Annotated in this window: 87 protein-coding genes and 2 pseudogenes (1 of these 89 running past the window's edge); 58 read left to right on the forward strand and 31 right to left on the reverse strand. The window is 69.1% G+C overall.

Features of this window, described 5'->3' with window-relative positions; all coding sequences use genetic code 11:
- The 5 genes and pseudogenes from ACFU5V_RS20605 to ACFU5V_RS20625 all read right to left on the reverse strand — a co-directional run.
- Nucleotides 1-194: pseudogene (locus tag ACFU5V_RS20605) on the reverse strand (hypothetical protein); the annotation flags it as partial.
- Between the two features lie 251 nt (nt 195-445).
- A complete protein-coding gene (locus ACFU5V_RS20610) occupies nt 446-4,222 on the reverse strand; it encodes a multifunctional oxoglutarate decarboxylase/oxoglutarate dehydrogenase thiamine pyrophosphate-binding subunit/dihydrolipoyllysine-residue succinyltransferase subunit (RefSeq protein ID WP_378432422.1) in 3,777 nt (1,258 codons plus the stop codon).
- A 111-nt stretch (nt 4,223-4,333) separates the two neighbouring features.
- On the reverse strand, nt 4,334-8,209 hold the full coding sequence (locus ACFU5V_RS20615; protein ID WP_378701533.1) for an ABC transporter ATP-binding protein: 3,876 nt from the start codon (nt 8,207-8,209) through the stop codon (nt 4,334-4,336).
- A 50-nt stretch (nt 8,210-8,259) separates the two neighbouring features.
- Nucleotides 8,260-9,039, reverse strand: coding sequence for an ABC transporter permease (locus ACFU5V_RS20620; RefSeq protein ID WP_378432420.1), 780 nt, complete (start codon nt 9,037-9,039; stop codon nt 8,260-8,262).
- Entirely contained in the window at nt 9,036-10,172 is a 1,137-nt protein-coding gene (locus ACFU5V_RS20625) for an ABC transporter ATP-binding protein (RefSeq protein WP_378701535.1), read from the reverse strand. Before ACFU5V_RS20625 ends, ACFU5V_RS20620 begins: the two co-directional genes overlap by 4 nt.
- A gap of 127 nt (nt 10,173-10,299) precedes the next feature.
- On the opposite strand from ACFU5V_RS20625, the gene ACFU5V_RS20630 reads away from it, so the two are divergent.
- Nucleotides 10,300-11,685 carry a glutamate decarboxylase gene (locus tag ACFU5V_RS20630; protein ID WP_378701537.1) on the forward strand — a complete coding sequence of 462 codons (1,386 nt, stop codon included), beginning with the start codon at nt 10,300-10,302 and terminating at the stop codon, nt 11,683-11,685.
- A gap of 1 nt (nt 11,686) precedes the next feature.
- Here ACFU5V_RS20630 and ACFU5V_RS20635 read toward each other — a convergent pair whose 3' ends face one another.
- Complete coding sequence (locus ACFU5V_RS20635; protein ID WP_276135916.1) at nt 11,687-12,373, reverse strand: hypothetical protein; 687 nt, start codon at nt 12,371-12,373, stop codon at nt 11,687-11,689.
- A gap of 99 nt (nt 12,374-12,472) precedes the next feature.
- Here ACFU5V_RS20635 and ACFU5V_RS20640 point away from each other — a divergent pair, with 99 nt between their 5' ends.
- The gene (locus ACFU5V_RS20640; protein WP_378701539.1) at nt 12,473-13,327 is read left to right on the forward strand and encodes a helix-turn-helix domain-containing protein; all 855 of its coding nucleotides are present in this window, start codon (nt 12,473-12,475) and stop codon (nt 13,325-13,327) included.
- Nucleotides 13,328-13,331: 4 nt separating this feature from the next.
- The gene (locus ACFU5V_RS20645; protein ID WP_378432415.1) at nt 13,332-13,727 is read left to right on the forward strand and encodes a VOC family protein; all 396 of its coding nucleotides are present in this window, start codon (nt 13,332-13,334) and stop codon (nt 13,725-13,727) included.
- Between the two features lie 10 nt (nt 13,728-13,737).
- Here ACFU5V_RS20645 and ACFU5V_RS20650 read toward each other — a convergent pair whose 3' ends face one another.
- Complete coding sequence (locus ACFU5V_RS20650; protein WP_378432414.1) at nt 13,738-14,775, reverse strand: glutathione S-transferase family protein; 1,038 nt, start codon at nt 14,773-14,775, stop codon at nt 13,738-13,740.
- Nucleotides 14,776-14,806: 31 nt separating this feature from the next.
- Nucleotides 14,807-15,529, reverse strand: a complete 723-nt coding sequence (locus ACFU5V_RS20655) for a GNAT family N-acetyltransferase (protein ID WP_378701541.1) — start codon at nt 15,527-15,529, stop codon at nt 14,807-14,809.
- A 42-nt stretch (nt 15,530-15,571) separates the two neighbouring features.
- On the opposite strand from ACFU5V_RS20655, the gene ACFU5V_RS20660 reads away from it, so the two are divergent.
- Nucleotides 15,572-16,225, forward strand: coding sequence for a PadR family transcriptional regulator (locus ACFU5V_RS20660; protein ID WP_378432412.1), 654 nt, complete (start codon nt 15,572-15,574; stop codon nt 16,223-16,225).
- A gap of 2 nt (nt 16,226-16,227) precedes the next feature.
- Nucleotides 16,228-17,727, forward strand: a complete 1,500-nt coding sequence (locus ACFU5V_RS20665; protein WP_378701543.1) for an MFS transporter — start codon at nt 16,228-16,230, stop codon at nt 17,725-17,727.
- On the opposite strand, the gene ACFU5V_RS20670 is transcribed toward ACFU5V_RS20665, so the two are convergent.
- Nucleotides 17,681-19,045 carry an FAD-binding oxidoreductase gene (locus ACFU5V_RS20670; protein WP_378701545.1) on the reverse strand — a complete coding sequence of 455 codons (1,365 nt, stop codon included), beginning with the start codon at nt 19,043-19,045 and terminating at the stop codon, nt 17,681-17,683. The two genes, ACFU5V_RS20665 and ACFU5V_RS20670, sit on opposite strands and share 47 nt — an antisense overlap.
- Nucleotides 19,046-19,085: 40 nt before the next feature.
- Here ACFU5V_RS20670 and ACFU5V_RS20675 point away from each other — a divergent pair, with 40 nt between their 5' ends.
- From ACFU5V_RS20675 to ACFU5V_RS20685, 3 genes are all read left to right on the forward strand, one after another.
- Complete coding sequence (locus ACFU5V_RS20675) at nt 19,086-19,889, forward strand: enoyl-CoA hydratase/isomerase family protein (RefSeq protein ID WP_378701547.1); 804 nt, start codon at nt 19,086-19,088, stop codon at nt 19,887-19,889.
- Nucleotides 19,890-19,970: 81 nt separating this feature from the next.
- Complete coding sequence (locus ACFU5V_RS20680; protein WP_378701550.1) at nt 19,971-21,167, forward strand: class I adenylate-forming enzyme family protein; 1,197 nt, start codon at nt 19,971-19,973, stop codon at nt 21,165-21,167.
- Between the two features lie 26 nt (nt 21,168-21,193).
- Nucleotides 21,194-22,159 (forward strand): adenosine deaminase, encoded by a 966-nt coding sequence (locus ACFU5V_RS20685; protein WP_378701552.1) that lies wholly within the window; start codon nt 21,194-21,196, stop codon nt 22,157-22,159.
- An 11-nt stretch (nt 22,160-22,170) separates the two neighbouring features.
- Here the strand turns inward: ACFU5V_RS20685 and ACFU5V_RS20690 are convergent, their stop codons facing one another.
- Nucleotides 22,171-23,535, reverse strand: coding sequence for an amidase family protein (locus tag ACFU5V_RS20690; RefSeq protein WP_378701554.1), 1,365 nt, complete (start codon nt 23,533-23,535; stop codon nt 22,171-22,173).
- 10 nt (nt 23,536-23,545) lie between these two features.
- Nucleotides 23,546-24,862 (reverse strand): D-arabinono-1,4-lactone oxidase, encoded by a 1,317-nt coding sequence (locus tag ACFU5V_RS20695; RefSeq protein ID WP_378701557.1) that lies wholly within the window; start codon nt 24,860-24,862, stop codon nt 23,546-23,548.
- Between the two features lie 101 nt (nt 24,863-24,963).
- Between ACFU5V_RS20695 and ACFU5V_RS20700 the strand changes: the two genes are divergently transcribed.
- Complete coding sequence (locus ACFU5V_RS20700; RefSeq protein ID WP_087558952.1) at nt 24,964-25,608, forward strand: TetR/AcrR family transcriptional regulator; 645 nt, start codon at nt 24,964-24,966, stop codon at nt 25,606-25,608.
- Between the two features lie 80 nt (nt 25,609-25,688).
- Complete coding sequence (locus tag ACFU5V_RS20705) at nt 25,689-26,867, forward strand: amino acid deaminase/aldolase (protein WP_378701559.1); 1,179 nt, start codon at nt 25,689-25,691, stop codon at nt 26,865-26,867.
- Here ACFU5V_RS20705 and ACFU5V_RS20710 read toward each other — a convergent pair.
- Complete coding sequence (locus tag ACFU5V_RS20710; RefSeq protein ID WP_378701561.1) at nt 26,852-30,319, reverse strand: TM0106 family RecB-like putative nuclease; 3,468 nt, start codon at nt 30,317-30,319, stop codon at nt 26,852-26,854. The genes ACFU5V_RS20705 and ACFU5V_RS20710 overlap by 16 nt on opposite strands.
- A 78-nt stretch (nt 30,320-30,397) precedes the next feature.
- Here ACFU5V_RS20710 and ACFU5V_RS20715 point away from each other — a divergent pair, with 78 nt between their 5' ends.
- Nucleotides 30,398-31,018, forward strand: a complete 621-nt coding sequence (locus tag ACFU5V_RS20715; RefSeq protein ID WP_378701847.1) for an alpha/beta hydrolase — start codon at nt 30,398-30,400, stop codon at nt 31,016-31,018.
- 51 nt (nt 31,019-31,069) lie between these two features.
- Here the strand turns inward: ACFU5V_RS20715 and ACFU5V_RS20720 are convergent, their stop codons facing one another.
- The 4 genes from ACFU5V_RS20720 to ACFU5V_RS20735 all read right to left on the reverse strand — a co-directional run bounded on the left by ACFU5V_RS20720 (nt 31,070) and on the right by ACFU5V_RS20735 (nt 35,290).
- Nucleotides 31,070-32,860 carry an AMP-dependent synthetase/ligase gene (locus ACFU5V_RS20720; RefSeq protein ID WP_378701563.1) on the reverse strand — a complete coding sequence of 597 codons (1,791 nt, stop codon included), beginning with the start codon at nt 32,858-32,860 and terminating at the stop codon, nt 31,070-31,072.
- Between the two features lie 139 nt (nt 32,861-32,999).
- Nucleotides 33,000-33,704: a heme peroxidase gene (locus ACFU5V_RS20725; RefSeq protein ID WP_378432400.1), complete on the reverse strand. Its 705-nt coding sequence runs from the start codon at nt 33,702-33,704 to the stop codon at nt 33,000-33,002.
- A gap of 99 nt (nt 33,705-33,803) precedes the next feature.
- Complete coding sequence (locus tag ACFU5V_RS20730) at nt 33,804-34,433, reverse strand: phosphoribosyltransferase (RefSeq protein WP_378701566.1); 630 nt, start codon at nt 34,431-34,433, stop codon at nt 33,804-33,806.
- A gap of 59 nt (nt 34,434-34,492) precedes the next feature.
- Nucleotides 34,493-35,290, reverse strand: a complete 798-nt coding sequence (locus ACFU5V_RS20735) for a carbon-nitrogen hydrolase family protein (RefSeq protein WP_378701568.1) — start codon at nt 35,288-35,290, stop codon at nt 34,493-34,495.
- A gap of 108 nt (nt 35,291-35,398) precedes the next feature.
- Between ACFU5V_RS20735 and ACFU5V_RS20740 the strand changes: the two genes are divergently transcribed.
- Entirely contained in the window at nt 35,399-37,162 is a 1,764-nt protein-coding gene (locus ACFU5V_RS20740) for a DEAD/DEAH box helicase (protein ID WP_378432397.1), read from the forward strand.
- Between the two features lie 33 nt (nt 37,163-37,195).
- Here the strand turns inward: ACFU5V_RS20740 and ACFU5V_RS20745 are convergent, their stop codons facing one another.
- Together ACFU5V_RS20745 and ACFU5V_RS20750 are read right to left on the reverse strand one after the other, a co-directional pair.
- Nucleotides 37,196-37,825: a hypothetical protein gene (locus ACFU5V_RS20745; protein WP_124392265.1), complete on the reverse strand. Its 630-nt coding sequence runs from the start codon at nt 37,823-37,825 to the stop codon at nt 37,196-37,198.
- A gap of 87 nt (nt 37,826-37,912) precedes the next feature.
- Entirely contained in the window at nt 37,913-38,464 is a 552-nt protein-coding gene (locus tag ACFU5V_RS20750) for a DinB family protein (protein ID WP_378701570.1), read from the reverse strand.
- A gap of 184 nt (nt 38,465-38,648) precedes the next feature.
- On the opposite strand from ACFU5V_RS20750, the gene treS reads away from it, so the two are divergent.
- Both treS and ACFU5V_RS20760 read left to right on the forward strand, forming a co-directional pair.
- On the forward strand, nt 38,649-40,505 hold the full coding sequence (gene treS / locus ACFU5V_RS20755) for a maltose alpha-D-glucosyltransferase (protein WP_378429519.1): 1,857 nt from the start codon (nt 38,649-38,651) through the stop codon (nt 40,503-40,505).
- On the forward strand, nt 40,502-41,905 hold the full coding sequence (locus ACFU5V_RS20760) for a hypothetical protein (RefSeq protein WP_378701573.1): 1,404 nt from the start codon (nt 40,502-40,504) through the stop codon (nt 41,903-41,905). The genes treS and ACFU5V_RS20760 overlap by 4 nt, the downstream gene beginning before the upstream one ends.
- On the opposite strand, the gene ACFU5V_RS20765 is transcribed toward ACFU5V_RS20760, so the two are convergent.
- From ACFU5V_RS20765 to ACFU5V_RS20785, 5 genes and pseudogenes are all read right to left on the reverse strand, one after another.
- The gene (locus tag ACFU5V_RS20765; RefSeq protein WP_378701575.1) at nt 41,886-43,784 is read right to left on the reverse strand and encodes an ABC transporter ATP-binding protein; all 1,899 of its coding nucleotides are present in this window, start codon (nt 43,782-43,784) and stop codon (nt 41,886-41,888) included. The genes ACFU5V_RS20760 and ACFU5V_RS20765 overlap by 20 nt on opposite strands.
- A gap of 102 nt (nt 43,785-43,886) precedes the next feature.
- Nucleotides 43,887-44,489 carry a hypothetical protein gene (locus ACFU5V_RS20770; protein WP_378429522.1) on the reverse strand — a complete coding sequence of 201 codons (603 nt, stop codon included), beginning with the start codon at nt 44,487-44,489 and terminating at the stop codon, nt 43,887-43,889.
- Between the two features lie 24 nt (nt 44,490-44,513).
- The gene (locus ACFU5V_RS20775) at nt 44,514-44,942 is read right to left on the reverse strand and encodes a YchJ family protein (RefSeq protein ID WP_378429523.1); all 429 of its coding nucleotides are present in this window, start codon (nt 44,940-44,942) and stop codon (nt 44,514-44,516) included.
- Nucleotides 44,939-46,501, reverse strand: coding sequence for a long-chain-fatty-acid--CoA ligase (locus tag ACFU5V_RS20780; RefSeq protein WP_378701577.1), 1,563 nt, complete (start codon nt 46,499-46,501; stop codon nt 44,939-44,941). Before ACFU5V_RS20780 ends, ACFU5V_RS20775 begins: the two co-directional genes overlap by 4 nt.
- 72 nt (nt 46,502-46,573) lie before the next feature.
- A pseudogene (locus tag ACFU5V_RS20785) lies at nt 46,574-47,510 on the reverse strand (hypothetical protein).
- 124 nt (nt 47,511-47,634) lie between these two features.
- Here ACFU5V_RS20785 and ACFU5V_RS20790 point away from each other — a divergent pair.
- The 4 genes from ACFU5V_RS20790 (at nt 47,635) to ACFU5V_RS20805 (ending at nt 53,003) form a co-directional block, all read left to right on the forward strand.
- Nucleotides 47,635-48,408: an ABC transporter ATP-binding protein gene (locus ACFU5V_RS20790; RefSeq protein ID WP_378429525.1), complete on the forward strand. Its 774-nt coding sequence runs from the start codon at nt 47,635-47,637 to the stop codon at nt 48,406-48,408.
- A gap of 4 nt (nt 48,409-48,412) precedes the next feature.
- Nucleotides 48,413-50,944: an ABC transporter permease gene (locus tag ACFU5V_RS20795; protein ID WP_378701579.1), complete on the forward strand. Its 2,532-nt coding sequence runs from the start codon at nt 48,413-48,415 to the stop codon at nt 50,942-50,944.
- A gap of 71 nt (nt 50,945-51,015) precedes the next feature.
- A complete protein-coding gene (locus ACFU5V_RS20800) occupies nt 51,016-52,197 on the forward strand; it encodes an NAD(P)/FAD-dependent oxidoreductase (protein ID WP_378701581.1) in 1,182 nt (393 codons plus the stop codon).
- Nucleotides 52,198-52,229: 32 nt separating this feature from the next.
- A complete protein-coding gene (locus ACFU5V_RS20805) occupies nt 52,230-53,003 on the forward strand; it encodes a glutamate racemase (RefSeq protein ID WP_378429528.1) in 774 nt (257 codons plus the stop codon).
- Here ACFU5V_RS20805 and ACFU5V_RS20810 read toward each other — a convergent pair.
- Nucleotides 52,991-53,644 (reverse strand): TetR/AcrR family transcriptional regulator, encoded by a 654-nt coding sequence (locus ACFU5V_RS20810; RefSeq protein WP_378429529.1) that lies wholly within the window; start codon nt 53,642-53,644, stop codon nt 52,991-52,993. The two genes, ACFU5V_RS20805 and ACFU5V_RS20810, sit on opposite strands and share 13 nt — an antisense overlap.
- A gap of 86 nt (nt 53,645-53,730) precedes the next feature.
- Nucleotides 53,731-54,096, reverse strand: a complete 366-nt coding sequence (locus tag ACFU5V_RS20815) for an SPW repeat protein (RefSeq protein ID WP_378429530.1) — start codon at nt 54,094-54,096, stop codon at nt 53,731-53,733.
- 161 nt (nt 54,097-54,257) lie between these two features.
- Here ACFU5V_RS20815 and ACFU5V_RS20820 point away from each other — a divergent pair, with 161 nt between their 5' ends.
- Together ACFU5V_RS20820 and ACFU5V_RS20825 are read left to right on the forward strand one after the other, a co-directional pair.
- Nucleotides 54,258-54,986, forward strand: coding sequence for a DNA alkylation repair protein (locus ACFU5V_RS20820; protein ID WP_378701583.1), 729 nt, complete (start codon nt 54,258-54,260; stop codon nt 54,984-54,986).
- A gap of 25 nt (nt 54,987-55,011) precedes the next feature.
- The gene (locus tag ACFU5V_RS20825) at nt 55,012-55,605 is read left to right on the forward strand and encodes a CHAP domain-containing protein (protein WP_378701586.1); all 594 of its coding nucleotides are present in this window, start codon (nt 55,012-55,014) and stop codon (nt 55,603-55,605) included.
- A gap of 8 nt (nt 55,606-55,613) precedes the next feature.
- Here ACFU5V_RS20825 and ACFU5V_RS20830 read toward each other — a convergent pair whose 3' ends face one another.
- Nucleotides 55,614-56,669, reverse strand: coding sequence for a 2Fe-2S iron-sulfur cluster-binding protein (locus ACFU5V_RS20830; protein ID WP_378701588.1), 1,056 nt, complete (start codon nt 56,667-56,669; stop codon nt 55,614-55,616).
- Between the two features lie 321 nt (nt 56,670-56,990).
- On the opposite strand from ACFU5V_RS20830, the gene mdo reads away from it, so the two are divergent.
- The 9 genes from mdo to ACFU5V_RS20875 all read left to right on the forward strand — a co-directional run bounded on the left by mdo (nt 56,991) and on the right by ACFU5V_RS20875 (nt 68,594).
- Entirely contained in the window at nt 56,991-58,262 is a 1,272-nt protein-coding gene (mdo, locus tag ACFU5V_RS20835) for an NDMA-dependent methanol dehydrogenase (RefSeq protein ID WP_072948386.1), read from the forward strand.
- Nucleotides 58,263-58,365: 103 nt separating this feature from the next.
- Nucleotides 58,366-59,472, forward strand: coding sequence for an AAA family ATPase (locus ACFU5V_RS20840; RefSeq protein WP_378701592.1), 1,107 nt, complete (start codon nt 58,366-58,368; stop codon nt 59,470-59,472).
- A 2-nt stretch (nt 59,473-59,474) separates the two neighbouring features.
- Nucleotides 59,475-61,010: a VWA domain-containing protein gene (locus ACFU5V_RS20845; protein WP_378701594.1), complete on the forward strand. Its 1,536-nt coding sequence runs from the start codon at nt 59,475-59,477 to the stop codon at nt 61,008-61,010.
- 131 nt (nt 61,011-61,141) lie between these two features.
- On the forward strand, nt 61,142-62,329 hold the full coding sequence (locus tag ACFU5V_RS20850; protein WP_378429536.1) for an iron-containing alcohol dehydrogenase: 1,188 nt from the start codon (nt 61,142-61,144) through the stop codon (nt 62,327-62,329).
- 4 nt (nt 62,330-62,333) lie between these two features.
- Nucleotides 62,334-63,674 carry a histidine kinase gene (locus ACFU5V_RS20855; RefSeq protein WP_378701596.1) on the forward strand — a complete coding sequence of 447 codons (1,341 nt, stop codon included), beginning with the start codon at nt 62,334-62,336 and terminating at the stop codon, nt 63,672-63,674.
- Nucleotides 63,671-64,357, forward strand: coding sequence for a response regulator transcription factor (locus ACFU5V_RS20860; protein WP_276135876.1), 687 nt, complete (start codon nt 63,671-63,673; stop codon nt 64,355-64,357). The genes ACFU5V_RS20855 and ACFU5V_RS20860 overlap by 4 nt, the downstream gene beginning before the upstream one ends.
- A 71-nt stretch (nt 64,358-64,428) precedes the next feature.
- Nucleotides 64,429-65,364 (forward strand): ATP-binding cassette domain-containing protein, encoded by a 936-nt coding sequence (locus ACFU5V_RS20865; protein WP_378701598.1) that lies wholly within the window; start codon nt 64,429-64,431, stop codon nt 65,362-65,364.
- Entirely contained in the window at nt 65,361-67,025 is a 1,665-nt protein-coding gene (locus ACFU5V_RS20870) for an ABC transporter permease (RefSeq protein WP_378701601.1), read from the forward strand. The genes ACFU5V_RS20865 and ACFU5V_RS20870 overlap by 4 nt, the downstream gene beginning before the upstream one ends.
- A gap of 246 nt (nt 67,026-67,271) precedes the next feature.
- On the forward strand, nt 67,272-68,594 hold the full coding sequence (locus tag ACFU5V_RS20875; RefSeq protein ID WP_378701603.1) for an HNH endonuclease: 1,323 nt from the start codon (nt 67,272-67,274) through the stop codon (nt 68,592-68,594).
- A gap of 5 nt (nt 68,595-68,599) precedes the next feature.
- On the opposite strand, the gene mftM is transcribed toward ACFU5V_RS20875, so the two are convergent.
- Entirely contained in the window at nt 68,600-69,424 is an 825-nt protein-coding gene (mftM, locus tag ACFU5V_RS20880; RefSeq protein WP_378701606.1) for a mycofactocin oligosaccharide methyltransferase MftM, read from the reverse strand.
- Nucleotides 69,425-69,462: 38 nt separating this feature from the next.
- Complete coding sequence (gene mftR, locus ACFU5V_RS20885; protein WP_378429542.1) at nt 69,463-70,086, reverse strand: mycofactocin system transcriptional regulator; 624 nt, start codon at nt 70,084-70,086, stop codon at nt 69,463-69,465.
- 133 nt (nt 70,087-70,219) lie between these two features.
- Here mftR and mftA point away from each other — a divergent pair, with 133 nt between their 5' ends.
- The 19 genes from mftA to ACFU5V_RS20980 all read left to right on the forward strand — a co-directional run bounded on the left by mftA (nt 70,220) and on the right by ACFU5V_RS20980 (nt 92,783).
- Complete coding sequence (mftA, locus tag ACFU5V_RS20890) at nt 70,220-70,315, forward strand: mycofactocin precursor MftA (protein WP_005573048.1); 96 nt, start codon at nt 70,220-70,222, stop codon at nt 70,313-70,315.
- 2 nt (nt 70,316-70,317) lie between these two features.
- Complete coding sequence (gene mftB, locus ACFU5V_RS20895) at nt 70,318-70,620, forward strand: mycofactocin biosynthesis chaperone MftB (protein ID WP_167372162.1); 303 nt, start codon at nt 70,318-70,320, stop codon at nt 70,618-70,620.
- A 35-nt stretch (nt 70,621-70,655) separates the two neighbouring features.
- Nucleotides 70,656-71,873, forward strand: a complete 1,218-nt coding sequence (mftC, locus tag ACFU5V_RS20900) for a mycofactocin radical SAM maturase (protein WP_087558512.1) — start codon at nt 70,656-70,658, stop codon at nt 71,871-71,873.
- Nucleotides 71,874-71,903: 30 nt separating this feature from the next.
- Nucleotides 71,904-73,085: a pre-mycofactocin synthase MftD gene (gene mftD, locus ACFU5V_RS20905; RefSeq protein ID WP_378429543.1), complete on the forward strand. Its 1,182-nt coding sequence runs from the start codon at nt 71,904-71,906 to the stop codon at nt 73,083-73,085.
- A gap of 16 nt (nt 73,086-73,101) precedes the next feature.
- Nucleotides 73,102-75,063 carry a mycofactocin system FadH/OYE family oxidoreductase 1 gene (locus ACFU5V_RS20910; RefSeq protein ID WP_378701612.1) on the forward strand — a complete coding sequence of 654 codons (1,962 nt, stop codon included), beginning with the start codon at nt 73,102-73,104 and terminating at the stop codon, nt 75,061-75,063.
- A gap of 8 nt (nt 75,064-75,071) precedes the next feature.
- A complete protein-coding gene (locus ACFU5V_RS20915) occupies nt 75,072-75,884 on the forward strand; it encodes a mycofactocin-coupled SDR family oxidoreductase (RefSeq protein ID WP_378701613.1) in 813 nt (270 codons plus the stop codon).
- Nucleotides 75,881-77,842, forward strand: coding sequence for a mycofactocin system FadH/OYE family oxidoreductase 2 (locus tag ACFU5V_RS20920; RefSeq protein ID WP_378429546.1), 1,962 nt, complete (start codon nt 75,881-75,883; stop codon nt 77,840-77,842). The genes ACFU5V_RS20915 and ACFU5V_RS20920 overlap by 4 nt, the downstream gene beginning before the upstream one ends.
- A gap of 50 nt (nt 77,843-77,892) precedes the next feature.
- On the forward strand, nt 77,893-78,615 hold the full coding sequence (gene mftE / locus ACFU5V_RS20925; protein WP_378701615.1) for a mycofactocin biosynthesis peptidyl-dipeptidase MftE: 723 nt from the start codon (nt 77,893-77,895) through the stop codon (nt 78,613-78,615).
- A gap of 106 nt (nt 78,616-78,721) precedes the next feature.
- Nucleotides 78,722-80,122 (forward strand): mycofactocin biosynthesis glycosyltransferase MftF, encoded by a 1,401-nt coding sequence (gene mftF / locus ACFU5V_RS20930; RefSeq protein ID WP_378429548.1) that lies wholly within the window; start codon nt 78,722-78,724, stop codon nt 80,120-80,122.
- Complete coding sequence (mftG, locus tag ACFU5V_RS20935; RefSeq protein WP_378701617.1) at nt 80,122-81,594, forward strand: mycofactocin system GMC family oxidoreductase MftG; 1,473 nt, start codon at nt 80,122-80,124, stop codon at nt 81,592-81,594. Before mftF ends, mftG begins: the two co-directional genes overlap by 1 nt.
- Before the next feature lie 65 nt (nt 81,595-81,659).
- Nucleotides 81,660-82,976 carry a transcriptional regulator gene (locus tag ACFU5V_RS20940; protein ID WP_378429550.1) on the forward strand — a complete coding sequence of 439 codons (1,317 nt, stop codon included), beginning with the start codon at nt 81,660-81,662 and terminating at the stop codon, nt 82,974-82,976.
- 78 nt (nt 82,977-83,054) lie between these two features.
- Entirely contained in the window at nt 83,055-84,578 is a 1,524-nt protein-coding gene (adh, locus tag ACFU5V_RS20945) for an aldehyde dehydrogenase (protein WP_015889872.1), read from the forward strand.
- Nucleotides 84,578-85,120: a DUF779 domain-containing protein gene (locus ACFU5V_RS20950; protein ID WP_015889873.1), complete on the forward strand. Its 543-nt coding sequence runs from the start codon at nt 84,578-84,580 to the stop codon at nt 85,118-85,120. Before adh ends, ACFU5V_RS20950 begins: the two co-directional genes overlap by 1 nt.
- Nucleotides 85,121-85,273: 153 nt before the next feature.
- Nucleotides 85,274-86,728 (forward strand): ethanolamine permease, encoded by a 1,455-nt coding sequence (eat, locus tag ACFU5V_RS20955; RefSeq protein WP_378429551.1) that lies wholly within the window; start codon nt 85,274-85,276, stop codon nt 86,726-86,728.
- On the forward strand, nt 86,725-88,137 hold the full coding sequence (locus tag ACFU5V_RS20960) for an ethanolamine ammonia-lyase subunit EutB (RefSeq protein ID WP_378429552.1): 1,413 nt from the start codon (nt 86,725-86,727) through the stop codon (nt 88,135-88,137). The genes eat and ACFU5V_RS20960 overlap by 4 nt, the downstream gene beginning before the upstream one ends.
- Nucleotides 88,134-88,901 carry an ethanolamine ammonia-lyase subunit EutC gene (eutC, locus tag ACFU5V_RS20965; RefSeq protein ID WP_378429553.1) on the forward strand — a complete coding sequence of 256 codons (768 nt, stop codon included), beginning with the start codon at nt 88,134-88,136 and terminating at the stop codon, nt 88,899-88,901. The genes ACFU5V_RS20960 and eutC overlap by 4 nt, the downstream gene beginning before the upstream one ends.
- 78 nt (nt 88,902-88,979) lie before the next feature.
- The gene (locus ACFU5V_RS20970) at nt 88,980-89,525 is read left to right on the forward strand and encodes a hypothetical protein (RefSeq protein WP_378429554.1); all 546 of its coding nucleotides are present in this window, start codon (nt 88,980-88,982) and stop codon (nt 89,523-89,525) included.
- A 119-nt stretch (nt 89,526-89,644) separates the two neighbouring features.
- Nucleotides 89,645-90,985, forward strand: a complete 1,341-nt coding sequence (locus ACFU5V_RS20975; RefSeq protein WP_378701619.1) for an MFS transporter — start codon at nt 89,645-89,647, stop codon at nt 90,983-90,985.
- A 160-nt stretch (nt 90,986-91,145) separates the two neighbouring features.
- Nucleotides 91,146-92,783, forward strand: coding sequence for an AMP-binding protein (locus ACFU5V_RS20980; protein ID WP_378701621.1), 1,638 nt, complete (start codon nt 91,146-91,148; stop codon nt 92,781-92,783).
- A 23-nt stretch (nt 92,784-92,806) separates the two neighbouring features.
- Here the strand turns inward: ACFU5V_RS20980 and ACFU5V_RS20985 are convergent, their stop codons facing one another.
- Both ACFU5V_RS20985 and ACFU5V_RS20990 read right to left on the reverse strand, forming a co-directional pair.
- A complete protein-coding gene (locus tag ACFU5V_RS20985; RefSeq protein WP_378701623.1) occupies nt 92,807-93,304 on the reverse strand; it encodes an ankyrin repeat domain-containing protein in 498 nt (165 codons plus the stop codon).
- A gap of 12 nt (nt 93,305-93,316) precedes the next feature.
- Entirely contained in the window at nt 93,317-93,901 is a 585-nt protein-coding gene (locus tag ACFU5V_RS20990) for a heme-binding protein (RefSeq protein WP_378701625.1), read from the reverse strand.
- Between the two features lie 164 nt (nt 93,902-94,065).
- Here ACFU5V_RS20990 and ACFU5V_RS20995 point away from each other — a divergent pair, with 164 nt between their 5' ends.
- The 3 genes from ACFU5V_RS20995 (at nt 94,066) to ACFU5V_RS21005 (ending at nt 96,307) form a co-directional block, all read left to right on the forward strand.
- Complete coding sequence (locus tag ACFU5V_RS20995) at nt 94,066-95,268, forward strand: sensor histidine kinase (RefSeq protein ID WP_378701627.1); 1,203 nt, start codon at nt 94,066-94,068, stop codon at nt 95,266-95,268.
- A complete protein-coding gene (locus ACFU5V_RS21000) occupies nt 95,265-95,891 on the forward strand; it encodes a response regulator (RefSeq protein ID WP_378701629.1) in 627 nt (208 codons plus the stop codon). The genes ACFU5V_RS20995 and ACFU5V_RS21000 overlap by 4 nt, the downstream gene beginning before the upstream one ends.
- 146 nt (nt 95,892-96,037) lie before the next feature.
- Nucleotides 96,038-96,307, forward strand: coding sequence for a GlsB/YeaQ/YmgE family stress response membrane protein (locus tag ACFU5V_RS21005; RefSeq protein WP_378429561.1), 270 nt, complete (start codon nt 96,038-96,040; stop codon nt 96,305-96,307).
- A 50-nt stretch (nt 96,308-96,357) separates the two neighbouring features.
- On the opposite strand, the gene ACFU5V_RS21010 is transcribed toward ACFU5V_RS21005, so the two are convergent.
- A complete protein-coding gene (locus ACFU5V_RS21010; protein WP_378701631.1) occupies nt 96,358-96,975 on the reverse strand; it encodes a TetR/AcrR family transcriptional regulator in 618 nt (205 codons plus the stop codon).
- A 116-nt stretch (nt 96,976-97,091) separates the two neighbouring features.
- On the opposite strand from ACFU5V_RS21010, the gene ACFU5V_RS21015 reads away from it, so the two are divergent.
- From ACFU5V_RS21015 to ACFU5V_RS21045, 7 genes are all read left to right on the forward strand, one after another.
- Entirely contained in the window at nt 97,092-98,681 is a 1,590-nt protein-coding gene (locus ACFU5V_RS21015; RefSeq protein WP_378701633.1) for a carboxyl transferase domain-containing protein, read from the forward strand.
- A gap of 14 nt (nt 98,682-98,695) precedes the next feature.
- Nucleotides 98,696-100,696, forward strand: coding sequence for a biotin carboxylase N-terminal domain-containing protein (locus ACFU5V_RS21020; RefSeq protein WP_378701849.1), 2,001 nt, complete (start codon nt 98,696-98,698; stop codon nt 100,694-100,696).
- On the forward strand, nt 100,693-101,853 hold the full coding sequence (locus ACFU5V_RS21025) for an acyl-CoA dehydrogenase family protein (protein WP_378701636.1): 1,161 nt from the start codon (nt 100,693-100,695) through the stop codon (nt 101,851-101,853). The genes ACFU5V_RS21020 and ACFU5V_RS21025 overlap by 4 nt, the downstream gene beginning before the upstream one ends.
- The gene (locus ACFU5V_RS21030) at nt 101,850-102,335 is read left to right on the forward strand and encodes a MaoC family dehydratase (protein WP_378701639.1); all 486 of its coding nucleotides are present in this window, start codon (nt 101,850-101,852) and stop codon (nt 102,333-102,335) included. Before ACFU5V_RS21025 ends, ACFU5V_RS21030 begins: the two co-directional genes overlap by 4 nt.
- Nucleotides 102,332-103,165 carry an HpcH/HpaI aldolase/citrate lyase family protein gene (locus ACFU5V_RS21035; RefSeq protein ID WP_378429566.1) on the forward strand — a complete coding sequence of 278 codons (834 nt, stop codon included), beginning with the start codon at nt 102,332-102,334 and terminating at the stop codon, nt 103,163-103,165. The genes ACFU5V_RS21030 and ACFU5V_RS21035 overlap by 4 nt, the downstream gene beginning before the upstream one ends.
- A gap of 60 nt (nt 103,166-103,225) precedes the next feature.
- A complete protein-coding gene (locus tag ACFU5V_RS21040; RefSeq protein ID WP_378701642.1) occupies nt 103,226-105,166 on the forward strand; it encodes an acetoacetate--CoA ligase in 1,941 nt (646 codons plus the stop codon).
- A 1,336-nt stretch (nt 105,167-106,502) separates the two neighbouring features.
- Nucleotides 106,503-115,343, forward strand: partial view of a non-ribosomal peptide synthase/polyketide synthase gene (locus ACFU5V_RS21045; RefSeq protein ID WP_378701645.1) — the 5' portion only. The gene runs 24,885 nt beyond the window's last position; 8,841 of the gene's 33,726 nt are visible here — the first part of the coding sequence; its start codon is at nt 106,503-106,505; the stop codon falls past the right edge of the window.

The following is a 115,343-nucleotide window of genomic DNA, read 5'->3' on the forward strand; positions in this document are numbered from 1 at the left end:
CCCGTGAATTCTCCCTCGTCACGGCTGCGCAGCCAACGCCGCACGGTGGCCCGGGTGAGGTTGTGCTCGCGCAGCAACCTGGTCCTGGCGCCCCGAGCGGTCGCAGCATCCCATTGGTGGATGAACTCGAGCCGAAAGGCAATCGGGAATTGCCTCCCGCCGGTCGGGGTGCGTCCGATCTCGATGTCGATCATGCATCACTCGCTTCCCCGCGCCCCTGCCACGATGTGTCTCACGACCACCCTGGCAACAAACGTTTCGGGCGCGACAAGGGGTGCGTGCGCAGAGAAGGGGTGCGTCTGGCCGGGGGACACGCGGGAGCGGGCTACCGGTCCGGAAACCACGAAGCCGGGCCGAGTTCACTCCGTGGAGTGAACTCGACCCGGCTCAGTGGCAGATCAGTCAATCAGCTATTCAGCCGAAGGCTTCAGCCGTTTCACGCTCGTCAGCCGAAGGCTTCATCGATGATCTCTTGCTGTTCCACAGCGTGCACCTTGCTCGAACCCGAGGACGGTGCCGACATCGAACGACGCGAGATGCGCTTGATTCCGGACAGCTTGTCGGGCAGCAACTCGGGCAGAGCGAGACCGAAGAACGGCCACGCACCCTGGTTCGCCGGCTCCTCCTGAACCCACCGGAACTCGGTGGCGTTCGGGTAGCGGTCCAGCGTCTCACGGAGACGACGGCTCGGAACCGGGTACAGCTGCTCGATGCGGACGATCGCGATGTCCTCGCGGTTGTCCTTCTGCTTCTTCGCCAGCAGCTCCCAGTACAGCTTGCCGCTGACGAGGAGGACACGACGAACCTTGTCGCGTTCGCCGTCGCCCGTCTCGTACGTCGGCTCCTCGAACACCGAGCGGAACTTCCCGGTGGTGAAGTCTTCGACGTCGGAGACGGCAGCCTTGTTGCGCAGCATCGACTTGGGCGTGAAGACGACCAGCGGGCGGCGGATTCCGTCGAGCGAGTGGCGACGCAGCAGGTGGAAGTAGCTGGCCGGCGTGGACGGCACGGCCACGGTCATCGAACCCTCGGCGCACAACTGCAGGAAGCGCTCGATGCGACCGGACGTGTGGTCGGGACCCTGACCCTCGTGACCGTGCGGCAGCAGCAGCACGACGTCGGACAGCTGGCCCCACTTGGCCTCACCGGACGAGATGAACTCGTCGATGATCGACTGCGCACCGTTGACGAAGTCACCGAACTGCGCCTCCCACAGCACGAGCGCGTCCGGGTTGCCCACGGAGTAGCCGTACTCGAAGCCGACGGCGGCGAACTCGCTGAGCGCGGAGTCGTAGACCAGGAACTTGCCGGGGTTCTCGCTGCCGAGGTTCTGCAGCGGGGTGTACTCGGCACCCGTTTTGCGGTCGATGAGGACGGAGTGACGCTGCGTGAACGTGCCGCGCTTCGAATCCTGGCCGGACAGGCGAACCATCTTGCCCTGGTCGACCAGCGAACCGAACGCGAGCAGCTCGGCGAAGGCCCAGTCGATCTTGCCCTCGCGCGACATCTCGCGGCGCTTCTCGATGACCGGCTTGACACGCGGGTGCACGGTGAAGCCCTCGGGTAGGTTGACGAATGCGTCGCCGATCCGCTCGAGCACCGACTCGTCGACCGACGTCTTCAGCTTCGTGGGCAGCACCTGGTCGAGCTCGACCGACTCGCTGGGCTCCGGCGTGTACTTCTCGAGTTCGCGAACCTCGTTGAACACCCGCTCCAGCTGACCCTGGTAGTCGCGCAGGGCGTCTTCGGCTTCCTTCAGCGAGATGTCGCCACGGCCGATCAGAGATTCGGTGTAGCTCTTACGGACGCTGCGCTTGGTGTCGATCACGTCGTACATCGCCGGCTGCGTCATCGACGGGTCGTCGCCCTCGTTGTGACCGCGACGGCGGTAGCAGATCATGTCGATGACGACGTCCTTCTGGAACTTCTCCCGGAAGTCGACAGCCAACTGGGCGACCCAGACACAGGCCTCGGGGTCGTCGCCGTTCACGTGGAAGATCGGCGCGCCGATCATCTTCGCGACGTCGGTGCAGTACTCCGACGAACGCGAGTGCTCCGGGGCCGTGGTGAACCCGACCTGGTTGTTGACCACGATGTGCACGGTGCCGCCGGTGCGGTAGCCGCGTAGCAGCGCCAGGTTCAGCGTCTCGGCCACCACACCCTGCCCTGCGAACGCGGCGTCGCCGTGCAGCATCAGCGGCAGGACGGTGAAGCCGTCCTCACCCTTGTCGAGGATGTCCTGCTTCGCGCGGACCAGGCCCTCGAGGACCGGGTCGACCGCCTCGAGGTGCGACGGGTTGGCCGTCAGCGACACTGTGATGTCGTTGTCGCCGAACATCTGGATGTACGTGCCCTCGGCACCGAGGTGGTACTTCACGTCGCCGGAGCCGTGAGCGGCCGCCGGGTTCATGTTGCCCTCGAACTCCGTGAAGATCTTCGAGTACGGCTTGCCGACGATGTTCGCGAGAACGTTGAGGCGGCCGCGGTGCGGCATGCCGATGACGACCTCGTCGAGCTGGTGCTCGGCGGCCTGGTCGATGACGGCGTCCATCATCGGGATGACGGATTCGGCGCCCTCGAGCGAGAAGCGCTTCTGGCCGACGTACTTGGTCTGCAGGAACGTCTCGAACGCCTCGGCGGCGTTGAGCTTGCTCAGGATGTACTTCTGCTGAGCGACCGTGGGCTTGACGTGGTGCGCCTCGACCCGGTCCTGCAGCCACTGCTGCTGCTCCGGCTCCAGGATGTGCGTGTACTCGACACCGACGTGGCGGCAGTACGCGTCGCGCAGCACGCTGAGCACGTCGCGCAGCTTCATCTTCTCCTGGGCGTGGAATCCGCCGACCTTGAATTCGCGGTCGAGGTCCCACAGCGTCAGGTCGTGCGTCGTGACGTCCAGGTCGGGGTGGCTCTTGAACTTGTCCTTGACGAACTGCAAAGGGTCCGTGTCGGCCATCAGGTGGCCGCGGTTGCGGTACGCCGCGATCAGTTCGAGGACGCGGGTGTTCTTGTCGACCGCGCCTTCGGAGACGTCCTGGCGCCAGCGGACCGGCTCGTACGGAATGTGCAGCGAGTGGAAGATCTCGTCGTAGAACTCGTCGCTGATCAGCAGCTTGTGGATGGTCCGAAGGAAGTCGCCGGACTCCGCACCCTGGATGATGCGGTGGTCGTACGTCGAGGTCAGCGTCATGAGCTTGCCGACGCCCATCTCGGCGATCTTCTCGTCGCTCGAGCCCTGGAACTCCGCCGGGTACTCCATGGCGCCGGCACCGATGATGGCGCCCTGGCCGTTCATCAGGCGCGGCACGGAGTGCACGGTGCCGATGCCGCCGGGGTTGGTGAGCGAGATCGTGACACCCGAGAAGTCCTCGGCGGTGAGCTTGCCGTCACGCGCGCGCCGGACGATGTCCTCGTAGGCGCTGTAGAACTGCGTGAAGTTGTGGGTGTCGGTGTTCTTGATCGCGGCGACGACGAGGGATCGGTTGCCGTCCTTGCCCGGCAGGTCGATGGCCAGGCCGAGGTTGGTGTGTGCGGGGGTGACCGCGTTGGGTTTGCCGTCGATCTCGGCGAAGTGCCGGTTCATGTTCGGGAACGCCTTGACCGCCTGCACGATCGCGTAACCCAGCAGGTGCGTGAACGAGATCTTGCCGCCGCGGGTACGGGCGAGGTGGTTGTTGATGACGATCCGGTTGTCGAACATCAGCTTCGCAGGGATGGCGCGAACACTGGTGGCGGTCGGAATGGCCAGCGAGGCCGACATGTTCTTCGCGACGGCAGCAGCTGCACCGCGGAGAACCTTCGACTCGTCGGCGGCAGGCGCGGGGGCGGACGCCTTCGCGTCCTTCGCCGGGGCGGCCTTCGCGGGTGCGGCCTTCGCGGGGGCCTCGGTCTTCGGGGCGGCGGCCTTCGGGGCTGCACCGTTGGGTGCAGTCTTGGCTGCGGCGCCGTTGGCCGGCTTGGTCTGAGGCTGGGGTGCGGTCGCGGACTCGGAAACCGGGGGAGTCGAAGCCGTGGCGGGAGCGGCAGCCGGTGCGGCGGTGGTGGTGCCGTTCGTGCCGTGTCCGTTGGCTGCGCCTGCCTTGGCGGCGGCTGCGTCGGGAGAATAATCCGTCAGGAATTCGTGCCAACTCGCGTCCACGGACGACGGATCGTCCTGGAAGCGCTGGTACATTTCGTCAACCAGCCACTGGTTCTGTCCGAACTGGGATGTAGAGCTGCTGCTCACGGCAGGTGTTCGCCTCGTTTCTATTTCGGTACCCGATCAGAGCGCCTATATACATGAGACTAGCCCTCGCGTGTGACGTGTAGATCGCCAGGCCTGCACGTGTGAGCTGTCTCACGGCCAACCGATGGGGTCACCATCGATGACGGTTCTCGCCCCGCGATTATTCCCCGCCCCGGTCTCCGCCGCATCCCACAGTCCCGAATAGTGGCCACCGGCATAGCGCAGAGTGGCGTGCGATCCCGTTTCCACCACCCGCCCCTTGTCGATGACGAGAATCACATCCGCCCGGGCCGCGGTGGCCAGCCGGTGGGCCACCACCACCGACGTCCGGGTGCGTGTCACACGGCTGCTCGCCTCGAGAACTACCTGCTCCGTGGCCGGATCGAGGGTCGCGGTCGCTTCGTCGAGCAGCAGCAGATCGGGGTCGACCAGCTCGGCGCGAGCGAGCGCGATCAGCTGGCGCTGGCCCGCCGACAGGCCCTGCCCGCGCTCGCCGATGGGGTGATGCATCCCACCCCGCAATTCGGCGATCGTGCCCAATGCTCCGACCGCCCGGGCCGCGTCCTCGATCTCGTCCCGGCTCGCATCGGGGCGTCCGTAGGCGATGTTGGTGGCGACGGTGCCGGTGAACAGGTGGGCTTCCTGGGGGACGACGCCGAGCCGTCCGCGGTACTCGCCGAGCGGGTACCGGCGGAGGTCCACGTCGTCGACGAGCACCGCCCCCGACGTCGGGTCGTAGAAGCGGGCGAGCAGCTTCACGATGGTCGACTTGCCCGCGCCGGTCCGGCCGACGAGCGCGACGGTGGTGCCGGCGGGGATGTGCAGGTCGATGTCGGTGAGGGCGTCGCTGTCCGCGCCCTGGTAGCGGAACCCGACGTCGCGCAGGCACAGCTCGCCGCGCAGATGCCCGGCGATCGGCTGGAGATCGTCACGGGAGGTCGCCCGCTCGATGGAACTGGGTGTGCGGAGCAGGTCCCCGATACGGAGCAGGCCCACACTGGCCTGCTGATAACCGTCGAACACCTGCGACAGCTGCTGGATGGGCCCGAACAGCAGCCCGAGGTACAGCACGAAGGCCACGAGCGTCCCGGTGGTGGTGTGGCCGCCCGCGACCTGGTGCGCACCGACGAACACCACGGCGGCGAGGGCGAGGTCCGAGAGGAACGCGATGAACGGGAAGTACAGCGAGATCGCGCGCTGCGACCGCATGCGGCTGCGCCGGTAGCTGTCGGCCCGCTCCGCGAACCGGCGGGCGGCGAACTCTTCGCGGCGGTAGGCCTGGGCGGCGCGGAGCCCTGCGACGTTCTCCTGGAAGTCGGCGTTGACGAGGGAGATCCGCTCCCGCGAGACGGTGTAGGCCACCGAGGAGATCCGGCGGAAGATCAGCGTCGCGACGAGCAGCGGCGGGATGACGGCGAGCGCCACCAGCGCGAGCGTGACGTCGGTGGCGACGAGGGCGACGGAGATGCCGAGGACGGTCAGCACGCTCACGACGGCGGTGGACATCCCCGTCTGGATGAACGAGGACAACGCGTCGACGTCCGTGGTCATCCGCGTCATGATGCGGCCGGACAGTTCACGCTCGTAGTAGTCGAGCCCGAGTCGTTGCAGGTGGGCGTAGCTGCGCACCCGCAACCCGAACAGCACCCGTTCACCCGCCCGCGCCGTGAGCACGGTCATCAGGGCGACGACGAGCCAGCCTGCGACGACTAGTGCGACGCCCACCCCCGCGGCGGTCCAGAGCGTCGCGGCGTCCTGCGGGACGACTCCGTGGTCGATCGCGTACCGGACGATGGACGGGAACGCGATCCCCGCCAGCGCGTCGAGCGCGAGGCAGACGACGACGGCCACGAGCAGGCCGCGGACCGGCCGCAGGATCCGCGACAGCCGGAAGTCGGGTTCGGGGAGGCGCAGGTTCCGCGTCTCGATGCCCGGGCTCTCGACCGCGGGCGGGAGTGCACTCACGGCGTCCCGGAGCTCGGGGGTGGCGGCCACGCTGCCGAGCGCGCCCGCCATCGGTCCGCCGCCGGAACGGCCGCCGGGACCCGCGCCGAGGGCCGGGGTGCGGCCGGACGAGGCGGCCGCGACGGGGCCGTCCCATTCCTCGGCGTCCTCCGGCCACAACTCGGACTCGGACGGCACGCGCCGATACGGCACGGCCTCGCTCGGAGCGGGGACGCTGACGTCGATGGGGCCCGCGCCGTCGGGGGAGGCGAACAGTGCGCGGAAGAGCGGACATCGTTCGTCGAGTTCGGAGACGGTGCCGGAATCGACGATCCGTCCGTCGTCGAGCACGGCGACGCGGTCCGCGAGCGACAGCGTGGAGCGGCGATGCGCCAGGATCAGCGCCGTCCGGCCGCGGTTGGCGCGCAGTGCCTCGAAGATCGACGCCTCGGTGGTGGCGTCGACGGCGGACGTGGCGTCGTCGAGGATCAGCACTCGCGGGTCGGTGAGGAGTGCGCGTGCCAGCGCGATCCGCTGCCGCTGGCCGCCAGACAGGGTGAGACCGCGTTCGCCGACCACGGTGTCGTAGCCCTCCGGCAGCGCGGAGACGAATTCGTCGGCGGCGGCCATGGTGGCGGCGGCGCTGATCTCCTCGGCGGTGGCGTCGGGCCTGCCGAGTGCGATGTTGGCCGCGATGGTGTCGGAGAAGAGGAACGGTTCGTCGAACACGAGGCCGACCGCTTCGCGCAACTGCTCGGCGCTCAGGGTGGACACGTCGAACGATTCGCCGTCGGAGGTGAGGGACACCGACCCCGAGGACGGCGCGTAGAAGCGGGGGAGCAGCAGCGACAGCGCGGTCTTGCCGGAACCGGCCGTGCCGACCACCGCGACCGTCTCGCCGGGTGCGATACGCAGGTCGAGCCCGCGGTGGACGTGGCGCTCCGAGTCGAACCCGAACGTCACCGAACGCAGGTCCACACCCAGCGGTCCGCCGGGCAGCGCGGTGGGATGCGGTGGGTCCGCGACCTCCGGTTCGGCGTCGATCACCTCGTACACGCGCTCGACGGCGGCCCTGGACAGCTGGGCCATGATCACGACCGACGACAGGGTGCGGGTGACGCCGGTCATCGTGGCGACGTAGGTGGCGAAGGCGAGGAACGTGCCGATCGTGATGGTCCCGTGCAGGGCGAGGTAGCCGCCGATCGCGATGACGCCGACGAGGCCGAGTTGGGGCAGCGCCGCCATGGTCGGGGCGAAGCGCGCGTTGATCCGGGCGGCGCGCAGGCGTTCCGCGTACAGCGCCCGGCTGTGGTCCTCGAGTTGGTCGACGGCCCGGCGTTCCTGGCCGAAGCCCTTGACCACGCGGACACCGGTGACGGTTTCCTCGACGTGCTGCGCGAGGTCGGCCGCTCGTTGCTGCGCCGACCAGGTGGCCGCGAACAGCTTCGGTCGCATCGTGTACACGACGAGGCAGACCGCGGGAACGATCACCAGCGCGACGACGGTCAGCAGCGGCGAGAGCCACGCCATGATCGCGAGTGCGAGGACGAATTGGAGCAGCGCGCCCGCCGACAGCGGGACCATCGCGAGCAGTCCCTGCACCAGTTGGAGGTCGGTGATGGACCGGGACACCACCTGGCCGGTGCGGATCTGATCCTGCCCCCGCCCGTCGAGCCGTTGCAGCGCGCCGAGCAGCCCCAGCCGCAGGTCGTGCTGGACGTCCAGGGACAGCTTGCCCGCGAGCATCCGGCGGCCGTACTGGCAGCCGAACCGCACGCACGCGAGCAGCGCGATGAGCAGCGCGGCGGTGCCGATCACCCGGGTGGCGCTACCGGAGCCCGCGGCGTCGACCGCGTACTTGGTGAGAAGGGGGAACGAGATGTCGATGCCCGCGGCGATCACCGTCACGGTGAGGGCGCCGAGTGCGACGCGGCGGTGCGCCCAGCACTCACCGCTCAGCCGTCGAATCCAGCCCGGCCGTGCCTGATCCCGCTCCAGCGTCTGTTCCCGTTCGATCACCGACGACGCACTCTCACCTACCACTGGGTCCACGTTAGCGCCGGGTACCGACAGGGCCGGTATCCGGCGCGGTGTCAGGTGATGTCGCGCTGCCGGGTGAGCACCCAGCCACCCGCGACGAGGACCGCCGTCCACCCGAGCAGGGCGAGGGGTGCGGCAGGCCAGAGCGTCAGCCAGTCGATCTCGTTGCCTGCGGCAGCGTTGGCGACCGTCCCGAGGGTGGCGGACACGGGGAGGATGCTGCCGACGGCGCCGATGCCGATTCCGCTGAGGATCGAGCGGAGGATCATCTCGCCGAGGGTGTACCAGACGACGAGGGCGATGCAGCTTCCCACGGACGAGCCGGTGAGCATCGACACGCCGCCGCCGACGAGCGCCCAGAGCGTGGCGCAGATCAGGGCGGCGCCGAGCATGGCGAACAGGGATCCGCGCAGTTCGAACGTGTCACCTCCGAACGTCAGCAGCAGGGCGACGCTGACCACCTCGACCACGAGGCAGTAGAAGAAGCCGAACGCCGCGGTGACGGCGAGCTTGGCGCCGATCACCCCGTCCCGGCCGCGGGCGGTGAGGAACGTGGTGGTGAGCGTCTTGTACCGGAATTCGGTGCCCACGTTGACCGCCCCGAAGAGTGCGGCGAACAGGACGACGAGGGCGACGGCGACGGCGAGTCCGAACAGGGTGGCGGCGAGGTTGGCCTCGTTCGGATCGGCCTCGAACGCGTCGGTGAACGCGCGCATCACCGGAAGGGTGATCGCGCTCGAGAACATTCCGACGATCAGCGGTGCCAGACCGAGCATCCACCAGAAGCGCAATGTGGTGACCTTGCGGAATTCCGCGGTGAGCAGCGTTGTCATCGCGGACCTCCGGACATCGGTCCGTGCTGGGGGTGTGCGGGTGGTGGCGGGCCGTAGCCCGGTTGCGGGGAGTAGCCGGGCGGTGGACCGTAGCCCGGTGGTGGACCGTAGCCCGGTTGGGGGGCGTAACCCGGTTGTGCGGTGTATCCGGGCTGGGGAGCGTACACCGGCGGTGTGCCGTACCCCGCGGGTGCGGCAGGGCTCGCGCCGGCCACGTACTGTCCTGCGGTCATCGACAGGAAGAGCTGCTCGAGATCGATGTGATCGCCGACCGCCCCGAAGATCGTCACCCCGGCGCCCGCTGCGACGGACTCGACGAGTTCGAGGGACGCACCCACCACGGCGAGGCGCCCGTCGGCCAGCGACCGGGCGTCGACGATTCCCCTCGCGGCCAGGGCGGTCGCCAGCGCGGCCGGGCTCGACGACGCGACCAGCAGCCGGCTCTGCTGCGACTTGCGCAACTCCTCCATGCGCCCCTGATAGACGAGGGAGCCGCGGCTGACGATCACCAGATTGTCGACGGTCTGCTCCACCTCGCGGAGGATGTGGCTCGAGATCAGCACCGTGCGACCGGACGCGGCGAAGCCCTTCAGGAACTCGCGCAGCCAGGCGATGCCCTCGGGGTCGAGTCCGTTGGCCGGTTCGTCGAGGATCAGGATCCGCGGATCACCGAGCAGCGCCGTCGCCAGCGACAGCCGCTGACGCATGCCGAGGGAGAAACCGCCCGCCTTGCGGCCGGCGACGTCCTCGAGCCCGACGAGTGCGAGCACCTGCCGTGCGCGGGCGTCCGGAACTCGGATCGCGGAGGCGTACACCTGCAGGTGGTCGAGTGCCGTCCGGTTGGGGTGCAGGCTCTGCGAGTCGAGGACGGCGCCGACCGTGCGCGCGGGATCGGTGAGCGACCGGATCGGGACCCCGGCGACCGTGGACGTCCCGGACGTCGGCTTCACGAGACCGAGGATCATCCGCAGTGTCGTGGTCTTGCCCGACCCGTTGGGCCCGAGGAACCCGGTGATCGATCCCTGCGGCACGGTGAAGCCGAGGTCCGTGACCGCGTCGACGTTCTTGAAGCGCTTCGACAGCCCCCGCACCTCGATCGGCGCCGCGACACTTCCCGGGATTGCTGTGGTCAACCCGTCCTCCCCTGCCACAATCGAATGGAACTGTTCCGACCCTACTGGGCTGCCGTGCCGAGATTCACCAACTGACGTACAGGCGTCGCGACGGGCGCTTGCCGACACCAATCGATTGGGAACGCACATGAGCAAGCACCATCATCATCACCAGCGCGACGTCATCTCTCCCGCGTACACCGGGCGCCTGTCGATCGACCCGTTTCCGGCGTTGCGGTTGCCGGACGACGAGACCGATCCGGAAGCCGCGTACCGGTTCATCCACGACGAGTTGATGCTCGACGGCAGTTCCCGGTTGAACCTGGCCACGTTCGTCACCACGTGGATGGATCCCGAGGCCGACAAATTGATGGCCGAGACGTTCGACAAGAACATGATCGACAAGGACGAGTACCCCGCGACGGCGGCGATCGAGGCCCGCTGCGTGTCGATGGTGGCCGACCTGTTCCACGCCCCCGACCTGTCGACCACCGACCCGGCCAGCGCCACCGGCGTCTCGACGATCGGTTCGAGCGAGGCGGTGATGCTCGGTGGTCTCGCGCTCAAGTGGCGGTGGCGGGCGAAGCGGGAGGCGGCGGGGAAGGACACGGCCCGGCCGAATCTGGTGCTCGGCAGCAACGTGCAGGTGGTGTGGGAGAAGTTCTGCCGGTACTTCGATGTCGAGCCCAAGTATCTGCCAATGGAGAAGGGCCGCTACGTCATCACTCCGGAGCAGGTGCGGGACGCGGTCGACGAGAACACCATCGGTGCGATCGTGATCGTGGGCACCACCTACACGGGCGAGCTCGAGCCGGTGGCCGAGATCGCGGCAGCTCTCGACGCGCTCGCCGCGTCCGGCGGCCCGGACGTCCCGATCCACGTGGACGCGGCGAGCGGTGGCTTCGTCGTCCCCTTCCTGCAACCGGAGTTGTTGTGGGACTTCCGGGTTCCGCGCGTCGCCTCGATCAACGTGAGTGGTCACAAGTACGGGTTGACGTATCCGGGTATCGGGTTCGTGGTGTGGCGTGAGCGTGAGTACCTTCCCGAGGGGCTGGTGTTCCGGGTCAACTACCTGGGCGGCGACATGCCCACGTTCACTCTCAACTTCTCGCGGCCCGGCAATCAGGTGGTGGGGCAGTACTACAACTTCCTGCGACTCGGCCGGGCCGGCTACCGGTCGATCATGGAGACGCTGCGCGACACCGCGGTCCGCGTCGGCAAACGCATCGCCGAGCTCGACTATTTCACCCTGATCACGGACGGGACCGACATACCGGTGCTGGCGTTCGAACTGGTCGGCGATCCCGGGTTCACGGTCTTCGACGTGTCACACGAGATGCGGGCGCGGGGGTGGCAGGTGCCGGCGTACACGATGCCCGCCGACGCGGAGGACGTGGCGGTTCTGCGCATCGTCGTGCGCGAGGGCTTCAGCGCCGACCTGGGTACCCTCGTCGCGGAGGCGATCGAGGAAGTGTGTGCCGAACTCAGCGAAAAGGGCGGCGGGCGTTCGACGGAACAGCACTTCGCCCACTAGGTTACGCTTCGATCGCGCGGAGCTCGTCCGGCCAGCGGGCCGGGGCGGGACCGAACGCCTCCCGCGAGTTCTTGATGACGCCCTTGCCGATCGCCCGGTTGCCGGCGCCGCCGATCGCGGCGCCGATGCCGGCGGGCACCAGTTTGCCGAGGACCAGCGCGCTGCGGCGGGCGGCGTACTTGGTGATGAACTTGCGCACCAGGGTGCTGTTCATGCCCTTCATCGTGGGGCCGGGGATGCGGCTGGTGATGGCGCTCGCCCAGTTCTTCGCTGTCACGCCCGTCGCCTTCTGGACGATTTCCATGCCCGATTCGCCGAGGGCCACCGACAGGACCAGCGCGCGCCGCTGCTGGTGGTCGGCGGCGGAGATGCCGTGCACCGACGCGACAGCGAGCGTGAGCAGCGCCGCCGCTTCCAGGAAGAACGCCGATTCGGCGCCGACCGCCGCGATGGACGCGACGGTGCCGACGCCGGGAATGGCGGCGGTGGCGCCGACCGCGCTGCCGCTGCCCGTCACGGCGAGCAGGAACATCTTCTCCATGCGTTCGACGATCTGCGCGGGCGACTCACCGGGGTGCGAACGCCGGACCCATTCGACGTACTTGGCCACCGCGGGCGCCTGGAGTCGGCTTCCGTTGTCGAGGACCGAGACCAGTACCTTCTCCACCGGTCCACCATTGCCAGCCATCGGGGCTCCCGTCTCGCCTAGTGCTTCGTGTGTGCTGGCACCGACTGTAGGTGAGCGAACGCCGTGGCCGGTGTCGGCACCGTTGCCTAGGCTGGTGTCGTGAGCGTCGCCGGCAGCGATACCGCAGTCTCGTCCGGGGCCTTCCGGCGCCCGGCGGCGCCGTTGCGTGAGCTGGTCTCGGGGTACGACGGTTACCGGCTGGCCGGGTTCGAGCCCGGCATCCATCTCGGTCTGCCCTCGCCCTGCCTGACGGTGATCGTGACGATCGACGGGCCCCTCGACATCGCCGCCCAGGCAGCGCCCGGGCAGGCGCCCGGGCGGTACGACACTCTGGCCAGCGGCATCGCGACGTCGCCGGTCACGATCCGGCACGACGGCAACCAGCACGGCGTCCAGCTGGCGCTCAGTCCGCTCGGCGCCCGGGCGCTGCTCGGCGTGCCCACCGCCGCCCTCGGCGCGTGGGTCGTCGGCCTCGAGGAGTTGCTCGGGTCCGATGCGGGGGAGCTGACGGAGCGGCTGTCGCTCGAACCCTGCTGGGACGGGCGGTTCGCGATCCTCGACGAGATCCTCACGCGCCGCGCCCAGCCGGCGGAGATCGACCCGCATCTCGTCCGCGCCTGGCACCTGCTCGTCGCCGGCGGCCGCGTCCGGGTCGCCGACGTCGCGCACGAGGTCGGCTGGAGCAGAAGGCATCTGATGAACCGGTTCGTGGCGGAGTACGGCGTGACACCCAAGGACGTGGTGCGGTTGTCCCGCTTCGATCGTTCGCACCGCATGCTCAAGGGTGCCCACGGGGCGACCCTCGCCGACGTGGCCGCGGTGTGCGGGTACTACGACCAGGCCCACATGGCGCGGGACTGGCGCGACCTTGCGGGGGTCGCCCCGTCGCGGTGGCGGGAGATCGACCCGTTCTCATTCGTCCAAGACCCGGAGCACGACGACGGAGCACTGTGATGACATGACAACTTCGACACGAACCACGTATGTGTGGCCCACCCTCGTCTACCGCGACGCCCGGGCCGCGATCCGTTTCCTCGTCGACGCGTTCGGATTCGACGAGAAGGCGGTGTACGGCGAGGGCGACCGGGTCGACCACGCCGAACTCGCCTGGCCGAAGGGCGGCGGCATCATGCTCGGCTCGCCCAGCGAGGACTCGGTGATCAGCGACCTCCCGCCGGGGACGGGGTCGGTGTACCTCGTCGTCGACGACCCCGACGCCCTCCACGAACGCGCGGTGGCCGCCGGTGCCACGATCGTCCGTGGCCTGCGGGACGAGGATTACGGCTCGCGCGGATTCACCTGCCGCGACCCCGAGGGTGTGTTCTGGAGTTTCGGCACCTACGCCGGCGCCTAGACCCGCCCGATCACGCGCCGTGCCCGGCCGGGACCTCCTCGCCGGGCTTCGGCGGAGGCGGCGGCGTGCCGTCCCCGAACGGCCTGCCGCCCAGCCCTTCACGGCCGTGCGGCGTGAGCCAGCCGGACAGGTCGGGGCCCTTCGGCACGATCTGCGTGGGATTGATGTCGGTGTGCACGATGTAGTAGTGCTGCTTGATCTGGGTGAAGTCGATGGTGTCGCCGAACCCCGGCGTCTGGAAGAGGTCGCGCGCGTAACTCCACAGGGCGGGCATCTCGTCGAGTGTGTTCCGGTTGCACTTGAAGTGCCCGTGATACACCGCGTCGAACCGTGCCAGGGTGGTGAACAGCCGCACGTCGGCCTCGGTGATCGTGTCCCCGACGAGGTACCTGCGGTCGGTCAGCCGCTCCTCGAGCCAGTCGAGGCGGGCGAACAGGCGGTCGTAGGCGGATTCGTACGCCTCCTGGGATCCGGCGAAACCGCACCGGTACACACCGTTGTTCACGTCGCGGAACACGAGATCGGCGACCTCGTCAATCTCGTCGCGCAGCGGTTCGGGATAGAGGTCCGGGGCGCCCTCGCGGTGGTACCGCGTCCATTCCGACGACAGGTCCAGGGTGATCCGGGGGTAGTCGTTGGTGACCACCTGCCCGGTGGGGACGTCGACGATGGCAGGCACGGTGATGCCCCGCGAGTAGTCGGGGAAGCGCGCGAAGTACGCGTCCTGCAGGCGCGGAATCTTCAGCACCGGGTCGAGCCCGCCCGGGTCGAGATCGAAGGTCCAACTGCGCTCGTCGTGGGTGGGGCCGCACAGCCCCATCGACACCACGTCCTCGAGTCCGAGCAGTCGCCGGACGATGACCGCGCGATTGGCCCACGGGCAGGCGCGGGCGGCCACGAGGCGGTAGCGGCCGGGCTCGACGGGATAGCCGTCGCGACCGTCGGCCGTGATGCGGGTGGCGATGTAGTGGGTGTCGCGCGTGAACTCGGCGCCGGGTTCGACGTAGGCGCCTGCCGTGCCGTGCGGTTCTGCCGTTCGGTCTGTCATGGTCGACTCGTTCCCGTCCTTCGATGTCGTCTCAGAGCGTACTTCGCGAGATCGTGACCTCGGCGTACGTTCCCAGTTCCCGGTACCCGACGCGGGCTGCGAGCGCGCGCGTGGCCGGATTGCCGCGGGGTGAACGGCATTGGGCGATCAGGCCGGAGTCGAGTGCGTCGTCGGTGGCGATCCCGGCGACCGTGGCGCCCAGTCCCCGGCGCCGGAACTCCGGTGCCGTGAGCACGCCGACATCGGCGAGGAAGCCCTGGAATTCGGTGTACCCGGCGCACCCGACCGGCTGCTGCGCGTCGTCGAGAATCGTGAACCACCGCTCGCGGTCCGCCACCCGGGCCTCGGCGACGTCATCCGGGGGACATGCCGCCTCGACCTGCCGGACGTGGTCGCGTTCGTGGGAGACGAGGGGTGGCCGGCCGGTCACCGGATCCTGGTAGTCGGTGCCGTACGCGAGCACGACCGGGCCGGCGCACCGTCCGGACCGGTCCTGGGTGAGGGCGAGCAGCGTCGCGGATTCCGTCAGTTCCTCCGCCGTGTGCCCGTCGGCGCGCTCGATCGCCCACCGCGGTCCGACGAGCGCGGACGTCTCGCCCAGGCGCAGGAATCGGATCGTGTCGGTGTCGTCGGCCACCCGGACCGCGCGGTCGTCGGCATCCGGCCGGGCGGTCAGCGCGTCGTCGGGCAATCCCAGTTCGCGTGACCAGGCGAGCCGAATGATGTCGAGGTGATGGGAGTCCACGGGGCCCACGGTAGCCGCTTGTTCGCGCCCGCCCCGGACGGTATATTCCACATGGAGTATTCGGTTCGGAGTAGTGGAAAGGTGGTGACCGTGGCACTCACGCCGCTCGGCGTCACCATCCTCGGCCTGCTGTGTGAGCGCACGATGCACCCGTACGAGATGTATCAACTCGCCGCCGCCCGCCGCGGACGCGTGGTGAAGATCCGGCCGGGGTCGCTGTACCACACCGTGAGCAGGCTCGAAGGTGAAGGACTGGTGCGCACCACCGGCACCGACCGGGCGGGAAACCGGCCCGAACGCACCATGTACGAGGTCACCGACGCAGGCAGGGAAGCGCTCGTCCACCGGGTGAGCGACATGCTCGCCACCCCGGTGCCCGAGTACCCGCAGTTCCCGCTCGCACTCGCGGAGGCGCACAACGTCGACGCGCACACCGTGGTGGACTTGCTCCGGGAACGGCTCGATCACCTCACCCGCGAGATCGACGAACTCGACGCCGCCGCCGCGCTCGCCTGCTCCACCGAGATCCCCAGGATCTTCCTCCTCGGCAACGAATTCCTCGTCACCGTCGCCCGCGCGGAGCACGAATGGCTCAGCGCCCTGGTGACCGACATCGACTCCGGCGCCCTGCCGTGGCTCTCCCCGGAACTCGTCGAACGACTGACACACTCACGCCGGATCCCGTCCGGTTCAGCAAAGGATTGATGATGGACACCGAGCGCACCGCACCACCCGAGCACCGAAATCCCTGGCCCGCGCTGTGGGCCCTCGTCATCGGCTTCTTCATGATCCTCGTCGACAGCACCATCGTGGCGGTGGCGAACCCGGCGATCATGAACGACCTGCACACCGACATCAACAAGGTCGTCTGGGTCACCAGCGCCTACCTGCTGGCGTACGCGGTGCCGCTGCTGGTCACCGGCCGCCTCGGTGACCGCTTCGGCCCCAAGAACATCTACCTGATCGGGCTCGTCCTGTTCACCGGGGCGTCGCTGTGGTGCGGCCTCTCCGGCACCATCACCATGCTCATCGTCGCGCGCGTGTTCCAGGGACTCGGCGCCGCACTGATGACGCCGCAGACGATGGCCGTCATCACCCGGACGTTCCCGCCGGACCGCCGCGGCACCGCGATGGGTCTGTGGGGTGCCGTCGCGGGTGTCGCCACCCTCGTCGGACCACTCGCCGGCGGCGTGCTCGTCGACAACCTCGGCTGGGAATGGATCTTCATCGTCAACGTCCCCGTCGGCGTGATCGCGTTCGTGCTGGCCTGGCGGCTCGTGCCCGCGCTGGAGACCCACGAGCACAAGTTCGACATCCCCGGCGTCGTGCTCAGCGCGCTCGGCATGTTCTTCCTCGTGTTCGGCATCCAGGAGGGCAGTTCCTACGACTGGTCGGCGACCGTGCTCGCGTCGATCGCCGCAGGCCTCGTCCTGCTCGGCGTCTTCGTCTGGTACCAGTCCTGGAACAAGAACGAGCCGCTGCTGCCGCTGGGACTGTTCAAGGACCGCAACTTCTCCCTCGCCAACGTGGCGATCACCGCCATGGGATTCGCGATCACCGCGATGGTGCTGCCCTTGATGTTCTACACGCAGGCGGTCCGGGGTCTGTCGCCCACGCGGTCGGCTCTGCTGCTCGTGCCCATGGCTGTCCTCACCGGTGTGTTCGCCCCGTTCATCGGCAAACTCGTGGACCGCACCCACCCGAGGTACATCGCGGGCGCCGGGTTCCTGCTGTTCTCCATCGCGCTCGGCTGGCTGTCCATGGTGATGTCGCCGGACGTGGCGATCTGGGAACTGCTGCTGCCGATCGGGCTGATCGGCCTGGCCAACGCGTGTATCTGGTCGCCGCTCGCGGCCACGGCCACCCACAACCTTCCGCCCCATCAGGCGGGCGCCGGGGCCGGCGTCTACAACACGACCCGCCAGGTCGGCGCGGTCCTCGGCAGCGCCGCGATCGGCGCGCTCATCACGGCCCGCCTGTCCGCGCAGGGGTTGAACGCCGACAGCCAGGAGGCCGGAGTCGGGGAGATGCCCGAGTTCGTGAAGGAACCGTTCGCCACGGCGATGTCGCAGTCGATCTGGCTGCCCGCCGCCGTTCTGCTGATCGGTTTCCTCGCCTCGGTGTGTTTCGCGCGACCGTTGCGGGAGAAGAAACCCGGCGTCAGTGCGGACGACGCAGCCAGTCGGGAAACATCACTGCGGGGTTGAGGTAGTCATCGGGGTCGAATGCCCGCTTGATCGTCCACATCGCGCCGATGTCCTCGCCGCTGAGCGCGAGGTCCAGGTAGTTGCGTTTGTGCGCGCCGACACCGTGCTCGGAGGCGATGGTGCCGCCGTGATCGCGGATCAGTTCCGTCACCGGCCGGTACAGCACCGACTCGTCGGGGCAGTTCAGCACGTTGAGGTGGACGTTGCCGTCGGCGACGTGCCCGAACAGCACCGGGATCGTGTCGGGTGCCCGGCTCGTCACCAGCGCGACGGCGTCGGCGACGAACGCGGCGAGGGTGTCCAGCGGGAGCGCGGCGTCGAACTTCAGCGGCGGGCCGAACAATCCGACCACGTCCGCGAACGCATCCCGCGCCGCCCACACCCGGGCGCGGCCTGCGGGATCGATCCCGACGGCGGATTCGTCGGCGGGAGCGCACCGCTCCAGCGCGTCGGCGAGTTCGCCGGTGAGGTCGCGGTCGCCGGCCAGTTCCACCAGCAGATACCACGGCAGACCCGTGGGAACCGCGAAACCGAGCCGCGCCGAGGCCAATTCGAGCCCGCGGCCGTCGAGCATCTCCACGGCATCCACCCCGTCGAGCCGCCGGACGACGTGCACCGCGTCGATCAACCCGGACAGGTGCGCGAAGCCGGCGAGGGCGGTCACCCGGAACTCCGGAACCGGGTGCAGCGCCAGATCGACGGCCGTGACCACACCGAGGGTGCCCTCGCTGCCGACCCACAGCGCGGGCAGGTCGTATCCGCAGTTCTCGGCGCCCACCCGCATGCTGCGCCGCACGATCGCCCCGTCGGGGAGCACGACTTCCAGGCCCAGCACCTGCGCGGACATGTGGCCGTACCGCACGGTGTGCAGCCCACCGGCGTTGGTCGACGCCATGCCGCCGATTGTCGCGGAATCGCGGGAGGCGAGGTCGACGCCGAACAGCAGTCCGGCGTCGGACGCGGCGCGGCGTACCGCCGCGAGGGTGACCCCGGCGCCGACGGTGACGCGCAGATTCTCGCGGTCGACGGCGCCCACCGCGGTCAGCCGTTCCGTCGACAGCAGCACGTCGTCGTGTTCGGGAACCGTGCCCGCCTCGAGTCCGGTGCGGCCGCCCTGCACCGTGACCTTCATCCCGGCCCGGCGGCAGATGCCCAGTACGGCCGAGACTTCCGCGGCATCGGCCGGCCGGACCAGTGCGCTCGCCCGCCCGCTGTAGCGTCCGGTGTGGTCGGTGGCGCGGGCGGCGAGCACGTCCGCGTCCACGGTCACGAACCGTTCCCCGACGACCTCGGCCAGCGCCGCACGCAGCGAGTCCACACCCCGATCGTAGGCGGAACGGGTGTGGCAGTCTGGCCGCATGACTGAGCCTGCCGCCGCGCATCCCACCCGACTCGAGCGTGTCCGCACCGACGCCGGCGCCGAGATCGCGATCCTGACGTTCGCCCACGGCCCACTGAACCTCTTCGATCAGGCGATGTTCGACGCCGTGCAGGCCGACGTCGCGGCGCTCGCCGAGGACCCGCCGCGCGCGGTGCTGCTGCGCGCCGAGGGCAAGGTGGTTTCCGCGGGGGTGGACGTCCACGTGTTCGACGGGCTCACCGCGGAGCAGGGCGCGGACCTGTGGCAGGAATTGTTCGCCGAGATCTGCCATCCGCTGGAGGCGTTGCCGTGCCCGGTCGTGTACGCGGCGCACGGACTGACGCTGACCGCCGCCTTCGAGATCGCCCTCGCCTGCGACATCATCCTCGCCGCGCCGAAGGCGAAGTTCGGACTCGTCGAGACGGTGGTGGGGCTGACCCCGTCGATGGGCGGTCCGCAGCGGCTGGCCGAGCGGGCGGGATCCGGCCGCGCCCGGGAACTGGTGATGACCGGCGACCTGTACGACGCGACGACGCTGCACGCCTGGGGTGTGGTCAACGCCGTCCACGAGGACGTCGACGCGCAGGCCCGCGCGCTCGCCGCACGCCTGGCGGACGGGCCGACGCGCGCACACGACGCCACGAAGCAGATCATCTCCGCGTGGCGGTCGGGTGGAGTCGCGCACGCCGACTCGATCACCCCCGACGTGTCGGGGGCGCTGTTCGAGACGGAGGACCTCCGGGGTGCGGTACGCAGCTTCCTCGACGTGGGACCGGGCAAGGCGACGTACCGCGGCAGGTAGGCGTCGGCGATCCGCTCCCCGCAACTGTGACGGGCGTCATATAGTCGTGGCAAACGTCCCGGTCGCGCAGCGGAGGTGCAGATGTCGTCGTCCCTCGTCGAGTACCCGAGTAGTGGTCCGTTCTTCCACGACGATCGCGTGGTCCGCGGTCGTGACGGCCTGCTCCGGTACGGCGGCCTCAACCCGTCGCTCACCGAACTGCTCGACATTTCCGTGCACCGTTACGCGGGCCGGGTCGCCGTCGAGGAGGACGGTGGCCGGTCGCTCACGTTCTCGCAACTGTGGACGTCCGCGGCCCGGGTGGCGGGCGGGCTGAAGTCGAAGGGCGTCGAGATCGGCGACCGGGTCGCGGTCCGGCAGCCCATGGGGGTCCGCTGGGTGGAGGCGTTCCTCGGGGTGCTGCTCGCCGGTGGCGTGCCGGTCGGGGTGAGCCCGGCGCTCGACGACGCGCGGACCGGTCAGGTGCTCGCCGACAGCCAGTCGGTGCTGACCCTCGACGGCGAACTGCCGGAAGGCATCTCGTTCATCGACGACGGGGCGAGCCCGGACGAGCTGGTGCTGCTGTCGTACACGCCGGGCCCGTCGGAGTCTCCGAAGGGTGTGGAGCTGAGCAACGAGAACGTGCTCTCGACCATCGAATCCGTGCTCCATGCACGCGGGTTCAGCTCCGAGGGACTGCGGAATCTCCTCGTCGAACCCGAACTGCACACCGTGGGATCGCTCGTCGAACTGCTCTCGACGCTGGTCGTGGGCGGGACGGTGCTGCTGACGGGGAGTACCGACGCGGCGTCGTGGCGCGGCACCGGAGCCGACGTGCTCACCGCGGCGCCCGCCGTGCTCCTGCGCGCCGTGGAGAGTTCACGGGTGACGAGTTTCGGCCGGCGCGCGGTGCGCTGGATCGACTACACCGGCTCGGGCCTGTCCCTCGACCAGTCGCAACTCCTCCGGCGGACGTTCCCCGAGGCCCGGCATTTCCTCGGGTGGGGCATGACCGAGACGTGCGGCGCCGGGCTGGCGTTGCCCGACGAGTGCGCTCTGACACACGCGGGCAGTGTCGGCGTCGCGTTCGGAGGGATGGAGGTGGCGCTCCTCGGGCCCGACGCCGGCCGCGGGGTCGGCGAATTGCTGTGTCGCGGTCCGGGAGTCAGCCGCGGCTACTGGAACCGCCCCGAGGTCACCGCGAAGACGTTCACCGGTGGCTGGTTTCACACCGGCGACACCGCGAATATCGACGGCGACGGCTTCGTCCGTATCGTCGACCGCGACACCGCTGCCTAGGTGGTGCGAAAGGCAGGTATCCACCCGTGAGCTCTCCCGTCGCCGAGCTGCACATGCACATCGAGGGTTCCCTCGAGCCCGAGCTGATCTTCGCGCTGGCCGAACGGAATTCCGTGCCGCTGCCGTACGCGGACCTCGACGATCTCCGCTCGCGGTACCAGTTCACCGATCTGCAGTCGTTCCTCGACCTGTACTTCGCCAACATGCAGGTGCTGCGGACGGCCCAGGACTTCGCGGACCTCACCCGCGCCTACTTCGCGCGGGCGTCCGCGGGCGGCGTCGCGCACGTGGAGTTCTTCTTCAACCCGCAGGCCCACGTCAATCGTGGTGTCCCGCTGCACGACGTGCTCGACGGGATCATGGACGCGGTGAACACCAGCGAGCGGGAGTTCGGTCTCAGCAGTGCCGCCATCGCCGCGATCCTGCGCGACCGTCCCGTGCACGAGGCGGAGGAAGTGTTCTCCGAGATCATCCGGTTGCAGACACCGATCGTCGGGCTCGGACTGGACTCGGCCGAGGTGGGCAACCCGCCGTCGCTGTTCGAGGACGTGTTCGCCCGCGCCCGGTCGGAGGGGCTGCACGTGGTCGCCCACGCGGGCGAGGAGGGGCCGCCGGAGTACATCTGGCAGGCGCTCGATCTGCTCGGCGCCGAGCGCATCGACCACGGGGTACGGGCGCTGGAGGACCCGGCTCTGGTGGCGCGCCTGGTGGACGAGGAAGTGCCGCTGACCGTGTGCCCGCTGTCGAACGTGCGGCTGTGCGTCGTCGACTCGCTGTCCGAGCACCCCCTGCGGGCCATGCTCGAGGCCGGTCTGCTCGTCACCGTCAACTCCGACGACCCCGCGTATTTCGGCGGGTACGTCGACGACAACTTCGCGCAACTTCGGGACCAGCTCGGTCTCACCGACGCCGAGCGGGACACCCTGGCCCGCAACTCGATCACGGCGTCGTTCGCGAGCGACGCGCGCAAGGCGCAACTGCTCCGCGGCTGACGGCCCGGTCGTCAGTCCGTCAGCCCCGTGTCGCCGAGACTCGCGACGACGGCCAGGACGTCGCGGTCGCGGCCGTACGGCCCGACCAGGCACAGGCCCACGGGAACCCCGTCGTCGGTGCGCAACGGCACGGTCGCGTTGGGCAGTCCCGAAATGGACGCCAGGCACGTGAGCATGCCGGTGGCGCGCATCGTGTTCCGGAACCGTCCGCCGCCGGGGTCGCTCGCACGCTCGGGGGCGACGGACGACGTCGCGGGCAGCAGGAGCAGGCGGTCACCCACATACGCGGTGATCGTCTGCGACGCCTCGGCGAGCATGGTCAGCTTCCGCCCGTACGTCGTCTCCCAGATGCGGCTGGCGTCGGCGAAATTGCGGCCGGATTCGTCGCCGAGCGACGACATCGCCTGGCTCACCCACTCGCCGTGCAGCCGCCACGCCTCGTAGCCCTGTACATCGACGACGGCGTCGTACCAGTCGGGCAGCCGCCCGATGTCCGTGTCGGTCCACGTCAGCCGCGGAAGGGAACTCTTCTCCCATGCGGTGAGGGCGCGCCGCACCGCGCCGAGCGCCGCCGCCTCGGCGACGGCGTTGATGCCGTCCGAGGTGAGCGCGCCGCGGAACGGGGTCTCCGCGGTGAGGGGGAGGACGGCGCCGGACACCGCGACGAGCGTGTCGAGGTCGCTGCACACCCATGCCGGGGTGTCGAACGTGGGGGACAGCGGGAACAGTCCGTCGGTGGAGACGGCGCCCCGGGACGGCGCGAAGCCGTACAGGCCCTGATACGACGCCGGGATGCGGACGGAACCGGTGGTGTCGACGCCCAATCCGATGTCGGCGGCACCCTGCGCGACCGCACTCGCGGCGCCCGACGTCGCGCCGCCGGGGAGGTGGTCCTCGGCGCGGGGGTTGGGCGGCGTCCCGAACTGCCGGTTGACGCCGGAATGTCCGTAACCGAGGTCGTCGGTCTGCGCGAGACCGACGACGCGGGCGCCCTGCCCGAGGAGGCGCGCCACCACCGCGGCGGTACCGGTTTCGACGGGCGCCTCGGCGAGTCTTCGCCCGCTGCCCGCGCCGATCTGCTGTCCCGCAACGGCATACAGGTCCGTCACGGCCAGTCGCATGCCTGCGAGGGGGCCGTCGCCGGTCGGGGCGACCAGCGGATCCCCCTGCACACGCCACGTCGCCTTGTCGACGGGCGCGAACTCGGACACCGCCCCGCCGCTCGGAACGGACAGGCCGTCGGGCAGCGGCGGAACCTCCGGATCGTGCAGGCGTTCCCCGCAGGCGCCGAGCATCGCGGCACCGAACGCCGCGGCCCCGGAGGCACCTGCGACGCGAAGGAAGTTGCGACGGTCGAAAGATCGACTGGGGGCCACCTATCCCACGTTAGCGACCGAGGACGGTCCGGAGGTACGCGTTGTCGAACATTCGCCCGGGATCGTACTTGTCGCGCACGGCGAGGAACTCGTCGAAGTTCGGGTATGCGGGCCGCAGGTCCTCGGCGGTGCGGCCGTGCATCTTGCCCCAGTGCGGTCGCCCGTCCGCCTCCCGGGCGATGGCCTCGACGGCGGAGAAGTACCGTTCGTGGTCGCGGCGGTGGTACTGGTGCACCGCGATGTACGCCGTGTCCCGCCCGTTCGCCGTCGACAGCCACACGTCGTCGCCCGCGGCGAAGCGGACCTCGACGGGGAACGCGACCGTGAAGGCGGACTTCTCCACCCATGCGTCGATCGCCGCGAGAGTGTCGGGCAGTGCCTCGGTGGGTACCGCGTACTCCATCTCGCGGAACTTCACCCGGCGCTCCGACGCGAAGACGCGGTAGCTGCGGTCCGTGAATTCGCGCGGGCTCAGCATGCGGGAGGAGAGCCGGTTGATCTTCGGAATCGTCGACGGCGCAAGGCTCGCCACCCTGTTGATGCCCTCGAACAGGATGTTGGAGAGCAGTTCGTCGTCGACGTAGGCGCGGACCGGGTGCAGCGGGGACGTCGGGGTGTCGCCGGGCAACCGGGTGTTGCGCTTCGTCAGGACGCGGCGCGTGTGCGGGAACCAGTAGAACTCGAAGTGGTCGACCGTGGCGCGGTCGTGGTCGAGGCGGTCGAGGGTGGCATCGAGCGACTCCGGTTTCTCGACGGCGTGCATCACGTAGTTCGGCACGCACTGGAGCGTGACCTTCGCGATGATGCCGACCGCGCCGAGACCCAGGCGTGCGGCCTCGAACAGTTCGGGATTCTCGGTGGGGGAGCAGTCGGCCACCGAGCCGTCCGCCAGCACCACCTGCAGGGCGCGGACCTGGGTTGCGAGACCTCCGAAACGCGCTCCGGTGCCGTGTGTTCCGGTGGACAGCGCACCCGCGACGGACTGCACGTCGATGTCGCCCAGGTTGATCATGGCCAGGCCGCGGTGCCAGAGTTGCTCGCTCAGATCGTGCAGTCGCGTGCCGGCGAGGACGGTGACAAGGGCGCCCGCCGGTTCGTCGAGGGTGACGGATTCGATGCCGGTGAGGGCGTCGAGGCTGACCAGGATGCCGTCGGTGACGGCGACCCCGGTGAAGGAGTGGCCCGACCCCACGGCCTTGACCCGCTGTCCCTGCCGCGCGGCACCGCCGACGAGTGCGCAGAGGTCCGCCACCGAGCGTGGGGTCGCGAAGCGCAGCGGGTTCGCCGTCTCGGTGCCCGCCCAGTTGCGCCATGTGTCCTGTGCCATTCGCCCATCATGAACCTGGACGATCGTCCAGGCAAATGCCGGGTTGGTCGGGCGTCCGTGTTGGTCGCGGGGGATCCCCCCTCAGGTTCTACGATCAGAGGATGCTGAACAGGCTTCCTGCGGATGAACGTCGTGCCCAACTCGTCGAGTCGGCGCTGGCCATCGCGGAGCAGCGCGGCGTCGCATCGGTCACGGTGCGCGCCGTGGCGGAGGAGGCGGGTGTCTCTCTCGGTGTGGTGCACTACTGCTTCGAGAGCAAGGAAGAGCTCCTCGCCGCGATGGGCGAGAGCCTGGTCCTGCAGCTCAGCGCGTCGATGCGGCTGGCGTTCGGTCAGGTGCGGCACGCGCCGGACCTGCGCGGGATCGACGGTCTGCGAGAACTGCTCCACATCGGGATCAGCGGGATGTGGCCGATCATCGAGGCCACCCCGGACCGTCAGTTGCTGACGTACGAGATCACCGCGCAGGCGTTGCGGCACCGGGCGTCCGGGAGCGAGCGGGCAGGCGACATCGCCGGTCAGCAGTACCGGACGATGGACGAGGAGGCGATCGAGTTCCTCGCCGAGTGCGCCCGGATCGCCGGCGTCGGGTGGGGCACTCCGGTCGAGGCGATCGCGCGGTTCGGGCTGGCCATGCTCGACGGGCTCGTGCTGCGGTGGCTCGTCGACCGGGACAGCGAGGCGATGATTGCGGCGCTGGACGAGATGGTGCAGGTGATCACGGCGAAGGCGGTCGAGCAGGCCTGACCCGGCGCCCTTGATCTGGACAATCGTCCAACTCGATGGTTGACTGGCTCGCAGATCGATGCCCGACGATTGGACGAACTGTGACGCCCACGCTCGACCGTCTCATCGCCTCGACCACCGAGATCGACCCGCCGCTGGCCGCGCTCGACCTGCCGACGCTGCGCGCCAACGCCGCCGACCTGGTCCGGCGCGCCGGCGGCACCCCGGTCCGGGTCGCCAGCAAATCCGTCCGCTGCCGCGCGGTACTCCAGGTCGCGCTAGGTGAGAACCTCACCGCGGCCGGGGGCTTCCGCGGGATCATGGCGTACTCCCTCCGCGAGGCGATCTGGCTCGCGCGGCACGGCGCGCAGGACATCCTCATGGGCTACCCGACAGCCGACCGCGGCGCCCTCGCCGCAGTGGCGGCCGAACCCGAACTGCTGAACCGGATCACCCTCATGGTCGACAGCGACGACCACCTCGACTTCATTACCGCCGCTGCAGGCACCACGTCCCACCGGGCCCGGCTGTGCATCGACGTGGACGCGTCGCTGCGGCTCGGACCCGTCCACATCGGGGTCCGCCGCTCCCCGCTCCGCGAACCGTCCGCCGTCGCCGCGTTCGCGAAACGCGCCGCCGCGCGCGGGTTCGCCGTCGTCGGGGTCATGTTCTACGAAGCGCAGATCGCGGGACTGCCCGACTCGAGTCCGCCGATCGGCTGGATGAAGCGGGCGTCCGCCAGGGAACTCGCGACCCGTCGCGGCGCCGTGGTGAACGCCGTGCAGTCGGAGGTCGGGGCGCTCGAGATCGTCAACAGCGGAGGCACCGGTTCGCTCGAGGTGAGCTCCGCCGACCCGGTCGTGACGGAGGTGACCGCCGGTTCCGGTCTGTACGTGCCCACGCTCTTCGACCGCTACCGCTCGTTCCGCCCGCACCCGTCGCTGTACTTCGCGCTCTCGACGGTCCGGCGGCCGGCACCCGGCATCGCGACGCTGTTCGGCGGCGGCTACATCGCCTCCGGACCCGCCGGGCGCAGCCGCGTGCCCGCACCGATGCGGCCGACGGGCCTGAAGCTACTGCGCAACGAGGGCGCCGGCGAGGTGCAGACCCCCGTGACCGGAAAAGCGGCAGCCGATCTCGGCATCAGCGACCGGGTGTGGTTCCGGCACGCGAAGGCCGGCGAACTGTGCGAGCGGTTCACCGAGGTGCACGTCGTCGAGTCGGACGGATCCCGCACCGCCGTCCCCACCTACCGCGGCGAAGGTCAGTGCTTCGGCTGACCGGTGAGCCGCATGAAGGCGCCCAGCTCGGTCAGCCCTTCCGGGGTGCTCGGCATGTACTGCGTCAGCGATTCCGAGCGGACGATGATCGCCGCCCACTTGCCGCGTGAGACCGCCACGTTCATCCGGTTCCGCGACAGCAGGAACGACATGCCGCGCGGCACGTCCTCGATCGCGGACGCGGTCATCGACACGATGGCGACGGCCGCCTCCCGCCCCTGGAACTTGTCGACCGTGCCCACCTCGACCTTGTCGAGGCCGACAGCGGCGAGATCGCGTTCGATCAACCCGACCTGCGCGTTGTACGGCGCCACCACCAGGATGTCGGACTCGTCGAGCGGGCGGGTGCCCTCGAACTCGCTGGGGTCGGTCCAGCCGGATCCGAGCAGCTTCGTGATCCGGTTGACCACTTCCCGCGATTCCTCGGGGGACTGGGTGGCGTTGCCCTGGTGGTCGACGAAGACGGTGTGCACCCCGGCGGCCGTGCCGTCGAGCCGCCGTGCGGCACTGGCCGATTCCTGCGAACGCAGCTTGCCGTCGTACGACAGCGTCGAGACGGGAGCGCACAGCTGAGGATGCATCCGCCACGTGCGTTCCAGGAAGTAGCCCCGGCTCGCGGGCAGCGCCCCGTGCCCCTCGGCGAGCCACCCGAGAGCCGACGCGTCCACCGGTTCCGGGTGGGTGCCCTGGCTGACCTGGGGGAGCTGCTGGGGATCGCCGAGCAGCAGGAGATTGCGGGCCGCACCGCCCACCGCGATGGTGTTGGCGAGAGCGAACTGCCCGGCCTCGTCGATGACCAGCAGGTCGAGGCTGCCGGGTGGCACGCGGTCGGTGTTCGCGAAGTCCCAGGCGGTCCCGCCGATCACGCAGCCCGTCCCCTCCGCCTGATCGATGAAGCCCGGATAGTCGTTGGAACTGATGTCGGTCCACGTCGCGGCGCGATGCCGCCCGTCCTTCTTCGCGACGAGTTCGGCGGGGAGCCCGGCCTTCACGACGCCCCCGAGCATGTTCTCGATCACCGAATGTGATTGCGCGACCACGCCGATCCGCCAGTGGTGCTGTTCGACGAGTGCCTTGATCACCCGGGCCCCGGTGTACGTCTTGCCGGTGCCGGGCGGACCCTGCACCGCGACGTACGAGTCCTCGAGGTCGAGCAGGGCCGCGGTGATCGCGCCCGAGTAGTCCGTGCCGTCGACGGGCGGGAGCGGATTCCCGCTGCGGGTGCGCGGATCGGACCGCCGCAGGATGTCCACCGACGCGCACAGTGGGAGTTCCGGCAACGGTGAGCACATCCCGTCCGCGGCCACCGCGATCGCCGATTCGATGCGGTCGGTGGTGATCGGCGGCCCCGGGGTGATCGCCGTCGGAAGTTGGCCGTACTCCTCACCGTTCAGGAGTTCTTCGACGATCACCACGTCGCGGCGGCGGCCGTCCTTCCCGACCTCCAGCACGTTGACCGTGCACGTTCCCCGCTGCTGCGGATTGTCGCCCGCGACCGCCTCCGGCGCGGGAGTGTCGTACAGCGCGTACATCGTGGTCTTGGGCCCCACCGTGCTCCCGGTCCCGAACCGGCCGGTGAGCTCGAGACGCCGGCGCAGCTTGCGCTGCCGGGGGCTGCTCTTGTGCCAGTTCTCCTCGATCACCGCGGACGACACCACCAGGACGTCCCGGACGTCGGACAGTTCGTCGTGCGGCACGACCAGCCGATCGAAGTGCGCCCACCAGAACGGTTTCCGCTCGCGCCGGTGATAGCCGACGGCCGCCGCCATGAGTGCGGCGGCCTGCTGGTCGTGTTCCCGGTGCTCGCTCGGTCCGTGCCCGGCGAACGCGCGCAACGCCGCCTCGGCGGGCGTGCATTCCTCGGTCACCGGCGTGGGCCCGTCGCCCGGCGGCCGGAGCGCCACGCCGTGCGTCCGCGCCTGCCCGATCAGCCAGTCGCGCAGCCGCAGCGTGGAATCGCAGTCGTACCGGTTGTAGTCGGCGATGCCCTGCAGCAGTTCGCGGGCCGCCTCGTCGCGGCCGTTGTCGCGGTGTTCGCAGTAGTCGGCGTACGCGACCACCGATGCGGCGGCGTTGGTGACGTCGCCGTCGCGCGGCTGCTCCGGCATGTACAGCGGCTCGAGTTTCTTGATGCTGTAGGACCGTTCGCCGACCCGCAGGCACCCGCGCACCACCGGGTACAGGTCGACGAGGACGTTGTCGCGCAGCAGGGTGTCGACGGTCTCCTCGCCGACGCCGTGCCGCCCCGCCAGTCGCAGCAGCGCCGACTTCTCGTAGGCGGCGTAGTGGTAGATGTGCATGTTCGGGTACTGCTGACGCCGCGCGGTCACGTAGTCGAGGAAGTCGACGAGGGCCTGCCGCTCCTCCGCGCGGTCGTGCGCCCAGAACGGCCGGAACACGGCGGCGTCGGCGGGGCCCTCGACCACGCCGAAGAGGTATTCGAGACCCCAGTCGGTGGAACCGTTCTCGGCCCACAACGGGTCTCCCTCGAAGTCGAAGAAGATGTCGCCGTCGTCCGGTTCCGGCAGCCCACCCAGGGCCTGCGGGGCGTACAGCTGGAACTCCGGGGTGCCCGAGGACTCCTGCCGCAACTGCAGGGCAGCCTGGGCGCGCAACGATTCCAGGGTGCGCTCGGGCAGCCCCTCGACGCTGCCCTCGTGCGCGGCGAGGGCGTCGAGAGTGCCGATCCCGGCCGCGATCAGCCGGCTCCGCTGCGTCGAGCGCATTCCGGCCACGAGCAGGAGGTCGCGGTGCTGCTCGACCTCCGGGGTGCACGTGTCGCACCGGCCGCACGCCGTGTACCGGGGGTCGCCCCATTCCGCGACCGACTGCTCGTCGCGGTGCTCGTCGAGGATCCGTTCGAGCGACGAGCGCCGCGCGGAGTACACCGGGACGATGTCGCCGAGCGGGTGCGCCGAGTCGCTGTCGTCGCCGAGCAGCAGGTGGACGTCCGGGGACGTCGGAATTCCGTTGCCGGCGAGCGCTTCCGCGTAGGCGGCGAGCTGAAGGAGAGCCGACACCTTCGCGTGCCGCGACAGCTTGGTGTCGTAGACGGCGTACGTGTCGCCGTCGCGGACGAGGAAGTCGCAGAAACCCAGGAAGCGGCCGTCGAAGAACGTGCCCTGGTACACGACGTCGGCGCCGCCGCGGATCGCCTCCGTGGTGGCCAGGTTCGCGTCGAACAGTCCCACGGTGGTGTACTCGGGCCGGTCCATCGTGACCACCCCGTCGCCGTACTCGGCGCGGAACTGCTCGAGCCGGCGAAGTTCGTGGGCGTCGCCCAGACTCGACGTCCGTCGCAGCATCGGATCGTCGTCGACGGACGCGGCCGAGGCGGTGGCGCCGCCCAGCCCGAGCGTGGCATCCAACCGGCGCAGCAACGCGAACTCGCAGGTGGCGGCCGCGGCGAGGTCGCTGGCGCTGTAGACGATGGTGTCGTCGAGGAGGAACACAGCTACGTCCCCAGTTCTGCCGGTGAGTTCACCCGGCCGATTGTGCCATCGAGGGGCGACACGTCCAGAATGGCAGCCATGCCCTTCTTCGACGGCCACTCCGGACGAGTCCACTACCGGCACTGGAGCGTGGGAGGACCCGTCGTCCAGCTGGTGTTTCTGCACGGGATGGGACAGCACACAGGGCATTACCACCGGTTCGCGCGCGGCCTCACGCCGGTGGGAATCGGGGTGTGGGGAATCGACCAGGCGGGTCACGGCCTGTCCGAGGGCGACCATCCCGGCAGCGTCGCGGAGCTGGCGGAGGACGCCGCTCTTCTCACCCGTTTGGCGGAGCAGCACGCACCGGACGTGCCGCGCGTGCTGATGGGGCATTCCCTCGGGGCCGCCGTCTCGATGGAACTGCTCCTGCGCGGCGATTCCGGATTCCGGGGCGCGATTCTGTGCGGAACCCCGAAGACGGCCGCCGTGCAGCGGACGGCGGACGCGCTGGGATCGCTGGAGATGCCGTTGCTCGCGGTGCACGGCGTGGACGACCGCATGGCCCCGATCGATCCGGTCCGGGACTGGGCGGCGGGGATCCCGCGCCTCGAACTACGGGAATTCGACGACGCCGGACACGACCTTCTGCACGAGAAGGTCCACGCCGCCGTCACCGCGGTGGTCCGCGATTTCGTTCTGGGCGCTGCGCGCCCGTGAGCGGCTGAGGAGTGCAGGGACTCCGTAACCACTCACGGGCGGCGGAGCCGCTTACGCGTAGATGGCCTCGATGGCCGCGCCGTGCTCCTTGTGGATGACGTTGCGCTTGAGCTTCAGCGTGGGCGTGAGCTCACCGGTCTCCTGCGTGAAGTCGACCTCGAGGATGCGGTACTTCTTGATCCGCTCCGGGTTGGACACCTTCTTGTTGCCCTCGGCGACGGCCTCGTCGATCTCGGCGACCAGGTCGGGGTTCTTCACCAGTTCGGACACCGGGGTGTCGGCGGCCAGCCCGTGGCGTTCCTTCCAACCCGGCAGGGTCTCCGAGTCGAGGGTGATGAGCGCGCCGATGAACGGCTTGCCGTCACCGACCACGAGGCACTGGCTGATCAGCGGGTGCGCGCGCAGGGCGTCCTCGAGGACCGCGGGTGCGACGTTCTTGCCGCCCGCGGTGACGATGATTTCCTTCTTGCGGCCGGTGATCGAGATGTATCCCTCTTCGTCGATCGAGCCGAGGTCGCCGGTGTGGAACCAGCCGTCCCGAATCGAATCCGCGGTGGCCTGCTCGTTGTGCCAGTACCCGCCGAACACGACGGGACCCTTCAGGAGCAGTTCGCCGTCCTCGCCGATCTTCGCCGCGTGCCCGTCGATCGGCTTCCCGACGGTGCCGACCTTCTGCGCGCGGGTGGTGTTCACCGAGATGGCGGCGCTGGTCTCGGTGAGGCCGTAGCCCTCGTACACCGGGACGCCGATGCCGCGGAAGAAGTGCCCGAGGCGGGCACCGAGCGCGGCGCCACCGGAGACGGCGCGGTCGCACTCGCCGCCGAGCGCGGTGCGCAGCTTCGAGTAGACGAGCTTGTCGAACAGGGCGTGCTTGAGCTTGAGACCGAGCCCGGCGCCGCCGTTGTCCTGCGCCTCGCTGTACGCGATGGCCGTGGCGGACGCCTTCTCGAAGATGCTGCCCTTGCCGCCGTCGTACGCCTTCTGCTTGGCGGAGTTGTAGACCTTCTCGAACACGCGCGGCACCGACAGGATGAAGTGCGGCTTGAACGCGGCGAACTGGTCGAGCAGCGTGGTGAGGTCGGCGGTGTGCGCGACCGTCACCTTGGCGTCGAACGCCCCGAACGAGATGGCGCGAGCGAAGACGTGTGCGAGGGGCAGGAACATCAGGGTGCGCCTGCCCGCGTACATCGCGTCGCTGAGCGCCAGCTTCACCGCGGCCGATTCCGCGTAGAAGTTGGAGTGCGTCAACTGCACGCCCTTGGGGCGGCCCGTGGTGCCCGACGTGTAGATGAGGGTCGCGGGGGACGAGGCGCGCACCTGGTGGCGACGCTCGTGCAGCTGCTCGTCGGTGACACCCTCGCCACGCTTCGACAGTTCCTCGATCGCGCCCGCACCCTCGATCTGCAGGACCTCCCGCAGGTCCGGCGCGGCGTCGGTGACGACCTTCAGCGCGTCGGCCTGCTTCGCGTTCTCGACGACCAGCAGCGACGTGCCGGAGTCCTCGAGGATCCACTTGGCCTGATCGGGCGCCGACGTTTCGTAGATGGCGACGGTGCACCCGCCCGCCGTCCAGATCGCGTAGTCGATGACGACCCACTCGTACCGGGTGGCGGACAGGATCGCCACGCGGTCGCCGAGTTCGACGCCCGACGCGATGAGACCCTTCGCGACGGCGGAGACCTGCTCCGCGAACTCGGCGGCGGTGACGTCTACCCAGCCGCCGCCGCCCGGGCGCTTGAACGGAACGAACTTCGGGTCTTCCTCGGCATGACGGAAGACCGTGTCCGCCATGGAGGCGTCCTCCGGAATTGAGAACGACTGCGGTACCGAGAATTCACGCACTATGACCCCTCCACTGAAACGACATGACGGATGTGCATTCGATCACATTTGTCCTAGTTTCGCACCAGGGTCGATGTCCGTTATGTGTATTTCTTGTGTGACCAGCGGAAATTAGTGTAACTCGGCGTAACCAGATAACTCAGGCGGCCTCGTCCCGGCGACGCGAGTTGGCGGACAGCCAGCGCCGGATCGCGTAGTTCAACTGGTCCGGATCGACACCGAGTTCCGTCGCGGTCGCCGCGAGAATCTCCTCGGCGTGGCCGTCGTCGGTGGCGTCCGAGATGCCGAGCGCGCCGCTGATGAAGACGTCCGCCACCCGGTTCGGCCGGACCCCGGGGATCCCCGCCAGCATCAGGAAGTGCGCCCACGTGACGTCGCTGCTCTCCCCGCACACCTCGATCCACGCGTCGTGGATCTGCTCCAGGGCGGCCTCGTCCCGGGCGGCCTCGAGAAGGTCGTCGATGCTGTTGATGCGGAGTTGGTGTAGCCGCTCCGCCGCCAACTGGATGTGACGCGCCTCGATCGGCACGCCGGTGGCGGTGTACCGCCGCTTGTACGAGCCGACCTTGCCGGCCCACTGATCCGAGCTGCCTGCCTCCTCGAACGTGCGGAGCAGGTCGCGGGCGCCGTCGGTGAGGGGCTGGTCGGGGTGTGCCCGCCGGTACGCCAGGTAGCGGTCGACGACGGCGACCTCGCTGTGCCCGGCGCTCGACTGCACCGATTCGATGATGCAGAGCGCGAGGCTGTGCCGGTAGGCATCGGAGGTGACCCAGCCGGACGGGTCGCCCAATCGGTCGCGGCACGCGGTGACGACGGTTTCGACGGTATCGGCAGAGACGGTCACGAGATCCTCCAAAGGCAGTCTGTTCTGTGCTCTGTCCGGTGTATCGACAGGGCCTCCGGGAACGTTGCACTGGAGCTGAAGATTCCTCGAGAACGACCGTCAGTGGGGTGCCAGCAGGTCTGTGACCTCGGTGTCCGAGAGTTGATGAAAATCGGCGTACGCGTTGCCGACGCCGCCGAGATCGGCTGGGGTGTAGGGGCAGACCACCTCGTCGGCGGTCACGCGCAGCCGGCCGACGGCCTCGGGCGCGGCCACCGGGACCGCGACGATCACCCGGGCCGCGCCCAGCTTCTTCACCGACTGGCAGGCCACCGCCGCGGTCGCGCCCGTGGCCATGCCGTCGTCGACGAGGACGGCGACGCGGCCCCTCAGCGGCGCCCGGGGCCTGCCGCCTCGCAGCACCCGTGCCCGTCGCTCGAGTTCGTGGCGCTCCTTGGCCTCCACCATGGCGAGCGACGTCTTGCTGATCCGGGCGATGCGGAGAACATCGTCGTTGATCACCCGGGATTCGCCCTCACCGATGGCGCCCATCGCGAGTTCCGGCTGCCACGGCACACCCAGCTTGCGGACGAGCACGACGTCGAGGGGTGCCGACAGGGCCGCGGCGATCTCGAAGGCGACGGGGACGCCGCCGCGCGGCAGGCCGAGCACCACCATGTCGGTTCCACGCAGGTGGTCCAGTGCGGCGGCCAGTCGGCGACCGGCGTCGGCGCGACTGGTGTACAACATCGAACGCTCCGTGATCGGGGAGAACTGTTCGTCTCCGACGCTACTCCCGATCGGGTCGCTCAGATCTCGGTGACGGTGAATCGGCGCAGGGCGAGGGCCGGATTCTTCTCCCGCACCTCGGTGATCCGTTCCGCATCGACGGCCGCGACCGCGGTGCCCACCCGCTCGCCGAGCGACACGAGGGTCACGCCCATCGGGTCGACGATCATGCTGTTCCCGGCGCCGGTGCGCGCGCTCTGATCGGCGGCCGCCACGTACACGGTGTTCTCGATTGCGCGCGCCCGGATCAGGGTCGACCAGTGATCCTCCTTGAGCGGTCCGGGCACCCACTGCGCCGGCAGCAGCAGCACATCGGCGCCCGCGTCGACGATCCGGCGGGTGACCTCGGGGAACCGGAGGTCGTAGCAGGTCTGCATGCCGAACGTGAGGCCGTCGACGGCGAAGGTCTCCGGGGCGCCGATCTCCCCGGCTCGGATGACGTCGGATTCCTTGTAGCCGAACGCGTCGTACAGGTGGAGTTTGCGGTAGGTGGCGACGATGTCGCCACCGGGCCCGAGTGCGACGAGGGTGTTGGAGATGCGATCGTCCCCGGGCAGCGCCTCGTTGACGCCCGCAACCAGATGGACGTCGAGTTCCTTCGCCGTCGCGGCCAGCCCGCCGACGAACTCGCCGTCCAGGGCCTCGGCCGAGTCGACGATCCGCTCGTCCGTTCGGGGCGCCGTGAACATCGCGTACTCCGGCGCCACCACCACCTTCGCGCCGCGGCCAGCGGCCTCGGCGGCGAGCGTGCGGACGGTGCGCAGGTTCTCCTGCTTGTCCTGACCGGGAGCGAACTGGATGACAGCGACATCGACCATGCCGTCCACGCTAGGCGACGACCGCGCGGGGGCGTCGTCCGTCCCGGTCGCCGCGTATTTCCGCGGCGTGGCATTGCAGTGTGGACTCGTGCACTAAACTGCTGGTCAATGAGTGATATCGAGCGTGACCCCGAACCCCCCACTTTTGCCGACCTCGACATCGACGATCGGGTCTTGAAGGCACTGTCCGATGTGGGCTACGAGTCGCCCTCGCCGATCCAGGCCGCCACCATTCCGCCGCTCCTCGCCGGCAACGACGTCGTCGGCCTGGCGCAGACCGGCACCGGCAAGACCGCTGCGTTCGCGGTGCCGATCCTCTCGAAGATCGACCTGACGCAGAAGTCGCCACAGGCGTTGGTCCTGGCGCCGACGCGGGAACTGGCCCTGCAGGTCGCGGAGGCGTTCGGCAAGTACTCCGCCCACATTCCGGGCCTGCACGTGCTGCCGATCTACGGCGGTCAGAGCTACGGCGTCCAGCTGTCGGGGCTCCGGCGCGGCGCGCACGTCGTCGTGGGCACGCCCGGCCGGGTGATCGACCACCTGGAGAAGGGCACCCTCGACCTGTCCAAGCTCTCCTACCTCGTCCTGGACGAGGCCGACGAGATGCTGAAGATGGGGTTCCAGGAGGACGTCGAGCGCATCCTCTCCGACACTCCCGAATACAAGCAGGTCGCCCTCTTCTCGGCCACCATGCCGGGCGCCATCCGCAAGATCTCGAAGCAGTACCTGCACGACCCGGTCGAGATCACGGTGAAGTCGAAGACGTCGACGGCGTCCAACATCTCGCAGCGGTACGTGCAGGTGGCGCACCAGCGCAAACTCGACGCACTCACGCGGGTCCTCGAGGTCGAGGACTTCGGGGCCATGATCATCTTCGTGCGCACCAAGCAGGCCACCGAAGACCTCGCGGAACGACTGCGTTCACGCGGCTTCTCGGCCGCGGCCATCAACGGCGACATCGTGCAGGCCCAGCGTGAGCGGACCATCGGCCAGCTCAAGAGCGGCGCCCTCGACATCCTCGTCGCCACCGACGTGGCCGCGCGTGGCCTGGACGTCGACCGTATCTCCCACGTCGTCAACTACGACATCCCGCACGACACGGAGTCGTACGTCCACCGGATCGGCCGCACCGGTCGCGCCGGGCGCGCGGGCGAGGCGCTGCTGTTCGTGGCGCCGCGCGAACGACACCTGCTCAAGGCCATCGAGAAGGCGACCCGTCAGCCGCTCGCCGAGATGCAGCTGCCCAGCGTCGACGACGTCAACGCGCAGCGTGTGTCCAAGTTCGGCGACTCGATCACCGAGAGCCTGACCTCCGACAACCTGGCGTTGTTCCGCAAGATGATCGAGGACTACGAGCAGGAGCACGACGTTCCGCTCGCCGACATCGCCGCCGCGCTCGCGGTGCAGTCGCGTGACGGTGAGGCGTTCCTCATGGCGCCCGAACCGCCGCCCGCGCCCCGCCGTGAACGGGAGCCCCGCGAACGCCCGGCGCGCCGTTTCGACGACGGCCCCCCGACGCGCTCGCGTGGACCGGAAGGCCAGGAGCTCGCGACGTACCGTATCGCGGTCGGCAAGCGGCACCGGGTGGTGCCGGGTGCGATCGTCGGTGCCATCGCGAACGAGGGCGGGCTGCGGCGCAGCGACTTCGGGCACATCAGCATCCGCCCGGACCACAGCCTGGTGGAATTGCCGGCCGACCTGTCCAGCGAAACCCTCGAGGCGCTGCGTCGTACCCGGATCTCCGGGGTGCTGATCCAGCTGCAGCCCGATTCGGGGCCGCCGTCGGGTCGTCCGGGCCGTGGTGGCCGCGACGACCGGGCCGGCGGAAAGTTCCAGCGTGACCGGGACGGCAGGAAAAGGCCGCGCGAGTAGTCCTCGCGCGGCCCTGACCGGGGTCTCCGGCGGTTACGCCGGGGGAGCGGGAGCCGGGGCGGGCTGTGCCGCCTCGGCGGGAAGCGGGCCCTCCTCGGGAACGAAGAACGAACCGACGGTCGGCAGCACGTAGCAGGTGGCGTTGGTGTAGCCGACGGTCCCGAAGATCGATGCGACGACGGTGCCCGCGCCCGTCGTCACGATCTTGTTGAGCGCGGGGTAGCCGCCTTCCGTGAGCCCGTCGAGGGGCAGGATTCCGCTGGCGCCGGTGCTGGTGTTGATCCACGCGACGTTCAGACCCGACGACTTCACGACCCCGGGGTAGGCGGAGAGCGCCTGGAAGCTGATCTCGTTCGCCTTCACCGCGGCGGTCGGGCCGGTGGTGCCCGACGCCAGCGTCAGCGTGACCGGTGCGACGGTGCCACATCCCACGGTGGGTGCGGTGTACAGGAACGGCGTGTACTCGCCCGCGACGTCACGCAACACCGTCGACGTGGCCAGCGCCTCGACCGCGGCCTTCTCCTCGGGCCCCACGGCCTGGGTGCGGAGTTCGGCGAGTCCGGGGACGTCGGGGGTGGCCGGGTCTGCCGCTGCCGTGCCCGCGAGGCCGAAAGCCGCGATACCGACCGTTGCCACCGCGATCGTGCGTCGCATCACGCTCATACCGTCCACCTGAACTCCTCGTTGTCTCGTTCGGGCAGCTCTGCAGCGCCGCCCGAGCGGAGAATTTACCCGAGAGCGGGGATTCGGTCAGGACCAGCTGCCGCCGCCGGCCAGCGTATCGGCCCGCGCGCCGTCGAGGGACTGCCGAATGACGTCGGCGTGACCGGCGTGCCGCGCGAGTTCCTCGATCTGGTGCAACAGCATGTAGCGGACCGTGAACACGACCCCGGACGCCATCCACTGCGCGACGTCGGCGGGCAGGTCGACGTCGCGGTCCAGGTCGGTTTCGGCGGCGACCGCGGCCTCGGTCGCGCGTTGCGCGGCGTCGAAGCGGGCGAGGAGGACGTCGACGGTCTCGTCCTCGGCGACGTTCCATGCCGCCATCCACGCGGCCACCGGATCGTCGCCGACACTGCGCGGGGTCCCGGTGATGCGAGCGGTCATCGCCTCTTCGCCGTCGATCACGTGTTTGAGGACGGACGCCAGGCTCATTTCGCTGGCGCTGGGCACGCTGCGGATCTGTTCCTCCGTGAGGCCGGACACCGCATTGCGGAACGCGGTGCGCTGGTTGTCCAGCATGAGGAGCAGGAGGCCGCGCTCGTCGGAAATGGGGGCCGGGGTGCTGGGTGTCTCGTTCATGTCGTCAGTGTCGCGCGAATAGCGGACACCTACTGTCCTCGATCGGGAAGTTGCCGGGATCTTCGATGGGCGGCGTGCCCGGCTGGGCGCGTTCCCAGCGGTCCGGGCAGGACCGACCTACGATCGAGGCACGTGTCCGGGGAACGTCCCTGTTCCTGTGATCGAGTCGCGAACCGAGGTGCTTATGCCCCTGGAAGATTCGTCGTCCGCCCACGTCGACCCGTCCCGCGCGGGTGCCGTTGCGCCCGAGCACGACCTGGAAGGCCACATCATCGAGGCCCGGTCCGAGGACTTCTTCCACGCCAGAGAACTGCAGGTCGACAACGAGTGGTTCAAGACCGCGGTGTTCTACGAGGTGCTGGTGCGCGCGTTCTTCGATTCCTCGGGGGACGGCACGGGCGATCTCCGGGGTCTGACGTCCAAACTCGACTACCTGTCCTGGCTCGGCGTCGACTGCCTGTGGTTGCCGCCGTTCTACGACTCGCCGTTGCGCGACGGCGGCTACGACATCCGCGACTTCCGTGCCGTGCTGCCGGAATTCGGGACGGTCGAGGATTTCGTCCAGCTCTTCGATCAGGCGCATCGCCGCGGCATCAGGGTCATCACCGACCTGGTCATGAACCACACGTCCGACACGCACGCCTGGTTCCAGGAGTCGCGCAACGACCCCGACGGTCCGTACGGCGACTTCTACGTCTGGTCGGACCGCGACGAACGGTATCCGGACGCGCGGATCATCTTCGTCGACACGGAGACGTCCAACTGGACGTGGGATCCGGTGCGCAAGCAGTACTACTGGCACCGCTTCTTCTCCCATCAGCCGGACCTGAACTACGACAATCCCGACGTCCAGGACGCGATGATCGACGTGCTGCGGTTCTGGCTGGACCTGGGAATCGACGGATTCCGGCTCGACGCGGTGCCCTATCTGTTCGAGCGGGAGGGCACCAACTGTGAGAATCTGCCCGAGACACACGCGTTCCTCAAGCGGTGCAGGGCCGTCATGGACGCCGAGTACCCGGGGCGGGCGCTGCTCGCCGAAGCGAACCAGTGGCCGTCGGACGTCGTGGAGTACTTCGGGGAGCCGGACGTCGGCGACGAATGCCACATGGCGTTCCACTTTCCGCTGATGCCGCGCATCTTCATGGCGGTGCGGCGGCAGAACAGGTTTCCGATCTCCGAGATCCTCGCGCAGACCCCGCCGATTCCGAGTTCGTGCCAATGGGGCATCTTCCTTCGGAACCACGACGAGCTGACGCTCGAAATGGTGTCGGACGAGGAGCGCGACTACATGTATTCCGAGTACGCACAGGACCCGCGGATGAAGGCGAACATCGGCATCCGGCGGCGCCTCGCGCCGCTGCTCGAGAACGACCGTAACCAGCTCGAGCTGTTCACCGCGCTGCTGCTGAGCCTGCCGGGTTCGCCCGTCCTCTACTACGGCGACGAGATCGGGATGGGCGACAACATCTGGCTCGGCGACCGGGACTCGGTGCGGACGCCGATGCAGTGGACGCCCGACCGCAACGCCGGATTCTCCCGTGCCGACCCGGCGCGAATGTATCTGCCGGTCATCATGGATCCCACGTACGGCTATCAGTCGGTGAACGTCGAATCGCAGATGAACTCGACCAACTCGTTGCTGCACTGGACCCGCCGGCTGATCCAGGTCCGCAAACAGCACCCGGCGTTCGGGACGGCCTCGTTCACGGAACTCGGCAGCGCGAACCCGGCCGTCCTGTCTTATGTGCGGGAGACCCCGCCGAACCAGGAACGCCCGTACAGTGACGTCATCCTGTGCGTGAACAACCTGTCCCGGTTCCCGCAGGCGGTGATCCTGGACCTCACCCCGTTCGCCGGCCGAATCCCCGTGGAGCTCACCGGCTCCGTTCCCTTTCCCGTGATCGGGGACGACGGGTACATGATCACACTGCCCGGTCACGGCTTCTTCTGGTTCGCGCTGCAACCGGACCCGAAGGCCGACGGCGCGGTGAGCGGACACCCGGTCAGCAGTGAAGCGGAACAGGCGGTGCAGCAGTGAACGAACCCACCAGTGGACGCATTCCCGACGAGACCCTCGGGCGGCAACTCGTCCGGTGGTTGCCGGATCGGCGGTGGTTCGCCGCCAAGGGCAACACCATTTCGGCGGTGCGGATCCTGCTCCGCCACGAGCTGACGTCGGTCTCCGGGTTCTCCGCCGAGCACCTGCTGGTGTCGGTGGAATTCGAGGTGGGCCCGGCGCAGGTGTACCAGGTGCCGCTGGGGTACCGCAGTCATCTGCCCGAGGACCTCGAACCGTGGGCGTTGCCGGGCGGCGACGGCAACGCCGTGATCGCGTACGACGGCCTGCACGACGCCGAGGTCATCACGCTGTACGCGGATCTGCTGGCCGAGGCGCAGGGTTCCGGGCCGGTGCAGTTGAAGACCGTGCCGGGCACGGTGATCGAGCCGGGGCTGCGTGGGCGGACTTTGGGCGCGGAGCAGTCGAACACGTCGGTGGTGCTGGGGGAGAAGTTGCTGATGAAGATCTTCCGCCTGGTCACTCCCGGGGTGAATCCGGACGTGGAACTCCATCTGGCGCTCGCCGGCGCGGGCAGTAAATACGTGGCCACGCTGCGGGCGTGGATGGAGACCGATGTGTCCGGGATTCTCACCACGCTCGCGATGGTGCAGGACTTCGAGGCCAACTCGGCGGACGGGTGGAGCATGGCGCTCGGCAGCGTCCGCGACCTTCTGATGGAGGCAGATCTCCATGCCGCGGAGTTGGGGACCGACTTCGCCGGGGAGTCCCATCGCATGGGCGCCGCGGTCGCCGAGGTGCACTCCACGCTGGCGGACGCGCTGGGTGCGGAGCAGCGGCAGGTGGCGTCGACGACGGTGGAGGCGATGACCCGCAGGCTGGACGCCGCCACCGCGGTCGTTCCCGAGCTGGGGGAGGTGGCCGCCGCCGTGCGGGACAAATTCGCCGAGGCGGAAGCGCTGGGCGCCACCGCCGTCCAGCGGATACACGGGGACCTGCACCTCGGTCAGGTGCTGCGGACGCCGGAGCGGTGGCTACTCATCGACTTCGAGGGCGAGCCCGCCAAGACGCTCGACGAGCGCCGGGAACGGGACAGTCCGTTGCGGGACGTCGCCGGGATGCTGCGGTCCTTCGACTACGCCGCCCACCACCTGCTGGCCGATTCGGTGCCGATGGGGGCGACGGGAGCGGCGTCGCAACGGGACTTCCGGGCGCGGGAGTGGGCCCAGCGCAACGCCGACGCCTTCTGCGAGGGCTACGCCTCGGTGTCGGGCACCGATCCGCGGGAGGCGGCGGCGTTGCTCCGGGCCTATGAACTCGACAAGGCGGTGTACGAGACGGTGTACGAGGCGAGGAACCGCCCGAACTGGATCGGGCTGCCCCTCTCCGCCATTCGCCGACTCACCGCAGCACCTCGGTGAGGGCCGGGAGCGGGATCGTGCCCGTGTCGAACTGAGTGCGGTACAGCTCCTCGTACCGGCCGCCCGCGGCGAGCAGTTCGGAGTGGGTGCCGCGTTCGACGATGCGCCCGGCCTCGACCACGAGGATCAGATCGGCTGCGCGCACGGTCGACAACCGGTGGGCGATCACCACGGCGGTGCGGCCGGTGAGGGCCTCGCCCAGCGCTTCCTGGACGGCGGCCTCGGACGTGGAATCGAGGTGAGCCGTCGCCTCGTCGAGGATGACCACCCGCGGATGCGCGAGCAACAGTCGCGCGATGGTCAGCCGCTGGCGTTCGCCGCCGGACAGTCGGTAGCCGCGTTCACCGACCACCGTGTCGAGGCCGTCAGGAAGGGCGGCGACGAGGTCGGTGAGCCGGGCGCGGTCCAGGACCTCCGCGAGTTCCGCCGGCGTGGCGCCGGGCCGGGCGAGCAGGAGGTTGGCCCGCACGGTGTCGTGGAAGAGGTGCCCGTCCTGGGTCACCATTCCGACGGTGGCCCGCAGGGAGTCGGCGGTCAGGTCCCGCACGTCGATCCCGCCGAGTTTCACCGAGCCCGCGTCCGCGTCGTAGAGCCGGGGAACCAGTTGGGCGATGGTGGACTTGCCGGCCCCGGACGATCCCACCAGGGCGACCATCTGCCCGGGTTCGGCGCGGAACGACAGTCGGTGCAGCACGTCGACGCCGCCGCGGGTGTCGAGGGTCGCGACCTCTTCGAGCGACGCCAGCGACACCTTGTCGGCCGACGGGTACGCGAACTCCACCGAATCGAACTCGACGGACACGGGGCCCTCGGGCACCGCGACCGCGTCGGGCTTCTCGGCGATCAGCGGTTTCAGGTCGAGGACCTCGAAGACGCGCTCGAAGCTCACCAGCGCGCTCATCACGTCCATGCGTGCGCTGGCCAGCGCGGTGAGGGGCGAGTACAGGCGGGTGAGCAGCATCGCCATCGCGACGACGGCACCCGCGTCGAGTTGCCCGCGCAGTGCGTAGAACCCGCCCAGTCCGTAGACGAGGGCCAGTGCGAGCGCCGAGACGAGCGTGAGCGCGGTGACGAACACCGACTGCAGCATGGCGGTGCGGACGCCGATGTTCCGCACTCGCCGCGCGCGGACCGCGAACTCGGCGGACTCCTCGGACGGACGGCCGAACAGCTTGACGAGCGTGGCACCCGGCGCCGAGAACCGCTCCGTCATCTGGGTGCTCATCACCGAGTTGTGGTTGGCCGCCTCACGATTGAGTTGCGCGAGCCGCGCGCCCATCGTCCGGGCGGGCAGGACGAAGATCGGCAGCAGCAGCAGTGCGCACAGCGTGATCTGCCAGGAGATCCCGATCATGACGATCAGCGTGATGCCGAGCGTGACCAGATTGGACACCACTCCCGACAAGGTGTCGCTGAACGCGCGCTGCGCGCCGATCACGTCGTTGTTGAGGCGGCTGACCAGCGCGCCGGTGCGGGTGCGGGTGAAGAAGGCGATCGGCATCCGCTGCACGTGGTCGAACACGGCGGTGCGCAGGTCGAGGATCAGGTCCTCGCCGATGCTCGCCGACAACCACCGCGTCCACAGCGCGAGCGCGGATTCGAGGACGGCGATGACCGCGATGAGCGCCGCGAGACGCACGATCACGGACACCGCGTCGCCGCCGACGATGGCGTTCACGACGCGGCCCGCCAGCACCGGCGTGGCCACGGCCAGTGCGGCGGTGACGACGCTGAGCAGCAGGTACCACGCGAGATTGCGGCGGTGCGGCCGGGCGAAACGGGCGATCCGCCGCAACGTCGTCCGGGAGAAGGGGCGTCGATCTTCCTGGGCGTGCATCGCGTTGTACATCGCGTTCCACGCCGTGACTTCCATGCTCATGCCGGCGGCCTCCTGTCGCTGTCCCCCCACGGTAGAGCCGGGGTATGACACGACGGTAGAACCTCAACTTAACTCGAGGTCAAGTCGCGGGCGAGGGAAGTGTCACTGCGCGACGTCGACGACCACCCGCGTCGGATCGGTCAGCGTGGACACCGTGAACGGACGGCCGGGTGCGGTCACGCCGATGAACGACTGGGTGACGCCTTCGAACACGAGCGCACCGTTGACCTCGGTCACCGTGCCGCCGGGGACACCGGGCACCGGGTTGGGGCCCGAGTAGCCCTCCACGTCGCTGTCGAACGGGTACGCCGAGCCGTCGATCTGCACCTGCAGGATGCCGTTGCCCGACACGGGGATCGTCTTGCCGCTGCCGTCCTGTACGGCCTGGTCCACGTATTCGACCCGCCAGCCCGGGGTGCCCTTGCCGCCGAGTTCGTACACCACGCGGTCGAATCCCTCGTGCCCGCCGACGCGGACGTCGGTGACGGTGAGCTTCGCCGACTCGGACGCCGCGGACGACTTCGGCGCCGCGTCCGTCGGGATCGGTGCCGACTCGGATTCGAGTGCACTGCTGGTGGTGGCCGCGGCAGCAGGCGACGTCGCCGCGACACTGCTGGCGGAGTTCGACTCCGAGCATCCGGTGAGCGTCAGGGCCAGCGCGCAGGCGGCGAACGCGGCGAGGGGACCGATCCGGTGGTTGATCATGATCCGATCGTAAGCCGGGGCCGATCAGAGACGCGGGAGCCCCGGGCGTGGCGTCGCGATCGCGTCCAGGTACAGCCAGTTGCCGTCCTCACGGACGAATCGGCTGTTCTCGTGCAGCGATTCGCGGCGGCCCTCCAGAACATAGTGGGCACGGAACTCGACGGTGCCGGTGGTGTCGAGCAGACCGCCGCCGGTCGTCCCCAGGATGTCGAGTCGGGTCCAGCGCTGCTCCGGATCGAGGTCCAGATCCGCGGGCCGCGTACTCGGATGCCACGTCGCGAGGAGATAACCGGCGTCCAGCACCGCGAACGCGCTGAACCGGGATCGCATCAGGCGCTCGGCCGTGGGCGCCGTCGCCTCGCCGCGGTGATACCTCCCGCAGCACTCGTCGTACGGTTCACCGAGCAGGCAGGGGCATCGACCGGTCACGGTCCCAGTATGGACGGCGGTCACACGAGCTTGTGGGTGCGGTCCTTCCAGTACGGCGCGCGCAGTTCCCGCTTGAGGATCTTGCCGGTCGGGTTGCGCGGCAGCAGGTCGACGACGTCGACCGTCGTCGGGCACTTGAACTTCGCCAGGCGCTGACGGGTGTAGTGGATCAGTTCGTCCGGCTCGATGCTGATTCCGGTCACCGGCACCACGACGGCCTTGACCGTCTCACCCCAGTGCTCGTCGGGCACGCCGATCACCGCGACCTCCGCCACCGCCGGGTGCTCGACGAGGACCCGTTCGATCTCGGGGGAGTACACGTTCTCGCCGCCGGTGATGATCATGTCCTTCAGCCGGTCCTCGATGAACACGAAACCGTCGGCGTCCGCGCGGCCCATGTCGCCGCTGCGCAACCACCCGTCGGCGGTGATCGCCTCCGCCGTCGCCTCGGGTTTGCCGAGATAACCGGGCGTGCGCTGGTCCGACCGCCACCACAACTCCCCGGTCTCACCGGTGGCGACGTCCTCGGCGGTGGCCGGGTCCACGATGCGCATCTCCACACCGGGAATGGGCCGTCCCGCCGACGCCATCCTCGCCTCCTGCGACGCGTCGCGATGCACGTCCGGCAGCAGTGCGGTGACCACACCCGCGCATTCGGTCATTCCGTACACCTGCACGAACTCCGCCTCCGGCCAGGCGGCGAGCGCGCTGCGCAGCAACGGCAGCGGCATCGGGGCGGCGCCGTACGTGATGCGGTGCAGCGAGCCGAACGCGGCCACGGCCTGCTCGCCCGCGGCGAGCACCCCGGCGATCACCGGCGGCACGAGGAACGCGATGTTCGCACCGGCCGCGAGCGCACCGAACAGCGACGGCGCGTCGGCTTCCCTCGTGAAATGGCAGCGGGCGCCGGCGTGCACACCCATGATCGCGTAGCAACTGCCGCCGACGTGGAACAGCGGCATGGCGACGAGCAGACAGTCGTCGTGCCGTGCGGGCAGGATGTCGAGCACCGCGGCGCTGTGGGCGATCAGGTTGCGGTGCGTCAGCTGAACACCTTTGGGCCTGCCGGTGGTTCCCGAGCTGTACAGGATCAGCGCGGTGGCCTCCGCGGCCACGTCGGGCCTCGACGGCAGGACGGCCGCCTCGGCGAGCCACGGCTCGAACTCGTCGTGCTCCCCGCCGACGGTGACGATCTGCTCGATGCCGGTCAGCCGGTCCCGCAACGCCATGACCTGCTGGAGAAACTCGTTGCCCACGAACAGGATCCGGGCCCGGCAGTCGTTGATCACGTAGTCGAGTTCCTCGCCGGCCAGTCGCCAGTTCGGCACCGCGGCGGCAGCGCCGAGGAGGGAGGCGGCGTACGTGACCTCGAGGCAGGACAGGTGGTTCTTGTCGACGAACGCGACCGTGTCGCCCGCCCCGATTTCGCTTTCCGCCAACGCGCCCGCGATGTGCAGGATCCGGTCGTGCCACCCGGACCACGTGTACTCGGCGCCCTGGAATTGCACGGCGACGTCGTCCGGTCGGACCTGCGCCCAGTGCGCGAGTCGGTCGAAGATGATCTCGTTCTCGGCGTCCGACATGCGCCCACCTCTCGTCTGTGACGTCAGTCACATCAGGCTAGTAGCCGGTGCTCCGATCAGTGACGTTTTGCCTCATGCGGTCGAACTGCTGCGGCTCTGCGCGCCCGCGCGTCGCAACGCGGCGCTCCCGACGGCGCCGACCACGATCAGCGTGATGCCCAGCCAGTCGGGGTCGTTGTCGGTGACGAGCATCGCGATCCCCACGCCGATCACGTACGGCGGCAGGAAGTCGAACAGCTTGACGAGCGGCGGTGCCACCTCCTCCGGCTCCCCGGGTTCCCGCGGAGCCTGCGCGCTCGCGACGTCCGGGTACCACTCGGTGAAGGACAGCGCGAACAGCAACGCCCCGATCGGAATGATCCAGCCCGTCCAGAAATTGTCCGGCTGGTCGAGGACGAGGTCGCCGTACAGTCCGGATGCCGCCGACACCGTGAAGGACAGCGCCCACACCAGGGTGATGAGCTGATTCACCTTCAGGAACAGTGGCGAGGTCCAATACTCCTCGGGGGTGGTCTCTTTCGCGTACGGCAGGGTGAACGGATTGCGCAGCAACAGCGAGCCGAACGCGAACGCGACGAGCGCCAGACTCGACATCTCGCCCGACCACTTCTCCAGCCAGGTGATCAGGTCGTCGGAGGCGAACAGTCCGATCACAGCGAGGCAGCCGAAATAGACGATGTCGAACACTTCCATGGGTTTGAGGCTTCCGCCGCGGCGGTGGCTGAGGAACAGGAACAGGATCGACAACCCGAGAGCGGTGGCGACCGATTCCTCGAACCGCCCGGGGCCGGACAGCAGCGACATCACGATCCACGGCGCCAGGCCGGCGAACGGTGATTGGAGGAACGCGTCGAGGAAACGCGATCCCGCCCGGGGTGTGGGGGGTTCGATGGCCATGAGGGCTCTCCTTCGCACCGGCGATACCGGAATTCTCCCAGGTCGGCACATCCGTTGTGGGCGTTTCCGGCCGGTCGCCGTGTCCGGGATCACGTCCCGGCTCACCGAAGATCAGGGTGGTCCCTGATGGCGAGCCGGTGCGGGTGTCGACAAGATGGAGGAGTGCGCCGCGCGTGCACCGTCCCGGCCCGTCACCACGGGGCCGGACCGCCACGAGAGAATGACGAAAGGCGATCATGAGCACGCATGCCCCCGCTGTCGCTGCCCGTGCTGTCGAGCTGTCCAAGACGTACGGCACCGGCGACACCCAGGTCCACGCGCTCAGCGCGGTATCCGCGGAGTTCGCCCGTGGTGAGTTCACCGCGATCATGGGACCGTCCGGTTCCGGCAAGTCGACGCTGATGCACTGCCTGGCCGGGCTCGACGCGGCCAGTTCGGGTTCCGTCCTCATCGGCGACACCGAGCTGACGACACTGACCGACAAGCAGATGACCCAGCTGCGACGCGACCGCATCGGCTTCGTGTTCCAGGCGTTCAACCTGGTGCCGACGCTGACGGCGCTGGAGAACATCACCCTTCCGCTGGACATCGCGGGCCGCAAGCCGGACGCCGCGTGGCTCGAGAACGTGCTGACCACACTCGGGCTGCAGGATCGTCTCGAGCACCGCCCCGGCGAGTTGTCCGGAGGTCAGCAGCAGCGCGTCGCGTGTGCCCGCGCCCTCGCCGGGCAGCCGGAGATCATCTTCGGCGACGAGCCCACCGGCAACCTCGACTCGAAGTCCTCGGGCGAGGTGCTGTCGATCCTGCGGGCCGCGGTGGACGAATTCCACCAGACCGTCGTCATCGTCACGCACGACCCCCGCGCAGCCGCCTACGCCGACCGGGTGGTCTTCCTCGCCGACGGCAAGATCGTCGACGAACTGCGTGACCCGACGGCCGATTCGGTCCTCGACACCATGAAGCGACTCGACGAGCCCGCTCACGCCCTCGCGTCCGACGCGGCGGTCTGACCGCATGGCGTCCACATCCAGTGCCCCGATGCGCAAGGTGTCGCTGCGCAACCTGGCGGCACACAAGGTCCGGCTGGCACTGACGGTGCTGTCCGTGGTGCTCGGCACCGCGTTCGTCGCCGGTTCCTTCGTCTTCACCGACACCCTCCAGAAGACGTTCGACTCGATCTTCGAGAACACCGCGCAGGGCGTCGACGTCCGGGTGTCGAGCGAGGAACGCAACTCCAGCGGGGTGCCCCTCGAGAACCTCGACACCATCGCGGCTCTGGACGGGGTACGCGCGGTGGCACCGGCGGTCAGCGGGCAGATCGTCCTCATCGACTCCGACGGCGCCGCCGTCCAGACGGGCGGTGCGCCGAGCATCGGCGAGTCGTACCTGCCGCCGGGTCAGGCGCTCGGTGAACCCGACGAGTACGTGCAGGGAACCCCGCCCGCCCAGGCGGGTCAGATCGCCGTCAACGCCAGTGCCGCCGAACGCGCGCAACTCGCGGTCGGCGACACCACCAAGGTCCTCGTGCCCGCCCGCGGCATGATCGACGTCACCGTGTCCGGCATCTACGACACCGGAAACGAGACCGGGGGATTCATCGGCGCTAGGTTCGTCGACTCGCAGGCCCGCGAACTGTTCACCGACGGCAAGCACGTCGAGTACATCGACGTCGCCGGGACGGGTGTGTCGCAGGGCGACCTGCGCGACGAGATCGCCGCGGCGCTCCCCGACGCGAAGGTCCAGACCGGCGACGAGGTCCGCGAGGAGACCAAGGCACAGGTGACGGAGGCGCTGAGCTTCATCAACTACTTCCTGCTCGCATTCGGGGCGATCGCGCTGCTCGTCGGCACGTTCATCATCTACAACACGTTCTCGATGATCGTCGCCCAGCGCCTGCGCGAACTCGCGCTGCTCCGTGCCATCGGCGCGAGCCGCAAGCAGGTGGGGCGTTCCGTCGTCTTCGAGGCCCTCGTCGTCGGCGTCATCGGCAGCGCGATCGGAATCGCCGCCGGTGTCGGCCTGGCCTACGGACTGCGCACCCTCCTGAACACGTTCGACGTCGGACTGCCCGAGGGTCCCCTGCAGGTGGGGCCGCGCACGATCCTCATCGCTCTGGTGGTCGGCGTCCTCGTCACGACGGTCAGCGCGTACGCGCCCGCCCGGCGCGCCTCCACGGTGCCGCCCGTCGCGGCGATGCGCGAGGAATTCGCGTCCACCGGCGACTCACTGCACGTGCGCACCATCGCCGGTGCGGTCCTCGGTGTCCTCGGTGTCGTGGGACTCGTGATCGGTTCACGGGGAACCGGTGGCGGTGCGGCCGCCGTCGTCGGCGCAGGCGCGCTCGGTCTGATCCTGGCCGTGCTGTTCGCCGCCCCCGCGTTGTCCCGGCCGATCGTCGGGGCGCTCGGAGCTGTACTGGCCAAGCCGTTCGGCCCGGTCGGGCGTCTGGCCCGCACCAACGCCGTCCGCAATCCCCGACGCACCGCCGCCACCGCGTTCGCGCTGACACTCGGACTGATGCTCGTATCCGTCATCGGGGTGTTCGGCGCATCCGCGAAGGCCAGCGTCAACCAGCTGGTCGACTCGGGGGTGTCCGCCGACTACGTGCTCACCGGTCCCAACCAGATCGGCGTGCCCAGCGGCGCGGCGCGGGCCGTGCGGAACCTCGACGACGTCCAGAGCGCCGCCGCCCTGCACCCGGTGTCCGTGACGGTCGACGACGAGAGGGAGCAGGGTGCGTCGCTGGACGGCCCCCTGGACGGCGTCCTCGACTACACGCTCGTCGAGGGCGGCGCCGACCTCACCGGCAACCACCTCGTCGTGTCCCAGACCACGGCCGCGCAGAAGGGCTGGACGCTGGGGACGACGGTCCCGATGACGAGCGCCGACGGGAACGTCGTCGACGCCGAGGTCACCGGTGTCTTCGAGGACAACCAGCTGGTCGGCGACTGGCTGGTGTCGGACGACGTGTACCGGCAGGTCATGCCCGCCGCGACCATCCCCGATCTGGCGGTGCTCATCGACGCGAAGCCGGGTGCGGACCTGACGCAGCTGCGCGCCGACCTCGAATCCGCGACCAAGCAGTTCGTCGTGGTGCAGGTGCAGGACCGCGAACAGTTCAAGGGAACGCAGGGACAGCAGATCGACACGCTCCTCGCCATCCTCTACGGGCTGCTCGCACTCGCCGTCGTGATCGCGATCCTCGGCATCATCAACACGCTCGCGCTGTCGGTGGTCGAGCGCAGGCGGGAGATCGGCATGCTCCGCGCGGTCGGAATGCAGAGGTCCCAGATGCGCCGCACGATCTACCTGGAGTCGATGCTGATCGCGGTGTTCGGTGCGGCCGTCGGGGTGCTGCTCGGCATCGCGTTCGGCTGGGGCTTCGTGAGCACCCTGAAGGACCAGGGTCTCGATCAGGTGACGGTGCCGTGGGGGCAGGTGGTCGCGATGCTCCTCGGGTCCGGTGTGGTGGGTGTGCTGGCCGCGCTGTGGCCGGCGAGCCGGGCCGCCCGCACCCGTCCGCTGGAGGCCATCGCCGATCTCTGACCCGTGAGTACTTGTCATCCGCCCGCGGTTGAGAAGTACTCACGGGCGCGCGCAGCGCCTAATGTGTTGGCGTGCAGAAAATTGTGATCGTCGGGGCGGGTCTGTCGGGCCTGCGCACCGCGGAGGAACTCCGGCGGGCCGGATACGAGGGTGATCTGATTCTTCTCGGAGGTGAACCGCACCTTCCCTACGACCGCCCGCCGCTGTCGAAGGAAGTGATGCGCGGGGAGAAGAGCGACACCACGCTCAAGCCGCGTGAGTTCTTCGACGAGAAGAACATCGAACTGCGGCTGGGGGTCGAGGCGGTCTCGGTGGACACCGAATCCCGCATCCTGAGACTCGCCGACGGCAGCGCACTCGGCTACGACGAACTCGTGATCGCCACCGGTCTCGTGCCGCGGCGGATCCCGGGGCTGCCGGACCTCGCGGGCGTTCACGTTCTCCGTTCCATCGACGAGAGCCTGGCGTTGCGCGCGGACCTCGCCGAGGGCAGGCGCGCGCTGATCGTCGGGGCCGGATTCATCGGCTGCGAGCTCGCGGCGAGCATGCGGGCAGGCGGGCTCGACGTCGTGCTGGTGGAGCCGCAGCCGACACCGCTCGCGTCCGTGCTCGGCGAGAAGATCGGGGGGCTCGTCGCCCGGCTGCACACCGACGAGGGCGTCGACCTGCGTGCCGGTGTCGGGCTCACCTCGCTGGTGGGCACCGACCGGGTCACCGGGGCCGTCCTCGGTGACGGGAGCGAGGTGGATGTCGACGTCGTGGCGATCGGGGTCGGCTCGGTCCCGGTCACCGCGTGGCTCGACGGGTCGGGTGTCGAACTGGACAACGGTGTGGTGTGCGACGGCGTCGGGCGCACGGCGGTCCCGCACGTGTGGGCGGTCGGCGACGTGGCCGCGTGGCAGCTGCAGGTGGGCGGCCGCCGGCGGGTCGAGCACTGGAGCAACGCCGGGGAGCAGGCGAAGATCCTCGCCGGGGCGCTGACCGGCACCGGCGACGAGAACGCCGCAGCTCAGGTGCCGTACTTCTGGAGCGACCAGTACGACGTCAAGATCCAGGCCCTGGGCACGGTGGCGCCCACCGACGAGGTGCACGTGATCAAGGACGACGGCCGCAAGTTCCTCGCCTACTACGAGCGGGACGGCATCCTCGCCGGCGTCGTCGGCGGCGGGATGGCGGGCGGTGTCATGAAGATGCGGGCCGAGATCGCGGCGGGAACTCCGATCGGTGAGGTCCTCGAGGCCGCGTCGGCGTGAGAGCCGGGGCGGGAGCGCGATAGATTCTCCAGGTGATTGTTGCGCTCATCGACTCGGGTCTCGGCATGCTGCCGACGGCGGCGTGGCTGCGCAAGTTGCGACCCGAACTGGATCTGATCCTCGCCCTCGACCCGGACGGGGCCCCGTGGGGTCCCAAACCGGAGCAGTGGGTGATCGACCGTGTTCTCGCGACCGCGCAGCGCAGCGTCGACCGCGGCGCCGAGGTGATCGTGCTGCCGTGCAACACGGCGAGCGTCACCGCGCTCGACCACGTCCGGGAGCTCGTCGGACCGCAGGTTCCGGTCGTCGGGACGGTGCCGGCGATCAAACCGGCCGCCGCTGCGTTCGGGTCCGTCGCCGTCTGGGCGACCGCCGCGACGACGGCGAGCCGGTATCAGGCCGATCTGATCGAGAAGTTCGGGAACGGGAGTTCGGTGGTGGGGGTGGCGTGCCACGGGCTCGCGGAGGCCATCGACCGGGGTGAGCGGGAGGCCGCGATCGCCGCCATAGCGTCGGCCGTGGAGCGGACGCCCGGCGACGTCGGCGGGGTGGTGCTGGGCTGCACCCACTATCCGCTGATGGTCGACGAGATCGCGGCGCGGCTGCCGGCCGGGGTGCAGTTGTTCGACAGCGCCGAGGCGGTGGCGGCGCAGACGCTGCGCCGCATCGACGCGCTGAACCGGCCGGGTACGGGGGAGGGCACCGTCGAGGTGTTCCTCAGCGGCAGGCCCGGACGGCTGCCCGCGAGCGCGGAGGCGTTCCCCGCCGGTCAGCTGCTGGCCGCGGGAACATCTCAGCCCAGCTGAACCATCCCGGCCGCCACCACCCGTGCGACGCTGCCGAGTTCCTCGCCGTGTTGCCGCGGCAGGTCGTCGAGGTCGTGCAGGCGGTCGTTGCCCGCGACGGAGAACATTGCGGCCACCCACGCCGTCGCGCAGGCCCGGAGCGTCCCGGGTTGCACGGGGTACGGCGAACTGGCCTGCAGCAGTCGCTCGGTGATGTCGCTGAGGTAGTCGCGGAACCGCCTCAGGTGGGCGCGGACGTCCGGGTGGGTCTCGGCCTCGCGCCAGATGATCACCCGCATCACCGACGAGTGGTGGTCGTGCAGATTCAGTGCGGTGTCGAGGTTGACGAGGCTGGCGGCGGGGTCACCCGGCGTCACCAGGGGGCCCACGTCGCCGAAGGGTTCGGTCGGCAGTCTCTCGGACAGCAGGGCCAGGAGGATGTCGGTCTTGGAGGGGAAGTAGTAGAACACCAGTCCTTTCGGGACGTGCGCGGCAGAGGCGATCGATGCGGTGGACGTGGCATCGAATCCGTGTACGGCGATGAGGGATTCGGCGGCGTCGAGGATCAGTTCCCGGGCGTCGCCGTCGATCTTCGCGCTGCGCCGCCGCCGGCCTTTCCGCGGTTGGGGGCCACCGGACTTACCGAGATGGGGTGCTGGCATGGGCCTTTCCCGACGTGAACGGCGGGACGCAGGCCGTAAGCCTGCGCCCCGCCCGAATCGATGTTCTCGGTGCTGTGGTTCACAGATCAGTGATGTGCTGCCAGCCCTCCGTGTCCGTGCATCCGGGAACTCATCACCGGCATCCCCGTGACAGCCACGACGACTGCCAGGACACCGACCACCCATGCGGTCCACGATGCGCCCGTGAATGCGTCGAAGTTCATCACCCACGGGGAGAGGAACAACAGCACTCCGAAGACGGCCATCGCGTACTCGGCCACAGTCATCTCCGGGCGGGCCATGTGGACGAGACCGGAGAGGGCTACGAGTACACCGAGGACGATGAGTGACCACATCGCGGCGTTGTTGGTGTCGAGCCACAACGGCGAGAGTGCCGCGAAGGCTCCGATCACGATCGCCACCACATCTTGCATACGACTCCACGATCTCATGTCCGGCCTCCTCGAAATGGATTGTGTCCACTTCGAGTACACGCCTGATTGACCGCCCGATCAATACCCGACCCGTTGCATTCGGATAACGCGAACCCCAGGTCGGAGCATGTTTCGTGATCTCCGCTCCGGCTGTCGGTGAGGTGTGCGACAGTGCCTTCGTGACTTCGACCGCAGACGATGTGAAGCGCGCTCTCGACGAGGTGTCGGACGAGGCCGACGCCGTCACTCTGGCACGGTTCTTCAAGACCGGTCCGGGGGAGTACGGGGAGGGCGACGTCTTCATCGGCGTGCGGGTTCCCGGGACGCGCAGTGTGGTTCGTGCTCACGCCGATCTGGACCTGCCGGAGGTGACCGTGCTGCTCGACAGTCCGGTGCACGAGCACCGACTGGCGGGGCTGCTGGTTCTCGTCACGCAGTTCGACCGGGCGACGAAGGCGGGCGACGACGCCCTGCGCGAGAAGATCGCGGCGTTCTACCTCGACCTGGTGATGCGGGGACGGGTGAACAACTGGGATCTGGTGGACTCGTCCGCCGACCGGATCCTGGGCGCGTGGCTGTTCGACCGGCCGCGGGACCCGGTGTACGAGTTGGCCGCGGACGACGACCTCTGGCGGCGGCGCGTCGCGCTGCTCACCACGTTCGGCTTCATCCGGCGCGGTGACGCATCCACGACGCTCGAGGTCGCGGAGTCCGTCCTCGGTGATCGCCGCGACCTCACCCAGAAGGCGACGGGATGGATGCTGCGCGAGGTCGGCAAGCGGGTGGACCGAGCCCTGCTGACCGGTTTCCTCGACCGGAACGCAGCGGCGATGGGACGCACGGCCCTGACGTACGCGTGTGAGCACCTCACCGCCGAGGAGCGTGCGGGTTACCGCGCGATGCGCTGACCGGATTCCCGCTACATTCGGTGGCATGACTGCTCCCGCGCCCACGCGCCGCCGCCGTGCCGGGCTGATCCTCGCCGTGGTCGTCGCGGTGGCGGCCGTCGTGGCGGGAGGGGTGCTGTGGCTGGCCCCGGACCGCTACCTGCCGTGGGACACCGCCGAGTTCCCGGCCGTCGACACGACCGCAATGTCGCCGCAGCAGGCGAGGATCGTCGGGCTACTGGAGACCGAGCACGGCACACAGCGGCCGGGGACGTTCTACTCCGACGGGGTCGAGGAGCCCTGGTGCGCGGACTTCGTCAGCTGGATCATGCGGGAAGCGGGCCTGCCGCTGTCGAATCCGAACTCCGGGCACTGGCGGATCCCGGGTGTGTACACGTTGCAGGAGTACTACGAGTCGCAGTCGCGGTTCGAGGAGATCGGCGACGGGTACCGCCCGGCCGTCGGGGACGTGGTGCTCTACGACAACAGCAGCTGGGTCGGCCAGCACACGAACATCGTCGTCGCCGTCGACGGCGACACCGCTACGACGGTCGGCGGCAACGAGTTCGGCCGGATCCGCGTGCACACGGTGGACTGGGCGAGCGACTCCGCCGTCGTCGGTTTCGGCCGGCTCGGCTGAGCGGCCCTTCAGAATTCGATCTTGAGGTGGTCGGTGACCGGCCGGGCCTGGCAGCCCAGGATGTAGCCGCTCTCGATGTCCTCGGGGTCGAGGATTTCGCTGTTCTCCATCTCGACCTTGCCTTCGAGCACGGTGCACGCGCACGACCCGCACTCGCCCTCCTGGCAGGAGTAGGGCACGTCGATTCCCTCGGCCAGCATGATGTCGACGAGGGTCTGCTTGCGGGGCCAGCTCAGGTTGTGGATCTCGCCGTCGAGTTCCACCTCCACGGTGGCGGCGTCGGCGGCCTCGTCTTCGGTGACCTCCACGACGTCGGCGTCCCGGAACGGGTCGCCGGCCAGCGAGTTGAACACCTCGGCGTGCACCTGGGTGCGCGGCATGCCGGCGTCGGCGAGGGCCTTGTGGATGGTGTCCATGAACGGCGCGGGGCCGCACATGAATGCCTCGTGCCCGAGGTAGGGGGCGACGGCGGAGGCGAGCTGGTCGACTCCGGGCAGTCCCTGGACCGTCTCGAGCCAGTGGATGGATACGAGCCGTGACGGGTACCGGCTCGCGAGTGTGCGCAGTTCCTCCGCGAAGATGACCGACTTCTCGTCGCGGTTGGCGTAGAAGAGGACGACCTTGCCGGACCCCTCGGTGAGGGCGGACTTGAGGATCGAGATCACCGGGGTGATGCCGCTGCCCGCCGCGAACAGCAGGAAGTCGTGGTCGAGTGACTTGGGGGTGAACACTCCCGACGGGGGGAGGACCTCGAGGGTGTCGCCGACGGCGACGTTGTCGCAGAGCCAGTTGGACCCGTACCCGTCGGCGGTCCGCTTGACGGTCACCTTGGGTGCGTCGTCGGTGAACGGCGAGCTGGCCAGCGAGTAGCACCGGGCGACCGATCCCGTGCGGTCGCTCGGGATGCGGAGGGTGAGGAACTGGCCCGGCTTGTAGGCGAACTTGCCTGCGAGGTCGGCAGGGACGTCGAAGACCAGTGACCGGGTATCGGGGGTTTCCTCGACCACGCCCGACACGGTGAGCACCACCGATCGTGAGCTGTGCGGCACCTCGACAGTCGTCATCGTGTGTGCAGTCCTTCCGTACTTCGCAGCGCGGGAACGCTCGCTTGCCTCTCCCAAGAATAGAACAGGTTCTAGTTTTTGCCTAGCTGTCCACTCCGGGCGGAGTGGACAGCCTATCGAGTGCCCACCTCTCCGGCTCTGCCCGGCCGCACCTGCCCGATCGGGCAGTTTGTCCGCCGCGGTCGGACGGTTCGGGCTCGCAGGCCTGTAACCGGGGCTCGAACTAGGTCACAGTGGATTCCAGGTGAGACGCCGATCACATCTACTGCGTCCCCTTCCCCAACGCTTCAGATCCGACATCGACTAATCGAGGAGACGGCCATGGCCATCGAGCTCAACCAGATCTGGGACTTCCCCATCAAGGAATTCCACCCGTTCCCGCGGGCACTGATGGGAGTGGGCGCCCACGACATCATCGGCGTCGAGGCGAAGAACCTCGGATTCAAGAGGACCCTGCTCATGACCACCGGCCTGCGTGGCTCGGGCATCATCGAGGAACTGGTCGGCAAGATCGAGTACCAGGGCGTCGAGGTCGTGCTCTACGACAAGGTCGAGTCCAACCCCAAGGACTACAACGTCATGGAAGCGGCCGCGCTCTACCAGAAGGAGAAGTGCGACTCGATCATCTCCGTCGGCGGCGGTTCGAGCCACGACGCCGCGAAGGGCGCCCGCGTCGTGGTCGCGCACGACGGCCGCAACATCAACGAGTTCGAGGGATTCGCGAAGTCCACCAACAAGGAGAACCCGCCTCACATCGCCGTATCCACCACGGCCGGTACGGGTTCGGAGACCTCGTGGGCGTACGTCATCACCGACACGTCGGACATGAACAACCCGCACAAGTGGGTGGGATTCGACGAGGCGACCATCGTGACCCTCGCGATCGACGACCCGCTGCTCTACTACACCTGCCCCCAGCACTTCACCGCGTACTGCGGATTCGACGTCCTCGCGCACGGCAGTGAGCCGTACGTGTCGCGCCTCGACTTCGCGCCTTCTCTCGGGAACGCCCTGTACTCGGTGGAACTCGTCGCGAAGAACCTGCGGGAGGCCGTGTTCGAGCCGCGCAACCTCAAGGCCCGCGAGGGAATGATGAACGCGCAGTACATCGCCGGGCAGGCCTTCAACTCCGGTGGCCTCGGCATCGTGCACTCCATCTCGCACGCGGTCAGCGCGTTCTTCGACAGCCACCACGGCCTGAACAACGCCATCGCCCTGCCCCGCGTCTGGGAGTACAACCTGCCGTCGCGGTACGAGCGCTACGCCCAGCTGGCCGGCGCGCTGGGGGTCGACACCCGCAACCTCACCACGGTGCAGGCCGCGGACGCGGCGGTCGAGGCCGCCATCCGCCTGGCGAAGGACGTCGGCATTCCCGACAACTTCGGTCAGGTGCGCACCGACTCGTACGAGAAGAACCAGATGAACACGAAGAAGTACGAGGGTCGCGGCGACACCATCCGCGGTGACGAGAAGACCGTGCGCGCCATCTCCGAGCACATCCAGGGCGACTGGTGCACACCGGGCAACCCGCGCGAGGTGACGGTCGAGTCGATGATCCCCGTGGTCGATCACGCGATCAACAGCGCGTACTGACCGCCTGAAAACTCGCGTCCGGGGCGGGCGCCTCACCCCAGCCCGGCCCCGCCCCGGATGCGTTCCCACCACCACCTGCTGACGAAGGACGGATCCCCCGATCATGACTGCACCGCACACAGCCCCGGAACCGGAGGACGTCCGCTTCGCCGACGGCGCGGAACTGAAGGAGGCGTTGCGCGAGGTCGACTACATCGCCGACGACGAGTTCGCGGTGGTCGTCCACCTGGCGACCGCGCTCGAACGCCCGCTGCTGCTGGAGGGGCCTGCCGGCGTCGGCAAGACGGAACTGGCGAAGTCGCTGGCCGAGGCGTCGGGGCGCAAGCTCGTCCGGCTGCAGTGCTACGAAGGTCTCGACGACAACCGGGCGCTGTACGAGTGGGACTACGCGAAACAGCTTCTGCACGTGCAGATGCTGCGCGACCGCATCGGGGAGAAGCTGGCCGCGTTCGACGACATCGCCGACGCGTCGAAATTCCTGGCAGCCCAGGATTTCGGGCTGTACTCGGAGCACTTCCTGTCGGTGCGCCCCCTGCTCGAGGCGATCCTGTCGCCGGAACCGGTGGTGCTGCTCGTCGACGAGGTGGACCGCACCGAGGAGTCGATGGAGGCGTTGCTCCTCGAGGTTCTCGCGGAGGGGCAGATCACGATTCCCGAAGTGGGGACGTTCGCCGCCCGGTCGGCGCCGTGGGTGATCCTGACGTCCAACGACACTCGTGAGCTGTCGCCCGCGCTGAAGCGCCGCTGCCTGCACTACCACCTCGGCTATCCGACGCCGCAGCGCGAGCGGGACATCGTGACGGCCCGGGCACCCGAGGTCGAGGACGCCGTGGCGGCGGACGTGGTGGATCTGGCGCGCACGCTGCGGGAGTTGCCGCTCCGCAAGAGTCCGTCCATCGCGGAAGTCATCGACGCGGCTCGTGCCGCGGTGGTCCTGAAGGCGACGGGGGTGGCGGTGAGTGCGCAGGCCGCGGTCCGGGACGTCCTGCTCACCGCCCTGCTCAAGTACACCAGCGACGTCGAATTGGCTCGCACCCGGCTGTCCGGCGAACAGCCGCTCACCTCGGACGACGAGGACACCACGCCGGCCGGGCCCGCGGAGCGCGTGACGGTCGCCTCGCGGCCGGCCAACACGACCACCGCCGTGTTCCGCGGACACGGTGGCCGCGACCGCGGCGGCATCGGCGCGGGCCGCCAGGGCAGGCGCTGACGATGCTCCACCCGGCCCCCGATCCCTCCCCGTCCCTTCCCTCGCAACTCCTCGACGTGCTGGCGGCGTCGTTCGGAAAGATGTTGCGCCGCTACGGCGTCGCCGCGTCCCCCGCCGAGGTCATCGAGGTTCGCCGGGTCTTCGGGCTGGTCGAGGGCCGGGACACGGCCACCCTGCGGGCGTCGCTGCGCGCGGTGTGCGCGAAGTACACGTACGAACAGCAGGGTTTCGACCGTGCCTTCGACGTGTTCTTCGGGTCGGTCGCCGACGCGGCCCCCGGCGCGAGGCCGCCGTCCCGGGCCGAGTTCGCGGAGGGCCTGCCGTCCGCGCTGGAGGTGGCGGACAACGCGGAGACCGCCCGGTACGCGGAGTACAACGAGCGCGCCGCCGAGGTGGGCGATCACTTCGACACCCCCGAGGCGCAGAAGGGGTTCAATCCCCACAAGGACGACGACGACGTCAGCATGACGTCGAGCGACGCAGACCTGTCCGTCGATTCGGAGGCCGAGTCCGGACGCCGCGGTGTCACGTACACGGTCGAGGTCGAGCGTGCGGCGAGTACCGCCGTCGGTGACCTGGCGTCGTCGACGAGCGGAGCCGTCGTCGGATCGCTGTCCTGGGACGATCCGGAGTCGATTCTCGCGTGGCTCGACGCCTACGACCCGAGCAAGGTCTACGCCGATTCCGGCGGGGCCGAACCCCTCAGCGCGGCCCAGCTGAACCGGTTGGCGGAGGCGGTGGAGGCGTTCGTCGGTGCGCTGGCGGACGCCCGGGACCTGTCTGCCGGACCCGCAGATGCACCGGTGACCGCGAGCGGTCCGGTGGCGGCCACGTCGCGCGCCGAGGTGAATCAGGCGTGCTACGAGGTGCTTCGGCGGATGCGCGGGCCGTCACGTCCCCGCCCGCGCGAACTGGCCCGGGGCCGCCTCGACATGCGCCGCACGGTCCGCGCGAGCCTGCGCACCGAAGGCGTCCCGTTCCACCTGATGGTGAAGGCGCCGCGGCCGGACCGGGTGCGGGTGCTGATCCTCGCGGACGTGTCGCTGTCGGTGCGCCCCGTCACCGCGTTCACGCTCCGGCTGGCGCAGGCCATGCACCGCCGGGCGAGCCGCTGTCAGGTGCTGGCGTTCGTGGACCGGCCCGTCGACGTCACGGACACTCTCCTCGCCGGCACCGACGACGACGCGCTGGCCTCGGTGCTCGCCGACCCGCGCATCGATCTGGAGGCGAGCAGCGACTACGGCCGGGTCTTCTCCGACGTGCTGACCGAGTTCGGCACCGACGTGAACACCCGCACGTCGGTGATCGTCGTCGGCGACGGGCGGTGCAACGGACTGCCGCCGGGCGTCGACGAGTTCGCCGAACTGCGACGCAAGGTGCACCGGCTGGCCTGGATCACGCCGGAACCCGAGCGGTACTGGAACCAGGCGTCGTGCGCGATGCCGGAGTACGCGGACATCTGCGACCGCGTCGTCGTCGCGCGCGATGCCGCGCAGCTGATGTCCCGCGCCGCCGAGCTGGGACACGCGCTGCGGTGAGTACCTACCCGATCGGGTAGGTACCGTGCCTGTCCTTCGGTGGGTGTGAAGCCCTCTCCCGGTCCGTAGGGTCGAGGCCAAGGTCTTGTAATCTGGATCACATGCACACAGGTGTCGGGAGGAGTGTCGACTTGTCCGTGTCCTATCCGTCCACCCGCACCACCGCCCCCGGCAGGCTGGTGAAATTCCACGCACCCGAGATCGTGTTCGGTATCGGGTCGATGGTCGAGGCCGCGCACGCGGTCCTGCGCCTCGGCGGGGCACGGCCGATGCTCGTCACCGATCCGGGTCTGATCGAAGCGGGCTGGGCGTCGGAACTCGAGGGTCAGCTCCGCGAACAGGGCCTCACCCCGGTCGTGTGGAGTGCGTTGACACCCAACCCCAAGGACCACGAGATCGCGGCCGGACACGACGCGTACCGCGAGGGCGAATGCGACGTTCTGGTCGCCCTCGGCGGCGGCTCGGTCATCGACGCGACGAAGGGCATCGCGGTGCTCGCCGCGAACGGGGGCAACATCCTCGACTACGAGGGCGTGGACCAGGCGACCAGTCCGATCCCGCCGCTGGTGATGGTGCCGTCGACGTCGGGCACGGGCGCCGACGTGTCGCAGTTCTGCATCGTCACCGACACGAGGCGGGGCACCAAGATCACCATCATCGGCCGCGCGCTCGTCCCGGACGTGACCGTTATCGACCCCCGGCTGCTCACCACCATGCCGGAGTGGCTCAACGCCGCGACCGGACTCGACGCCCTCACCCACGGCATCGAGGCGTTCGTGTCGCTGGCCCACAACCCGCTCACCGACCACCATGCACTCCGGGCGGTCGGGCTGGTCACCGACACCCTCGTCCGCACCATCGAGGAGCCGATGGAGATGGAATCGCGGGCCGTCATGGCGCAGGCCAGCCTCGAGGCCGGCCTCGCGTTCACCAACGCCATCCTCGGTGCCGCGCACGCGATGAGCCATCAGGTCGGGGGATTGCTCGACCTGCCGCACGGAGTCATCAACGGCATCCTGCTCCCGCACGTCATCCGGTTCAACGCCACCGACGACGCCACACCCTTCGTCGCCATCGCCGCCGCCCTCGGTCTCGAGGAACGCCGCGGAACACCCGAGGAAGCCGCCCTGGCCGTGGCAGACCGGGTCGAACGCCTCGCCCGGGAGGTCGGGGTTCCGAAAGGTCTGGGACAGTTGGGTGTTCGCGAAACCGATCTGTCCCGGCTGGCCGAGTTCGCGCTCCGCGACGCGTGCATGTCCACCAACCCGCGCACGGCGACGCAGGAACAGATGGTGGCACTGTTCCGGACGGCGCTGTGAGCAGATGAACGCCCCGGACCTGTCGACGCTCACCGGACTGCGGTCCGGCAAACCGACGTTCTACCCCCAGTACCGTGGCGCCGCGGAACGCCTCGAACGTGTCGTCCACGCACTCGAACTCATCTCGCGGGCCCTCGTCCGCACCGTCGAAGGGCCCGAAACGCTCATCTGCGCCGTCGCCGAGGCGGCACGGGCGCACCTGGACGCTCGGTGGATCGCATTCGCCCTCGCCGACGGCATGCTGCCCGACGCAGGCCCGCGCCGGCTGGTGCTGGGGCCGGACGCGACGCCGTTCCTCGTCGACAACGTCGAGGGCCCACCGCTGCCGGACGAGGTGGTGACGTGCCTGGCCGACATCCGGTCCGCGCGCACCGGCGGCGCTCCCGTCATCGACGCGCACCACGCGTTCGTGCCGATCGTCCTCGAAGGCGGTGTCGTGGGAGCGTTCGCGGCCTGGACGGGTGAGCACCGCACCCTCGACACCACCGACGGCGCGGTCCTCAGCATCCTGGCGAGTCAGACCGCCGTGGCACTGCAGAATTCGGCGCTGTACCAGCGCGGCCAACTGCTGCTCGAGCGGGCCGAGCACGCGTACTCGGAGGCCCGCCGCACCGCGTCCGACCTCGCGGTGCGCAACGCCGAACTCGAAGCCACCCAGCGACAACTCGGGGCGGCCCACCGGCACCAGGTGCTCGACGAGGAACGGCACCGGATCGCCCGCGAACTCCACGACAGCGTCACGCAGGCGGTGCTGTCGGCGGGCATGCAGATCGAGGTGTGCCGGAGCGGCGTCCCGGACGAGGAGCGCAGCGAGAGGCTCGATCTCGCAAAGGAATTGACGCGTCGCGCGGTGGAGCAGTTGCGTTCGGCCATCTACGCGCTCAATCACTCCGGCGGTTCCGACCGGACGTCGCTGCCCGAGATGCTCGAACAACTCGGGGTGGTGCACATGCCCGACGAACTCGCGGTCACCGTCCGTGTCGGCGGCACACCCGCCGAGCTGTCCGGTGAACGGGAACACGCGCTGCTGCGGATCGCCGGCGAGGCGCTGTTCAACGCGGCCGTCCACGCCAACGCGACGCGCGCCGTCCTGCGGCTGACGTACGCGGCCGATTCGGTGCTGCTCTCCGTGGCCGACGACGGGAACGGAGACCCCAAGCGGATGCGCCTGATGCTGCGGATGGCGGCGAACAACGACCTCGACGGCCACCACCGCGGGTTGGCGAACATGCAGGCCCGGGCAGCGGAGTTGGGCGGGACACTCGAGGTGGCGCGGGCCAGGATCGGCGGAGTCCGGGTGGCTGCCCGCATCCCGTTACATTCCGACAGTGAGGTGGACCGATGACCCTACGAACCTCGGTGCGTGACCAGACCGGGTCCGCCCGCCCCACGTCGGTGGTGAAGCTCGTGCTCGTCGACGACCACGCGATTCTCCGGCAGGGCCTGCGCTCCGTTCTCGAACGGGAACCGGATCTCGAGGTGGTCGGCGAGGCCTCGTCCAGTCAGGAGGCGCTGGCCGTCGTCGGTGACGTCGCCCCCGACGTCGTGCTGATGGATCTGAAACTGTCGGCGGCCTCCGACTACGAGGGGCTGGCGCTGTGCGCGCAGCTGTCCGCCGCGGACGGCACGATGGGGTTGCTCGTCCTCACCACGTTCCTCGACGAACAACTCGTCGTCCGCGCCATTCACGCCGGCGCCCGTGGATACGTCGTCAAGGACGTCGACACCACCGAACTGGTGCGTGCCATCCGCGCCGTGTCCCGCGGCGAGAGCGCCTTCGACTCCCGCAGCGCATCCGCGGTGATCCGCTCGCTCAACGGTCAGACGACGCCACGCGAAGGACTCACCGAACGCGAACTCGAGGTCCTGCAACTGTTGGCCAAGGGCCTGTCGAACGCGAAAATCGGGGAGAGGCTGTTCATCTCGGCCACGACGGTGAAATTCCACGTCAGCAACATCATGCGCAAACTCGACGTCGGCCGGCGCGCCGAGGCCGTCTACGAGGCGGGCAAGCTCGGCCTGATCTGATCCGGCACCGCCGCGGCCGCGACCGCGGAAACCCGTCGTGACCACCCGCGAACCGGCGTAGCGTCCCCGTCATGGCTGCGATCTCGGTGGAGAATCTCGTCAAGACGTTCGGTCCGACCCGCGCACTCGACGGCCTCGACCTCAAGGTGGGAACGGGGCAGGTGCACGGATTCCTCGGGCCCAACGGGTCCGGCAAGTCGACGACCATCCGGGTACTGCTCGGCCTGCTGCGCGCCGATTCGGGCACCGCCACCCTCCTGGGCGGCGACCCGTGGCACGACTCGGTGGCGTTGCACCGGCGGCTCGCCTACGTACCCGGAGACGTGAACCTGTGGCCCAACCTCACCGGCGGTGAGGCGATCGACCTCCTCGCCGGGTTGCGTGGCGGGCTGGACGAGCCCCGGCGCGCGGAACTGCTCGAGCGGTTCGAACTCGATCCGACGAAGAAGGCGCGGACGTACTCGAAGGGCAACCGGCAGAAGGTGGCGCTGGTGGCCGCGTTCGCATCGGACGTCGAACTGTACGTCCTCGACGAACCGACGTCGGGGCTGGATCCGTTGATGGAGTCGGTGTTCCAGGATTGCGTCGAGGAGATGTCCGACGCAGGGAGGACGGTCCTGTTGTCGAGTCACATCCTCGCGGAGGTCGAGGCGCTGTGCGACCGGGTGAGCATCATCCGTGAGGGCCGCACCGTGGAGACCGGCACGCTCGCGGAACTGCGTCACCTCACGCGCACGTCGATCACCGCCGAGACGCAGCGTCCGGTGACGGGATTGGACGCCGTCGAGGGCGTGCACGATGTACGCGTCGACGGCCTGCACACCCGGTGCGAGGCGGACACCAGTGCGATCGAGGGCGTGCTGCGCCACCTGCTGTCGTTCGGGGTTGCGTCGCTGACGTCGACGCCACCGACACTGGAAGAGTTGTTCCTGCGCCATTACGGGGACGAACTGGCCCGGGAGGGCGAGAACCACCGGCGAGCCGAATCCGGGACACGGGCGCAATGAGCACGGTGACGACGCCGGAGGCCACCGGGCGCGGCCAGTACGCGGGAACCCCACGGCTCGTGCGGCTCGCCCTGCGCCGCGACCGCATCCAACTGCCGGTATGGTTGCTCGCTCTCGCGGCACTGCAGGCATTCTCGGCGTCCAGTGTGCTCGGCCTGTATCCGACGGAACCCGATCTGCGCAGTTTCGCGATGGCCACTGCGGCGTCGCCGGTCGCGCTGGCCACCAACGGTCTCGTGTCGGGATACAGCGCCGGCGCCGTGCTCGCCTGCCAGATCGTCATGCCGATGTCGCTGGCGGCTTGCCTGATGACCACCCTGCTGGTGGTGCGGCACACCCGTCAGAACGAGGAGACCGGCCGCGCCGAACTCGTCGAGGCGGCCGTCGTGGGCCGGAAAGCGCTGCTCACCGCCGCGCTGGTCGTCGCGGTCGGCGCCAACCTGATCCTCGCTCTGCTCAACGTGGTGGTGCTGGTGGCGGCGGGGCTGCCGCTGGACGGGTCGGTGGCGCTCGGCGCGGCGATCGCGGGTGCCGGCATCGCGTTCGCGGCGATCGCCGCGGTGACCGCGCAGGTGACGGACAGTGCCCGCACCGCCAACGGACTGGCCGGGGCCGCCCTGGGCATCGCATTCCTGCTGCGTGCCGTCGGCGACATGACGGGCACGGTGACGGAAGACGGCACCCGCGTCGTCAGTGGCTGGCCGACGTGGCTGTCACCGATCGGCTGGGCCGAACAGATCCGCCCCTACGACGACAACGCGTGGTGGGTGCTGGCGTTGCCCCTCGTGTTCGCGCTGGTGGTCGGGTCCGTCGGCTTCGCTCTCACCGAGCACCGGGACGTCGGCTCGGGGCTCGTGCCGACCCGCCCGGGGCCCGCCCGCGCGTCCCGCTCACTGCCGACGGCGGTCGGATCGGCGTGGCGGATGCAACGGATGATCCTGTTCTGGTGGGCTTTCGGGATCGCCGTCCTCGCCCTGGTGTACGGCGCGATCGCAGACCAGATCGACGACTTCCTCGGCGAGGGCGAGCAGGTCGCCGACATGATGGAACAACTCGGTGGCGGCACCACCGACATGGTCGACGCCTACTTCGCCGCCATCTTCGGCATGATGGCGATCGCGGTGGCCGGCTACGCGGTGCAAGCACTGCTCCGAATGCGCGGTGAGGAGGCGGCGGGGCGACTCGAACCCGTTCTCGCGACGGCGGTCTCGCGTCCGCAGTGGATGCTGGCACACGTCGGCCTCGTCACGGTGGGCATCGTCGTCCTGCAGGCGCTGACCGGGGCGGCGACCGGCCTCGCGTACGGTCTCGTGACCGAGGACGTGCCGGGAAAGGTCGTGAGCCTCACGGGGGCCGCCCTCGTCTTCGTGCCGGCGATCGGGGTAGTCGCGGCGTTGGCGGTGCTGGCGTTCGGCGGCTTCCCGGCCTGGTCGGCCGGGTTGTCCTGGGGCGTGCTCGCGCTCTGCCTGATCTTCGGATACCTCGGATCGCTGCTCGGGCTGCCGCAGATGGTCCGCGACCTGTCGCCGTTTACTCACGTCCCCGCACTGCCGGCCGCGGAAGTCACGGCCGCTCCGCTGATCTCGCTCGCGGTGATCGCCGTCGTGGTGGGTGCGGTCGGAGTGTTGCTGTTCCGGCGGCGAGACCTCACGAATTCCTAGCGACCGGGTGTTGGGGATCTGCGATCCGGCGCCACGGCAAGGTGTACGTCGTGATGCTCCGTTTGCCTACCCTTCCGAGCCAAGATCACAGCGCTCCACCGCTATTGGTTCGACACCGGCATCCCACTCGTCATCGAACTCGGGCACCACTGACAGCGCGACGCCGACGCGCGCGCTGATTGTGCGGGGCGTGTTCGAATGCTAGGGTCGAACAAAGTTTCGAACAACCTCGGGGGAGGGCTGGTCGTGGGGGATGTGGTGGCACCGGATCTGGAGGAGTTGCGGGCGTTCACGGCGCGGTTGCGGTGTGTCGGGCCGTGTGGTGATGCGGGGGTGGGGATCGAGTGGCTCGATGCAGTCGAATCCCTGAAGTCGGTGGGGTGTGCGGTGCAGGCGGTGATCACCGATGATGTCGCCACCTGTGTGCGGGAGGACCGCAGGGCCCGTCGGTTGCCGCGGGCGGAGTGGGGTCGCGGTATCGGGTCGCAGATTGCGTTGGCGCGCAGGGAGTCCCCGAACCGTGGCAACCGGCATCTGGGGTTCGCGCAGGCGCTGGTGCACGAGATGCCGCACACGTTGGCGTTGTTGCGGTCGGGGCGGTTGAACGAATGGCGCGCGACCCTGCTGGTGCGGGAAACAGCGTGTCTGTCGGCTCAGGATCGGGCGGTGGTGGATCGCCGGTTGTGTTCGGACCCGGACGTTCTGGACGGGGTCGGGGACCGCGGCCTGGTCGCGAAGGCGAAGGCCCTGGCCGTGGAACTCGACGCGGCCGCGGTCGTCCGGCGGCATCGCAAGGCGGTCTCGGAGCGGCGGGTGACGACGCGGCCGGCGCCGGATTCGATGGCGTACCTGAGTGTGCTGCTGCCGGTGGAGCAGGCGGTGTGTTTGCAGGCGACGTTGGGGCGGGATGCGGACAGTCTCATCGCGACCGGGGAGAGTGGTGGCCGGACCCGGAATCAGCTGATGGCGGACTTGTTGTTCGACCGCGGCACCGGGGCCTCGGTCGCCGATGGTGTGCCGGTGGCGGTGAATCTGGTGATCTCCGACGAGACCCTGTTGGCGGGTGAGGGTGAGGCGGCGCAGCTTCAGGGGTTCGGGCCGGTGCCGGCGGGGATCGCCCGGAAACTGGTCGCCGACGCCCTTGATGGTGATACCGCGGTGACCTTACGAAACGTCTACTCGTGCCCGGTGTCGGGGTCGTTGACGGCGATGCAGTCGCCGTCGCGGACGTTCCCGAAAAGCTTGCGAAAGCTGATCGATCTGCGGGACCGGACGTGCCGCACCCCGTGGTGTGATGCGCCGATCCGGCATCATGATCACATTCTCTCGCGCCGCAACGAGGTGGCCACCACCGCGCAGAACGGGGCGGGGTTGTGTGCGGCGTGCAATTACGCGAAGGAGGGCGACGGCTGGTCCGCCCGCCCGGTGCGTCGGCCCGATCGCCGTCACGTTCTCGATCTCCGCACCCCGACCGGGCATCACTACCGGTCCGTTGCCCCACGATTGCCGTCCGCGGCGCGTCGGTCGGAGATCGAGGCGATCCTCATCGCACACCTCCGAGCGTCATGAGGAGATCAGCAGTCGATGACGAGCCAGCCGCCGTGGTGCTCGAACACCTCGAACGGGCGTCCCGTCGATTCGCCGAGTTCGGTGAGCGACGGGGTGTCGAAGGTGCGGATGTGCCCGTGGCAGGCCGTTGCCTCGTCCTCGTAGGGGACGGCGACGACAACCCGCTCGCGGGCGACCCGGAGGGACTCGGATATCACTGCGGCGCCGATGTTTTCGTCGACGTGCTCGAGGAGGTGGATGGCGGTGACGGTGTCTGCGCTGTCGTCGGGGACCGGCACGTGCGCGGCGTCGCACACGAGGGTGCGCAGTTCGAGTCCGAGTTCCGGTGCCACGGCGTCGAGGAGGGTCATGGTGCCGGGGAGGATGTCGGTTGCCGTGACGGACCGCCCGGCGCGGGCGAGTCGCAGCGGGAGGAAGCCGAAGCACGACCCGAGGTCGAGGACGGAGCCGCGAACCAGTTGTTCCGCCTTCTCGTGAATCGGTGCGAAGTCGGCGGTGCCGTCGAGCAGTTCGTTCAGGGAGTTGCGGTAGTAGACGGTCCACGCGTCGAGTGCACCGTCGACCGTGGAGCGCACCAGTCCGACCATGGTCGATTCGAACTCGCCCTGACCGAAGTCGGCGTCCTCGATGGACGCGGTGACCGAGGCGACGAGTCTCTCACTCAGATCCGCGGGCGTCAGGGCGTGCGTGACTCGCAACCGGTCGCCGTCTCGGGTGAGGGTGAGCGGCCCGTCCGCGACCCGCTCGACCGTGACGTGCCCGTGTGACCACAGCCCGGGTTCACACGGAGCGAGAGAGTCGAACGCGGGTGTGTCGAGAGTGGAAGTCATTCGAAGCAACCTTGCCGAGAGGTGATGGCGGGAGTGGGTCAGGTCCGGGTGTCGGGCTCGCCGAGGGAACTCAGCCCATCGTAGAGCGATTGCATTCCGCTTGCGAGTAGTTCGTGCAGTTCGAGCGAATCGTCGTCGAGCCATTGTTCGTACGCCGACATCGCAACGCCGAGTAGAAGATAGCCGACGGTCCGCGGAACGTGGTCGGTCGGGGAGATTCCGAGCCGGCTCGCGACGTACTCGGCGATGACGTTGCGCCACCCTTCGTACATCACCACCGAATACGCCTGCAGCGCGGGCACGCGCAGGATCAGTCCCATGCGTTTGCGGTGGTTGACTTCCTCGCTCTCGGGAAACGCGTTGAACTGCAGGAGTGCTGCGGTGAGTCCGTCGACGATCGGGATGTCGCCGGGTTGCGCGGCGAGTTGGGCGCGCATCTCGGCGAGATGGGCGTCGAAGTCGCCCCACGGGATCGCGTTCTTGGACGGGAAGTAGCGGAACAGGGTGCGGCGGGCGATGCCGGACGCTTCGGCGACTTCGTCGACGCTGGTGGCGTCGAACCCCTGTTCCGTGAACAACTCGATCCCGACGGTGCTGATCCGATCCTGCGTCGTGGACGGGCGTCGCCCTATCCGACTGGATGGTTTTCGACGACTTCTCAACTTTCGTTCCCTCCCGAGCTGTCATTCTGCACTCGATGCCATTACAGTGGTGAGGCGAGTCACAGGAATGGTCACCTATGACGGGGAACATCCCTCCGGCTCGCGCCGTATCACCGAACAGTAGGAGGAAATCATGTCGGATCGCGACAACAACGTGCTGGAAAACGACTTGGTCGAGGAATCCCTGGTGGAAGAGGTCTCGATCGACGGCATGTGCGGCGTGTACTGATCATGTCCGCTCCAGCATCTGCTTCAGTGACCGGCAACGCCGGTATCGATCTCGATGTGGGCTGGAAGCTTCATCCGCAGGTGGCGCTGCGTCCCGAACCTTTCGGGGCGCTGCTCTACCACTTCGGGACCCGCAAGCTGTCGTTCCTGAAGAACCGCACGATCGTCGCGGTGGTCGAATCGCTTCCCTCACACGCCGACGCCCGGTCCGCACTGCGGGCGCAGGGTATCGGGGACGACGCCGCGGCGCAGTACGCGCGAGCGCTCGGCACGTTGGCCGAGTCGCACATGATCGTCCCCGCCTGACCAGCTCTCTTCCCCCGTACCAGAGGACACAGCCCATGACCTCCATGCTCGAAAGACCTTCCGCCCCGGTCGGCCGCCTCGTCGACCAGTTCGAACTCGGTCTCGACGCCCCGATCTGCCTGACCTGGGAGTTGACCTACGCGTGCAACCTGTCGTGTGTGCACTGTCTGTCCTCGTCGGGCCGGCGTGATCCGCGGGAGCTGAGCACCGAGCAGTGCAAGTCGATCATCGACGAACTGCAGCGTATGCAGGTGTTCTACGTGAACATCGGTGGCGGTGAGCCGACGGTTCGCTCGGACTTCTGGGAGCTGGTCGACTACGCGACCGCCCACCAGGTGGGGGTGAAGTTCTCCACGAACGGGGTGAAGATCGACAAGAAGGTCGCCGCCCGGCTCGCGGCGAGCGACTACGTGGACGTGCAGATCTCCCTCGACGGTGCGACGGCCGAGGTCAACGACGCCGTCCGTGGTCCGGGTTCGTTCGCGATGGCGGTGCGGGCGCTCGAGAATCTGTCGGAGGCCGGTTTCAAGGACGCGAAGATCTCCGTGGTGGTCACCCGGCACAACGTGTCCCAGCTCGACGATTTCAAGGCGCTGGCCGACAAGTACGGCGCCACCCTGCGTATCACCCGGCTGCGACCGTCGGGGCGCGGCGCGGACGTGTGGGACGAACTGCATCCGACGCAGGCGCAACAGCGGGAGCTGTACAACTGGCTGGTCGCCAACGGCGAGGGTGTGCTGACCGGTGACTCCTTCTTCCACCTGTCCGCCTACGGCGACGCGTTGCCCGGCCTGAACTTGTGTGGTGCCGGACGGGTGGTGTGCCTGATCGACCCGATCGGCGACGTCTACGCGTGCCCGTTCGCGATCCACGACCAGTTCCTCGCCGGAAACATCGTGGCGGACGGCGGTTTCCAGCAGGTGTGGCAGACGTCGGAGCTCTTCCAGGAGCTGCGGTCCCCGCAGACCGGCGGTGCGTGCAGCAAGTGCAACCATTACGACTCCTGCCGCGGCGGGTGCATGGCCGCGAAGTTCTTCACCGGCCTGCCGATGGACGGCCCGGACCCCGAATGTGTGATCGGCAACGGCGAACTGGCGTTGGCTGCCGCGGGGGAGATCCCGAAATCCAGTGTCGACCACTCCCGCACCGGCCAGCGCCGGACTCCGCGGGCGCCGGTTCCGTTGACGCTGATGGTGCGTCCGCCGGCCAAGATTTGTGACGAGAACCCGCTTGCGGGCATGGACCAGACGTAACGACGTCTGCCGGGTACGAGAGGTATTTCCATGGGTAAGAATCCGTTCTTCGAGACGGTGGCCGAGGCTCAGCGACGCGCGAAGAAGCGCCTGCCGAAGTCGGTGTACGCGGCGCTGATCGCCGGGTCCGAGCGGGGCGTGACGGTCGACGACAACATCGCGGCGTTCGGCGAACTGGGGTTCGCCCCGCACGTCGTGGGGCTGTCCGACAAGCGTGAGCTGTCCACGACCGTGATGGGACAGCCGATTTCGCTGCCCGTCATCATCTCCCCGACCGGTGTGCAGGCCGTGCATCCCGACGGCGAGGTCGCTGTCGCGCGTGCGGCGGCGGCACGGGGAACGGCGATCGGTCTGAGCTCGTTCGCGAGCAAGTCGATCGAGGACGTCACTGCGGCCAACCCTCAGACGTTCTTCCAGATGTACTGGGTCGGCAGCCGGGAGGTGCTGATCCAGCGGATGGAACGGGCCCGCGCCGCCGGGGCGACCGGACTGATCATCACCACCGACTGGTCGTTCTCGTACGGTCGTGACTGGGGTAGCCCGGCCATCCCCGAGAAGATGGATCTGAAGGCGATGCTCCAGTTCGCGCCGGAGGGAATCACCCGGCCGAAGTGGTTGTACGAGTTCGCGAAGACCCGCAAGATCCCGGATCTGACCACCCCGAACCTGGCGCAGCCCGGTCAGGAACCGCCGACGTTCTTCGGCGCTTACGGCGAGTGGATGCAGACGCCGCTGCCGACGTGGGACGACATCGCGTGGCTGCGTGAGCAATGGGGCGGGCCGTTCATGCTCAAGGGCGTCATGCGGGTCGACGACGCCAAGCGGGCCGTGGACGCCGGCGTCACCGCGATCTCCGTGTCGAATCACGGTGGCAACAACCTCGACGGCACCCCGGCGCCGATCCGCGCGCTGCCCGCCATCGCGGAGGCCGTGGGCGACCAGGTCGAGGTGCTCCTCGACGGCGGCATCCGCCGCGGTAGCGACGTCGTGAAGGCCGTCGCGCTCGGCGCGCGGGCGGTGATGATCGGCCGCGCGTACCTGTGGGGCCTCTCGGCGAACGGTCAGGCCGGCGTCGAGAACGTCCTCGACGTCCTGCGTGGCGGTATCGATTCGGCGCTGCTCGGGCTGGGCCACTCGAACATCCACGACCTCACCCCCTCCGACGTCGTGATCCCGCCCGGATTCGCTCGCGTACTCGGCGCCGAATCCTGAACCACGAACGGCGTAGATGTCTGCGCAACTGACAGACCCGATCACCCTGGCCGGACGCCACGCCCGGTCCAGGGTGCTTCTGGGTCCGCACCCCACCAATCTCGGTGTGGGAAGAACGCTGTCGCCGCGTCACGTCGCGTATTACGAGCGCCGGGCGCGGGGCGGTGCGGGGATCGTCGTCACCGAGGTGGCGTCGGTCCATGCCTCCGACTGGCCGTACGAGCGGGCTCCGCTGGCGACCGACTGCGTCGCCGGGTGGCGGGACGTGGTCGCGGCCTGCCGCCCGCACGGCACGCTGGTGCTGGCCGGGTTGGGGCACACCGGACTGCAGGGGTCGAGCGCCTACTCGCAGTCGGTGCTGTGGGGACCGTCGGGGATCGCGGACGTGATCTCCCGTGAGATGCCGATGCAGATGGAGCGGGCGGAGATCGACGGCCTCGTCGAGGGCTTCCGGGCCGGGGCCGCCGCGGCCGTCGCGGCGGACGTGGACGGTGTCGAACTCGACGCTGGGCCGAGAGCGCTGCTGCGGCAGTTCCTTTCGGACCTCACCAACGTGCGCGAAGACGAGTACGGCACCGACCCGCTCCGGCTCATGCGCGAGGTCCTCACCGCCGTCCGCGAAGAGCTGGGACCAGGCCGGGTTCTGTCGCTGCGCCTGAGTTGCGACGAGGAGACGTCCTGGGCGGGGATCACGCCGTCGATCGCCGCCGGACACGCACGGGCCCTGGCCGGCGCACTCGATCTGCTCGTGGTGGTCCGGGGCGGGCCGCTGTCGCCGAACGCGTACCGCCCCGACTTCCACCGGCCACCTGCGTTCAACACCGAACTCTGCCGCCGCATCCGCACGGCGGTCGCCGGCGCGGTCCCGGTCGTTCTCCAGGGCAGCGTCGTCGATCCGGCCGACGCCCGGCGGGCGCTCGGCGACGGTGTCGCCGACGTCGTCGAGATGACGCGTGCCCAGATCGCCGATCCCGATCTCGTCGTCAAGATTCGCCGCGGTGCGGTGCCGCGGCCGTGCGTCCTGTGCAACCAGACGTGCCAGGTGCTCGACCCCCGCAATCCCGTCGTCACGTGCGTCGGAAATCCCACTGCCGGGCACGAGACCGTCGATCCGACCGAGGACGCCGCTGCGGCCGCAGGCACGGCGCTGGTGGTCGGTGGTGGCCCGGCCGGGCTCGAGGCGGCGCGGGTGCTTGCGCTGCGGGGTCACCGGGTCACCGTGGCGGAGACGTCGGCACGGCTCGGCGGAATGGTGCGGGCCGCCGTCGGGGCACCGCACCTCCGGGCGCTGACCGACTGGCTGGAGAACGAATGCCGCGGTCTCGGAGTCGAATTCCGTCTCGGCGCCACGGTGTCCGAAGCCGAACTCGACGCCGCGGAACGAGACGGCGTGACGGCGATCCTCGCGACCGGCAGCACGTCCCGGCCGCTGCCGTTCCCCGTCGGGGGACGTGTCCGGTGTCTCGGCGCCGCGGATCTGCGGGACGGTGACGTGCCCGCGGAGGGGCCCCACGTCGTGTTCGACCCGGTCGGCGGACCGGTCGGCGTGGCGGTCGCCGAATGGCTCGCGGCGCGGGGACGGGACGTGAGCATCGTGACCCAGGATTCCGTGGCCGGCTCGCGACTCGGTATGACCGGCGACCTCGCCGACGCCAACACCCGCCTGCAACGGGCCGGTGTGACGCGGCACCTCGACAGCCGCATCGTGTCGATCGACGGCGACGGAATGCGGTTGCGCAACCGGTACACCGACGAGGAGTCGGTGGTGCCGTGCGCCGTGCTCATCGACTGTTCGCCTCGTCTCCCCGAGGACACGCTCGGCTCGACCCGCCCGGACGCGGTGCGGGCCGGCGACTGCGTGGCCCCCCGCACACTGCTCGAGGCGGTCCGCGAGGGCCGCACCGAGGCGCTGGCCGCGACCGCCCACCTGCGGTCCGAGTTCGATCACCATCCGTTCACCCTCGTCACCGAGAGATAGGACATTTCATGGGACAGTTCGACGACAAGGTCGCATTCATCACCGGGGCTGCCCGTGGTCAGGGGCGAACGCATGCGGTGCGGCTGGCGCGCGAAGGTGCGGCGATCATCGCCGTCGACATCTGTGGGCCGGTGTCGGAGTACAACAGCTACGAACCGGCGACGGCGGACGACCTCGCCGAGACGGTGCGGCTCGTGGAATCGGAGGGCGGCAAGATCCTCGCCGAGCAGGCGGATGTGCGGGACAGCGCGCAACTGAAGGCTGTCGTCGACAGGGGAGTCGAACAGTTCGGCCGTCTCGACATCGTGATCGCGAACGCCGGGATCTGCAATTGGAACCGCTTCTGGGAGATGCCCGACGAGCAGTGGGAGACGCTGATCAACGTCAACCTCACCGGCGCGTGGAAGACGCTGAAGGCTGCGGTCCCGGCGCTGATCGAGGGTGGCCGCGGGGGGTCGATCATCGTGATCAGTTCCGTCGCGGGCATCAAACCGCTCCCGGGGCAGGCCAATTACGCCGCCTCCAAGTTCGGGCTCGTGGGACTCACCCAGACCGCGGCCAAGGAACTGGGCGAGTACGACATCCGGGTCAACTCCATTCACCCGTACGGAGTGAAGACCCCGATGGGCACCGATCCGGGCAGCCTCGTGATTCTCGAGAAGCACCCTCACTACCTGTCGAGCTTCGGCACCATCCTCACCGAACACCCGTTGGCCGACACCGACGACATCACCGACGCCGTGCTGTGGCTGGCCGGTGACGGGTCGAAGCGGGTCACGGGCAGTCAGGTCGCCGTCGACATGGGCAACACCAAGGTGTGAGCACCTCCGCGCACCGCCACCTGTTCACCCCGCTGCGCCTGGGACCTCTGACTCTGCGCAATCGGGTGGTCTTCTCGGCGCACCTCACGGGGTACGCCGTCGACGGTCTCCCCACTGCCCAGCACGCCGCCTACTATGCGGCGCGCGCGAAGGGCGGTGCGGGCCTGATCATCTCCGAAGAGCACGCCACCCACCCGGGTGACTGGCCGTACGAGAAGGTGATCGCCGGTTACCGGCCGGAAGTCGTCCCGGGATACCGGCGGATCACCGACGCGGTCCACGCACACGGAGTCCCGATCCTCGCTCAGGTCAACCACAACGGCGGCCAGGGATCGAGCATGTATTCGCGGCGGCCACTGTGGGCGCCGAGCGCCGTCCCCGACCCCCTGTTCCGCGAAGTCCCCAAGGCGGTCGATCAGCGGGAGATCCGGGCCCTCGTCGACGGGTACGCGCGCGTCGCCGAGCACTGTGTCCGAGGCGGATTCGACGGCATCGAACTGCAGTGCTCGCACTCGTCGCTGGTGCGCAGTTTCCTCGCCCCTGCCACGAATCAGCGCACGGACCGCTACGGCGGGTCGCTGGCCAACCGTTCCCGGTTCCTCCTCGAGGTCGTCGAAGCGGTGCGCGCGGCGATCGGCCCGGACCGCGCGCTCGGGGTGAGGCTCGCGGGGGAGGACCTGTTCGACGGTGGCGTACACCTCGACGAGGCGGTGGAGGTGGCCGCTCTGCTGGAGGCGGACGGGCGGGTCGACTACCTCAACACGTCCATCGGGATGGCCACCGAGACGCTGCACATGATCGAGGCGTCCATGGCCGTCCCGCGTGGGTACGCACTGTTCGTTCCGAATGCCATCCGGCAACGGGTCGGACTTCCGGTGGTCGGTGTCGGCCGGTTCTCAGATCCGCATCAAGCCGACCGGGCTCTCGACGAGGGGCATTGCGACCTGATCGGGGTGGTGCGCGGCCAGATCGCGGACCCGGATTTCGCGGCGAAGGCACTGGCCGGCGAAGAAGGAACCATCCGATCGTGCCTGGCGTGCAATCAGGAATGCATCGGACGCATGGGTCTGGGCCGGTGGCTCGGCTGCGTCGTCAACCCGCGCGCGGGCAGGGAATCGGTTCTGCTGCCCGAACCCGCCGTCCGCGGCAGACGGGTCGTGGTGGTCGGCGGCGGACCTGCCGGGCTGAAGGCCGCCGCGACCGCCGCGCAGCGGGGACACCGGGTGACGCTGTTCGAACGCAACACCGTCCTCGGTGGTCAGGTGCGGACGGCCGCCGTCGTCCCGGGGCGCCGCGAGTTCCTCGATCTCGTCGTCGACCTGGAAGCGGAGTGCGTCCGGCGCGGCGTGGACGTGCGGACCGGCACCGAGGCGACCGCCGAGGCGCTCGCGCAGGGACGTCCCGACGTGGTGGTGCTCGCGACCGGAGCGCGTCCGCACCGTCCGCGCTGGGCGGGTGCGTCGGACCGGGTGGTCGATGTGCGCGACGTGCTGGAGGGTCGCGCGCATCCGTCCGGGACGGTGCTGGTGGTCGACGAACTGGGATTCCACCAGGGCACGTCCGTCGCCGAATTCGTCGCCGACGCCGGGTGTGCCGTCACGATCTGCACGCCGGGGATGATCGTCGGCCAGGATCTCGGGATCACACTGGATCTCGAGGGATGGAATCGGCGGGCGCACGGCAAGGGCATCACGCAGGTGACGGACGTGGTGCCGACCGGGTGCGACGACGCCGGCGGGGGCCGGATCGCCGTCACGCTCCTGCACCACCCGACCGGCGTGTCCCGCCGGCTCACTGTCGACTGGGTGGTGTCGTCAGCGCACCAGCAATCGGAGGACGAGCTCTGGAAACAACTGGCCGACAGCGGCATCGAGGTCCATCGCATCGGCGACGCCCTGGCTCCGCGCCGCGCGCATTCCGCCGTCATCGAGGGGGAGCGGGTCGCGCTCGCGCTCTGACGCAGGCAGTCACGGCCCGGGTCGAATCCGCGGTCGCCTAGCATCGGAGGATGCCCCATTCCGGACACCTCGACGACGCGGTGTGGCCCGACCTCGTGTCCCACGTGTCGACGGTCGTGGTGCCCGTCGGCTCCCTCGAACAGCACGGACCGCATCTGCCGCTCGACACCGACACCACCATCGCTGACGCCGTGTCCCGCGCGCTGCCGCACGTGCTCGTCGCACCCCCGCTCGCGTACGGCGCGAGCGGTGAGCACGAGGGGTTTCCCGGGACCGTCTCGCTGGGGGCGGAGGCCCTCGAAACGGTGCTCGTCGAATACGGCAGGTCCGTGTGCCGGTGGGCGGACCGCGTGCTGTTCGTCAACGGGCACGGAGGAAACGGACCCGCATTGGTCAAGGCTGTCGCCTTGCTTCGATACGAGGCCCGCGACGTGGCCTGGGTGCCGTGCGCAGTCCCCGGTGCCGACGCCCATGCCGGACGTACGGAAACGTCCTTGTTGCTACACCTTTCACCCGGTCGAGTGAGGTTGTCCAGGGCCGAGCCCGGTAATACGGAACCTGTCGCGAGGTTGATGCCAAGACTGCGTGAAGGCGGTATGGTCGCCGTGTCGGCCAATGGGGTGCTCGGTGACCCGACGGGTGCAACGGCCGCGGAGGGGGCGCAGATCTTCGGCGTGCTCGTCCACACAGTCACCAAGGCACTGGCCCGGTGGGAACCGGGCCCCGATGGACGGCTCCGGTGCGAACCGGGCGCCGATGGGAGGCTCCAATGACCCGCACGGGCGCCCTCGAGTTGCCGAGGGCGGATTTTCGGCACATCCTTGCGGCTGATTTCCGGCATGCCCTGCCGGCGCTGTCCGATCCGCATACGATCGACTGATGCGCCAAGCTCGACTTCCCGATGGATTCGGGATCCGAATCGACCCCAAGGTACGCGCATATTCCGGAGGCCGAGTGCTCATCGGCGGTTCGCCGACCCGGATGCTGAAGCTGGCGCCCACCGCGGCGGCCATGATCGGAGACGGCTACCTCGAGGTCGTCGATCCGCAGTCCGCCGTCGTCGCCCGCCGGCTCCTCGACTCGGGGGTCGCCAACCCGCGCCCCATGAGCACGCCGTCCCCGCAGGACGTCACCGTCGTCATTCCGGTGAAGAACAACGCGTCCGGGCTGCACCGGGTGCTGGCCGCGCTCCGCGGACTCGAGGTGGTCGTCGTCGACGACGGCTCCGACGTCCCGATCGTCGCCCCCGCGCTGCGGAACGGGTGCGGCGGCCGCGTCACCGTGCTGCGCCACGAGACGGCCAAGGGGCCTGCCGCGGCCCGCAACACCGGTCTGCGTTACGCCGCAACTCCGTTCGTGGCGTTCCTCGACTCCGACGTCCTGCCGCGCACCGGGTGGATCGAGGTCATGCTCGGCCACTTCAGCGATCCCGCGGTCGCGCTGGTCGCCCCGAGGATCGTCGCGCTCGAACCCGAGGCCAGTACGCTCGCGCGGTACGAGCACGCCCGATCCTCCCTCGACCTCGGGCGGAAGGAATCCGCGGTCCAGTCCGGCGGCCCGGTGTCCTACGTTCCGAGCGCCGCGATGATCGCCCGGCGTGAGGTGCTCGACGAGTTCGGCGGGTTCGACGAGTCCATGCACGTGGCGGAGGACGTCGACCTGTGCTGGCGACTCCAGGAGTCCGGCTGGCGACTGCGGTACGAGCCCGTGGCCCACGTCGCGCACGACCATCGCGTGACGTTCGGAAAGTGGTTCGACCGCAAGCTGTTCTACGGCACCGGTGCGGCACCCCTGGCGGCGAGGCATTCGGGCATGGTCCCACCGCTGTCGATGTCGCCGTGGACGTTCTTCGCGTGCATCGCCGCGGCCACCTGCACCCGGCTGGGTCTGCTCGGCGCCGTCGCCACGCTCGCGATGATGCTGGTGCGCCTGCGCCGCATGTTCACGGGACTCGATCAGCCGACCCGCATCGCCGCCATCCTCGCCGCCCAGGGCTTCGCCGGTGGCGCCTGGCAGTTGGCGTCCGCGATGTGCCGTCACTACTGGCCCGTCACGCTGCTGGCGGTAGTGCTCTCGAAACGGATTCGCCGGATCGCGCTCGCGATCGCCGTCGCCGAGGGGGTCGCCGACTGGGTCACCCACCGGGAGCCCGGTGGGCTGGGACCGGTGCGGCACACGGTGTTCAAGCGGCTCGACGACGTCGCGTACGGTGCCGGGCTCTGGAAGGGCGCCGTCGCCGCCCGCGACTTCGACGCATTGAAGCCCCGGTTGAAGTCGTAGTGACCGATCCGATTCGCGCCGCCGACGTCGTGGTCGTCGGCGGCGGTTCGAGTGGATGCGTGGTGGCCGCGCGGCTCAGCGAGGATCCGGGGCGATCGGTCCTTCTCCTCGAGTCCGGACCCGGTTACCGGTCGGCCCTCGACTGTCCCGTCCTCGACTACCGGACGCTGCCGGTCGGCCCGGGCAGCGCATACGCGCAGACGTACGGCGTGGAGTTGGCGCCGAGCGTGCCCTCGGCCATGGTGCGCGGTCGCGTTCTCGGCGGGTCGGGCGCCGTCAACGGCGCCTATTTCGTCCGCGGGACGGAAGCGGATTTCCGGCACTGGCCCGTGTCGTGGTCGTACGAGAACGTGCTGCCCACCTTCCGGGCACTCGAGCGCGACGCCGACTTCGACGACTCCCGGCACGGCACCGCCGGTCCGATGCCCGTGCGCAGGCAGCCCGCGGAACAGCTGAGCGAGATCAGCGCGGCGTTCCGCGCCGCGGCCCTCGGCGCCGGACATTCCGAGGAACCCGACAAGAACGGAGCGGGCGCCGGCGGGATCGGCCCGGTGCCGCTCAACGTCGACGGTGGCCGCCGGGTCAGCACCGCCGTCGCGTATCTGCTGCCGGCGTCGGAGCCGCCCAACCTGACGGTAGAGGCGAACTCCGACGTCGTGCGAATTCTGTTCTCCGGTAACGAGACGGTGGGGGTGGAGGTCGAGTCGGGCGGCGCCCGCCGCACGGTCCGCACCGGCCGGGTCGTACTGGCGGCGGGTCCCGTCGAAACCCCGGTGCTGCTGATGCTTTCGGGAATCGGTCCGGCAGAACATCTGAGGGACAACGGCATCGACGTCGTCCTCGACGTGCCCGGTGTAGGCACCGATTTCAGCGATCACCCCGAAGTCGCTCTGCCGTACCGAGTCCGCGGCACCCTCCGTCGCAGTGACACGAGTCCGGTCGTCGAAACGGTACTGAACGTCGGCGATCTCGAGATCCGTCCGTACACGGCGCCGTTCGACGTGCTCGTCCCCGGATCGGGGCAACCCGACCCGGTTCTCGGGATCGGACTCATGGTGACGGAGAGCCGGGGCGACATCCGGCTCACGTCGAGGCACCGCCGGGACCGTCCCCGGATCGAGTACCGGTACGCGCAATCGGCCGCCGACCGCCGGGCGCTGCGCGAAGGGCAGGCCATCGCACTGGACCTGCTGCGCTCGCCGGAACTCGGCCCGCTGGTCCGGCCGCTGTCCGGCGAGGTGTCCGACCGCTCGGTGCTCGCGCACCTGGGGACGTCGCTGCACCTGTGCGGCAGTTGCCGGATGGGCGGACACACAGACGCGGGTGCGGTGGTGGACGAGCGGTGCAACGTCCGCGGCATGGACGGTCTGACCATCGCGGACACCTCGGTGTTCCCGGTGGTCCCGAGCCGTGGGCCGCACGCCACCGCGGTCATGGTCGCCGAGCGGGTCAGTACCTTCCTGAGACAGTGACGAGGGCGGAACCCGGCGCCGTGTGACCCGGGTTACAGTAGGCAGAGACGCCGTGGAGGAGTTCGATGCACAGTCAACCGCCCACAGGGGGCAATCCGTGGGTCGCCGTGCGCCCGGGAGACGACGTCGCGATGCTGGCGCGCAGGGTGTCGTCGGCGCATCAGTTGTTCGTCGAGCGTCACGCCCCCGCAGGCCGGGACCAGGCAGGCGACGGAAATTCGGTGCGGTCCGTCATCCTCGATTCGTGGATGCGCAGCACGAGCAAGGGTGTGAGCCCGGACGGATCCGCCCGCGCGGTCGACCTGGCGGCCGCGGATCTCGCCGTGTACCGGGCGTCCCACCCGATGTCGATCATCCGGCCCGTGGTCCGCAAACTCCTCGTCGAGGACGCCGCCGACACCGGATTGCTCGTGGCCATCACCGACGAGAAGGGCCAGTTGCTGTGGGTCGAGGGCGATTCGTCCGCCAAGGACCGCGCACTGGAGATGAACTTCGTCGAGGGCGCCGACTGGAGTGAAGACACCGTCGGCACCAACGCCCCGGGCACCGCACTGGCGCTCGACCACTGCGTGCAGATCTTCGGAGCCGAGCACTTCAGCCGGTCGGTGCACGACTGGAGTTGTTCGGCGGCGCCCGTCCACGACCCGGCGACGGGGCTGATCGTCGGCGCCATCGACATCACCGGTGGACCACGGGTCGCGGTGCCCGAGGTGCTGTCGCTGATCCGGGCCACCGTCGCGGCCGCCGAGGCGGAACTGCGGCTGCACCTGCTGCGCTCACCGCAGCCGCTGGTCGAGACGGTGCTGCGACTGGAGGTGCTGGGGTCGGGACGACCGGCTCTGGTGCGCGGGGTCGAACGCGTCCCGCTCTCGCAGCGGCACGCGGAGATCCTGCTGCTCCTGGCGGAGCACCCGGAGGGCCTCAGTTCCGACCGGCTTGCGGTGCTGCTCGACGAGAACGAACTCGACGCTGTCACGATTCGTGCCGAGATGTCCCGCCTGCGCAAGGTTTTCGGTCCGGCGAACCTCGGTTCACGGCCGTACCGGCTGCTCACCGAATTGACGTCGGACGTCCGGCAGGTGCGCGGGGCGCTGGACCGCGGTGAGCTCGCTGCCGCCCTCGACGTGTACTCGGGTCCGGTCCTTCCCGGGTCGGAGGCCCCCGGCGTCGAGGACCTGCGCGGCGAACTGCGTGCCCGCGTCCAGGCGGCGTTGCTGCGGGAGGGTGATCAGCGGTTGCTCGCCAAGTGGACCACGTCCGTCCACGGCCGCGAGGACGTCGCCGCGTGGGAGGCGTACCTCGCGGGACTCGATCCGCGTTCCCCGTTGTATTCCCAGGTCAAGTCGCGGATCGATCTGTTCGATCAGCAGTACGCAACGTAGTTGCAACGGTACGGTCCCTAGTGTTGTGAGTCACACCGAGAAAGTTCCACCGAGTTTCACGACACCAGGGAGTTATCGATGACCGTGTATGCCCGCCCGGGTTCGCCCGACGCCGTCATGTCCTTCCAATCGCGTTACGACAACTGGATCGGCGGCCAGTGGGTTGCGCCCGTCAAGGGCCAGTACTTCGAGAATCCGACCCCCGTCACCGGGCAGCCGTTCTGTGAGGTCGCGCGGTCGACGTCGGAGGACATCGAACTCGCTCTCGACGCCGCCCACGCCGCGGCTCCGGCCTGGGGCAAGACGTCGGTGGCCGAGCGCGCCATCATCCTGAACAAGATCGCGGACCGCATCGAGGAGAACCTCGAGTCCATCGCGCTCGCCGAGTCCTGGGACAACGGCAAGCCGATCCGCGAGACCCTGAACGCCGACATTCCGTTGGCGATCGACCACTTCCGCTACTTCGCCGGCGCGATCCGCGCGCAGGAAGGCGCCCTGTCGGAGATCGACTCCGACACCGTCGCCTACCACTTCCACGAGCCGCTCGGCGTCGTCGGCCAGATCATCCCGTGGAACTTCCCGATCCTGATGGCCGTGTGGAAGCTCGCTCCCGCGCTCGCCGCAGGCAACGCGGTCGTTCTCAAGCCCGCCGAGCAGACCCCGGCGTCGATCCTGCACCTGATCTCCGTCATCGGCGACCTGCTGCCCGCCGGTGTGGTGAACATCGTCAACGGCTTCGGTGTCGAGGCGGGCAAGCCGCTGGCCTCGAGCCCGCGGATCCGGAAGATCGCGTTCACCGGTGAGACCACCACCGGCCGGCTCATCATGCAGTACGCGTCGCAGAATTTGATCCCCGTCACCCTCGAACTCGGCGGCAAGAGCCCCAACATCTTCTTCTCCGATGTGCTGTCGTCCAATGACGACTACCAGGACAAGGCGCTCGAGGGCTTCACGATGTTCGCCCTCAACCAGGGTGAGGTGTGCACCTGCCCGTCGCGGTCGCTGATCCAGGAGGACATCTTCGACGAGTTCCTCGCGATGGCGGCCATCCGCACCAAGGCCGTCCGCCAGGGCGACCCGCTCGACACCGACACGATGATCGGCGCGCAGGCCTCCAACGATCAGCTCGAGAAGATCCTGTCGTACATCGAGATCGGCAAGGGCGAGGGCGCGAAGGTGATCACCGGTGGTGAGCGCGCCGAACTCGGCGGCGACCTGTCCGGCGGCTACTACGTGCAGCCGACCATCTTCACCGGTCAGAACAAGATGCGGATCTTCCAGGAGGAGATCTTCGGTCCCGTCGTGTCCGTCACGTCGTTCAAGGACTACGACCAGGCCATCGAGATCGCGAACGACACGCTGTACGGCCTCGGCGCCGGCGTGTGGTCCCGCGACGGTGGCGTCGCCTACCGGGCGGGCCGCGACATCCAGGCCGGCCGCGTGTGGACCAACACGTACCACCAGTACCCGGCGCACGCCGCGTTCGGTGGCTACAAGCAGTCCGGCATCGGCCGCGAGAACCACCTGATGATGCTCGAGCACTACCAGCAGACGAAGAACCTGCTGGTCAGCTACGCCCAGAAGGCTCAGGGCTTCTTCTGATGGACGCAGCCCGGGCGCCGCAGCGCCTGAAGGCAACCGCCGGGGCGGTGGAGCTTCTCCGCCGCCTCGGCGGTACCCACGGGGCGCTGATGATGCATCAGTCCGGCGGATGCTGCGACGGGTCCGCGCCGATGTGCTATCCCGACGGCGAATTCATCGTCGGTGACCGCGACGTGCTGCTCGGTGTCCTCGACCTGCGTCTCGGCGTGGGGGAGACCCCGTCCACCCGGCCCGAGGGTGCCGACGCCGTGCCCGTGTGGATCTCCGGTTCGCAGTTCGAGGCGTGGAAGCATACCCAGCTGGTGCTCGACGTGGTGCCCGGTCGCGGTTCGGGCTTCAGCCTCGAAAGCCCGGAAGGCATGCGCTTCCTCAGCCGTGCGCGTGCCTTCACCCCGGAGGAGAACACCAGCCTCGCCGCGGAGGACGTCATCGTGGGCGAGCGGTGGGAGCAGGGCTGGAGGCCCGCACCGTCACCCGAACCGCAAGTGGTCGCCGAAGCCGTCGACGCATGTCCCGTGCCCGCTCGCCGCCCGGGCCCCTAGCGCCCGAAGTTCACTGCGACCGCGGTTTTTACGTCGTGGTCACGTTTTGCTGACACGACGTGTACACAGCTCATTCACCATTGGCCTCGGCCGTTCGGCACCGCTCTCGCGCGCCGTCGGCGAGGCAACATTCGGATCGACGTAGGGGACGGAATGTCACTCGTAGAACCATCCAAGAATTCCGGAACCGGTAAACACCACGATGCTGCCGATTTCCACTCGGAAGACAACAGTTATCTGGAAAAACGCACGCTCCGTAAGGGTTCGGCGGGCTGGGTGCTGCTCGCAGGCCTCGGCGTCAGCTACGTGATCTCCGGCGATTACGCCGGATGGAACAACGGCCTCGCCGAGGGCGGATTCGGCGGACTGCTGATCGCCGGTGTCGTCATCGCGGGCATGTACCTGGCCATGGTGCTCGGGATGGCCGAGATGTCCTCCGCTCTGCCCGCCGCGGGCGGCGGTTACACGTTCGCCCGCCGGGCGCTCGGACCGTGGGGCGGATTCGCCACCGGCACGGCCATTCTCATCGAATATGCGATCGCGCCCGCCGCCATCGCGACATTCATCGGCAGCTATGTCGAATCACTGAACCTGTTCGGCATCACCGACGGGTGGTGGGTGTACCTGGCGGTCTACGCGATCTTCATCGGAATCCACCTGACCGGCGCCGGCGAGGCGCTCAAAGCCATGTTCGTCATCACGGCGATCGCACTCGTCGGGCTCGTGATCTTCGCGGTCTCCGCGATCGGGCTGTTCGACGCGGGCAACCTCACCGACATCGCCGCGACGGATGCGGCGGGGGCATCGAGTTTCCTGCCGTTCGGCGCTTTCGGCATCTGGGCGGCCGTCCCGTTCGCCATCTGGTTCTTCCTCGCCGTCGAAGGCGTGCCGCTGGCCGCCGAAGAGGCACGCGAGCCGGAGAAGAATGTACCGCGCGGAATCATCATCAGCATGCTCGTCCTCATCGTCACGGGGGCCACGGTCCTGTTCCTCGCGACGGGAGCACTGGGTGCCGAGAGCCTGTCGACGTCCGGGAATCCGCTGGTCGAGGCGCTCGGTGACGGAACCGCGGCGAAGGTCGTCAACTACATCGGCCTGGCCGGCCTCGTCGCCAGCTTCTTCTCGATCATGTACGCCTACTCGCGGCAGACGTTCGCGCTGTCCCGCGCCGGTTACCTGCCGACGAACCTGTCGGTCACCAACTCGCGGAAGGCCCCCACGCTCGCACTCATCGTGCCGGGTGTCATCGGGTTCGTACTCTCGCTCACCGGGGAAGGCGCGATGCTGCTGAACATGGCCGTGTTCGGCGCGGCCGTCAGCTACGTGCTGATGATGGTCAGCCACATCGTCCTCCGCAAGCGCGAGCCGGAGATGAAGCGGCCGTACCGCACACCCGGCGGCATCGCCACCACGTCGTTCGCGCTGGTCATCGCGGCCGCCGCGGTGATCGCCACGTTCCTCGTCGATCCGGTCGCCGCACTGTGGACGCTGATCGCGTTCGCGGCCTTCATGGCGTACTTCGGCCTGTACAGCCGCCATCACCTCGTTGCCAATTCGCCCGACGAGGAGTTTGCTGTTCTTGCAAAGGCAGAGGAAGAATTGGAATGACCACCTACAGTCACGGAGTCGCGGGAACCGGGTACACGTTCGACGGTCTCGTGGACCTCATGGCCAAGGCGACACCACTGCGCAGCGGGGACGAACTCGCCGGCTGCGCGGCGTCGTCCGACGCCGAACGCGCCGCCGCGCAGTGGGCGCTGGCCGATGTCCCGCTCGGCACGTTCCTGAACGAACTCGTGGTGCCTTACGAGGACGACGAGGTCACGAGGCTCATCATCGACTCGCACGACCGGGTCGCGTTCGGCGAGATCTCCCACCTCACCGTCGGCGGCCTGCGCGACTGGCTGCTGGACGTCGCCGCGCGGGACCGCGCAGCCGAGACGTTCCGCCGCGTCGCGCCGGGGCTGACCCCGGAGATGGTCGCGGCGGTCAGCAAGATCATGCGCAACCAGGACCTCATCGCGGTCGCGCGGGCCGTCACCGTCACCGCGGGGTTCCGGACCACGCTCGGCGTGCCCGGCCACCTGGGAACCCGGCTGCAGCCCAACCACCCCACCGACGACCCCCGCGGGATCGCCGCCGCCACCCTCGACGGACTGCTGCTCGGCTGCGGTGACGCCGTCATCGGCATCAACCCGGCCACCGATTCGCCGCACGCCACCGCGGAACTGCTGCACCTGCTCGACGACATCCGTCAGCGCTTCGACATTCCCGCGCAGTCGTGCGTGCTGTCGCACGTGACCACCACGATGGGCCTGATCGAGGACGGCGTTCCCGTCGACCTCGTGTTCCAGTCGATCGCCGGAACGCAGGGCGCCAATTCCAGTTTCGGCGTCGACATCTCGCTGCTGCGGCAGGCGAACGAGGCAGGCCGGTCGCTGAAACGCGGCACCGTCGGCGACAACGTGATGTATCTGGAAACCGGGCAGGGGTCGGCCCTGAGCGCCGGGGCACACCTCGGCACGGGAGGCAGGCCCGTCGACCAGCAGACCCTCGAGACCCGGGCGTACGCGGTGGCCCGCGACCTCGAACCGCTACTGATCAACACGGTGGTCGGTTTCATCGGACCCGAGTACCTGTACGACGGCAAGCAGATCATCAGGGCCGGGCTCGAGGACCATTTCTGCGGGAAACTCCTGGGCCTGCCGATGGGTGTCGACGTCTGCTACACCAACCACGCCGAGGCCGATCAGGACGACATGGACACGCTGCTCACCCTGCTCGGTGTGGCTGGCGCGGCCTTCGTCATCGCGGTGCCCGGAGCGGACGACGTCATGCTCGGGTACCAGAGTCTGTCGTTCCACGACGCGCTGTACGCACGTCAAGTGCTCGGACTCAGACCGGCACCGGAATTCGAGGTCTGGATGCGCCGTCTCGGGATGGTCGACGACGCCGGTCGTGTGCTGCCGGTCGACGCCGCGGCGTCGCCGCTTCGAGCGCTGACGGGGGCACGATGACCGATCCTGTCGCACAAGACTTCTGGGCCGAACTGCGAGCCACGACGCAGGCGCGTATCGGACTCGGCCGCACCGGGGACGCGCTGCCGACGCAGCGCGTCCTCGAGTTCCGGTCGGCGCACGCCGCGGCCCGCGACGCCGTCCACCAGCCGCTCGACGCGCAGGCGCTGGCCGAACAGGTCGAGGCGGTGGGCCTGGGCAGACCGGTGGTCGTGACGAGCAAAGCGTCGGATCGGAGCGAGTACCTGCGCCGGCCCGATCTGGGGCGCACACCGGCAGATCTGTCCGGTGTCCCCGCGGGGACGGCCGAGGTGGGATTCGTCCTCGCCGACGGGTTGTCGCCCCGCGCGCTCACCGACCACGGGGTGTCGCTGCTGTCCGCGCTGGTCGACGAGTTCGGCGGCACGTACTCGCTGGCGCCGCCGGTGATCGCGACCCAGGCCCGGGTGGCGCTCGGCGACCACATCGCGCAGGCCCTGGGTGTGCAGACGCTCGTCCTGCTGATCGGCGAGCGGCCGGGACTGTCGGTGGCCGACAGCGTCGGCGTCTACCTCACGCACCTCCCGCGCCCCGGACGCACCGACGCCGACCGGAACTGCGTGTCCAACATCCACCCACCCGAGGGGCTCGGCTACGAACTCGCCGCCCGCGTCGTGGCGGGACTCGTGTCCGGCGCCCGGAAACTGGGCCGGTCCGGAGTGGACCTGAAGGACACTTCCCGCGCGGATGCGCTGGCAGCCCCCTCGGAGATCCTCGAACTGTAGTCGTGTTATCTAAAGGGCGGCAGGTCCGACCGGGCCTGCGGAGAACCGCCCTGGACGGGGTGTGACGAGGAGAGATCTATGGCCTTCGCTGGCAATGTGGACGAATTGGCCCTGCTGCAGGCGGTCCGGTTGAAAGAGCAGGTCAGCGCGGCGGTACTCGCCGAACATCTCGGTGTGAGCGCCGCGTCCGCGCAGGCCGCGTACGACGCGCTGCTCACCCAGGGCAAGGCGCAGGAGGTCTCGGACGGCCGGATCACGCTCACCGACGCCGGGCTGTCGGAGCTCGAGGACCAGCTCGACGCCGAGCGGGTGTCCATCGACGAGGACTCCATCGCCGAGGTGTACGAGAGCTTCGTGCCGTTCCACGAGGAGTTCGTCGGACTGATCGACACGGCCGACGCCGATCAGCTCGCCGACCTGGACCGCCGCGCGTCGGTCGTGTTCGACGACCTGTCGGCGTTCGTGCCCCGGCTGTCCCGCTACCAGGACCTGTTCGCCGATGCCCTCGCGAAAGTCGCTGCGGGGGAGACGAAGTGGATCTCGGAGCCCGTGATCGACTCCTACGCCACCGTGTGGACCGAGCTGCGCAGGGAGCTGATCGGCGCGTCCGGCGCCACCGAATGACGTGAGCCGCGTCACCACCCCCCATTCGGGGGTGGTGACGCAGTGAGCCGGATCACTACTTTTCCTCTCATCCGGGATACGCCCACCAGGGCGTTCCCCACGGACCACGGAGGAATCGAGTGACCACAGTCTCCAACTCGGGTGCGGGCGCCCCCCACGCTCCCACGCCGGTGCGACAGGGCGGTACCAGCGTCCGCAAGGTGGCCATTGCCAGTGGCATCGGCACGACCATCGAGTTCTACGACTTCTTCATCTACGGCACCGCCGCAGCGCTGGTGTTCCCCACGGTGTTCTTTCCCGCCCTCGGCTCCACCGCCGGCACCGTCGCCTCCTTCGCGACCTTCGCCGTCGCGTTCGTCGCCAGGCCGGTGGGCGCGATGCTGTTCGGCCACTACGGTGACCGGATCGGGCGGAAGAAGACCCTGATCTCCACGCTGATCCTGATGGGCGTCTCGACCTTCCTCATCGGCCTGCTGCCCGGCGCCGAGACGATCGGCGTCGCGGCCCCGATCCTGTTGGTGCTGCTGCGTTTCGGGCAGGGATTCGCCGTCGGTGGCGAGTGGGCGGGCGCCACGCTGCTGACGGCGGAATACGCACCCCCGGGCAAACGCGGCCTCTACGCGATGTTCCCGCAACTCGGGCCCGCGGTGGCCTTCATCCTCTCCAGCGCCACGTTCCTCGTCACCGGCACCCTGCTCGGCGACACCAACGAGGTCTTCCTCGACTACGGGTGGCGGATTCCGTTCCTGTTCAGCGCCGTCCTCGTCGGCATCGGTCTCTACATGCGCCTGGCGATCGAGGAGACCCCGGTGTTCCGCGCCGCGCAGCAGGCCGACCGGGCCGACGCGGCCCCGCGCACCCTTCCACTGATGGACGCCTGGCGCTACCAGACCAAGGAGATCCTGCTCTCGGCAGGCGCGCTCGCCACCCTGTTCGCGTTCTTCTACATGGGCACGGCGTTCCTCACCAGCTACGGCACCAAGACCCTCGGGTTCAGCCGCCCGTTCGTGCTGACGGTCGGGATCGCCTCCGCGGTGGTCTTCGGATTCACCATCGTCGTTTCCGCGCTGTACTCGGACCGGATCGGACGCCGTCGGGTCATCATGATCTCCTGCGGGCTGGCCGTCGTGTGGGCGCTGGCGCTGTTCCCGCTGCTCGACACGGGTTCACCCGTCGCATTCACGATCGGCGTGATGGTGACGCTCGCGATCTTCGGAATCGCCTACGGTCCCTGCGGCGCACTGCTTCCGGAAATGTTCCAGACGCGGTACCGCTACACCGGCGCGGGCCTCGGCTACAACCTCGCCGGCGTGCTCGGCGGCGCGGTCCCGCCGCTGATCGCCGCGCCCCTGGCGTCCGCGTACGGCAGCGTCGCGATCGGTGTGCTACTCGCCGTCCTCGGCGTGGTGAGCCTGCTGTGCACGAAGGCACTGGTGGAAACGAAAGACGACGCGCTCTGACGTCGCCGGCGGGGGTGTCCGGACTTCGCACAGTTACCGGCACCCCTCGCCGTGCAGTATGCCCTGGATCACAACAACCAAGAGTAAGTTCGACCGCGGAAGGGCCTTCCGGTCTGCCCGTCCCGTAGGCGCCCGAACGGGCTCCTGGAGAGGAAGAGTGATGACGACCCCGCTTCCCAGCTACACCCACGGCGTGTGGGACGCCCCGATGCTCGGCGACACCATCGGAGACAACTTCGACCGGACCGTGACAGCCCACGCCGATCGCGACGCCCTGGTCGACCGGCCGTCGGGGCGGCGGTGGACGTACGCCGAGCTGAAGCGGGACGTCGACGCGGTGGCGGCCGGATTGCTGAAGCGGGGCATCGGGAAGGGCGACCGGGTCGGGATCTGGGCGCCGAACTGCCCGGAATGGACGCTGATCCAGTACGCGACCGCGAAGATCGGCGCGATCCTCGTCAACATCAACCCCGCTTACCGGGCGCACGAATTGAAATACGTGCTCGATCAGGCCGGTGTCCGGCTGCTCGTGTCGGCTCCGCAGTTCAAGTCGTCGGACTACGCGGCGATGATCGAAGAGGTCCGGCCCGAGTGCGACGACCTCGAGATGGTCGTGCTGCTCGGGAGTGCCGAATGGAGCAGGCTGGCGTCGGACGGCATGGCCGCGCATGCCGCGGACCCGGCCCGGCTGCCCGCGGCGCAGGCCGCGCTGTCGCCCGACGACCCGATCAACATCCAATACACCTCGGGGACAACCGGGTTCCCGAAGGGGGCGACGCTCAGTCACCACAACATCCTCAACAACGGGTACTTCGTCGGCGAGCTGTGCCACTACACCGAGAACGACCGCGTCTGTATCCCGGTGCCGTTCTACCACTGCTTCGGGATGGTCATGGGCAACCTCGCGTGCACGAGTCACGGCGCGACCATGGTGATTCCGGGTCCCTCGTTCGATCCGAAGGCGACGCTGCAGGCCGTCGAGGCGGAGAAGTGCACGTCGCTGTACGGGGTGCCGACGATGTTCATCGCCGAACTCGCCGACCACGACTTCGAGTCCTTCGACCTGTCCAGTCTGCGGACCGGGATCATGGCCGGATCGCCCTGCCCGGTCGAGGTGATGAAGCACGTCATCGAGCTGATGGGGATGGCCGAGGTCTCCATCTGCTACGGCATGACCGAGACGTCGCCGGTGTCGCTGCAGACGCGGGCGGACGACACCATCGACCAGAAGGTCTCCACCGTCGGCCGGGTCGGCCCACATCTCGAGGTCAAGATCGTCGATCCGGCAACAGGATTGACCGTTCCGCGGGGCGAGCCGGGGGAGCTGTGCACCCGCGGGTACTCGGTGATGCTCGGGTACTGGAACAACCCGGAGAAGAGCGCGGAAGCGATCGACGCCGGACGGTGGATGCACACCGGCGACATCGGTGTGATGGATTCCGACGGGTACGTCGCGATCACCGGGCGGATCAAGGACATGGTGATCCGCGGCGGCGAGAACGTCTATCCCCGGGAGATCGAGGAGTTCCTGTACACCCATCCCGACATCCTCGACGCGCAGGTGATCGGTGTGCCGGACGCGAAGTACGGCGAGGAACTGATGGTGTGGGTGCGGATGAAGGAAGACACCGAACCCCTGGACGCGGCGAAGGTGCGCGAATTCTGCACCGGCAAGCTGGCCCACTACAAGATCCCGAAGTACGTGCACGTCGTCGACGAGTTTCCGATGACCGTGACGGGCAAGGTGCGCAAGGTCGAGATGCGTGAGCAGTCCCTGTCCTTGATCGGGCAGGCCTGACGGCACACCTGACCCGCCCCCCGTCACCCGGTCCGCAGTAGCGCCGCGACGGCATCCTGTCCGCGTCGCTCCGCGTGCTGCAGTGCCGTCCGGCCGTCGGCGTCCTCGATGGCCGGATCGGCGCCCGCGTCGAGGAGCAGTCGGACGACGTCCTGGTAGCGGGCGGAGCCGTCGCCGTAGACCACGGCCTCGAGCAGTGCCGTCCAGCCCGGATCGTTGACGTGGTTCACCGGCACACCCGCCTCGATCAGCATCCGCACGGTCTCGACGTGGCCGTGCTCGGCCGCCGGGATCAGCGCGGTTCCGCCGAACCGGTTGGTGCTGGTCACGTCGGCGCCGTGGTCGAGGGTGAGCGCGAGAATCTCGTTCAGCCCCTCCGCGCCCGCATACAGGAACGCCGAGTCCTCGCGGGCGTTCTTCGCGTTCACGTCGGCCCCGGCGTCGAGCAGCGCGCGCACTGCCGACGCGTCGTCACGGGCGACGGCGTCGAACAGCGCATGCTCGAGTTCGGGTGTCGACACGGGGGCGGCTCTTCAACCGACGGCGCCGGCGATCGCGTCGAGACCGGCGGCCGCGCAGGCCTGATCCCGCATTCCGTCGGGGGCGCCGCCGACGCCGATACCCGCGATCGACCCGCTCGCCGATTTCACGCTCACGCCGCCCGCGAGGAACAACGTGCCGGGAAGGTCGGCGACCGTCGCGCCGTCGCCCTTGGCGCGTTCGCTCAGGTCGCTGGTGTTCGCGCCGAACGCGGCGGCGGTGTACGCCTTCTGCCGGGCCGCCTCCACGGTGTGCTGCGCGGCATTGTCGCCCCGCAACATGGCCTGCACGTTGCCGTTGCGGTCGACCACCGACACGGTGACGAAGCCCAGCCCGTCGGCCTGGCACTTCGCGAGCGCCGCCTGCGCGGCGGTCTGCGCCGCCCCGACACCGAGACGGTTCTGGCTGACCAGGCCGTCCGCACTGTCGACGGGTGCGGGTGCGGCGGCCGTCGCGACCGGAGTGGACGCCGCCGTCGCCTCGTCCGTCGTGGAAGCGCCGCACGCAGCGGTCGCGACGATCGCGGCCAGCGGGACGGTGATCGCCAGAATGCGGGGCAGGCGGTGGAAGGTGCGCATCGGAAGGCCTTTCGGGGAAGTGACGAGCTGACGTGACCAGCCTGGCCCGCAGGCACCGGTGATCGCATCGGGCCGACGGCGCTCCCGGACTCATCCGTCCGGCTGCGGCAGATCATCCGAACGGTGGATCCGCGACCTGCCGCACGTCCGTAGGATCCACAGACGTGACGGGACCCGTGGACGGAGTGGACAGAGCGGCCGGCGAGAGTCTGCGCGGCCCGCTCGGTACGGCCATCCATGTCTCCTTCTACGTTCTCCTCGCGACGTCGACGGCGCGGTACCTCACCTACCACGGTGTCAGCGGGCAATTCGTCGTCGTGGTCGCGTTGATCGCGGCGGTCGCCGCGCTGTACACGTCGACCGTGGTGGTGGCGCGGCGGGGCGGTGCGTGGGAACCCTGGGTGTGGCCGGTACTGACGACGTGGGCGGTACTCGTCTGGCTCGCGCCGAGTTTCGCCTGGTGCGCGTTTCCCATGTTCTTCCTGTGCACGAGGGCCTACCCCAGCCGTATCGCGTATCCCGTCGTGGCTGTTCTCGCCGTCCTCACATCGCTGGCGTTCTTCACGTTCTCCGGGCGCACCGAGTGGGCGGTGCTGGTGGGACCGCTGTGCACCGGGGCGCTGATCGTCATGGCGTACAGCCAGATCGAGCGGGACGGCCGGGAGCGGGTGCGGCTGCTCCGTCAGGTCGCAGAGACGCGGTCCCGGCTCGCCGAGACCGAGCGGGAGGCGGGCGTCCTCGCCGAACGCGAACGACTGGCCCGCGAGATCCACGACACCGTGACGCAGGGACTGACGAGCAGCCTCCTCCGGCTCGAAGCCGCCGAGCAGATCTGGGCGCAGGAAGATCCGCGGGCGGAGGCGCGGGCCCGCGAGGACGTCCGCGTGGCGACCGGAACACTGCGCGAGAACCTGGCGGAAACCCGCAGTCTCGTGCACCATCTCGCAGCGCCCAACCTGGAATCCCAGCCGCTCGACGCGGCACTGCTCGCCGCCGCGCGTGCCCACCACCCGCGGGCGGAACTCCGGATCGTGGGCACTCCGATCGCGATTCCTGCGGAGGTGGCGCACGCGCTGCTGCGGATCACCCAGAGCGCGGTTTCCAACATCACCCGGCACGCACGGGCCGAGACCGTCGGTGTCACCCTGACGTACCTTCCGGACGCCGTCGCACTCGACATCTACGACGACGGCGCCGGTTTCGACCCCGCACCCGGCGGACCTCCCTCGGACCGCGGCGGATACGGCCTGCGTGCGATGCGCAGTCGCGTCGAGCAACTGGGCGGCACGTTCACCGTCGAGAGCGCACCGGGCGAGGGCACGGTGGTGGCCGCGCAGATACCGTGCGCGAGAGGAGCCGCGGGATGACGAGCGTGACCGTGCTGCTGGTCGACGATCACGCGGTCGTGCGCGCGGGACTGCGGGCGCTGCTCGACTCCCAGCCGGACATCGAGGTGATCGCCGAGGCGGGCACGGGGGAGGAGGCCGTCGACGCCGTGACCGCCCACCGGCCGCGGCTCGTGACGATGGATCTGGCCCTCGGGTCCGGCATCGACGGGGTGGAGGCGATCCGCCGGATCCGGCAGGTCCACCGGGACCTGCCGGTGCTGGTGTTCACGACGTACGACACGGATGCCGACGTCGTCCGCGCCATCGACGCCGGCGCCATCGGGTACCTCCTGAAGGATTCGACGCCCCAGGAGATCTTCGCCGCCGTCCGCGGAGCGGCGGCAGGCCAGAGTGTGCTGTCGCCGCCCGTCGCGTCGCGGCTGCTCCAGCAGATGCAGCGACCCGAAGAGGCCCTCACGCCGCGGGAGGCCGAGTTGCTGACCCTGCTGGCCAAGGGGATGACCAACAAGGAACTCGGCAAGGCCCTGTTCATCAGCGAGGCGACGGTCAAGACGCACCTCGCCCACATCTACTCGAAGCTCGGTGTCGACACCCGGGCCGCGGCCGTGTCCGTGGCGCTGCGGCGGCAGGGCATCCGCTGAACCGGGGATTCGCGGTGGTCCACCGCGTGAACCTTTTGGCAACGATTTGCCGAAGCCCTGTCGAGCGGCTGTCCAGGTGGTTATGTTCGAAATGAGCGGTGACCTTCCGCTCGCACCATGAATTGCGTGTTGAGAGGACAAGGGCCATGGTCGGCAACATCATCGGCACCATCATCTTCGGTGCGGTCATCGGCGTTCTGGCGCGTCTCGTGATTCCGGGAAAGCAGGCGATGGGGTGGGTCATCACCGTCGTCCTCGGCATCATCGGTGCGCTGATCGGGTACTGGGTGTGGGAGGGACTCCTCGACAAGGGCGACACCGGCGGGATCGACTGGATCCGGTGGGTCATCAGCATTGCCGCGGCGGCCGTGCTGACGCTGGGGTACACCGCGATGACGAGCAAGAACAGGGTGTAGCCACCCGAGTAGTGCCTTGCGGCCCGTGAGTACTTATCAACCGCCCGCGGTTAAGAAGTACTCACGGGCCGCAGGCATGAGAACGTCATGTCGCGCAGCACTTTCCGGGTGCGCGACGGGGTGGCGGGGTCGGCGCTGTGCGGGGTCGAGTTGATGAGCCCGAACGTGGCGTGCGCCTTGGTGCGGGCATCCGTCTCGTCCAGCGACGAATCCACCTGCAGCAGCACCTTCACCCAGATCTCCACGTAACGCCGCTGCGTCTGCCGGACCTCCCGGCGCGCGTCGGCGGGCAGGCTCTCCAGGTCTCGGTCCTGGATGCGAATGAGGTCGGGTTCCCCGAGTGCGAAGTCGAGATGGAAATCGATCAGACCTTCCAGCGCCGCGTCCGGGGATTTTGCCTCCGCGGCGACGAGCGACCCGCCTTCGAGCAGCCGGGTGCTGATCCCGACGAGCAGTTCGACGAGGACGGCGTCCTTGTTGGGGAAGTGCCGGTACACGGCGGGGCCGCTGATTCCCGCCGCGGAGCCGAGGTCCTCGAGGCGTACTCCGAGGAAGCCCCGTTCGGCGATGAGCCGGGCGGCGGCGTCGAGCAGCTGGCGCCGGCGGTCCGCCTTCATCTGCTCGCGGCGTGTGATCGGGGTCTCGGTGCCGTCGACGTCTGCAGTCATCGCCTTGCTCTTTTCCGCGGTGTGGTCTGGACAACTCAGTTAATCACAGTTATCTTAGTTTCAGTTATCGAGCATTAACTCACTCGGCACGGGCGTCAAGAAATGAAGGCGGCAGGATGGCACTGGGCGGAACCACTGCACGGGAGGGCTACCGGGCAGAGCACACGAAATTGGTCGACGAGCTGAAGTCGCGGCTGGCGGTGGCCGCGCGCGGCGGCAGTGAGAAGTCGCGGGAGCGGCACGTGAGCCGAGGCAAGTTGCTGCCCCGCGATCGGGTGGACACGCTGCTCGATGCGGGCAGCCCGTTCCTGGAGATCTCGCCGCTGGCGGCGAACGGCCTGTACGACGACGAGTGCCCCGGTGCGGGCGTCATCGCCGGTATCGGCCGGGTGTCCGGCCGGGAGTGCGTGATCGTCGCGAACGACGCGACCGTCAAGGGTGGCACCTACTACCCGATGACGGTGAAGAAGCACCTGCGGGCGCAGGAGATCGCACTGCAGAATCAGCTTCCGTGCATCTACCTCGTCGACTCCGGCGGCGCGTTCCTGCCCCGGCAGGACGAGGTGTTCCCCGACCGGGAGCATTTCGGGCGCATCTTCTACAACCAGGCCACGATGAGCGCGCAGGGTATCGCGCAGATCGCGGCGGTCCTCGGCTCCTGCACCGCGGGCGGGGCGTACGTGCCCGCGATGAGCGACGAGGCCGTCATCGTCCGCAACCAGGGCACCATCTTCCTGGGCGGCCCGCCGCTGGTGAAGGCGGCCACCGGTGAGGTCGTCACGGCCGAGGAGCTCGGCGGCGGCGACCTGCACTCGAAGGTCTCCGGTGTCACCGATCACCTCGCGGAGGACGACCAGGACGCGCTGCGGATCGTGCGGAACATCGTCGCGACCCTCGGCCCGCGCGCCGAACGTCCGTGGGACGTGGTCAGCGCGGTCCCCGCGTCGGCGCCGCAGACCGACCTCTACGACGTGGTCCCCACCGACCCGCGCACCCCCTACGACGTCCACGAGGTGATCGACCGCATCGTCGACGGCAGTGAATTCCAGGAGTTCAAGGCCGAGTACGGCAAGACCCTGGTCACCGGTTTCGCGCACATCGAGGGCCACCCGGTCGGCATTGTCGCCAACAACGGTGTGCTGTTCGCCGAGTCCGCGATGAAGGGCGCGCATTTCATCGAGCTGTGCGACAAGCGCACGATCCCGCTGCTGTTCCTGCAGAACATCGCCGGGTTCATGGTCGGTCGCGACTACGAGGCGGGCGGCATCGCCAAGCACGGCGCGAAGATGGTCACCGCGGTGGCGTGTGCGCGGGTGCCGAAGCTGACCGTGGTGATCGGCGGCTCCTACGGGGCGGGCAACTATTCGATGTGCGGGCGGGCGTACTCGCCGCGGTTTTTGTGGATGTGGCCGAACGCCCGGATCTCGGTGATGGGCGGGGAGCAGGCGGCGTCGGTGCTCTCGACGGTGCGCAGCGAGCAACTCGACAGCGCGGGCAACCCGTGGTCGGCCGAGGACGAGGAGGCGTTCAAGGCGCCGATCCGTGAGCAGTACGAGGCGCAGGGCAACCCGTACTACTCGACCGCGCGGCTGTGGGACGACGGCATCATCGACCCCGCCGATACCAGAACTGTTCTCGGACTGGCGCTCTCGGTGTGTGCGAACGCACCGGTCGAGCCGGTCTCCTACGGCGTTTTCCGGATGTGAGTGCAATGACTGAAATGACTCGGATCGATACCGTCCTGGTGGCCAACCGCGGCGAGATCGCGGTGCGCGTGATCCGCACCCTGCGGGCCATGGGCATCCGTTCCGTCGCCGTGTTCAGCGAGGCGGACCGCGGCGCCCGGCACGTCCGCGAGGCCGACACCGCGGTGCTGCTCGGCCCGGCCGCGGCGCGGGAGAGTTACCTCGTCATCGAGAAGGTGATCGACGCGGCCCGCGCCACCGGCGCGCAGGGCATCCATCCCGGGTACGGGTTCCTGTCGGAGAACTCCAAGTTCGCCGGGGCGTGCGCCGACGCGGGGATCGCGTTCCTCGGCCCGTCCGCGCACGCCATCGAGGTGATGGGCGACAAGATCACCGCCAAGAACGCGGTGGCGAAGTTCGACGTGCCGGTCGTCCCCGGCATCGCCCGGCCCGGCCTGTCCGACGAGGAGTTGATCGCGGCCGCCGGCGACATCGGATACCCGGTGCTGGTCAAGCCGTCGGCGGGCGGCGGCGGCAAGGGCATGCGCCTGGTGGAGGAGCCGGGCGCGCTGGCCGAGGCGCTGGCCAGCGCGCGACGGGAGGCGGCGTCGGCGTTCGGCGACGACACCCTGTTCCTCGAGCGGTTCGTGCTGCGGCCCCGGCACATCGAGGTGCAGATCCTCGCGGACGGGCACGGCAACGTCGTCCACCTCGGGGAGCGTGAGTGCAGTCTGCAGCGCCGGCACCAGAAGGTCATCGAGGAGGCGCCGTCGCCGCTGCTGGACGAGGCGACCCGCGCCCGGATCGGCGAGGCCGCCTGCAACACCGCGCGCAGTGTCGACTACTCCGGTGCGGGAACGGTCGAGTTCATCGTCTCCGCCGACAAGCCCGACGAGTTCTTCTTCATGGAGATGAACACCCGGCTGCAGGTCGAGCACCCGGTCACCGAACTCGTGACCGGTCTGGATCTCGTCGAGTGGCAGGTGCGGGTCGCCGCCGGTGAGCCGCTCGGGTTCACCCAGGACGACATCACCCTCACCGGCCACGCCATCGAAGCCCGCGTCTACGCCGAGGACCCCAGCCGCGGCTTCCTGCCCACCGGCGGACTCGTTGCCGACGTGATCGAACCCGCAGGCCCCGGTGTCCGCGTCGACTCCGGGCTGCAGCCCGGCACGGTGGTGGGCAGCGATTACGACCCGATGCTGGCGAAGGTCATCGCCCACGCCGACGACCGCGCCGGCGCGCTGCGGAAACTGGACCGGGCGCTGGCCGGGACCGGTGTGCTGGGCGTGGTCACCAACATCGAGTTCGCGCGTTTCCTGCTCGCCGACCCGGACGTGGTGGCCGGCGACCTCGACACCGGTCTGCTCGACCGGCGGCTCGAGGACTTCGCCGCCGCGGAGGCCACCGACGGCGCCCTGATCGCCGCGGCGGCGTTCCGGTGGTTGCAGCGCTGGCCCGAGCGGGCGCAGGCCGATCCGTGGGACGTCCCGAGCGGCTGGCGGGTCGGGACGCCCGCGCCGACCAGCATCCGGTTGTCGTCGGCCACCCGCACCGACCACGTGCGGATCACGGGCAGCCCGGCCGAGGCCACCGCGCAGGTCGAGGACGGCGACACCCTGTCGCTGACCGCGGTGCTCGACGGGTCCACGCTGTCGGTGGTGATCGACGGCAGGCGCGAGACCTACCGGGTCGCCCAGACCGACGGGCACATCTGGCTCGCGGGGTCCGACGGCACGACGATGCTGCGTGAGGTCCGCGAACTCAGTGTCCGCACCGGCGACGTCCACGCCGGCGAGGCGGAGATCACCAGCCCCATGCCCGGAGCCGTCATCGCGGTCGGCGTCGAGGCCGGTGCCCACGTCACCGCGGGCCAGAGCCTCGTCGTGGTCGAGGCGATGAAGATGGAGCACTCGCTCACCGCGCCCGTCGACGGCGTCGTCGACATCCTCGTCGCGCCCGGTGACCAGGTGATGGTCGACCAACTGCTCGCCCGAGTCACCCCGCACACCGACACGAAAGAAGATGCGTCATGACCGAATTCCTTGCCACCGGCCAGCTTCCGGACGAGTACCAGCAGTTGGCGAAGACCGTCGCCGACTTCGCCAAGAACGTGGTGGCACCGGTCGCGGCGGAACACGACGCCAACCACACCTTCCCGTACGAGGTGGTGTCGGGGATGGCCGAGATGGGCCTGTTCGGCCTGCCGTTCCCGGAGGAGTACGGCGGAATGGGCGGCGACTACTTCGCCCTCTGTCTGGCACTCGAAGAACTCGGCAAGGTCGACCAGAGCGTCGCGATCACCCTCGAGGCCGGCGTGTCGCTGGGTGCGATGCCGATCTACCGGTTCGGCAACGAAGAGCAGAAGCAGGAGTGGCTGCCGCAGTTGACGAGCGGCAAGAGCCTGGCCGCGTTCGGGCTCACCGAGCCGGGTGCCGGAAGTGACGCCGGCGGCACGAAGACCACCGCGAAGTTCGACAGCGGTGAATGGATCATCAACGGCAACAAGCAGTTCATCACCAACTCCGGAACCGACATCACCAAGCTCGTCACCGTCACCGCCGTGACCGGGACGAAGGACGGCAAGAAGGAGATCTCCACCATCCTCGTGCCGACGTCGACACCCGGCTTCACCGCGGAACCGGCGTACAACAAGGTCGGCTGGAACGCCTCCGACACCCACCCGCTCACGTTCTCGGACGTACGGGTTCCCGAGGAGAACCTGCTCGGCGAGCGCGGCCGCGGGTACGCGAACTTCCTGCGGATTCTCGACGAGGGCCGCATCGCCATCGCGGCGCTCAGCGTCGGCGCGGCCCAGGGATGCGTCGACGAGTCGGTCAAGTACGCCAAGGAACGGGAGGCGTTCGGACGGCCCATCGGACACAACCAGGCCATCGCGTTCAAGATCGCCCGCATGGAGGCGCGCGCCCACACCGCCCGCACGGCGTACTACGACGCCGCCGCCCGGATGCTGTCCGGCAAGCCGTTCAAGAAGCAGGCCGCCATCGCCAAGCTCGTCGCCTCCGAGGCGGCGATGGACAACGCCCGCGACGCCACTCAGATCCACGGCGGCTACGGGTTCATGAACGAGTACACGGTGGCGCGGCACTACCGGGACAGCAAGATCCTGGAGATCGGTGAGGGCACCACCGAGGTTCAGCTGATGCTGATCGCGCGGGAGGCGGGCCTGTGACCGCCACGACCGAACCGAACCGAATCGTTCAGCGGGGACTGTGGTTCGAGGAGTTCGAGCTGGGTGCGGTGTACGAGCACCGCCCCGGCCGGACCGTCACCGAGGCCGACAACGTGCTCTTCACGACGCAGACGATGAACACCCAGGCCCTGCACCTGGACGCGGCGTACAGCGAGGGCACCCAGTTCGGTGAGCGCCTCGTCAACTCGATGTTCACCCTGTCGACTCTGGTCGGACTGTCGGTGGCGCAGCTGACGCAGGGGACCATCGTCGCGAACCTGGGGTTCTCGGAGATCAGTTTCCCGAAGCCGCTGTTCCACGGCGACACGCTCTACGCGGAAACGAAGATCGCGGACAAGCGCGAATCGAAGAGCCGTCCCGGCGAAGGGATCGTCACGCTCGAGCACACCGGCCGCAACCAGCACGGCGATGTGGTGGCCGTCGCGGTCCGCAAGACCCTCGTCCAGAAGAAGCCGTCGTGAGCTGGGAACTGCCCGGTCCCGCCTGGTTGTTCTGCCCGGCGGACCGGCCCGAACGGTATGCGAAGGCGGCCGCGGCCGCCGACGTCGTGATCCTCGACCTCGAGGACGGGGTGGCGGCCGGCGACAAGGAAGCGGCCCGGATCGCCCTCATCGACACCCCGCTCGATCCCGACCGCACCGTCGTGCGGGTCAACCCGGTCGGCACCGAAGACCACGAACGCGACCTGCTGGCGCTCGACGGCACCCGCTACACCCGGCTCATGCTCGCCAAGTGCGAGTCGCCCGACCAGGTGCTGTCACTGACGCCGCGAGAAGTGATCGCCCTGGTCGAGTCGCCGCTCGGTGCGCTCGCGGTCACCGAGATCGCGTTGGCAGCCGGCACCATCGGTGTGATGTGGGGCGCCGAAGACCTCGTCGCCGCGATGGGCGGCAACTCCAGCCGCCGCGACGACGGCAGCTACCGCGACGTCGCCACCCAGGTGCGGTCGTCGACGCTGCTGGCGGCCAAGGGGTATCACCGGCTCGCGCTCGACTCCGTCTACCTCGACATCAAGGACCTGGACGGGCTCCGCGCCGAGGCCCTCGACGCCGTCGCCGTCGGATTCGACGTCAAGGTCGCCATCCACCCCAGCCAGGTCGCGGTGATCCGCGAGGCGTACGCGCCGTCCGACGCGGACGTCGACTGGGCGACGCGGGTTCTCGCCGCCGTCGCCGACCAGCGCGGGGTCTTCGCGTTCGAGGGAAAGATGGTGGACGCGCCGGTCCTGCGTCACGCCGAGGCGATCCTGCGCCGCTCACAGACCGGTGCGGCGGGGGACGCGCCGGTCTGAGGGCGGCGGTAGGCGGCGAAAGAGCGCGGAACGGCCGCGCTCTCGGGGAAGATGGTGCCCATGGCTGCCGATCCGCAATGGGTTCCCACCGAAGCCGACGTGCGCGACGCGGTGATCACCGATTTCGCCGCGTTCGTCACGCGGCGCCACGGTGTCACGGTCGACGACTACCGGTCGCTGTGGCGCTGGTCGGTGGCGGCGGTGGGGGAGTTCTGGCAGGACGTGTGGGACTACTTCGAGTTCCGGTCCGCCACCGACCCCGGGCCCGCCCTCGCCGACGCCGCGATGCCGGGCGCCGTCTGGTTTCCGGGGGCCACGCTCAACTATGTCGACCACGTCTTCCGGAACGCCCGCCCCGGCAGTCCGGCGATCCTGTACGCGGGTGAGGGCTGCGCCGACGTCTCGATCGGGTGGGACGAGTTGCGGTCCGCGGTGGCGGGACTCGCCGCGACTCTCCGCGAGCACGGGGTCGGGGTCGGCGATCGCGTGGTCGGCTACCTTCCGAACATCCCCGAGGCGGTCGTCGCGTTTCTCGCCACGGCGTCGCTCGGCGCCGTGTGGGCCGCGTGCGGGCAGGACTATTCCGCGCCGGCCGCGCTCGATCGGCTGGGTCAACTGGAACCGGCGGCGCTGATCACCGCGGACGGGTACCGGTTCGGGGGCAGGGAACACGACCGGCTGGGGGCAGTGGCCGAGTTGCGGGCCGGATTGTCGCCGGCCCTCACGGTGGTGGTGCCCCACCTCGATGCGGACGCCGCCGTCGACGGTGCCCTCACCTGGGCGGAGGCGACCGCCGGGGGCGGCGCACTCGAGCCCGTTCCCGTCCCGTTCGACCACCCGTTGTGGGTGGTGTTCTCCTCGGGGACCACCGGCCTGCCGAAGGGCATCGTGCACGGTCACGGCGGCGTTCTCCTCGAACACGTGAAGTCGCTGGCGCTCCACCTCGACCTCGGCCGCGAAGACATACTTTTCTGGTACACCAGCCCCAGTTGGATGATGTGGAACTTCCAGACGGCGGGCCTGCTCGTGGGAGCCACGATCGTCTGCTACGACGGAAGCCCGTCCTATCCGACTCCGGATGCGTTGTGGGCCTTGGTGTCACGACTGGGTGTGACGGTGGCCGGTACCAGTCCCGGCTACGTTCTCGCGTGCGACAAGGCGGGGGTGATCCCCGTCCGCGAGCACGATCTGAGCGCGCTCCGGGCGGTGGGAGTCACGGGGTCGACGCTGCCCGCGGCGTCGTCGCTGTGGCTGTCGGAGAACGTCGGTCGCGGCGTACCCGTCGTGTCGATCACCGGGGGGACCGACGTGGTGTCGGCGTTCATCGGGGGTGCGCGCACCGTTCCGGTCTGGCCGGGAGAGCTGTCCGCCCCCTGCCTCGGGGTCGCCGTCGACGCCTTCGACGAGTCGGGGCGGCCGGTCCGAGACGAGGTCGGCGAACTCGTCGTGACCGCGCCGATGCCGTCCATGCCGGTGTCGTTCTGGAATGATCCGGACGGAAAGCGTTACCGCGAAGCCTATTTCGAGGTGTTTCCCGGAGTGTGGCGGCACGGGGACTGGATCACGATCACCGATCGCGGGACCGTCCTCATGCACGGGCGGTCCGATTCGACGTTGAACCGCAACGGAATCCGGATGGGCAGCGCCGACATCTACCAGGTGGTGGAGAAGCTCCCGGAGGTCGCCGAGGCGCTCGTCGTCGGGGTCGATCTGGCGGACGGCGGATACTGGATGCCGCTGTTCGTGGTGCTCTCGGAGGGCGCGGCGCTCGACGACGCGCTGAAGCAGCGGATCCGCGGAGCGATCCGGGAGCAGGCCTCCCCGCGGCACGTGCCCGACGACATCATCGAGGCGCCCGGCATCCCGCACACCCGCACCGGCAAGAAACTCGAGGTGCCGCTCAAGCGGATCTTCCAGGGCGCGGACGCGGCGCGGACGGTGGACCGCAGCGCCGTCGACGACCCCGGCCTGCTCGACTGGTTCGCGCGGCACGGACGCTGAGCAGCGCCTGCGTCGGCCTCAGTATCGTTGGGCGCCAACAGTAAGGTTAGTCTTACCTTTGTTTATCGTTGAGGACGATCGTCCCCGCGGGCGGCCGAGCATCCGTGAATGTGAGATATCTCCCGTCCGTCCCCGACCGGTCACGCTGCCGCAATCGCGACTATTCGGACACCGGTGCTGCGGCATTTCGGGAGGCCGTTCCAGATGCTGGGATGTGGGCGCGATGTCGCCGGTTCGCCGGTCCTTGCCGCGGCATCGGCGGGGCTTTCCCGTGGCAGGTCAGCGGGCGATCCGCCCTCACTCGGATGCGTGCACCGCAGTGGTTGGGCGTCCAGTTTTCCGCTCGACCCGGATCGGTGACGGACCTGGTGGGTTATTCCCCGCGCGCCACTCCGCGTGTTTGCCGTTTTGAGACCTGCACGGCGCTTTGGTAGACACGGTGGTTGGCAAAAACTGCGGTCACGGGGGGCAGTGGGTGTTCAACGCCGCGGTCGATCACCTGGTCGGCCGCACCGTGCGCGGACGACAGTCAGGAGGCGGAACATGAAACTGGATACGACAGTTGTACACCGAGCGAAATTCCGACTCTCGGTACGGTATCCGTGCTCTGGTTGGACGCGATGCCCGGAATGTGGTTCTGCCTGTTGAATATGAGCGCGTCGAAGATCGAATTCAGGCCTGGTTCTGGAAGTATCGAGGGTTGGGTACGTCACACCAGCGCCGGTAACGGTACTGGATCTGACACCGATGTAATTCCCGGCGTTGCCGCGGAACCGTACGAACCGAGATTGTCACCACCGAGCGAGAGGAGGCCGAAGCGATGATCGCGACGATGTTTCGTTCCTTCACCAGCGCCGTAGACTCGGCTCTCGACTCGGAGGATGACGAGCACCGATTGGGTGGCCGCTTGTTGGATCGATGAGAGAACGGAGCCACGTATGAACCCGCTCACCGCAAGTAGTTCGGGATGTAAGGGCCTTGGAGTGTTCAGCGTCGCAGGCAATCGGTTTTCGGACGATCGTCTGACATCGACTCCGAGTGTGGTGGAACTCTTCGATCAGCGCAGGTCCTCCCGCGTTCGGCACGTCCCTGTTCCGCGAAAAGCTTCGAACCGGCAAGGCCCGTTCATGTGATGGCGTTCATCGGAAGACCGGCTCGCGGCGCAGTCCGTGGGACCGAGAGCTACGAATCACCAAAGACACAGGCGGCAGTCGCCACGCGTTCGAGAACGGAGTAACCCTTGGGGTCGGGACATGCAGCGGGTAGTAGCGGTGCTCCGGAAGGAGCGTTTCCGCTGTCGGCTGCGCAGCGTGGCATCTGGTTCGCGCAACACGCGATGGGCGACGTTCCCCTCACTATCGCCCAGTACATCGAGCTTCGCGGCGACATCGACCTCGACCTCCTGACCGAGGCCACCGTCCGCACCGGCCGGGAGTTCGGCTCCGGCTTCCTCCGGCTCGTCGAGATCGAGGGGATGCCGCACCAGTACGTCGACAAGTCCCTCGACGACGCCATCACCTACGTCGACCTGCGAGGCGAGGACGATTCCGTCGACGCTGCCGAGAAGTGGATGCGGGCCAACTACAGCGCCCCGGTCGACCTCCTCGAGGACCGCCTCGTCGTGGTCTACCTGCTCCACGTCGGCGAGAACCACTACTTCTGGTTCTGCCGCATTCACCACATCGCGCTCGACGGCTTCGGCGCGATGGCGCTGATCGCGCGCATCGCCGAGATCTACACCGCACTCGTCGAGGGCGCCGAGCCGCCGGCCTGCCGCGCCGAGGACCTGGTCCGGATCGTCGAGGACGAGCAGCGATACCGCAATTCCGACCGCTTCGCGAAGGATCGCGAATACTGGGCCGAACGCACCGCGCACCTGCCCGAGGCGCCGAGCCTGGCCGGTCGTGCCGCGATGGTCGGCAAGTTCGCCCGGCTCTCCTCCGAAGCACTGCCCGAGTCCACCGCCACCCTTCTCGACGAGGCACTGGGCGGCAGCAACGCCAGTTCGGCGCCCATCGTGGTGGCCGCGTTCGCCGCGTACCTGGCCCACATGACCGACCGAACGGACGTCGTTCTCAGCCTGCCGGTGTCGGCCCGCACCACCGCCACGTTGCGGCGTTCCGGCGGAATGGTGTCCAACATCGTTCCGCTCCGCCTCCAGATCACCCCGGAGATGACCGTCCCCGAGCTGGTCAAGAGCGTGCAGATCGAACTCACCGGAGCCCTGCGCCGCCAGCGCTACCGGCACGAGGACATCCGCCGCGACGCCGGCGCGCCCCAGGGACAGCGCGGATTCTTCGGGCCCTCGATCAACATCATGATGTTCCACAGCGAGATCAAGCTGGGAACGGTCACCGGGCACCAGAACGTCCTCACCACCGGGCCGGTCGAGGACCTCTCGCTCAACATCTACCAGGGTGTGGCAGGCAGCAAGATCCACATCGACTTCGAGGCCAACCCCAACCTGTACTCGGCGGACGAACTGGACCGTCACCACAGCCGCTTCTTCGACTTCTTCGAGCGCTTCCTCGGCGCCGGCGACGACGCCTCGGTGTCCGACCTGGCCACGATGAGCGGTGAGGAATACGAGCAGGTCGTGACGCGGTGGAACGGCGACGTCGTGGCCCCGCCTGCGGGCACCGTCGTCGACCTGTTCGACGCCCAGGTCGCGCGCACGCCCGACGCGACGGCACTCGTCTTCGAGGGCGAGGAGCTCACCTACGCCGAGTTCGACGCGCGGGTGAACCGCCTCGCCCGGACACTGATCGGCCGGGGCGTGGGTCCGGAGACCAAGGTCGCCCTCGCGATCCGCCGCTCGCTCGACTCCATGGTCGCGATGTACGCCGTCGTCAAGGCAGGCGCCGCATACGTGCCCCTCGACCCCGACCATCCCGCCGAGCGCACCGCATACGTGCTGGAGAGCGCGCGCCCGCTGTGCATCCTCACGGTCGCGCGGGACGGTCTCGTCTTCCCCGCCGATCACGACGTCGTGCAGATCGACGCCGTGGATGCGAGCGGCATCCCGGCGGGCCCGATCCGCGACGAGGAGCGGACTGCCGGCCTTCGGGCCGCCAACCCGGCGTACGTCATCTACACGTCCGGCTCCACCGGGCGACCGAAGGGCGTGGCGGTGAGCCACGCTGCCGTCCTGAACCAGGTCACGTGGATCGCGTCGCGCTACGGCCTCGACGCGAACGATGTCGTGCTGCAGAAGACGCCGACGACGTTCGACGTGTCGGTCTGGGAACTGTTCGCCGCACTCGCCTCCGGGGCGCGCGTGGTGATCGCCGCGCCCGAGGGGCATCGCGATCCCGCCTACCTCGCCGACGTGATCGCGCGCGAGAACGTCACGGCGACGTCGTTCGTCCCGTCGATGCTGTCGGTGTTCGTCTCCGAGGCCGACCGCGAACAACTCGTCAGCCTGCGCGTCGTTCTCGTTGCGGGAGAAGCGTTTCCGCCTGCCGTCGCAGCAGCGTTCCGGGCGAAGTCCGGCGCCGAGTTGCACAACCTGTACGGCCCCACCGAGTTCACCGTGCACGCCACCGCCGGCGAGGTGGACCGGGAGTCCGCCCACACGATCCCCATCGGTACTCCGGTGTGGAACACCGAGGCGTACGTGCTCGACGGTCACCTCAGGCCCGCACCCATCGGATCCGCGGGAGAGCTCTATCTCGCGGGCGCCCAGGTGGCCCGCGGCTACGAGGGCAGGCCGGAGCTGACGGCGGAACGCTTCGTGGCCAATCCTTTCGGCGTCGCGGGGACCCGCCTGTACCGCACCGGCGACCTCGTCAAGTGGCGCGTCGACGGCAGCATCGAGTACCTCGGCCGCACCGACTTCCAGGTGAAGGTGCGCGGCCTGCGGATCGAGCTGGGCGAGATCGAGTCGGCGATGTCCTCGTATCCTCATGTGGCGCAGTCGGTCGTGGTCGTGCACGACAGTTCCCTCGGACAGCGGCTCGTCGGTTACGTCGTTCCCGAGCCCGGTTCCGCGGTGGACGTCGACGATCTGACGGTCCACGTCGGCCGCGCGGTGCCCTCGTACATGGTTCCCGACGCCGTCATGGTGCTCGCCGAGATGCCGGTCGGCGCGAGCGGCAAGCTCGACCGGAAGGCGCTGCCCGAACCCACGTTCGCGGCGGAATCCAGCGAGTACGTGGCGCCCCGCAGCACCATGGAGGAGTCGATCGCCGGCCTGTTCGCCGAGGTCCTCGGTCTGCCTCGCGTCAGTGTCGGCGACTCGTTCTTCGCGCTCGGCGGCGACAGCATCGTCTCGATCCAGCTGGTGTCCCGCGCGAAGGAAGCCGGCGTCCTGTTCACCGCCCGGGACGTCTTCGAACGCAAGACCGTTGCCTCGCTCGCCGAGGTCGCGAAATCCGCATCCGAGTCGGCGACGGTGCACGTTCTCGAGGAACTGCCGGGTGCCGGAATCGGCACGATGCCGCTCACACCGGTCGTGCACTGGATGACGGAGCTCGGCGGCGACTTCCACCGGTTCTCCCAGTCCATTCTCCTCGCGCTGCCGCCGAAGGTGGAGCGTGAGCGCCTGGTGCGCACGCTGGCGGCCGTCGTCGATCGCCACGACGCCCTGCGTTCGTCGTTGCGGCGCAACGACTCTCCGGCCGGGTGGTCGCTGGAGGTCGCTCCGATCGGCTCGGTCGACGTCGACCGCCTCGTCGATCGCGTCGAATTCACCGACGGTCCCGGCACCGGCACGTTCGAGGCGCTGGCAGCACACGCCCTCGAGCGCACCGTGGACAGGCTGAACCCGGCGACCGGCAGTGTGGTGCGGTTCGTCTGGTTCGCGCCCGCCGAGGACTCCGCCGAACCCGCCCCTCGCGACGACGCGGACGGCGACACCGCGGAGGCAGAGAGCGCCCCGCGGACGGGACGCCTGCTCGTGGTGATCCACCACCTCGCGGTGGACGGCGTCTCCTGGCGAGTGCTGGTGCCCGACTTCGCGTCCGCCTGGGGGCAGATCGCCGCCGGGGCCGACCCGCTGCTCCCGGCCGTCGGAACCTCGGTCCGCCGCTGGGCGCACGGCCTCGCCGACAACGCGCGCAGTGCCCGGCGCGTGCGCGAACTCGACTACTGGCGCACCACCCTCGACGGTGCGGACCCGCTGATCGGTTCACGGGCCCTCGACGGCCGCGACACGGTCTCCACCACCGGCCGGGTCCGCCTGGAAGTCTCGGCCGACGTCACCGACGGTCTGCTGACCGATGTGCCGCGCGCCTTCCACGGCGGCGTGAACGACGGACTTCTCACCGCCCTCGCGGTCGCCGTCGCGGCGTGGCGTGCGGAACGCGGCATTACCGAGTCCTCCACGCTCGTGCACCTCGAAGGCCACGGCCGCGAGGAGACGGTGCTGCCCGGCGCCGACCTGTCCCGCACGGTGGGCTGGTTCACCAGCATGTTCCCGGTCCGGTTGTCGGCGCCCGGCGTCGACGTCCACGACGCCCTCGCCGGCGGGGCGGCGGCAGGTCAGGCCGTCAAGTCGGTGAAGGAACAACTCGCGCGCGTACCCGAGCACGGCATCGGCTACGGCATGCTGCGGTACCTCAACGCCGAGACCCGCGCGGTCCTCGCGGCGCTGCCGAGCCCCCAGATCAGCTTCAACTATCTGGGCCGCGTGTCGGTCGGCGAGATTCCCGCCGCGTTCCGGGCGGCGGGCTGGGTCCCGGACACCGACACGATGGAGCTGACCGGCACCCGCAACAGCGAGATGCCGGTGCACTTCGCCCTCGACATCAACGCGATGATCGTGGACGTCGAAGGCGAACAACGACTTTCGGCCACCGTCGACTTCCCGCAGGGCGTCCTCACGGACACCGAGGTGGGGGAACTCACCGGCCTGTGGACGCGCGCGCTCGAAGGGCTCGTCGAGCACACGAAGCGTCCCGACGCCGGCGGCCGGACGCCGTCGGACCTCGACCTCGTTCGCCTGAGCCAGAGCCGGATCGACACCCTCGAGAGCGACTACCCCGCGCTCGCCGACGTCTGGTCGCTGGCCCCGCTGCAGGTGGGCCTGCTGTTCCACGCATCGCTGGCCGGTGCCGCCACCGACGTGTACACCACCCAGCTGGTCATGGACCTGGGCGGATCCGTCGACACCGGCCGACTCCGCCGCGCCGCGGAATCGCTCGTCGCCCGGCACCCCAACCTGCGCACCGCCTTCGTCGCGGGCGACGACGGCACCGGCATGCAGGTGGTCGTCGACCGGGTGGACGTGCCGTGGACGCACGTCGACCTCTCGGCCGCGTCCGAGCACGACCGGGACGCCGAACTCGACGCGCTGATGCTCGCGAACCGCACGGACCGGTTCGACATGACGGCCCCGCCGCTGGTGCGATTCCTGCTGGTCGAGGAGGGTGCGGACCGCTACCGGTTCGCCGTCACCAACCACCACATCCTGCTGGACGGCTGGTCGCTGCCGATCCTCATCCAGGATCTGCTGACCCTGTACGCGGTGGACGGCGACGCGCTCGCGCTGCCGCAGCCGCGTCCGTACCGCAGCTACCTCGAGTGGCTGTCGGCACAGGATCCGCAGGTGTCGGTGGACGCGTGGGCGAAGGCCCTCGGCGGTGTCGAGGAACCCACCCTCCTCGCGCCTGCGCACACGGAGACCGCACCGGCGCTCACCCCCGGTGAACTCGTCATCGATCTGCCGGACGACCTGCTCGCCGACATGACCGCCCGCTCGCGCGAACTCGGCGTCACCATGAACACGCTCGTCCAGGCCGCGTGGGGAATCGTGCTGGGCAGGCTGACCGGACGGGACGACGTGGTGTTCGGCACCACCGTCTCGGGCCGTCCGCCGCAGGTGCCCGGCATCGAGTCGATGCTCGGGCTCTTCATCAACACCCTGCCGGTGCGGGTCCGCGTACGGGCAGGCGACGTCGTGCGCACCCTGCTCGACCGCATCCAGCACGAGCAGACCGAGTTGCTCGACCACCATCACGTCGGGCTCACCGACATCCAGCAGGGGCTCGGCCTCGGAGCGCTGTTCGACACCCTGATGGTCTACGAGTCCTACCCGCTCGACCGTGAAGCCCTCACGAAGAACAGCGACATCGAGGGACTCCGCGTTGTCGACGTGACGTCGAACGACGCCACGCACTACCCGCTGGCGATCGTCGCGATGACCGACCCGCGGCTGCACCTGACCGCCAAGTTCCTTCCCGAGCTGTTCGAGGCCGCCGAGGTCGAGGAGATCATGGCGCGGGTCGTCCGGGTGCTCGGTGCACTGGCCGGGGACGTCGACACACGCGTCGCCGACATCGACATCCTCGCGCCCGACGAGCGGGCGTCGCTGCTGGCGGCGCACGGCACCGACGCCGCCGCACCACTGACGCTGCCGGAGATTCTCGCCGCGACCGCGGCGGAGAACGGCGAGCGGACCGCGCTCGTCGCGGACGGCGAGTCGATGACCTACGCGGAACTCGACGCCCGCTCCAGCCGGCTCGCACGCGTGCTCATCGACCGCGGGGTCGGACCGGAAACGTCCGTGGCACTCGGGATGACGCGCTCGCGGCACTCGGTGATCGGAACGTGGGCCGTGGCCAAGGCCGGCGGCACGTTCGTGCCCGTCGACCCCCGCTACCCGTCCGAGCGCATCGCACACATGGTCGCCGACTCCGGCGCGATCCTCGGCCTCACCGTGTCTGCACAGCGGGACGACCTTCCGTCGGGCGTCGACTGGCTCGCGCTGGATTCGTCCGAGTGCGAGTCGCTGTGCGCGGCGAAGTCGCCGGAGCCGGTGACGGATGCCGAGCGGACCACGTCGGTCCGGCTCGAGCACGCGGCCTACATGATCTACACGTCCGGCACCACAGGTCTGCCCAAGGGCGTCGTCGTCACCCACACGGGTCTGGCCAACTTCTCCGCCGAACAGCGCACCCACTACGGGGTGAGCCCGTCGGCGCGAACACTGCACTTCGCGTCCCCGAGTTTCGACGCGTCCGTCCTCGAGCTGCTGCTCGCGTTCGGTTGCGGCGCGACGATGGTCGTGGCCCCCGCCGACCTGTACGGCGGGGAGGAACTGCGACACTTCCTCGCGGACAACGACGTCACCCACGCCTTCGTCACGCCCGCCGCGCTCGCGTCGGTGGAGCCGGCCGGACTCGACCGGCTCGAGGTCGTCGTCGTCGGCGGCGAGGCGTGCCCGCCGGAACTGGTGGAACGCTGGGCGCCGGGCCGCCGGATGTACAACGGCTACGGTCCCACCGAGGCCACCGTCATGAGCAACGTCAGCAACATGCTGGTGCCCGGAAACCGGATCGAGATCGGTGGCCCCGTCTGCGCGGTCACCGTCTACGTTCTCGACGCACTCCTGCGCCCGGTACCCGTCGGCGTGGCAGGGGAGTTGTACATCGCGGGCCCCGGTCTCGCCCGCGGCTACCACGACCGTCTCGGCCTCACCTCCGAACGATTCGTCGCGAACCCGTTCGGTGAGAACGGCAGCCGGATGTACCGCACGGGCGACATCGTCCGGTTCGTCGTCGACCCCGGGCACCGCGCCGGTTACGGGGTGGAGTACGTGGGCCGCAGCGACTTCCAGGTGAAGGTCCGCGGCTTCCGCATCGAACTCGGCGAGATCGACGCGGCACTGGTGGCGCACCCGAACCTGGAATTCGCGGCCACCCTCGGCACGTCGCTGCCGTCGGGATCGACCGCGCTGGTGTCGTACGTGCTGCCCACCGCGGGCGCCACGGTCGACGTCGCCGAGGTGACGCACTTCGTCGGCGACACGCTGCCGGCGCACATGGTCCCGAGCGCGATCGTCGTTCTCGACGAGATCCCGCTCACCACCGCAGGCAAACTCGATCGGAAGGCTCTGCCCGAGCCCGATTTCGACGCCCTGCAGGGCGAGATGGTCGAGCCGCGCACACCCACCGAGGAACTGGTCGCCGGTGTCCTCGCGGACGTGCTCGGGCTTCCGAAGATCAGCGTCGCCGAGTCGTTCTTCGACCTCGGTGGCAACTCGCTCGTCGCGACGAAGGCGGTCGCGCGGCTCAACGCCGCCGCAGGCACCCGTCTGGGCGTGCGGGAGTTGTTCGAGGCGCCGACCGTGGAACGGCTCGCCGTCAAGGTCGCCGAGCAGGCAGGCACCGGCTCGGACCGCCCGGCGCTCGTCGCGCGGCCGCGCCCCGAACGGGTTCCGCTGTCGATGGCGCAGCAGAGCATGTGGCTGATGAACCGGTTCGACACGGCGTCCTCGGCGTACAACATCCCGCTCGCCGTTCGCCTGTCCGGTGCACTCGACATCGACGCGATGTCGTCGGCCGTCTCCGACGTACTCGCACGGCACGAGTCGCTGCGGACGGTGTTCCCGGACTCCGCCGACGGGCCGTACCAGCAGGTCGTCGACGTCGCCCAGGTTCCGTTCGACCTCACGCCCGTGCGGGTGCCCGAAACCGAACTCCCCACGGCCCTCACCGAATTCGCCACCGAGGGATTCGACGTCACGGTCGCGCCCCCGCTGCGGATCCGGCTGTTCGCCACGAGCGAGAGCGAGTTCCTGCTCGTCCTCGTGGTGCACCACATCTGCGCCGACGGTGCGTCGATGGCGCCGCTCGCGCGGGACGTCATGGTCGCCTACAGCGCGCGCACCGCGGGCGCGGCCCCGCTGTGGCAGCCGCTGCCGGTGCAGTACCCCGACTTCGCGCTCTGGCAGCGCGACGTCCTCGGCGACCCCGCTGACACGCAGTCGCTCGCGGGCAAGCAGATCGCCCACTGGGCGGACACCCTCGCCGGGGCGCCCGAGCTGATCGACCTGCCGCTGGACCACGTACGCCCGGCCAGGCAGTCGATGCTGGGCGACTCGATCGACTTCGCGATCACCCCGGAGTTGCGGCGCGGGCTCGAAGCGGTCGGCAAGAACCACGGAGCGTCCCTCTTCATGGTGACGCACGCGGCGCTGACGACGCTGCTGTCGCGGCTGAGCAACAGCGACGACATCACCGTCGGCACCCCGCTCGCCGCACGCGGCGACCAGGCGCTCGACGACCTGGTCGGCATGTTCGTCAACACCCTCGTCCTGCGGACCCACGTGCGGCCGGGAGATTCGTTCTCCGGTCTCGTCGACCGGGTCCGCGAGGGTGACCTGGCGGCATTCGGCAATTCCGACGTGCCGTTCGAGAAGATCGTGGAGGCGCTGCGGATCCGGCGCTCGGCGGCC

It is taken from the genome of Rhodococcus sp. NPDC057529 (assembly GCF_042802055.1).
GTDB lineage: Bacteria > Actinomycetota > Actinomycetes > Mycobacteriales > Mycobacteriaceae > Rhodococcus_F.

What these genes read in the sequence shown, in the direction of transcription:
- adh (WP_015889872.1), top strand. Translation starts at nt 83,055, where the DNA reads ATGACCGTGTATGCCCGCCCGGGTTCGCCCGACGCCGTCATGTCCTTC.
- eat (WP_378429551.1), top strand. Translation starts at nt 85,274, where the DNA reads ATGTCACTCGTAGAACCATCCAAGAATTCCGGAACCGGTAAACACCAC.
- ACFU5V_RS20745 (WP_124392265.1), bottom strand. Translation starts at nt 37,825, where the DNA reads ATGAGCGTGATGCGACGCACGATCGCGGTGGCAACGGTCGGTATCGCG.
- ACFU5V_RS20840 (WP_378701592.1), top strand. Translation starts at nt 58,366, where the DNA reads ATGACTGCACCGCACACAGCCCCGGAACCGGAGGACGTCCGCTTCGCC.
- ACFU5V_RS21025 (WP_378701636.1), top strand. Translation starts at nt 100,693, where the DNA reads ATGACCGAATTCCTTGCCACCGGCCAGCTTCCGGACGAGTACCAGCAG.
- ACFU5V_RS20675 (WP_378701547.1), top strand. Translation starts at nt 19,086, where the DNA reads ATGACTGAGCCTGCCGCCGCGCATCCCACCCGACTCGAGCGTGTCCGC.
- ACFU5V_RS20700 (WP_087558952.1), top strand. Translation starts at nt 24,964, where the DNA reads ATGCTGAACAGGCTTCCTGCGGATGAACGTCGTGCCCAACTCGTCGAG.
- ACFU5V_RS20980 (WP_378701621.1), top strand. Translation starts at nt 91,146, where the DNA reads ATGACGACCCCGCTTCCCAGCTACACCCACGGCGTGTGGGACGCCCCG.
- mftF (WP_378429548.1), top strand. Translation starts at nt 78,722, where the DNA reads ATGCGCCAAGCTCGACTTCCCGATGGATTCGGGATCCGAATCGACCCC.
- treS (WP_378429519.1), top strand. Translation starts at nt 38,649, where the DNA reads ATGCCCCTGGAAGATTCGTCGTCCGCCCACGTCGACCCGTCCCGCGCG.
- ACFU5V_RS20620 (WP_378432420.1), bottom strand. Translation starts at nt 9,039, where the DNA reads ATGACAACGCTGCTCACCGCGGAATTCCGCAAGGTCACCACATTGCGC.
- ACFU5V_RS20860 (WP_276135876.1), top strand. Translation starts at nt 63,671, where the DNA reads ATGACCCTACGAACCTCGGTGCGTGACCAGACCGGGTCCGCCCGCCCC.
- mftE (WP_378701615.1), top strand. Translation starts at nt 77,893, where the DNA reads ATGCCCCATTCCGGACACCTCGACGACGCGGTGTGGCCCGACCTCGTG.
- mdo (WP_072948386.1), top strand. Translation starts at nt 56,991, where the DNA reads ATGGCCATCGAGCTCAACCAGATCTGGGACTTCCCCATCAAGGAATTC.
- ACFU5V_RS20730 (WP_378701566.1), bottom strand. Translation starts at nt 34,433, where the DNA reads ATGTTGTACACCAGTCGCGCCGACGCCGGTCGCCGACTGGCCGCCGCA.
- mftD (WP_378429543.1), top strand. Translation starts at nt 71,904, where the DNA reads ATGGGTAAGAATCCGTTCTTCGAGACGGTGGCCGAGGCTCAGCGACGC.
- ACFU5V_RS20970 (WP_378429554.1), top strand. Translation starts at nt 88,980, where the DNA reads ATGGCCTTCGCTGGCAATGTGGACGAATTGGCCCTGCTGCAGGCGGTC.
- ACFU5V_RS20915 (WP_378701613.1), top strand. Translation starts at nt 75,072, where the DNA reads ATGGGACAGTTCGACGACAAGGTCGCATTCATCACCGGGGCTGCCCGT.
- ACFU5V_RS20870 (WP_378701601.1), top strand. Translation starts at nt 65,361, where the DNA reads ATGAGCACGGTGACGACGCCGGAGGCCACCGGGCGCGGCCAGTACGCG.
- ACFU5V_RS20940 (WP_378429550.1), top strand. Translation starts at nt 81,660, where the DNA reads ATGCACAGTCAACCGCCCACAGGGGGCAATCCGTGGGTCGCCGTGCGC.
- ACFU5V_RS20650 (WP_378432414.1), bottom strand. Translation starts at nt 14,775, where the DNA reads ATGACAGACCGAACGGCAGAACCGCACGGCACGGCAGGCGCCTACGTC.
- ACFU5V_RS20780 (WP_378701577.1), bottom strand. Translation starts at nt 46,501, where the DNA reads ATGTCGGACGCCGAGAACGAGATCATCTTCGACCGACTCGCGCACTGG.
- ACFU5V_RS21000 (WP_378701629.1), top strand. Translation starts at nt 95,265, where the DNA reads ATGACGAGCGTGACCGTGCTGCTGGTCGACGATCACGCGGTCGTGCGC.
- ACFU5V_RS21015 (WP_378701633.1), top strand. Translation starts at nt 97,092, where the DNA reads ATGGCACTGGGCGGAACCACTGCACGGGAGGGCTACCGGGCAGAGCAC.
- eutC (WP_378429553.1), top strand. Translation starts at nt 88,134, where the DNA reads ATGACCGATCCTGTCGCACAAGACTTCTGGGCCGAACTGCGAGCCACG.
- ACFU5V_RS20740 (WP_378432397.1), top strand. Translation starts at nt 35,399, where the DNA reads ATGAGTGATATCGAGCGTGACCCCGAACCCCCCACTTTTGCCGACCTC.
- ACFU5V_RS20735 (WP_378701568.1), bottom strand. Translation starts at nt 35,290, where the DNA reads ATGGTCGATGTCGCTGTCATCCAGTTCGCTCCCGGTCAGGACAAGCAG.
- ACFU5V_RS20815 (WP_378429530.1), bottom strand. Translation starts at nt 54,096, where the DNA reads ATGAGATCGTGGAGTCGTATGCAAGATGTGGTGGCGATCGTGATCGGA.
- ACFU5V_RS20865 (WP_378701598.1), top strand. Translation starts at nt 64,429, where the DNA reads ATGGCTGCGATCTCGGTGGAGAATCTCGTCAAGACGTTCGGTCCGACC.
- ACFU5V_RS20765 (WP_378701575.1), bottom strand. Translation starts at nt 43,784, where the DNA reads ATGAGCATGGAAGTCACGGCGTGGAACGCGATGTACAACGCGATGCAC.
- ACFU5V_RS20715 (WP_378701847.1), top strand. Translation starts at nt 30,398, where the DNA reads ATGCCCTTCTTCGACGGCCACTCCGGACGAGTCCACTACCGGCACTGG.
- ACFU5V_RS20810 (WP_378429529.1), bottom strand. Translation starts at nt 53,644, where the DNA reads ATGCCAGCACCCCATCTCGGTAAGTCCGGTGGCCCCCAACCGCGGAAA.
- ACFU5V_RS20790 (WP_378429525.1), top strand. Translation starts at nt 47,635, where the DNA reads ATGAGCACGCATGCCCCCGCTGTCGCTGCCCGTGCTGTCGAGCTGTCC.
- mftB (WP_167372162.1), top strand. Translation starts at nt 70,318, where the DNA reads ATGTCCGCTCCAGCATCTGCTTCAGTGACCGGCAACGCCGGTATCGAT.
- ACFU5V_RS20665 (WP_378701543.1), top strand. Translation starts at nt 16,228, where the DNA reads ATGGACACCGAGCGCACCGCACCACCCGAGCACCGAAATCCCTGGCCC.
- ACFU5V_RS20830 (WP_378701588.1), bottom strand. Translation starts at nt 56,669, where the DNA reads ATGACGACTGTCGAGGTGCCGCACAGCTCACGATCGGTGGTGCTCACC.
- ACFU5V_RS20825 (WP_378701586.1), top strand. Translation starts at nt 55,012, where the DNA reads ATGACTGCTCCCGCGCCCACGCGCCGCCGCCGTGCCGGGCTGATCCTC.
- ACFU5V_RS20960 (WP_378429552.1), top strand. Translation starts at nt 86,725, where the DNA reads ATGACCACCTACAGTCACGGAGTCGCGGGAACCGGGTACACGTTCGAC.
- mftC (WP_087558512.1), top strand. Translation starts at nt 70,656, where the DNA reads ATGACCTCCATGCTCGAAAGACCTTCCGCCCCGGTCGGCCGCCTCGTC.
- ACFU5V_RS20795 (WP_378701579.1), top strand. Translation starts at nt 48,413, where the DNA reads ATGGCGTCCACATCCAGTGCCCCGATGCGCAAGGTGTCGCTGCGCAAC.
- ACFU5V_RS20950 (WP_015889873.1), top strand. Translation starts at nt 84,578, where the DNA reads ATGGACGCAGCCCGGGCGCCGCAGCGCCTGAAGGCAACCGCCGGGGCG.
- ACFU5V_RS20845 (WP_378701594.1), top strand. Translation starts at nt 59,475, where the DNA reads ATGCTCCACCCGGCCCCCGATCCCTCCCCGTCCCTTCCCTCGCAACTC.
- ACFU5V_RS21005 (WP_378429561.1), top strand. Translation starts at nt 96,038, where the DNA reads ATGGTCGGCAACATCATCGGCACCATCATCTTCGGTGCGGTCATCGGC.
- mftM (WP_378701606.1), bottom strand. Translation starts at nt 69,424, where the DNA reads ATGACTTCCACTCTCGACACACCCGCGTTCGACTCTCTCGCTCCGTGT.
- ACFU5V_RS20990 (WP_378701625.1), bottom strand. Translation starts at nt 93,901, where the DNA reads ATGCGCACCTTCCACCGCCTGCCCCGCATTCTGGCGATCACCGTCCCG.
- ACFU5V_RS20645 (WP_378432415.1), top strand. Translation starts at nt 13,332, where the DNA reads ATGACAACTTCGACACGAACCACGTATGTGTGGCCCACCCTCGTCTAC.
- ACFU5V_RS21020 (WP_378701849.1), top strand. Translation starts at nt 98,696, where the DNA reads ATGACTCGGATCGATACCGTCCTGGTGGCCAACCGCGGCGAGATCGCG.
- ACFU5V_RS20630 (WP_378701537.1), top strand. Translation starts at nt 10,300, where the DNA reads ATGAGCAAGCACCATCATCATCACCAGCGCGACGTCATCTCTCCCGCG.
- ACFU5V_RS21010 (WP_378701631.1), bottom strand. Translation starts at nt 96,975, where the DNA reads ATGACTGCAGACGTCGACGGCACCGAGACCCCGATCACACGCCGCGAG.
- ACFU5V_RS20770 (WP_378429522.1), bottom strand. Translation starts at nt 44,489, where the DNA reads ATGATCAACCACCGGATCGGTCCCCTCGCCGCGTTCGCCGCCTGCGCG.
- ACFU5V_RS20695 (WP_378701557.1), bottom strand. Translation starts at nt 24,862, where the DNA reads ATGGCACAGGACACATGGCGCAACTGGGCGGGCACCGAGACGGCGAAC.
- ACFU5V_RS20635 (WP_276135916.1), bottom strand. Translation starts at nt 12,373, where the DNA reads ATGGCTGGCAATGGTGGACCGGTGGAGAAGGTACTGGTCTCGGTCCTC.
- ACFU5V_RS20680 (WP_378701550.1), top strand. Translation starts at nt 19,971, where the DNA reads ATGTCGTCGTCCCTCGTCGAGTACCCGAGTAGTGGTCCGTTCTTCCAC.
- ACFU5V_RS20750 (WP_378701570.1), bottom strand. Translation starts at nt 38,464, where the DNA reads ATGAACGAGACACCCAGCACCCCGGCCCCCATTTCCGACGAGCGCGGC.
- ACFU5V_RS21040 (WP_378701642.1), top strand. Translation starts at nt 103,226, where the DNA reads ATGGCTGCCGATCCGCAATGGGTTCCCACCGAAGCCGACGTGCGCGAC.
- ACFU5V_RS20660 (WP_378432412.1), top strand. Translation starts at nt 15,572, where the DNA reads ATGGAGTATTCGGTTCGGAGTAGTGGAAAGGTGGTGACCGTGGCACTC.
- ACFU5V_RS20910 (WP_378701612.1), top strand. Translation starts at nt 73,102, where the DNA reads ATGTCTGCGCAACTGACAGACCCGATCACCCTGGCCGGACGCCACGCC.
- mftA (WP_005573048.1), top strand. Translation starts at nt 70,220, where the DNA reads ATGTCGGATCGCGACAACAACGTGCTGGAAAACGACTTGGTCGAGGAA.
- ACFU5V_RS20855 (WP_378701596.1), top strand. Translation starts at nt 62,334, where the DNA reads ATGAACGCCCCGGACCTGTCGACGCTCACCGGACTGCGGTCCGGCAAA.